The organism is Pseudomonas sp. FSL R10-2964 (assembly GCF_009600035.1).
Lineage (GTDB): Bacteria > Pseudomonadota > Gammaproteobacteria > Pseudomonadales > Pseudomonadaceae > Aquipseudomonas > Aquipseudomonas bubulae.
Genome location: NZ_WIWH01000013.1, coordinates 1 through 115,343 on the forward strand (window position 1 = coordinate 1; position 115,343 = coordinate 115,343).

Genomic DNA, 115,343 nt, shown 5'->3' on the forward strand with positions numbered 1-115,343 from the left:
ATCGCGCCTACCAAACAAAATCCGCTCTGCTGGGCGGTCTAGAAGGGCTCACCGAAAGGTGGGCCCTTTTTTGTTGTTCTCGTTTGGGAAAACTTTGGCCAATCATTGGGCAAACCACCAACGGCAGCAGTTTCAGATCGGCTTTGACCTTGTGATAGATCACTGCCTCCGGCCCATGCCCAGAATGATAATGCGCCGTCATTTTCACATCGGCATGCCCCATCAAGCCCTGAATGTCATCCTGAGCAAATCCCTGTTGCTCATATAGCCAGGCACCCAACGCTCGAATCTCATGAAAGGTTGGCCGCTCATTCGCCGGAATGTGGTCATAGGCCTTTGCTTGCCCAAAGCGAGCGAGTCGCTACTTGATTTGTTATTCAGCAGTTGAATACCGGTGCGTAGCGTTCTTCGCGCTTCTTGAAGTGGACAGGTGCCATCGGGACTTTCTCACCGTTCACGAAAATATCCGGAAAGGTTACGGTGAAGTCATCCATATCCCCTTTGCCCAAGGGTGTTCCCTTGAAGCCCGCGTGGAAGATTTTCCTCGGATCAAAACCGGTTTCCAGCTGTTCAACGCTGACCTGATAAGACTGCCCTGTAGCCAGTTGCACGGTGACCATGGGCGATGCGGCACTCACCCAAAGGTCGGGCGGGGTCTGTTTGAGCGCCGCGCTGCGTTGTTCCGGGGTGTTCAGGTTGAGCAGGTAAGGCGGTTTGTACAGGCGACCGAAGAGGCGCAGTTCCGTGTCAGTTGAGCGCTTGTTGCTTGGCCAGCTGGATGTACCCGGCGGTGCTGCATAAACCAGCACATGAACCCAGTCGAGTTCTTCAGAAAGAGGCGTATAGCTCATCGCCGCCTTTGGCCCGGGGCAGGTACGCTCGAGGAGGGCGTTTTGGCCCACGGCTGATTCTGGATGCAGATAGGGCCCTGTACTGCATCCCGCGAGCAGTACCAACAGCGCATACAAGGTGTGTTTTTTCATAGGGGCAACTCCATTTGCTGCGCGATAAGCCGCTAGTTCGACGTCTGGGCTGCTTGATTCAAGCTAAGAATTTATTTCGAAACTGCAAAATTGAATGCCGGCTCTTGTAGGCTCGCTTTGATCAATGCTGCGAGTTCACGCGTGGCGGGTGTGGGAGCCTCAGTACAGCTATGAATCATGTAACCAAGGTGTGGTACAGGGGGCAAGCCTGAAACGATGTCGAGATGGCCCGGTAGCCCGATGCGGGTTCTTAGCGTCAAGCCTAACCCAGCAGCAACGGCGGCCCATATACCGGCAACGCTGGGGCTGGTCAGGGCGATTCGCCAGGGGATATTCGCGGCATCCAGTGCCTGGGTGGCGGCACTGCGCAACACGCACGGCGCATCAAACAGGATCAATGGCAGCGGTGAGTCATCCATCATGGTTGGCAGTCGTGTGTTACGAGCCCCGATCCAGTGCATCGGCGTTTCACCCAGTCTCGTCGCAAGCGGCGAATTGCGCTCCGTGTCCCATGTTAGGGCCAAGTCCAGGCCGGTGCTTTCTACCATTGAAAGTAATTCAGCGTTTCGCGCAATCCTGACTTCAAGATTCACCATTGGGTAGGCTTGAACGAAGCGTCGCAGGATGTCGCTGAGGAAATGCTCCCCAAAATCTTCTTGAACTCCGAAGCGAACGGTTCCGGTCGTCTGGCTTTCATGCAGGCTCAAGAAGATCCCGTCGTTGAGCTCCAGTAGCCGGCGGGCGTGGCTGAGCAGGATTTCTCCCACAGGTGTCAAGACCAGGCCACGTCCTGATCTGGCCAACACCGGGGTGCCCATCTGCTCTTCAAGTTTCTTCAATTGAGCGCTCACTGCGGACGTAGATCGACCGAGGCAATCCGCAGCCTTGGCAAAGCTGTTGAACTCAACGCCGGTAACGAAGGTGCGCAATACATCGAGATCGAAAGTTGGACGGCGCATCGGATAATCCACAAATTTGGAACAGTTGATCCTATTAAATCTGATATTCGCAATTACCGCGACTTGATAGTTTTGTCCGATTGACAAGGTAATTCGGGGATTAAGGTCGTGAATACATTAAAGGATAGCGGGCGAGAGCACGTGGGCAGATTCCCGCAAAAGTTTGCCGATTTAACTGACCAAACCCTGTTTGGTGATATGTGGAAGCGAACGCAATTGACACCTCGCGAGCGCAGCCTGGTGACGGTGGCTGCCCTAGTGGCGCTGTACCGGCTGGAGCAACTGCCATTCCATTTGAGTCGAGCGCTGGACAACGGTTTGAGTGATGATGAATTGGAGGAAGTCATGACCCATCTGGCGTTCTATTCAGGCTGGCCGACGGCTGCTTCTGGCCTGAAGCAGCTCAGCGATGTGCAAGCCAGTCGTGCTCCCAGCCAAGGGTAACTATTTATGCCATTTGCACGTATTTCACTGCATCGCGGAAAGTCCGCTGCGTATCTGCAGGCGCTATCCCAAGGGGTGCATGACGCTCTGGTCGAGAGTTTTGAGGTGCCTGGCGCAGATCGCTTCCAGGTCATCCATCAGCATGATGTCGGTGAGCTGATTTTCAATCCCGAGTACCTGGGCGGGCCGCGCAGTCATGATTTTGTGTTGATTGCTATCACCGCTGGCCGTTCACGAAGCGTCGAAACGAAACAGCATTTCTACCGCACTCTGGTCGAGAAACTTAACGAGACTACTGGGCTCAGCGAGGAAGATGTCATGGTGGTAATTACCACCACAGACAGTGAGGATTGGTCGTTTGCTGGCGGTCGGGGTAACTAGCTCCCGCGCTCTTGATAAAGAAAACAGGTCGGCCCAAATTATCTACGTGTACCAGAGGCCAGAACTTGCATGATTGAGTGGTAGTAAATACGAGTCTGTACGGCTTTTAACAATGTTCTTTAGCTACCTGCTTCTATCGCTCCGCCACCGAGCGAGCCTGCTCTGTGCAAGAACCCATTGGTTGCTGCGTAATGACTGAAGTGGCCCGGTTTCTGCGTATAACGGGCAGTCACCAGACCCATTCAAGGACATAAAATGCTTATCGTCTTCAGCGGCCTTCCAGGCACCGGAAAAACGACTATCGCAAGCGAGCTTGCCGGCAGAACGGGTGCCGTCTACCTAAGGGTCGATACCATCGAACAGGCGATTCGAAACGCCGGCGTTCTTGCAAAAGAGGTGGGCAAGAGCGGTTACATGGTCGCCAATGAGCTTGCTCTGAGCAATCTTCGTTTTGGCCACACGGTTATAGTCGACTGTGTAAACCCGGTCGATGAAAGCCGACAGGCATGGAGTGATATTGCTCAGCGCGCTGATGTGCCCTTGGTCAACATTCAGGTGATATGTTCTGACAGGCGCGAGCACCAGCGTCGGGTGGAAACCAGGGAGGTCGATATTCCCGGGCTGACGCCCCCAACCTGGCAGTCTGTTCTCGATCATGAATATGAGGCGTGGGGCACTGCTCCATTCAGCATCGACACGGCCTTGACTTCTAAGGCGCAGGCTGTGGCGCTGATCACTGAAACGCTTTTATCCAGGGCGCGTCTGCTCTGAAGGCGTTCAATGCGCCCCCGGTTCTACTGGAGCCGGTTATCTGTCCGCATCGGAGTGCGATCTGCCTGATGCTTGTCAGCTGCGCTTGTGCGCTGGCCGGCAGCCCCGGATCACACTCCGATGCGACCTCCCGTGAGGGATCGGGCAGTTAGCGACAGGCTGTCGTTGGCGCTGGTTGTTCGGTGCGGTTCTATACCTGTAATTGAAGCTTGATCAGGTCAACTTGCACTGCTTTTTGCAGATTTATTCACCGTCGGTTGTCATTCTGCTCCCCAATTAACCAACACCAAGCAGGCGTAAGTGGGTGGGTCAGGTAGGGCGTGTGCCCCAGTACGCAGTCTTTGCGAGGGCGGGAGCAGCCGCGGGTGTCGAGGAATCATTGGTCGTTTTTATTGTCATATTTATGACCTTTTCTTTCAGGACGCTCAAATGAAGCGCACAACCCTATTGATCCTGGCCGTCTCTAGCGCTTTTCTGCTGGGCGGCTGCGCGCCTGTCTGGTACGACGGGGGGCGGCATGGTCACGATCGAGGTTACGACTCGGGCCGTGGATACGATCGCGGGCATGATGATCGGGGTTATGACCGCGGCTACGATCGTCGCGACAATGATTGCCGTTATGACCGCAATCGCGATCGTGATGACAGGGACGACTGATCCTCTGGTGCTTTAACTGCGCAGCGTGTCATCCACGCTGCGCTTCAGGTTATTAACTGCTGGCTCAATCAATTCCCGCCATTTGTTTCACCTCTGCAATATCCCTGCTTCGCGGAAACAAACCGGACATCTGCCAGCAATTGCGTTCAGGCAAGCTGTGCGCAATTAGTCCCGCCGCGCTCGTTCTGGCACCTAGGGCTGATGAGAACCCTCCTGTAAAACATCGTCCCGGGAATTCCTGCTCCATGCGAACCAGTCTTTCGCTGCCGCTGCTGGCTGCCTTGTCCATTTTGCTTGCGGCCTGTGCCAGCAAGACCATCCCGCCCGAAGAGTTTTCGGGCTATCTGTCCGATTACAGCCAGTTGGCGCAAAAGCAGTTGCCTTCCGGGCAGGCCGTACTGTCCTGGGTAAGCCCTGATCTGGATATCAGCCATTACACCGGCATCTATATCGAGCCAAGCCAGTTTTACCCGTGGGTGTTACCGACCGGGCGGGGGCCACAGTCCACGCTGTCGGCCGTAACCGGTTATTACGATGCTGCGCTCAAGCGCGAACTGGGCAAGGTCATGACGGTTGTCGCGGCCCCGGGCCCTGGCACGCTGATTGTCAGGCCGGCCATAGTCTCGCTCTCGGCTAGTACCCAGGGCCTGCGGTTTTATGAGTATTTGCCCGTGACCCTGCTCGCCGCTGGGGTCAGCACGGCGGTCGGGATGCGTGATCAGGACAGTGAAATCAGCACCGAGATCGCCGTGATCGATGCTGCTGACCAGCAGGTGGTCGCGCAAGTGGTGCGCAAGGGGACAGGGCTGGCGCTGGAAAATGATTCTCAGGTCATGACGCTGGATGATTTCAAGCTGGTGCTCGATGGCTGGGCGCTTGATATGCGCCGCGAATACTTGTCCAGCCGCCATTGAGAGCCGGTCAAGGGTTGGTCCGGGGCTCGCCGAAAGGCGGGCTTTTTTTTGTCTGCGATTTGTCTGGCTCCTTCACACGACTTCAAGTGCCGCCTGAATCTGATCGGCGTACTTGCTCAGGTTATTCATCTCTGTCTGTAACTGACCGGAGCTGGCTGAGTTCAGCACCTTGGACTGGATCAAGGTCAAAGCAGCCGCGACGGCCAGTTCACGTTTGCCTTCCGGGCTGGCAGCACCAAAGGGGGTATCGCCCCGGAGGTTTTTGAAGTGCTCAGACATGATGCTCTCCTTATCGTTGCGGGTTTGAAACCTGTTACTACCGGTAACCGGTAATAACTAAAGTTTAGGGTAGGATTGATGGCGCGCATCGAAAAGGGCCTGAAAACAGCCCGGTAGACATGGTTGTGCCCGAAAGTACCGGCATGAATCTGAGGAACCATCAGGGTGACCAGCGGTGCACCGTTAGTCGCTGCGTAACGTTCAACTTTGTTCATAATGGCGCGGTAATTGCTGTCTGTCGGTCCGCCAATGGATCACTCGTCTAATTGATGTGCATTTCCTGCGCATTTTCCGGTCTTTCCGGCCTTCGCGTATAAGCCTCGTCATTACAAAGGATTGGGTTGATTGGTTGAGAGCGACGCGAGCAGCGCCAAATAAAAATAGCCGTACTCGTCAATAAAATGGCGAATAGCCTGATTGTTTGTGCTTGCAATTACGATATTAATCCAAATTTGTTCAATTTATTGACGATATCATTGTGATGGCTTATTTTGACGCCCTGTTGCTGGCCATGCGTCGTGAATACTCAGTCCGGAAGGAACCTACTTATGAGTCGTACAGACGACATATCGAACTTGTTCAGCAGGTTCGGCGCCACTTCGGACAGTTATCACGAGTTCGACAGTCAGTTCGAATACCCCAATACGCCGCCAGCTCAAGTTAAAGCCTCTGAGCCTGAAGAAGTCACGGCCCCGGTACTTGCTGCTCTGCCACCGGTTGCGCCAGTCTGCGTGGCATTGGCGAAAGCCGAAGATCCGGCACCGCTGATGAGCACTGCCGACGTCGCCATCCCGCTGCGTAATTTGCTCGCTGAAGTAGCGCTTGCTCGTCAGGCCGAAACCGAGGCCCTGCAGGCACAATTGCGCACGCCGCAGTGCAAGGCTCGTGTCGTGGTGCTGGTCTCGGCCAAGGGCGGCGTTGGCAAGACCACGCTGGCCGCCAGCCTGGCAAGCAGCCTGCGTCTGGAGGGTGGCAAGACCCTGGCCATCGACCTTGATCCGCAAAATGCCCTGCACCATCACCTCGGCGTTGAATCCGGCGTGACCGGCATCGGCAGCGCCTGCTGGAGCAGCAATCTGCAGCAGGGATTCAACGATGTACAAGTGCTGCCCTACGGCGTGTTGAGCGATGACCAGCGCTGTGCCCTGGAGCGCGAAGTAAGCCAGGACCGCCACTGGCTGGCACGGCAACTGGAACGCATGGACCTGGGCACACATGACCTGGTGATTGTCGATACGCCCACCGGCCGCTCGGCGTACCTCCAGCAGGCGCTGGATGTGGCCGATCAGGTGCTGGTGGTCACTGCTGCCGACGCGACCAGCTTTATTGCCCTGGAGCATATGGACCGTCTGCTGGGAGCCAACGTTGCGCGCAGCTATGTGGTCAATCAATTTGAGCCCGGGCGCGAGTTTTCCCGCGACATGCTCGAAGTGCTCAAGCGCCGTCTGGGTGCGCAGTTGACGGGGGTAGTAGAGCAGGATCACGGTTTTGGCGAGGCCTTGGCTTACGGCCGCAACCCGTTGACGGTGCCCGTCCGGTCTGTAGGTGGTGAAGGGGTTTTACTGCTTGGCGAACACCTTAAGGCTGCTTTGCAGAACGTCCGTGTAACCGAGAACTCAGCTTCATGAGTCAGTCAAACAGCCCCCCCCCAGGTTGCGCAAAGCCGGTTTCAGCGTTGGGCCCAGTCGCTGTCAGATCATCTTGATCAGTGGCCGGCTGCGGCACGCCGTGCGCTGCTTGCCGGTACCGCAGTGTTTTGCGGGCTTTTGGGCCTGCTGATTATTACCGTACCGTTCGAATTCTATGCGCAGTGCATCTTTGCCATCGGCTGCTTTGTTGCAGCATTGGTGCTGCGCAGGATACCCGGGCGCCTGACCATCCTGATCATGATCGGCCTGTCACTCACGGCCTCGTTGCGCTATATATACTGGCGCTTGACCGAAACCCTGGGGTTCGACGACTGGGTCGACATGGCGTTCGGTTATGGCCTGGTGCTGGCCGAAATCTATGCCCTGGTGGTGCTGGTGTTTGGCTACCTGCAAACGGCCTGGCCGCTGCGGCGCCAGCCGGTATTGCTCAAGGGCCCGCCGAGCGAATGGCCAGTGGTTGACGTGTTTATCCCGTCATACAACGAGACGCTCGATATCGTGAAGCTGACCATCTTTGCCGCTCAGGCAATTGACTGGCCACAGGACAAGCTGCGCGTGCATGTGCTCGATGACGGTCGCCGCGAAGACTTTCGCGAGTTCTGCGAGCAGATCAACGTCAACTACATCACCCGTGACAACAATCGTCATGCCAAGGCCGGTAACCTCAACGAAGCATTGCAGGTCACCAGTGGCGAGTTCGTAGCATTTTTCGATGCCGACCACGTGCCGACCCGCTCTTTCTTGCAAGTGAGCATTGGCTGGTTCCTCAAAGACCCCAAGCTGGCGATGTTGCAAACGCCGCACTTTTTCTTTTCGCCCGACCCGTTCGAAAAAAATCTCGACACCTTCCGTTCGGTGCCCAACGAAGGCGAGTTGTTTTATGGTCTGGTGCAGGACGGCAACGACCTGTGGAACGCCACGTTTTTCTGTGGCTCTTGCGCAGTGATCCGTCGCAAGCCGCTGATGGAAGTCGGCGGGGTGGCGGTCGAAACTGTGACCGAAGATGCCCATACCGCGCTCAAGCTCAACCGCGCCGGCTACAACACTGCTTATCTGGCGATACCGCAGGCAGCGGGTCTGGCCACGGAAAGCCTTTCACGCCACATTAGCCAGCGTATTCGCTGGGCGCGGGGTATGGCGCAGATTTTCCGCACCGACAATCCGCTGTTCGGCAAGGGCCTGAACCTGGGCCAGCGCCTGTGCTACCTCAACGCAATGCTGCATTTCTTCTATGGTTTGCCGCGCTTGGTGTTTTTGACGGCGCCGCTGGCTTTTCTGTTTTTTGATGCGCAAATCTTTCATGCCTCGGGCTTGATGATTGCCGCCTATGCATTGCCGCATATTTTTCATGCCAGCCTCACCAACTCCAGCATTCAGGGGCAATACCGGCATTCGTTCTGGAACGAGGTCTACGAGACAGTACTGGCCTGGTACATCATGGCCCCGGTGCTGGTGGCGCTGGTCAACCCCAAGTTCGGTGGTTTCAACGTGACCGACAAGGGCGGGATCATTGACGAGAAGTACTTCGACTGGAAGCTCGCCCGTCCATATATCGTGCTGCTGACCCTTAACATGGCAGGGATGGCGTACGGGATCGCGCGGCTGGCAATGGGTGAGGAGGGCGCCACGACCACGCTGTTGATCAACCTGTTGTGGACGCTCTACAACGTGATCATCACCAGTGCCGCCGTAGCGGTGGCCAGTGAAACCCGGCAGGTTCGTGCCGAACCGCGGGTTGCGGCCACATTGCCGGTACGCCTGACCCGTGCCGATGGCAGTGTGATAGACGGCGTCACCCAGGATTTTTCGCAAAAAGGCATGGGCTTGCGCCTGCCCCAGGGCGTCAGCGTACCTCAAGGCGAGCAGGTGCAGATTTCGCTATTGCGCAGCCAGCACCTGAGACTGTTCCCGGCTGTGGTTGTATTCAGTCGCGGTGAATTGCTCGGCGTTCAATTTGATGCCCTGACCCTGCGCCAGCAAAGTGATCTGGTACGTCTCACCTTTTCCCGTGCCGACACCTGGGCATCGACCTGGGGTAGCGGGCAGGTTGATACCCCGCTGGTGGCCCTGCGCGGAGTCAGCCGAATTGGTTTTCGCGGTATCCAAGAACTCTTCAAAGCCTCGCTCATGGAAGTGCGCAGCTTGCTGCGCCGTCGCCGCGTCGCCCCATCAAAGCTAGAAAACATCCAGGATAAGTGATGAATTCAACGTCTTCAGTCTTCGCCAATTTGCGCGATCCGCGTCGTGCCCTGGCACGCATTGCGTGTGCCTTGCTGGCTTTGAACAGCGGCGCTGCCTGCGCCGAGAGCGCTCCAGCCGTTGCTGCAACCGGTAGCAATAATTACACCGTGACCCTCAAACAGTTGGGCCGCAATTATCCGATGAACCTGCGTGGTGTGGAATCGAGCGACAGTGTCAGTTTCGATGTGCGGGCCGACTCGATTGTGACGGGTGCCAAGTTGAACTTGCAGTACACCTACTCGCCGGCATTGCTGGAAGAGCTGTCGCAAATCAACGTCATCATCAACGATGAAGTGGCGGCAAGCCTGCCGTTGCCCAAGGACAAAGCCGGGCAACTGCAACAGCATGTCGTCGACATACCGGCGCACCTGATTACCGAGTTCAACCGTCTGAGTTTGCAGTTTATCGGGCACTACACCATGAGTTGCGAAGATCCGCAGCACACCAGCCTGTGGGCCAAGATCAGCAACGCCACCAGCTTGAGCATTGATGTATCGCCCTTGGGTTTACCCAATGATCTGTCCATCTTGCCGTTGCCATTTTTCGCTCGTCGCGATACCCGGGCCCTGGATTTGCCGTTTGTGTTCGTCTCTGCGCCTGACAACGCCACGCTCGAAGCAGCCGGTGCACTGTCGTCGTGGTTTGGCGCCCAAGCCAGTTTTCGGGGTGCACGGTTTTCCTCGAGTTACAACCAGATTCCCGCCAGCGGCAGTGCGGTGGTTTTGATCAGTGGTCCGGATGCGCTGCAGATTGGCAGTATTAGTCTACCGCCAGCGAAGGGCCCGACCCTGACCTTGATGACCAATCCGAATGACGTCAATGCCAAGCTGCTGGTGGTCAGCGGTCGCGACGGTGCCGAACTCAAGAGTGCCGCAACTGCTTTGGTACTGGGCAGCCAGGCCTTGTCGGGCAGCAGCGTGGTGATCGATCGATTGCAGGTGGTGCAGCCCCGCAAGCCCTATGACGCGCCGAACTGGTTGCCCAGTGATCGCCCGGTAAAGATTGGTGAGTTGATGCAGGCCAAGCAACTGGCGGTGTCCGGCTACAACCCGGGTGACATCACCGTGCCGTTGAATTTTCCGCCGGATTTGTTTACCTGGCGTAACGAAGGCGCGCCGCTGAATCTTAAATACCGCTATACGCCGCAAGAGAAGTCCTACAATTCGTCGTTCATTATCAGTTTTAATGACGCGCTGATTCAGTCGCAGAACCTGCTGTCCCGGGACAGGCTCGACAGCAGTGTGCTCAGAACACTGAAGTCAGACGACAGCCTTGACCGCGAAACCAATGTGTTGCTGCCCCTGAACTCGGTGGCCCTGCAGTCCCGCCTGCAGTTGCGCTATATGTTCGATTACATCAAGCAGGGCCAATGTAACGACATCATCATTGACAATATGCGCGGTGCGATTGATCCCGAGTCGACCCTTGATTTGAGCGGCTACGACCACTTTATCGCCATGCCCAACCTGGGCGTGTTCAAGGATTCCGGCTTTCCGTTTACCCGTCTGGCTGACCTGTCGCAAACCGCCATGGTGTTGCCGGATGATGCCGGGGTTGCTGATTTGAATGCCTACCTCACACTGCTCGGCCGATTTGGCCAGTCCACCGGCTACCCGGCTACTGGCGTACAGGTGATTCAGGCGGATCAGGTGGCGGGCGCTGCGGACAAGGACTTGCTGGTGCTGGCGTCCGGTGCCAATCAGCCCTTGCTGGCACATTGGGCCGATCGCCTGCCCGCTAACGATGGCGAAGGCCAGCAGAGCTTCCATTTATCTGACTTGCCGATGCGGCTACGTGACTGGTTTAGCCCCGATCCTGAAGCCAATATTCGCAAGACGCGGTTGGCGATGGCGTTTTCCGGTGGCGCGCGTAGCACTTACCTGACCGGTTTCGAATCGCCGCTTAAAAAAGGGCGCAGTGTTGTGGTTATTGCCAGTGGTCAACCGCAAGGTCTGGCCGATGCCACAAATGCACTGATCGGAGGTGAGGATTACACCCATTCGATCCAGGGCAGTCTGGTGGTGGTACGCGGTAAAAACATCGAGCCTCTGGTGGCGGACGAGCAGTACTACGTTGGCAGCCTGGGGCCTATCAAGTACCTGCAATGGTTGATGTCGCGCCATGTGGTCTTGTCCCTGCTGCTGACCGGTCTGGGGGTGATTTTGCTCAGTGGTCTGGCTTATCTGGCACTGCGCGCACGCGCCAACAAACGACTAGGTAACTGACGGCTCATGGGGTTCTTCGCGATCAAACGTTTTAATTCCTCACCGCGGCGCCTGCATCGTGCGCTGCTGTGGTTGGCAGGCGCTCTGGCAGGTATCGCCCTGACCCCCGCGATGGCCAAGGACACCAGGTGCCAAAAAGCCGACTGGCCGCTGTGGCAAGCCTACGCTTCGCGCTTTGTACAGGCTGACGGCCGTATGCTGGAGTCCAGCCCACAGCTCAACCAAAGCTCTTCCGAAGGTCAGTCCTACGGGATGTTATTTGCATTGATCGGCAATGATCAGGCGCGCTTTGACAGGTTATGGCAATGGACCTTGGCCAATATGGCTGGCGCCGACGTGAGCACGCGTTTGCCAGGCTGGTTGTGGGGGCAGGGCAAGGACGGGACGTGGCAATTGCAGGACGCCAATTCAGCGTCCGACTCGGACTTGTGGATTGCCTATTCGTTGCTCGAAGCGGCACGTCTGTGGCAGCGCCCGGACTACCGCGAGGCAGCCTTGCATCTGCTTGAAAACATCCAGAGCCAACTGGTCGTGAGCTTGCCCGGTCTGGGCAAAATGGTGTTGCCCGGGCCTCAAGGCTTTGTGCAGCCAGATCATCTGTGGCGCTTGAATCCCAGCTATCTGCCGCTGCCGTTGCTGCGGCGGCTGGCCATGCAGGCACCGGCCGGGCCGTGGAAAGAAATTGCCGAAAACACCGTGAAAATGGTCAAGGCTTCCAGCCCCAAGGGCTATGTTGCCGACTGGATCGGCTATCGTGCCACCGGGCCGAACAGCGGTCTGTTCGTGGTCGATCCGGTTAATGGCGAACTGGGCAGTTACGACGCGATTCGCGTTTACCTGTGGGCAGGCATGACGCCCAAATCCGATGTGTTGGCAGCACCGTTGCTGGCGCGACTGGAGGGTATGGCGAACAGCACGGCTTCCACCGGCATTCCACCGGAAAAGGTCCAGGTCAGGAGCGGTACGCTAGAGGGGCAGGGGCCGTTCGGCTTCTCCGCCGCGCTGATTCCTTACTTCCAGGCCAAAGGCCAGCCCTGGCTTGCCCAAGCTCAGCAGCGTCGAACCGAGCTAGCCCTCACGAAGGCGCTGGGGCAGGCCGATGGCGAACGTACCGAGCCTTTGTATTACAACGTCATGCTTAGCCTGTTCGCACTCGGCTGGGCAGAAAACCGCTTTCAGTTTCGTGATGACGGAACACTCAAACTGTCTTGGGAGACGTCATGCGTCCGCACCGCCACGCACTAGCTATCGGGATTCTAACCGCAGTCATCGGCACAGCCGTCCACGCCGATACCAGCGACGTGCAAGCGCGGCTGGTCGAACAGGGTCAGTACTGGCAAGGCCGCGCCAATGCACAACGGGCGGCCGAGGCCTGGGAAAAAGTCTTGCGTCTGGACCCCAATCAAGTGGATGCCCTTTATGGTATGGGCTTTGCCAGCCTCAAACAGAACAAGCCCGAGCAAGCAAGGCAATACCTGGCGCGTTTGCAGGCCCTGTCGCCCCGACCGTGGCTGGCGGCGCAGCTGGAACAGGATATTGCCCTGACTGAGACGCAGAACAAAGCACTGCTGGATGAGGCCCGACGTCTGGTCGATAGCGATCAGCGAGATGAGGCGACTCAGGTGTTTGCCAAACTGTTTGCCGGTCGCACACCGTCAGGTACGGTGGGACGTGAGTATTACAACAACCTGGCGTTCAATCCTGCAGGTTGGCCAGAAGCGCGAAAAGGCATGGAGCGCTTGCTGCGCGAGACGCCCAACGACTCGACTCTGGCGCTGTTTCTGGCCAAGCAACTGATTCGTTACGAAGACAGTCGCCCTGAAGGTATCCGTAATCTGGCCAAGCTATCGACCCGGCCCGACATCGGCGGTGACGCTGATGAAAGCTGGCGTCTGGCGCTGGTCTGGTCCGGTCCGCCGAGTGCTGCCCAGGTGCCGTTGTTCGAAGCCTTTTTAAAGGCTCATCCAGATGATCAGGAAATTCGTGACCTGCTGAACAAAGGTAAATTGAAAGCCAGCACTGCAGACCGTGTACCGGCCTGGCAACCTGATCCGCTGGTCGAGCGTGGGCTCAAGGCGTTGGATAAAGGTGATCAGGCGGGTGCCGAGCAAGCCTTTGCCGCACGCTTGAAAAACAAGCCGAATGATCCTGATGCTTTGGGTGGGCTCGGTGTGGTGCGTCAGCAACAGGACCGTCTGAGCGAAGCTGAGCAACTTTTGAACCGCGCTATCGGCAACGGCGGCTCGCGCTGGAAGCCGGCGCTGGATAACGTGCGCTACTGGGCTTTGCTGCAACAGGCGCGCAACCAGGCCAAGAGCCAGCCCGCCAAGGCCCGGGAAAGCATTGCCCAGGCAATGCGAGTGAACCCCAGGGGCATCGAGGCACGTTTGGCCCTCGCGGATATTCAGGCTCAGAACGGTCAGCTCGATGAGGCTCAAGCCAGTTACCGTCAGGTGCTGAGTGTGCAGAAGGACAATGCTCAGGCCGTACAAGGGCTGGTCAATGTTCTGTCGCAAGCGGGGCAGGCCGATGAGGCCTTGCGCCTGCTAGATACCCTGACCCCGGCCCAGCAGGCCGAAATGGGCGGTGGCGGTCGACTGCGTGCGCTGCGCTCCACGCAGGCTGCGGCATTGGCCGAGCAGCGTGGCGATACCCGGGGCGCACAACAAGCTTTGGTGCAAGCGGTCAAAGATGACCCGGACAACGTCTGGACCCGTTTTGATCTCGCCCGCCTTTACCTAAAAACCGGTGAGCCGCAAAAAGCCCGCGTTCTGATCGACAGCTACCTCAAAGCCCATCCGACAGATGTTGACGCCCTCTATACCAGTGCTCTGCTCTCAGTGGAAATGGAGCAGTGGGACGCTGCTCAGGCTGCCATAAGCCGGATTCCAGTGGGTCGTCGCACCGCAGATATGAACGATTTGGCGGATCAGATCACGCTGACGGTGCAGGTCAAGCTCGCTGCCACCATGGCCAAGCGTGGCCAGCGTCAGGAAGCCCTGGCACTGCTCGACCGGTTGCAACCGATGGCGAGCCGCAGTCCGGATCGTATGGCAACGCTGGCCTCGGCTTATGTGGACACAGGAGATTCCACGCGAGCGTTGACCATGATGCGCGATGTGATCAACCAGACACCTACACCTTCCGCCGACTTGATGTTGCAGTACGCCAATCTGCTGCTCAAGACGGGTAATGATGCCCAGGTCAACTCGATCCTGCGCGGCCTGCAAAACCAGCGAATGAGCGTTGCCACACGCAAACGTTTCGACGACCTGCTGTATCAGTACCGCATTCGTCAGGCCGATCTGCTGCGTGAAGGCGGTGACCTGGCGGGCGCTTATGACACTCTGGCACCGGCGCTGGCATCGCGGCCTGGGGACGCCGGTGCGACTTCGGCGCTGGCGCGGATGTACGTCAGCAGCGGCAATAACGCCAAGGCGTTTGAGCTGTACAAGCCTTTGCTGCAACGTCAGCCCAACGATCCGCAAATCCTCCTCAATGCCGCGGACGCTGCGGTTCTGGCCCGAGATAACGGCTACGCCGAGCGTGCGCTGGAGCAGTTTGTGAAACTGCAAAACTACGACCCGCAGTCTTTGACCGAAGCGGCACGAATCTACCGCAGCATGGGCAAGAGCGCTCAGGCTGCGCACCTGTTGCGCAAGGCCGTGGACATCGAGCAAACCGAGAAAAAACGCAACCTTACGGCTCAGGCCGGCGTATCTGGCGTTGCGCCGAACCCGTTCGCCGGCTTGTCGGGCCCAGCCAATCAGATGGGGCGTGGGGCCATCGATGCGATTCCCGCGCCCGCCCAAACCACGCTCGATTCGAGCGCTTATATGGCAGACGACAATGCGCTGTTGGCCAGCGATGTCTATCCGGGGCAACCCCTGCCTTCCAGGACAGGCAATGGCACCTTGCCGGTGGGACGTAATGCTGGTGCCGGGGCTAATCCATTTTTACCCCAAGGCACGGTCAATGTGGCGGTGGACCAAGCCAGTTCGGCCCAGCGTGCGCTGGACAGTATCCTCCAGGAGCGCAGTGCCTACGTGACCCAGGGCGTCACTATTCGCAACAACGACAGTGAGCCTGGCCTTGGCAAAATGACCGATATCGAAACACCGCTGGAAATTAACTTTCCGGCGGGTGACAACCGTATCGCCGTACGTGTGACACCGGTGTCCCTGAATGCGGGTAGGGTGGGTGTTTATGCCGCCGAACGCTTTGGTAGTGGCAAAGAGTCAACCGAGGGGATTGGCGCCCAGCGTGAGAGTGGTGTGGGTGTGAGCGTTGGCTACGCTCGCCCGGATGAAGGCATCAAGGCCGACCTCGGTACCACGCCGATCGGCTTTCAATACAGCACCGTGGCCGGTGGCGTGAGTGTCGATCGCCCGCTCGCCAGCAATTCCAATGTGCGTTATGGCGTCAATGTTTCACGCCGCCCGGTGATCGACAGCGTAACGTCATTCGCCGGTACCACTGATGAGCGCACCGGGCAGACGTGGGGTGGCGTAACGGCTAACGGCGGCCGTGGTCAACTGAGCTATGACAATCAGGCTGTCGGCGCCTATGGCTACGGCGCCTGGCACAAGCTGCTGGGTCATAACGTCGAATCCAACAGCCGTGCCGAACTGGGCGGTGGAGTGTATTGGTATTTGCAAAACACCGAGGACAGCAAGCTGACCCTGGGTCTGAGCGCTACCGGCATGAGTTTTGAGAACAACCAGAACTTCTTTACTTATGGCCACGGCGGCTACTTCAGCCCGCAAAGCTACTTTGCCCTGGGCGTGCCGGTGGCCTGGTCGCAGCGCACCGATCGCTTCAGCTACCAGGTCAAGGGCTCGGTGGGCGTTCAGTACACCCATCAGGCCGGTGCCGACTACTTCCCCGGTGACAAGGACATGCAGGCCACCAACGACCAGCGCTACTCCGGCGAGAGCAAGACTGGCGTCGGTTACAGCCTGGCCGCTGCCGGTGAGTACAAGTTCGGGTCGAGCGTTTTCCTGGGGGCCAATTTGGGTCTGGATAATGCTCAGGACTACCAGCAAATCACCGGGGCGATGTACCTGCGCTATATGTTTGAAAATATGAATGGCCCTATGGAGCTGCCGGTCAGCCCATACAGTTCGCCTTATTCCAATTGATGTCCTGGAGACTTTAAATGCCTTCTTCCGTTCTTGCCGGTATGACCCTTCTTGTTCTAGGGGAAAGCCACATGAGCCTGCCTAACTGTTTGATGGAGCCGCTGCACGCCAACCTGACCCAGCAGGGCGCAAATGTGCACTCGATTGGCGCGTGCGGTGCCGGTGCCGGCGATTGGTTGATTACCAAAAAAGTCGATTGTGGAGCCGAAGAAAAGGGTAACGGTAAAATTGTGATCAGGGGGCGTGACGCGACCACTACGCCGATCAAGGAGTTGCTTGCAGCGGATAAACCGGATCTGGTGGTGCTGGTGATTGCAGACACTATGGCCTCTTACGACAAGCCGGTGTTTCCCAAGGCGTGGGCGTGGCAAAACGTGTCTGCCCTGGCCAAGGAAATTACCGCCAATGGCGCCAAGTGCGCCTGGGTAGGCCCGGCGTGGGGCAAGGAAGGTGGCATGTACAAGAAGAACGATGCCCGCACCAAGCTGATATCTGCGTTCCTGGCGACCAATGTTGCACCTTGTACTTACATCGATTCGCTGGAGTTTTCCAAGCCGGGGCAGTGGGTGACCACTGACGGCCAGCATTTTACTGTAGCGGGTTACAAATCCTGGGCCAACGCCATCGGTGATGCATTGGGCAAGCTGCCCCCTGAAGCGGTCAGTGCCAAGGGTGCAAACAAGTGATCCGAGCTGTATTGAGCGCGGCAGTGTTGTTTTGCAGCGCGCATGCGCTGGCTGCCGACGTTGCGCTGTACCCCACTGGCCCCGATCAGGACGCTGCCTTTATCCGCTTCGTCAACGCCACCGCTGCCCCTCTGGACGTAATGGGCCAGCCCGGGCAACCACCGTTGCGCCTTGAAACGGCAGCGCCTGCTTCATTGTTGTTCCCGGTGGATTCGGGCAAGGCCGTCAGGGGCTCGCTGGCCAGTGGTGCGCACCAGTTGGCCCTGGACCTCAAGGTCGAGCCCGGTGAGTTCGCGACCATTGTGGTGGTGCCGCAAGGCGACGGGATCGAACAAGTCGCCGTGCGCGATACACCGGATGACTTCAACGGCCTCAAGGCTTCGCTGGCGTTTGTCAATGTCGACAAGTCCTGCAGCGATGCCAGTCTGCGTCCTGCCGGGCGCACGGGCGATCTGTTCAAGGCGGTACCGTTCGCCAGTCTGCAGCGACGTTCAATCAACCCGGTAAACCTGTCAGTGCAACTGGTATGTGCCAACGCCAACACCGGTGCGCCGTTGGACCTGGGCGCACTCAAGGCTGGCGAACGCTACAGCGTGCTGCTGCTGCCATCTGCCAGCGGGCCGCGTTTGTTGAGTACCACGGACACGCTGTCCCACTGATCGGATTCTGCTGCCACCATGGTCTTCGCCTCACTCGAGTTCCTGACGCTGTTTTTACCGGCCTTTATGCTGGTCTACGCCCTGGGCAAGCCGCAGTGGCGCAACGTGATTCTGTTGATCGGCAGCTGGCTGTTTTATGGCTGGTTGAACCCGATGTTCCTCGCGTTGCATGTGGCATTGACGGTCGTGGCATGGCTTGGCGGGTTGCTCATCGATCGCAGCCGAGAGGACTCCCGGGGCAGGGTGCGGCTGTTGATCGCGCTGATCGTGTTCAACACGGCGGTGCTGTGCTGGTACAAGTACGCCAATATCCTGGCCGCGACCTGGATTGACTGGATCACGTATCCGGGGGCGATGCCGCTGGAATGGCAGCGGGTGGCGCTGCCCGCCGGGCTGTCGTTTATCGTGCTGCAGGTGATTTCCTATCTGGTGGATGTACATCGCCACACCGTGCCGGTGGAGCGCAGCTTTATCAATTACGCCACCTATATCTCGATGTTCGGCCACTCGATTGCGGGGCCGATCATTCGTTATGACTGGGTGCGTCGCGAACTTACCCAACGTTATTTCGACTGGCAGAATTTCTCCCTGGGTGCGCGCCGTTTCATGATCGGCATGTGCATGAAAGTGCTGGTTGCCGACACCCTGTCGCCGCTGGTGGATGTTGCGTTTCACCTCGACAACCCTTCTTTTGTCGACGCCTGGATCGGCTGCCTGGCCTACTCGCTGCAACTGTTTTTCGACTTTGCAGGCTATAGCGCCATGGCCATTGGCCTGGGCCTGATGCTGGGTTTTCATTTCCCGGAAAACTTCTACCAGCCGTATCTGGCCAGCAGCATTCAGGACTTCTGGCGGCGCTGGCACATGTCGTTGTCCAGCTGGCTGCGGGACTATCTTTATATCGCCCTGGGCGGCAACCGCAACGGTGCCTGGAAAACCTATCGCAACCTGTTCCTGACCATGGCCATTGCGGGGCTGTGGCATGGCGGTGACAGCTGGAACTACCTGCTATGGGGCGCGGCCCACGGTATTGCGCTGTGTGTGGACCGGTTGTGGTCGCGTTCCAGCCTGCCGCGCATTCCGTCATGGTTGTCACATACATTGACGCTGCTGTTTGTGTTTATGGCCTGGACCTTGTTCCGCGCTCAGGATTTTGCTTCGGCCCTGAATATGTACGCCGGTCAGTTGGGTTTGCACGAGTTTGCCCTGGGCGACGCGCTGGCCGTGACCCTGCGCTCGGCTCACGGCCTGGCGGCATTGCTGGGGGTGGCGTGCATCATCGCGCCGTTGTTCAAGCGCCGGTATGAAGAGCGTTTTGGTGCGCAATTCTGGTTTGCGCCGATGGCGGCGCTGTGGCCAGTCGCGGGTTTTCTGCTGTCGTTCGCCTTGATAGCGAGCCGTGAAGCGGTGCCCTTTCTGTACTTCCAGTTCTGATGGTCGCGCCCATGTCCTCGTCATCGCCCAAACCGGCTGTAGCCACTGAATTCACTGCCCGTGTGAGCAGATTTGGCGGTGCGGTGTTTGTGCTGTTTCTGGCGGCGAGCTTTGCCTCGTCCCTGTGGTTGTTTGCCAGCGGCAAAATACAGATGCTTGCCCCCGACCTGAGCCGTGATGCGGTGCTGCATGGCGAGGTGACCCACAGAATTGCCAAGCAGTTGTCCGAGTCCGGCGTTGCACAAAAGGCGGCCGATCTGGAGCGTGGCGCCAGCTGGTTGCTGTTCCACGACACCGGCGCGCGGGTGCGTCCGGGCTGTACGGGCTGGCTGTTCTTGACCGATGAAATGCGCATCAATCGTCATGCTCAGGTTAATGCTCAAACCAAGGCAGCAGCGGTGCGTCAAATCCAGCAGCAGTTAGCCGGGCGTGGTATCCGCTTGCTGGTGGCCGTGGTGCCGGACAAGAGCCGGATTGCCAGTGCGCAACTCTGTGATTTACGCCGCCCGGTGCAGTTGCAACATCGCGCCGAAGCCTGGGTTGAGGGATTGAACAAGGCAGGGGTGAGCGCTGTTGATCTCGCGCCAGTTCTTCAGTCTGTGGGCAGCGATGCCTATCTGCGCACTGATACCCACTGGAGTGAAGCCGGGGCCTCGGCGGCAGCCAGGGCCATTGCCGTGCAGGTACAGGCAATGGGGATCAGCGCCACGCCGCACAAGCTTTATGAAATTGCCAGGCAAGACCCGGCGCGTCGCCCGGGAGATCTGGTGCGGCTGGCCGGTCTTGAATGGTTGCCAGTGGGGTTGCAACCCGCAGTAGAATCGGTGGCGGCCAGCCGGTTCAGTGAGAAAGCCGATTTATCCCAAAGCGATGCTGACAACCTGGATGATCTGTTTGGCGATGACAACCTGCCCAACGTTGCCTTGATCGGCACATCGTTCTCGCGCAACTCCAACTTTGCCGGTTTTTTGCAGCAGGCCCTGGGTGCGCCGATTGGCGATTTTGCCAAGGACGGTGGCGAGTTCTCCGGTGGTGCCAATGGCTACTTCAGCAATCCTGCCTTCAAACAGACACCGCCAAAACTGGTGATCTGGGAAATCCCCGAGCGTGATTTGCAGACGCCTTACAGCGAGCCAATAAAACTGTAACCCGTAGCAGCTGCCGCAGGAACGAGGCTGCGTCCGGCGACGCAGTCGCCGCAAAATCAGGCACTGCGGTGTGCCAGGTAAACCCGACTCGCAGGGTTAACGGTCGCTTCGCAACCGAACGCAGCCTCGTTCCTGCGGCAGTTGCTACGGACGGTCAGCCAAGGTGCTAGTCTGGTGATCAGACACCTGCCCATCACGGTCACGCTACCATGCCCGCAAGCCCGTCAACACACTGCGCTACACCCCGGTTCTGGCGGGACGCGCAGTTGCCCATTATCGAAGCGCGCTCCATCGACGATGGCCGTAAGGTCTGCTATGCCCGACACTCCCACGAGATTTTCTCCATCGGCGCCATCACCTCCGGCTGCTGCACTTACCTGCATGAGAAAACCAGTCACGGTATCAGCGCCGGCACGGTGGTGTTGATGAACCCGGGAGATGTCCACGCCTGTAATCCGCTGGACGACCAGCCATGGTCCTATGTGATGCTGTATGTCGATGCGCAGTGGCTGGCAGGCATTCAACAGGCCTTTGACGATCAGGCCAGCGGGGTGTACCAGCCCCTGGCGGCCACCCACACCCGCTCGCCGGGGTTGTTCAATGGCCTGACCGCCCTGTATGCGCAGCTGGTCGACCCGCACCTCGAGGGGCTGGCCAAGCACGAGTCGGCGGTCAAGTTCTTTTCAGCGATGCAACAGGAACTGGGCGGCCCGCTGGTGCTTCGCAAGAGCGCCAATGCACGGGTGGAGCGCGCCGCCAAATTTATCGACGAGCGTTTCCTGCACACCATTCGCCTGCAGGATATCTGTGCCGCCGCCAGCCTGTCGGAGGCTTACCTGATCCGTGCCTTCGAGCAGCGTTACCATATGACGCCCCACGCCTATCTGATCAATCGGCGCATTCAACATGCCCAGGCGCAACTGCGCGAAGGGGCGTTGATCGCCGATATCGCCCAGCAAACCGGTTTTGCCGATCAGGCGCATTTCCAGCGGGTGTTCAAAAAACACCTCGCGGCCACGCCCGGACAGTACAAGGGCTAAAACCACAGCAAGGACACCGCGCAGCCCACCAGCATGGCCGCCATGCCGCGATTGAACAGGCGGATGCGCCGGGTGCTGTGCAGGTAACGGCTCAGAAAGGCGCCGGTGTAGGCCCAGCAAGCCACTGACAGGTAGCAGACTACAAAGTAGATCAGTGCAAATGCCCAGATCAGCGTGGCTTCGCCCCCCGAAACAAACGCGCCCATACCTGCAACCGCCGCCAGCCAGGCTTTGGGGTTGAGCCATTGCATGGCGGCGCCGGTAAAAAACGATGGCTGCCGGGCGTCCCCGCCAAACTCGATGCGGCCGTTATCCATCGCCAGTTTCCAGGCCAGGTACAACAAAAATGCCATGCCGGCCCAGCGGATCAGGTCGGTGAGGATCGGCCACTGCTTGAGCACTTCATGCAGGCCAAAACCGGTAAACAGCAGCAACACCACAAAACCGACGGTGGCCCCCAGCACATGGCGCAGACTGGGCCCCAGGCCGAACTGCATACCCGAACTCAGGGCCACCACATTCACCGGCCCCGGTGAGATGGAGGCTGCCAGGGCGAACGCCGCCATTGAAATCAGCACGCTCATCGTTATTGTTCTCCGCTCCAAGGTTGAGCCCTGAGGTTATGGGGCGCGGACCCAAGCGTATTGAACAAAACTCCCCTGTACGGAGGTACCTTGCGTTTATGAAATTTAATCTGTATTTTTTCATGAAAATAAATGATTTAAATTTCATGGCGGCCCGGGATGAACAAGCAAGAAGAGATGGCCGCCCTGGCCATCCTTATCCACGACCTGCGCAAGCACAAGAAGTACACGCTCAAGGAACTGGCCGATAAAATTGGCCGCTCCGTGGGTTTTTTGTCCCAGGTCGAGCGCGGCCTGTCCCAGCCCACGGTGGCCGACCTGACGGCCATCAGTGAAACCCTGGGTGTGCCCACCACCTATTTCTACAGTTTGCCCAAGCCCAAGCAGTTGCCCTGGGTGACCCGCCCGGACGAGCGACGCACGCTGTACCTGGGCAACGGCATCACCGATATCCTGGTCTCGCCACAAATCCGTGCGTCGTTCTCCATGCTCGAAAGCCTGCTGGAAGCGGGCGCCAGCAGCGGCGAACGGCTTATGACCGACAGCTCGGAGCAGGGCGGCTATGTCATTGAAGGGCAATTGACCCTGTGGCTGGGCGACGACGCTGAGCCTGCCACCCTCAATGCCGGTGACAGTTTCCAGTTCGACAGCCATACGCGCTGTCGCTACGCCAACCTGACACAGCAGCTTGCCCGCGTGCTGTGGGTTTACACCTGATAACAACAAAGGAACCTTGAAGATGGATGCTGCCTGCTCTGATCTGCTGGCCGAAGTGCGTGCGTTTCGTCAGCGCAACCCCGAGGTGCGTTATGTCGACCTGATCTCCCTGGATATCCCCGGGCATTTCTACGGCAAGCGTTACCCCATCGACATGCTGGAAAAAGTCGCGGCCGGCAGCGTCCTGAAACTGCCGCAGAACTGTGTGTTGCTAGGGGTGCAGGGCGGATTGTTCAAGATAGGCGACTATTGTTTCAACGACGGCGACCCGGATGCCGTGCGGCGTCTGGTACCGGGCACGCTCAAGCCGGTGACCTGGGAAGACAAGCCCCTGGGCCAGATGCTGATCACTTCTGACGGCACTGAACAGCCGATCGTCTTCGAGCCCCGCGAAGTCCTGGCCCGGGTGCTGGCCCGGCTGGCGCGCAAAGGCATTCGCCCGGTGGTGGCGTTCGAGCTGGAGTTCTACCTGTTCGACAAGAAGCTGCGCGATGGCTTGCCGCAGTTCCCCCGTGATCACTTGAGCGATGATGCCGACGATCAGCCCACTATGCATATCGAGCGGTTGTCGCGCTTTGCCCCGGTGCTGGATGACATGGTCGAAGCGGCCCAGGCCCAAGGGATTGATGCCACCGTGATTACGGCCGAGCTGGGTCCGGGGCAGTTCGAAATCAATTTCGCTCACCTCGATGACGGTTTGCGTGCCGCGGACTGGGCGGCGCTGTTCTGTCGCAGCACCCGCGGGGTGGCGCTCAAGCATGGCTATCGCGCCAGCTTTATGGCCAAACCCTACCTGGAGCACCCGGGCAGCGGCATGCATGTGCATGTCAGTCTGTACGACGCGGGCGGCAACAACTTGCTGGCGGCCAACCAGCAGCAGCCCTTGCGCCACGCTATCGGCGGTTGCCTGGAATTACTGCCGGCGTGCATGCCGATATTTGCACCTAACCACAATGCTTTTCGCCGCCTGGGCGGTACGACCAATATCGCCACCCAGGCCAGTTGGGGGTATGAGGATCGCGATGCGTGCTTGCGTATCCCGGAATCGGACAGTAAAAACCTGCGGGTCGAGTATCGCCTTGCGGGCGCTGATGCCAATCCGTATCTGGTATTGGCGGCGATTCTGGTGGGGCTCGAACACGGGCTGGAAGCGGGCAAGGAGCCGATCCTGCCCCTGAACGAAGACCGCAGCAGCGGCATCGCCTTCCCGCTGGACATGCTTGAGGCCGTGCGCGCCATGCAGCACCAGCCGCAGCTGCGTGAAGGGCTGGGCGGCGAATTTGTCGATGTGTACTGCGAGAACAAGCGCCAGGATCATCTGGCCTTTATGCAGGAAATTAGTGCCCGGGAATATCGCTGGTTTATGTAAAAACCCATACAAGAGTTTTTGATCGCAACAATGCCTACTCCTGACAGCAGGTTTTCAGGTGAGAGCTGCTATACCTAATGATCAAATCAGATGCTGGTCAGTCAGGGCGATGAAAAATACAAGGTTCAATAGAGCTGCAACGGCTTTGCCGCTGTTGCTGTTCGTGCAGGTGGCACATGCTGATCAGCCTGCGGACTCACAATGGTTATTGCTGGCCAGCCCCTTTGTCTGGGCGCCCTCCATGAGCGGGCAGGCGGCGCTTGGCGGGGTCAATACCAAGGTTGATGTTCCGTTTGCGGATGTCTGGGAAAACCTGAGCACGGTATTTATGGGCAATCTGGAATTGACCAATCGCACACTGGGTTTTTATATCGACGGCGTCCACGCTAAAACCGATCAGTCCGAACGGGTGTACGGGCGCAAGGTGGGCCTGGCGATCACCCAGAGCACCCTGGCTGTCGGCACCTATTACCGGGCCTATGAGTATGAGTTGGGTGGTCAAACGATTTTTGGCGAGCCGCGCACCTGGCGTGTCGAACCTACGATCGGTGTGCGCTGGACCAAGCTGTCAACCAAGCTGGACATTGACTCGCTGGGGTTCAGCACCAAGAAAAAAACCGAGTGGACCGACCCGTTCGTAGGGCTGCGCATGCAGGCTGACCTGACCGACCGCTGGACCCTGTCCGGTGAAACCGACACCGGCGGGCTGGATACCTCCTCAAAGAAAACCTGGAACGCCCAGGGCTACCTGGGTTATCGCATGTACCTGGCCGATCACCCCACGATCATCCGCGTCGGCTATCGGGTTCTGGCGCAAAATTACCGCACCACCGACTTTACCGGCAACAAGTTCAAGTACGACGTGACCCAGCGCGGCCCGGTACTGGGCCTGTCCATGCGCTTCTGACAAGTACCGAGGAGACAAGGGAATGCAACTGCTCAAACACACCCGCAACCTGACGCTGGCCATGGCGGGCTTTATGCTGGCGCTGCCGGTGGCTACTGCCTGTACCCGCCTGGTGTATCTGGGGGACAACGACAGGGTGATTACGGCGCGTTCGATGGACTGGAAAACCGACGTGGCCACCAACCTGTGGATCTTCCCCCAGGGCATGCAGCGCACAGGTGAAGTAGGGCCGGGGTCGCTGAAGTGGACATCAAAGTACGGCAGCGTGATTGCCAGCGGCTATGACATTTCCACCACCGACGGCGTCAACGAAGCGGGGCTGTCGGCTAACCTGCTGTGGCTGGTCGAGTCCGAGTACCCGCCGGTCAATCAGGGTAAACCGGGGCTGAGCATTGCCGCCTGGGCCCAGTATGTACTGGACAATTTCAGCAGCGTTGCCGAAGCGGTGGCGGTGCTCAAGACTGAACCCTTTACCGTGGTTACCGCCAATGTGCCGGGTGAAAGTCGCCTGGCGACCTTGCATCTTTCAATGTCCGATGCATCGGGTGACAGCGCCATCATTGAGTTTATCGATGGCAAGCAGGTGATCCACCATGATCGCAGCTATCAGGTCATGACCAACTCCCCGGCGTTCGATGCCCAACTGGCCATGAACGCCTACTGGCAATCCATCGGCGGGACGGTAATGCTACCGGGTACCAATCGCTCGGCGGACCGTTTTGCCCGGGCCTCGTTTTACGTCAATGCGGTGCCGAAAAACCAGGACTCGCGCTTGTCGCTGGCCAGTGTATTCAGCGTGATCCGCAACGTTTCAGTGCCGTATGGCATCACCACTCCCGGCGAGCCGAATATTTCCTCGACGCGCTGGCGCTCGGTAATCGACCACAAGCAGGGGCTGTACTTTTTCGAGTCGGCCATTACACCAAACACCTTCTGGGTGGACTTGAACAAGATCGATTTCACCAGGGCTACAGGCGCGGTCAAAAAACTGGATCTGGGCCCGGACCAAAGCACCATTTACTCCGGGGAGGTTTCAAGCCGCTTCAAGGCCACTCCGGCCTTCAAGTTTGAAGGGGCGTAAGGGGTTAACCCTGTTCGGCTGTGTGCTCCGGAACCAGACGAATTTCTACGCGTTGGCCTAATGCCCGTGCGGCGCTGGCCAGGGTGGCCAGGGTCATGCCTGGGTCATTCTGGTCGAGCGCCCGATCCACCGCCGTGCGGCTGGTATGCATGCGGTCGGCCAGGTTTTTTTTGCTGACGTGCTGCTCTTTCATGGCCTGGGTTATCTGCCAGGCAATAACGCGTTTGAGTGCGGCGGCCGAAACCTCTTCTGCAAGGCCTTGTTCCGAGAGAAAGTCGTCAAAGTCGGAGCCGATATGGTTATTCATGCGCTGTACCTCGTAGTTTTGCATGGCGCTGCCTGGCGGTTTGCAGATCCACCGCCGGGGCTTTCTGACTTTTCTTGATAAATCCGTGAAGCAGGATCATCTGTGAGCCGATTACCGTAAAGATTATACGGGCAATGACGCCATCCAGATCAGAGCGAACTTCCCACAGTTTTGGCTCCAGTTTGCGAACAACCGGCATGCCAATCGGCCAGCCAAGTTGCACGGTCTTAATATCGGTGCCTATCAGTCGTCTTTGCTCGCGCCCAAGGCCGATTAACCATTCGCGAACGGGTTCGTTACCGGCTTCGGTGCGAAAAAATGCAACCGTCAGGATGGGAGGGATTCCAGTCATGAACTTGAGTGTACCTAAAATGGTACATCTATCAAGCGCGCCTGATCGCCAGATGATCAGTGGCTCAAGCCCGTGCGATCACCTGTCGTGCTTTTAAAACGTCTGCCCCATGGAGAACTGGAACACCTGTGTTTCTGCATCATCCGGTTTGCGGATGGGCAGCGCGAGGTTGACGCTCAGCGGGCCCATCGGGCTGTACCAGGTCACGCCCACCCCTACGGAACTGGCCATCTGGCTGAGGTCCACGCCGTCACAGCCGGTGGTGGTGCTCAGGTAGCATTTGTCCGAGTACACGCTGCCCACATCCCAGAACAGCGAGGTGCGCAGGGATTTGTTGTCCTTGATAAAGGGCATCGGGAACAGGTACTCGACCCCGCCGGTGATCATGATATTGCCGCCTAGCGCCTCGGTGTCGCGGTCGGAGTAGTACGCCTGCCCGGCGCTGCTATAGGTGCCGGTGGCCGGGGTGTTGCGCGGGCCCAGGGTGCCGCTTTCAAAACCGCGCACCGTGCCTTCACCGCCCGCAGTGTAGTTTTCATAGAATGGCAGGCCATCGGTGGAGCCATAGCCGTTGCCGTAGCCCAGCTTGGTGTGAAAGCGCAGTGAGGTGGATGCACTGACGGGCAGGAAGGTCTGGCCGGTGTAGTCGATCTTGTAGAAGCTCAGGTCGCTGCCGGGCACCGTGACCATCAGGTTAAGGTTTTGCGCATATCCGCTGGTAGCCAGGATGCCCTTGTTCAGGGTCGATTCCGACCAGCCCAGGTTGGCCTTGAAATTGGTAAATTCCTTGCCTTCGCGGTCGATAAAATCATAGATCTCGTCGGCACTGTAGGTGCCGGGCTCGATGCTGTCATGCTGCGCGGTGAGGCCGAAACTGATCCGTGAGGTTTCATTGATCGGGTAGCCCAGGGTGGCACCGGCGCCATAACTGTTGATCGAGTAGTACGACACGCCATCGTCGTAGTAATCGTTGTAGTCGGTCTTGTTGAAGAACGCGTTGTAGCCAAGGCTGACGCCATCCTTGGTGAAGTACGGATCGGTAAAACCGATGTTGTATTTGCTCTGGTACTCGGAGCGGGTCAGGCCCAGGCTGGCGGAGTTGCCCGTGCCCAGAAAGTTGTTCTGGGTGATCGAACCACCAAGAATCAGGCCGGCACTCTGGGCAAAGCCGACGCTGGCAGTGATCGAGCCGGAAGACTGCTCTTCAACGCTGTAATTGACGTCAACCTGATCGTCGACTCCCGCCACCGCCGGGGTCTCGACGTTGACTTCCTTGAAGTAACCCAGGCGCTCAAGCCGCGTTTTGGACTGGTCGATCAGGTAGGTCGAAGCCCAGCCGCCTTCCATCTGGCGCATCTCTCGGCGCAAGACCTGGTCTTCGGTCTTGGTATTGCCGCGAAAGTTGATGCGGTTGGCATAGGCGCGCTTGCCCGGGTCGACCACGAATTCGATATCTACCGTGTTGCCGTCCTTGCTCGGGACCGGCACCGCGTTGACGTTGGCAAAGGTATAGCCTTCGTTGCCCAGGCGGCGGGTGATCAGGTCCGAGGTGGAGGTCATCAGCTTGCGCGAAAATACCTGGCCCTTTTGTACCAGCAGCAAGGCGTGGATCTGATCTTCGGGTACTTTAAGGTCACCGCGCAACGTAATGTCGCGCACGGTGTATTTGGCGCCTTCGCTGATATTGACGGTAATGAAGACCTGCTTTTTGTCCGGGCTGATCGACACCTGGGTCGACACGATTTCCATATTGATATAGCCGCGGTCCATGTAGTACGAGCGCAAACGCTCCAGATCACCGGACAGCTTTTCCCGGGCATACTTGTCATCATTCTTGAAGAACGACAGCCAGTTGCTGGTCTTGAGGGTGAACTGATCGTCCAGCTCGGCCTGGTCGAAGACGGTATTGCCCACCACATTGATGTGCTTGATCGCGGCCACTTCGCCTTCGTCGATCCTGATCTTGAGGCCGACGCGGTTGCGCGGCTGGGCCACCACCTCGGCGTCCACCGCGGCCGAGTAACGCCCCTGGGCTACGTACTGACGCAGCAGCTCATTGCGTACACCTTCGAGCGTGGCGCGCTGGAACACTTCGCCTTCGGCCAGCCCCGATTGCTTGAGGCCTTTCATCAGGTCATCGGTGGAGATCGCCTTGTTGCCCTCGATGTCGATATTGGCAATGGACGGCCGCTCGACTACGGTGATCACCAGGACGTCGCCGTCGCGGCCCAGCTGAATATCTTGAAAGAATCCGGTCTTGAACAGTGCGCGCGTGGATTCCACCAGTTGCTGGTCATCGACCTGTTCGCCAACGTTCAAGGGCAGGGCACCGAACACGCTGCCGGCGGACACCCGCTGCAGGCCGTTGATACGGATATCGGCAATCTTGAAGCCCTGGGCGTGGGCCAGTGAGGCATTGAGCAGCAGTGCAACCGAGCAGAGCAGGCGCGCAAAATTCATGTAGATCATTTATCCAGGACACATCGACAAACAGCACAAGCAGGCTGGTGGAGGTCCAGCATAAAAGTTCGGGGCGTATGGTGCGGTTAACCGAGTGTCAAGTTAGGTAAAGGTTGGCTGCATGCAATGACGCTGCGGGCCGCAAGGACGATAATGGGCAGATCCCCCCTTCAAGAGTTCGCCATGATCCGTGTATTGCTCGTCGACGATGACCAGGAACTGACCGGTTTGCTCAGTGAGTATCTGGAGCGCGAAGGCTTTGAAGCGACTGCGGTGCATACCGGCGAGGAGGGCGAGGTGCAGGCGCTGTCCGGGCAATACAGCATTGTGGTGCTGGATGTGATGCTGCCGCGACTGTCGGGGATCGAAGTGCTGCGGCGCATTCGCGCGCGCAGTCAGGTGCCGGTGGTGTTGCTCACTGCCCGTGGCGACAACATCGACCGCATCACCGGCCTGGAGCTGGGTGCCGATGACTATGTGCCCAAACCCAGCTCGCCGGGGGAGCTGGTGGCGCGTTTGCGCGCCATCATGCGCCGGGTGCAGCCGGCGGAGCAGGCCACCACCGAGGTGATCAAGACCGGCCCGCTGGTGTTGTGGCCCGGCAAGCGCCAGGCGCTGTGGCAGGGGCGGGAGCTGGGGGTAACCAGCACCGAGTTCAGCCTGCTCGAAGAGCTGGCCCGCAGTGCCGGGCAAGTGGTGAGCAAGCAGGACTTGTCGCTCAATGCCCTGGGCTGCCCGTTGACCCGCTATGACCGGCGTATCGACGTCCATATCAGCAGCATCCGCCAGAAGCTCGGCCCGCGGCCTGACGCCAAGGCGTGGATTCAGAGCGTGCGTGGGCTCGGCTATCTGTTGATCGCGGAATGATGAAACCCAGCCGGCTGTTCTGGAAACTGTTCCTGGCCTTCTGGCTGGCTACCAGCCTGACGTTTTTTGTCGGTATCGGCATTATTACCTTGAGTCGCCAGGGCCCTGGCAATCCGCATCTGGATACCATTCTTGAAAGCGAGGAACAGTTGCTGCGCCAGTTCGGTGTCGAGGCTGGCAAGCAGTTGCTGCAGGTATGGCACCACCCCGATGACGAGGCCATTGCGGTGTATGACAGTGGCGGGCAACTGCTGGCCGGGTTGCCGATTGTGCGCCCGGCGTTCGAGCGCACGGTGATCAGCAAGGAAGGCCTCACGCTGTCGCTCAGGTCGACGCGGGTGCCCGGCAATGGCGGTGGTGGGGAGGGCGGACCGGGGCTGATGCCATTGCTTATCGGCACCGTGATGAGCGCGCTGTTCAGCAGCTTTATGGCGTTTTACCTGGCCTGGCCGTTGGCCTATTTGCGTCGGGCGATGAGCGATGTGGCCCAAGGGCGATTCGAAACCCGGGTAAAGCCGTTTATGGGCGCGCGGCGTGATGAAATTGTCGACCTGGCCGAAGACTGCGACCGTATGGCCAACCAACTCAAGCTGCTGGTTGATGCCCAGCAACACTTGTTGCATGACATCTCCCATGAATTGCGTTCGCCCCTGACACGCATGCAGGCCGCCATCGGGTTGTTGCATCAAAACCCGTCCCGCGCCGATATGGTCGAACGCATCGAGCGCGAATCGCAGCGCATGGACACCCTGATCGAAGCCCTGCTGACCCTGGCCCGGGTGCAGGGGCGGCCCGAGAGCATCGCACGCGAGCCGGTGGACATCATCGAGTTGTTGCACTTGATAGTCGAAGACGCGCAGTTCGAAGCGGGCATCAAGGGTTGTCGGGTGATCCTGGAAGGGTGCCCGTCCTTTGTCAGCCGGGTCAGTGGCGAGTTGTTGTATCGCTGCTTTGAGAACGTGATCCGCAATGCAGTGCGCCATACCCGTGCCGACAGCACGGTGCTGGTAATGGCTGAAGCCAGCCCGGCGGGCCACTGCCTGACAGTACGGATCAGCGATCAGGGTCCGGGTGTTGAAGAATCGCGGTTGCAGCGGATTTTCGACCCGTTTGAGCGGGGTGTCAGTGAGACGGGTAGCGGTTTTGGCCTGGGTCTGGCGATTGCTTCAAGGGCGGTGGAAATGCACGGCGGCAGCATCAAGGCGAGCAACCTTGCGAGCGGCGGCTTGAGTGTGACAATTACCTTGCCGCTGTAGATACTCTGTTGCAGGTCAAGCCCTATTGTGGGAGCGAGCCTGCTCGCGAACGACCTTCGCGAGCAGGCTCGCTCCCACAGTTGCAGTGTTCCTGTAGATACTACGGGATCGCCGGGGATCTTTACACGAAATTACATTGCCTTGACGGCCCTGTACGCCATGCCCCCGTAGACTTTACCGCTCAATATCGAGCGGAGTTGGGCATGTTTCTGGTGCATAAAAAAGGGTTCGTTGCCGGCAAGAAAATGGTCGATGGCCTGGTGCCTTATGACTTTTTTTGCGAGGACAATCCGGCCATCAATCTGTTTGTGTTTACCGGTGCCGGCGCGTTGGGCAAACCGGTAGAAGAGCAGACGCTATGGGGCTTTACCCGCCTTGAACGCTTTGAAGCGCTGAGCAGTACCCTGGTCGCCAACAAAAAGAACCAGGGCTGGTTTCAAAGCGTCAATGTGCTCACCGGGCCCGCACAGAACGGCACCCAGACAGTGAAGTTCCAGCGGGTGCTGAAGATCATCAAGCATGTCAGCGTCAACAATCGCGTAGCCAGCAAGGCGGGCTACGAGATCCTGACCGAAGAGGGCGACACCTACTTCACCCTCAGGCATGCAGCGGGGCATAGCGCCCAGACCGTGATTTACGCCGCCGATCAGTGACCCAGCGGATTGCGGCTGTGGCTGCCGTTGACCAGACGCTCGATACCCAGCGGGTTGGCGTTTTTCAGCGCATCCGGCAGCAGGCTGTCAGGGTAGTTCTGGTAGCACACCGGGCGCAGGAAACGGTCGATGGCCAGGGTGCCGACCGAGGTGCCACGGGCATCTGACGTCGCCGGGTAAGGCCCGCCATGCACCATCGCGTCACACACCTCGACACCGGTAGGGTAGCCATTGAGCAGCAGGCGCCCGGCCTTGTGCTCCAGCACGGGCACCACCTCGGCGAAGGCTTCAAGGTCGCCAGGTTCAGCAATCAGCGTAGCTGTCAGCTGCCCATGCAGGCTGTGCAGCGCTTGCAGCAACTGCGCCTTGTCCGCGACCTCGACCACCAGGGTGGTTGGCCCGAAGACTTCCTCCTGCAACACCTCGGCACCACCGATCAACAGGCTGGCACTGGCCTGGAACAACTGCGGGCTGGCCTGGTTGCCCTGTTGCGGCGCACCGGCAAGGTGGCGGATGCCATCGACCTGGGCCAGACGCTGGATGCCTTTGCTGTAACTGGCCAGGCCCCCGGCGTTGAGCAGTGTTTGCGCCGGTTGAGCACTGAAGAACTGGCCAAGCGCGGCGACAAAGGCGCTGAATTCAGGGGAGCGGATACCCAGTACCAGACCGGGACTGGTACAGAACTGCCCGGCGCCAAGCATCACCGAACTGCCCAGCTCCTGTGCGATCTGCTCGCCACGCTTGAGCAGTGCCTGGGGTAATACCAGCACCGGGTTGATGCTCGACATCTCGGCAAACACCGGGATTGGCTGGGGTCTGGCGGCGGCCATATCGCACAGGGCACGGCCACCGGACAACGAACCGGTAAAGCCGACGGCCTGAATGGCCGAGTGCTTGACCAGTGCTGCGCCCACACCCGCGCCGAAGATCATATTGAATACACCGGCGGGCATGTCGGTGCGCTCGGCAGCGCGCACTATGGCCAGGGCAACTTGCTCAGCAGTTGCCATATGCCCGCTGTGTGCCTTGAACACCACCGGGCAACCTGCGGCCAGTGCCGAAGCGGTATCACCGCCAGCGGTGGAGAACGCCAGCGGGAAGTTGCTGGCGCCAAACACGGCCACCGGGCCCACGCCGATGCGGCATTGACGCAGATCTGCGCGCGGCAGGGGCTGACGGTCCGGTAGCGCCTGATCGATGCGTGCGCCATAAAAATCGCCGCGCCGCAGTACGTTGGCGAACAGACGCATCTGCCCGCTGGTGCGTCCCCGCTCGCCCTGGATCCGGGCGGCAGGCAGGGCGGTTTCGCGACAGACGATGGCAACAAAGTCGTCACCCAGCGCGTCTATTTCTTCGGCGATAGCTTCCAGAAACTCGGCCCGGCGTGTGGCCGGCAAACTGCGAAAGGCCGGGAAGGCGGTATTGGCCGCGCTGACAGCGGCATCCACTTCGGTTTCGGTGGCCTGCACAAACGCGTATGGCAATGCCTCGCCAGTACTGGCATCCACGCTGTACAGGTGAACGGTGCCGGCGCCGCTGCGCTGACCGCCAATAAAGTTCTGGCCGGTGATGGGGAACATAGGGATTTCCTTTAGGTGGGAAGGCAGAGACGCGCTGTTGCGAGACGAATCATGTCGCCGCTGACGAGCGCAGCGAGGCTGCGGCAAGGCCCGAAGGGCCTTGAACAGGCAGGGGCCGCTAGCAGCCTCGCTGCGCTCGTCAGCGGCTACAGGGGATTGCCACCCAAGTACAGGCAGTGGCAGCGTTTTCGCCGCCTATTGTCGTTATAAGTTGCACCGCAGTTATCCCGATAGCGAGCCATAAGGGCTCTTTCAGGCGACCACTGTAGGTTTTGTCGGGGGCACTGCCCAATGACGAATATTGATTGGCCGATAACCAGCGCTCATCCCTCAGGCGCGCGCGGCATCCCAAGTGCTCATCACCTGGGTGATCGCAGCGTCCAGTACGGCATGGGCTACACCATCCCGGGCCAGGGTGGTCAGGCCCAGCAGAAAACTCTCGAACACCGTGGCCAGCGTTCGCGGATCAGTCTGGGCGGCAAGCTCACCCTCGCGGATGGCGCGCTCGACACAAGCCATAAACCCGGCCCGGTTACGCGCCCTCGCTTCGGCCAGAGGTGCGCTTATCGCCACCGCTTGAGCTGAACTGGCACTCATCAGCCCCAGGGCGACCAGACAACCCCGTGGGTGACCCGGCTCACATTGCATTTTGGCGGAGCTGCGCAACGTTCGCTCGATCGCTTCGCGTGGGGGCAGGTGAGTGTCGAACAGGCTTTCGGTGACCCTGCCGTGGCTGTTCAGGTAGCGCGTCATGACCTCTTTGAACAGCGCCTCCTTGGAGCCGAAAGCCGCGTAAAAGCTGGGCGCGGAAATGCCTGAGCCCATATTGGCCTTGAGCTGGCTCAGCGATGTCGAGTCATAACCGTGCTCCCAGAACAGGTGCATGGCCTGGGTGATTGCCGCGTCCCGATCAAATGTGCGCGGGCGTCCCATCTGTGCCATTTGAGTCTCCTTCGTAGCGAGATATAAATACTAGTCGATACAAAAGTCATTGACCAATATTTCCCGTCGCCCTACATTTGTACCTATCGATACATAACTAGCAGGAGCAGGGCATCCATGGGCAAAGAGCAAAACACCACTGAGCGATTACCCATGGGCGCGCTGCTGGCGCTGGCCATGACCGGTTTTATTTGCATTGTTACCGAGACCTTACCCGCAGGCCTGTTGCCGCAAATCAGCAGCGGCCTGCAAGTGTCATCGGCGCTGGCGGGGCAGATGGTTACGGTCTACGCGCTGGGCTCCCTGCTGGCGGCCATCCCGTTGACCATCGCGACCCAGGGCTGGCGGCGTCGCAACGTACTGCTGCTGACGATTGTCGGGTTTCTGCTGTTCAATTCGATTACCGCGTGGTCGTCTCAGTACGGCGTGACCCTGATTGCACGTTTTTTTGCCGGCGCATCAGCCGGGTTGGCCTGGAGCCTGCTGGCAGGTTATGCGCGGCGCATGGTTGCCCCGCAGTTGCAGGGCCGGGCCATGGCGGTGGCGATGGTGGGCACGCCGATTGCCCTGTCACTGGGTGTGCCATTGGGCACCTGGCTGGGTGCGCTGGTAGGGTGGCGTACGGCATTTGGCCTGATGTCGGCCTTGACCCTGGTGCTGATGGCCTGGGTAGTGCTCAAGGTGCCTGATTACCCAGGGCAGTCTGCTTCGCAACGTATCGGCTTGCGACAGGTGCTGCTGACACCGGGAGTGCGCTCCGTGCTTGCCGTGGTACTGACCTGGATGCTGGCGCACAACATGCTCTACACCTATATCGCGCCTTTCGTGGCATCGGCGGGCCTTGCCGATAAGGTCGATATTGTGTTGCTGGTCTTCGGATTGGCGGCGCTGCTGGGAATCTGGCTGACCGGGCGACTGGTAGACCGGCATCTGCGCAAGGCAGTCATGGCTTGCCTGGCGACATTTGCTGCGATTTCGCTGCTGTTCGGTTTCTTCTCGCAGTCGGTGGCTGTCGTATATGCAGGGATTTTTGTTTGGGGGTTGTCCTTCGGCGGTGCCGCCACCCTGCTGCAAACCGCTCTGGCCGATGCGGCAGGCGAGGGCGCCGATGTTGCGTTGTCGATGAACGTGGTGGTGTGGAACAGCGCCATTGCCGCGGGGGCATTGACCGGTGGCATATTGCTCGATCAATTCGGGGTTAACGTCTTCCCCTGGGTGTTGCTGGTGTTGTTGCTGGTCGGGCTGGGGATCGTGTTCAGTGCCCGTGCCCATGGTTTCCCGCAAGGGCACCGGCAGGCGGGGGCGGCGGTTGTCGGTCATTAGGCCGATAGCCGTGTTGGTCAGGCAGCGACTACCAATCGTGCCCGGTTTCCAACGCGTTATCAGCTGACCTGGCCACCACCTTCAAGTACATCATCTTCGGTATTCAGGGCCGTGATTACGGCGATGCGCAACCCTTCCACCTGGGTGGCCAGTGCCATGGACGGGCCACCAGCCACCACCGCCTGTTGCGGCAGAGGCGGGACGTGGATAAAACCACCGCGTACGCCGGTCCCGGCCAATGCATGCTGTAGGCAATAGAACACCTGATTGCAGACAAAGGTGCCCGCCGTATGGGAAACCGACGCGGGAATCCCGCCGGCCCTGATCGCCCGCACCATTGCCTTGAGCGGCAAGGTACTGAAATACGCCGCTGGCCCTTGCGCCACCACGGGTGTATCGATCGGCTGATAGCCAAGGTTGTCAGGGATGCGGGCGTCGTTGATATTGATCGCTACCCGCTCGATGCAGATGTCCGTGCGACCGGGGCCAAGCCCGACGGCGATCACCAGCGTCGGGGTGAACTCCTGCAGAAGTTGGCTCAGTCGCTCGGGCGCTCCGGCAAACGTACAGGGCAACTGACGGGCGATGATCTGCGTATCGTCCTGCAAGGTGCCGTCCAGAAGGCGTACGGCCTCCCAGGACGGGTTGACGGTGTCTTGGTCGAACGGTTCGAAACCGGTCAGCAGTACAGTGCGCATGGTGTTCTCACATCAGTACGTAAAGAAGCACGATATTGACCACCAGCATCATCAGAGCGGTGGGCATTTGAGCCTTGATCACGGCGTATTTGTCAGGCAGCTCCAGCAGGGCCACGGGCACGATATTGAAGTTGGCTGCCATTGGCGTCATCAGCGTGCCGCAGTAGCCGGAAAACATGCCGATTGCCGCCATGACAGCCGGGTTGGCATCGTAGATGCCGACCAGTACCGGCACGCCGACCCCGCCGGTCATGACCGGGAATGCAGCAAAACCGTTGCCCATGATGACCGTGAACAGCGCCATGCCCAGCACATAGACCATCACCGCTACCAGGCGATAGTCCATGTTGATATAGGCGGTGGTGACATGAGCAACGGCGGTACCGACCCCGGCGTCATTGAACAGCAGGCCAAGCATGGCCAGCATTTGCGGCAGCACCATGGTCCAGCCCAGGGCTTCGGTCAGGCGGCGCGATTCACGCAGGCCTTGCAGCGGCGTATCACGGGTCAGGATGCAGGCCAGAACCAGGGCCACCATGCAGCCGATGCCCAGGGACACGAACGTGGTGTTTTTCGGGTCAAGCAGCGGTACGCCACCGATCTGGGTGTTTTTCAGCAGGATCGAACCGATCACGGTCACCAGCGGAATCGACAGGGCCGGGATAAACAGCTTGTGCCCCAGACGGCCAGCACTGGCCCGTGCAGCCTTGACATGCAACTCGGCGTGGGTGCCTCGGCCAACACCGCCAATGCCGGCAATGCCGGCCATGACCAGCACGCCAATACCTACCACGAACGGCGAAAGGCGATCGCCAATCAGGAACACCATGGCGAACAACGCCCAGAACAGGCCACTGGTCCAGCGTTTGGGGTGGGTGCGGTCTGTCAGGATCATGCCCGCGGTGATCAGCAGCAGCACTCCCGCCAGCCAGTAGAAGTACTCAATAGAAATAATCATCGTGCCAGCTCCTGAGCTGCGTCAACTTCTTCCCGGGCAACTTCGGCCATGCTGCGCTCCAGCATCAGGTCAAAGCGATACAGGCGCAGGGCATGCACGATAAAGGCGCAAATCGCCGTCGGAATTCCCCAGAAAGCGATGTGCAGCGGCTCGACATCAAGCCCCGAACCCAGCAGGAAGGTGTGCATCAGTGCGATTGCGCCGAAGGCCACAAACACGTCTTCACCAAAAAACAAGCCGATGTTGTCGGTGGCGGCACACATGGCCAGGACTTTCTGCCGCACAGGAGCAGGCAGCTTGCCGTACTTGTTCTCGGCTGCGCCCTCGGCCATCGGGGCCAGCAGCGGGCGGACCATTTGCGGATGCCCGCCCAGACTGGTCAGGCCTACAGCAGCGGTGGTCTCACGCACGAACAGGTACATAATCAGCAACCGGCCGACCGTTGCGCGCTGGAAGCTGGCGATCCAGTTTTGCGCGTGCAGACGCAGGCCGTGACGCTCCAGCAAGCCGATCACGGCCAGGGGCAGCAGCAGAATCAATTGCAGGGCGCGGGTTTGCAGGAAGCCTTCACCCATTTCACTGATGATTTTTTCCAGCGGGAAGTTGGCAGCAAGGCCGGTGACGATAGCCGCCGCGCTGACCACCAACAGTGGGTTAAAGCGCAGCACAAAGCCGATGATGATGACGAACACGCCAATCAAGGGCCAAAGGTTTACGACGGTTTGCATGAGGGGGCAATCCCTTTAGCTGATTGCCGCAGCACCAGGGCAGGCTGGTGAGGGCAAGTCGAAAGCGGTCAGGCACACTTTCGAAAAATCGGTACGCTGCCGGACTCAGCGTGTTTTTTTATTGTTGAGACCCTATGGGCCTCATTGCCCGATATGGTTGGTGGCTTTGGGTTGTGCGTCCAGTCAATAAAAGTTGTCACCCCCGAACAGAAAAGTTTTATCAATCACCGACTTAAGCCGACTAGCCTGTCCCTGCGGCAAGGGTTTACAGTGCTGCCCTGGTTTTGATTGGGTGGGGCGTCCTGTATGAATATGCGATTTCTTCTGACATTCGTCTGGGTAGCGCGCCTTGGCAGTTTTCGGCTGACCGCCGAAAAGTTATCCAGTACCCAGGCAGCCATTTCGAGCCGTATTTCAGTCCTCGAAACCGAGCTTGGCGTGCAGTTGTTCCAGCGCGATTCCCGTGGTGTCAACCTCACCCGTGAAGGCCATCAGGTGCTGGGTTACGCCGAAGAAATGCTGGCCACCCAGCAACGCCTTCTGCAATCGCTGGGGCAGGCGGACAGGTTTGCCGGGCGCCTGCGCATCGGCGTGATGGACACGGTTATCCATAGCTGGCTGAGCGATCTGATCAGTGCGCTGAGCCGCGACTACCCCCAGGTAGAGGTTGAACTGACCGCCGATACGGCGCTGAACCTTAATGAACAATTGCTTAAAGGTCAGCTGGACCTGATTTTTCAGACGGATTTATTGCGTGCCGACGGCGTGCGCAATGTACAACTGGCCAGTTACCCGTTGAGTTGGATTGTGGCCAGGGACGCAGCTCTGAACCGCAGCTACCGTGACCTGGCGGATCTTTGCGAGGAGCGCTTGCTGACCTTTTCACGCTTGTCGCGGCCGCATCAGGACATGCTCAATTTTCTGCACCAGCACGATATTGCCGCGCCACGCATCAGTTGCATCAACTCGGTGGCGGCGATTATCAAACTGGTGGCGGACGGCTTTGGCATCGGTGCCCTGCCGCCGGTACTGGTCAGTCGCGAATTGCAGAGCGGGGCCATGATTGCGTTGCCGATCGAGACTGCACCGGGCTTTGCGGTATACGCCAGTTGGCGCACGGGGGCGGGGCTGGAGCTGAATGAGGCGGTGGTCAACCTGAGTCAGGCGGTTGTTGCCGAGTACCAACACAGCGTTGAGCCTGGGCATTTTGTGCTGCCGGGCATCTGATCCGTATTTTTTCGCGTTATCTGCACCTGTTATGTGTGCAGTTTGCGGCGCAAAATTTCCCCCAACCTTCCGAGACAGACGAGGACGCGACTACACAGCAGCACGTGTGTGTGGTCGGCAGCTGTTCTGCGCCTGTTTTATGACGAACGACTGACGGGGAAACATCATGAACAAGATGGCTTGGTTTTTGGGCGGTTTTTTGGTGCTGACCATCGGCATCGGTATTTTGGCGACAATTCCGCCGGGTTGATATTTCATCCTGTCCTCCACACGGCTTGTAGCAGCTGACGAACGCAGCCTCGTTCCTCGGCAGCTGCTAGGTCTGAAGGGAATTTTAACTGTGGGAGCGAGCCTGCTCGCGAAAGTCGTTCGCGAGCAGGCTCGCTCCCACAGGGAGGGTTGACCGGCAACAGAGTATCTACAGGGGAGGCTGGCGCTGCCCCCCTATAATGCCTGCTCTATATCCGCCAGCAAATCGGCGACATCCTCCAGCCCCACCGCCAGGCGCACCAATCCTTCACTTATTCCGTGTCGTGCCCGTTCCTCCAGGGTGTAGGTGGAGTGGGTCATGCTCGCGGGATGCTGCGCCAGTGACTCGGCCCCCCCCAGGCTGACCGCACGGCTGAACAATTGCAGGGCATTCATAAAGCGCTGTCCAGCAGCCATGCCGCCCTTGAGCTCAAAGGCAATCATGCCCCCCGGCAGTTTCATCTGCCGGGACGCCAGCTCGTATTGCGGGAAAGAGGGCAGGCCGGGGTAGGCCACCCATTCCACGGCAGGGTGATCCTGCAACATATGCGCAATGGCCTGGGCGCTGCTGCAATGGCGATCCATGCGCAGGGCCAGGGTCTTGATACCGCGCATCAGCAAATGCGCATCATGGGGCGACAAGACTGCCCCGGTCAGGTCCTTCAAGCCTTGCAGACGGATCCGGTCAGCCAGGAGCTGGCTGGTGACCACCATGCCAGCGGTGATATCACTGTGCCCGCTCAGGTACTTGGTGGCCGAATGCACCACCACGTCGGCGCCCAGTTCCAGTGGACGCTGCAGATAGGGCGTGCAGTAGGTGTTGTCGATCACCACGAGCAGGTTGTCATGTGTGTGGGCAATCCGCGCTACGGCAGGGATGTCCACCAGTTGCATATTCGGATTGGCCGGCGTCTCGAAGTAGATCATGCGGGTTGCAGGGCTGATCGCGGCTTGCAGTTCGGCCGGGTTGGCCATGTCCACATGTTTGACTACCACCCCGAATTCACCGATGCCGTGGTGCAGCAGGGCAAAGGTGCAGCCATACAAGGTGCGGTTGACGATGATTTCATCGCCGGGCCGCAGCAGGGTCCAGAATGTTGCGGCGATCGCGCCCATGCCGGAACTGAACGCCACACCCGCTTCGCCGTTTTCCAGCGCCGCCATGCGTGCTTCCAGCAGGGCCAGGGTGGGGTTGGAAATGCGGGTGTAAAAATGCCCGTGCTCTTCACCGGAAAAACAGCCTGCGCCGTATTCGGCCGTGGCAAAGGCAAAGGTTGAGGTCATATAAACAGGGGGGATTACCGCGCCGTTGTGTTCCAGCGGGTTATAACCGTAGTGGATGGCGCGAGTAGAAAAGCCGAAGTTGTTGTTCTTATCGTTCATGGTGAACTCTCCGATATTTCCTACAATGCTATGCTTTAAATGAACGTGGAAAATTCCAAATTTACCTGTAAATACACCACTTACCAGAACAAAAAACCGCCACGCTGACCGCTAGGGGCAAAACATGCCAAACGCTCTGGACAGAACCGATAAAGCCTTGCTTTGCGCACTGCAGGGCAATGCCCGACTTACCGTTGCAGAGTTGGCCGAGAGTGTCTCACTGACCACCTCGCCGTGTTGGCGACGGGTCAAAATGCTGGAAGAGAGCGGGATCATTACGGGCTATCAGGCGGTTCTTTCGCCAAAGGAACTGGGATACGGGGTCACGGCGTTTGTCAGCATCATGATGGCCTCTCACTCGCAAGAACTGGCCAGAAGCTTTGAACAACGGTTATTGGAAATTCCCGAAATCGTCGCGTGTCACAACGTGTCGGGTCGTTACGACTTTTTATTGGAAGTCGTGGCCAGGGATCTCGAATCCTTTGGCGAATTTGCCCGTGAAGTCCTGCAGACATTGCCCGCGGTCAAAGAGATTTACTCGAGTTTTTCGTATAAGTCGGTCAAGCCAAGGCGAGAGGTGCCTGTTGAAGGTTGAGTGCATCAAGGGTGCATTCAAGTCTTATCTGTAAAATAACTTTTCGATGAGTTGTAAGTGTTTTCTTTGAGTAGAGTAGTTCTGGCCTGATTACTCTTTTGGTGACGGCAGATGCGTGTTTTAAGTGCTTGGCTTTTACTTTTAATTACATTGATTAAGAGTAAATCCCCATGTTGAACCGCGAAGTAATGCTCCAGCTGTTCCCCAAAAGTACGGCCTGCGTCGATCTGTATTTGCCCCTTGTGCAGGCCGTTAGCCGTCAAGTGTTGATCAATACCCCCCGACGCCTTGCTGCATTTCTAGCTCAGGTAGGCCATGAAAGTGCAGGGTTCACGGTACTTGTCGAAAACCTTAATTACAGTGCAGGTGGCCTCGCGGCCACCTGGGGCTCCCGCTTTGCGCAGAAGGATGGCGAAGGTCAATACATTACCGTAACGGACGGCAATCGCTCCCGGCGCGTACCCAATGCTGACGCGCTTATGCTTCAGCGCCGGCCGCAGGCGATTGCAAACCGGGTCTACAGCAACCGCCTGGGCAATGGCTCAGAGGCGTCGGGGGAAGGCTGGTTATATCGGGGCAGGGGATTGATTCAAGTCACCGGTAAAACCAACTACTGCCAGTGCAGCCAGGGGTTGTTCGGGGATGAGCGCTTGCTCACCAGCCCGCAACTGCTGCAAGAGTGGCAATGGGCAGTGGCGTCGGCGGGCTGGTACTGGAACTCGCGCAGTATAAATACCCTGGCAGACGGGGAGGATTTCGAACGCGTGACAAGGGCTATCAATGGTGGTCTCAATGGTCACGCCCAGCGTGCGGCGCTATACCGCAAGGCACTGGTTTTATTGCACGCCTGAGCGGTTCAATCAGGCCATAATGCCCGCGCAGTTTGTTCGCAGCCATCAGGAGCCATAGATCAGTGATGTTCGAGATAAAGCCGATTAACCCCGAGACATATCGTCAGCAAACTCGCCGCAGTACGCTGTATATCGCGTTGACGTTTGTCTTGCTGGCGCTGCTGTTGTCAGGTGTGCTGGTCATGGTTTTGGGTGTCGCCGGTGGCGACAATTTTCGCCTGAATCTGGCCGGGGTCATTGTTGCCCTGATCACGACCTTCCTGCTGGTGCGCTACGTGTTCTGGTCTCAACCCTGGATGGCGCCCGCAGTCTACGGCTGGCAACTCAAGCGTAGCCTGATGAAGGTCACCAATGTCATGCATCACGTAACGGCGGGAGTCATGGCGGGGGATGTGGCGGCGATGAAGCTGCTGCGCTTCTATCATCTGGGCGTGACCCAGATGTACCAGCTGGACGCCAATTCCAGCGCGTTAAGCCAAATGGTTCGCGAGATCGATTTGCACAAGGCACGTCTTGAAGCACTGGGCATCGACACCGGGCAGACCCGGCTCGATCCGCAGTGGATTGATGCGGTGAAAAAATTTGCGCCGCTGAAGTAATGCTGCTCACCAGACCTGCTGTGTTTGTGTGGGAGCGAGCCTGCTCGCGAAGTTCGTAAGTGATAGCCTGTTTTTACGGGATAATTGCGACGATCTGGAGCTCTTCGCGAGCAGGCTCGCTCCCACCGTTGGGGCATGCGAGCCTTATGGGTGGGGTTCAGCTTACGACGCGATAGCACGGCTCATAGGCCGCACCGCCTGGCAGTTTCATACGATGCTGCTCAACAAATGCCTGCAGCAGTTTGTCCAGAGGTTTCATCACGGCAGCGTCACCGTGGATCTCGTAAGGCCCGTATTGCTCGATCAGATGGATGCCTTTCTCTTTTACGTTACCCGACACAATCCCGGAGAAGGCCTGACGCAGGTTGATGGCCAATTCATGTGCTGGCATGTCGCTGCGCAGTTTCAGGCTGGCCATGTTGGCGTGGGTCGGGTCGAACGGGCGCTGAAAGCCTTCGTCGATTTTCAGTAACCAGTTGAAGTGGAAAGCGTCGTTGCGCTCGCGGCGGAATTGTTTAACCGCCTTGAGCCCGGCGGTCATATGACGGGCCACTTCGGCCGGGTTGTCGATGATGATCTGATACTGCTGTTGCGCTTCTTCACCCAGGGTAGCGCCGACAAACTCATGCAGTTGCTGCAGATAGGGTTCGGCTTCCTTGGGGCCGGTCAGGACAACCGGGAACGGCACATCTTTGTTCTCCGGGTGCATCAGAATGCCCAGCAGGTACAGGAATTCTTCTGCCGTGCCAGCACCGCCCGGGAAGATAATCACCCCGTGACCGACCCGCACAAAGGCCTCAAGACGCTTTTCGATATCCGGCAGAATGACCAGTTCATTGACGATGGGATTCGGCGCTTCGGCAGCAATGATGCCCGGCTCGGTCAGGCCCAGATAGCGGCCCCCGGTCAGACGCTGTTTGGCGTGGGAAATGGTCGCGCCCTTCATTGGCCCTTTCATCACACCGGGACCGCAGCCGGTACAGATATCCAGGCTGCGCAGGCCCAGTTCGTGGCCGACCTTTTTGGTGTATTTGTACTCTTCGGTATTGATGGAGTGGCCACCCCAGCACACCACGATTTTCGGTTCGATGCCCGGGCGCAACGTGCGGGCATTGCGCAGCAGATGGAACACGTAGTCGGTGATGCCCGCCGAGCTGCTCAGGTCAATGCGTGGGCTGTCCAGGCCGCTCTGGGTATAGACGATGTCGCGCAGGGCGCTGAAGAGCATTTCACGGGTACTGGCGATCATTTCGCCATCCACAAATGCATCGGCAGGGGCGTTGAGCAGTTCAAGCCGCACGCCGCGGTCTTGCTGGTGAATCCGCACCTCGAAGTCCTGATAGGCCTCAAGGATGGTCTTGGCGTTATCGACGTGAGCGCCGGTGTTGAGGATAGCCAGTACGCACTGGCGGAAAAGCGTGTAACTGGTGCCTGAGCCAACCTCGCTCAGCTGTTGTACTTCACGTTGGGAAAGTGTTTCCAGGCTGCCTTTCGGGCTGACCGAGGCGTTGATGACTTGTCTTTGGACCATTGCGAGCTTCCTTGAGCGGGGTCGAAAAATTGCTTGGCGCAGCTTTTGAATTCATGTCATCAGTGCGAGCGAGGCGTCCCGACTCTTGCGTCTTTGGATTGCATTTCTGTAAGCATAGTAGCCTTGGTCCTGTAATTAAAAGAGCCGCAGTTAACTCCAGTTACAGTACCAGCAGTGAGCACGGCAGCGATAAGGTAACCTCGCAAGTCACTGAAACAGAAAATGGACGGGCAGATGATCATCACCACCACACACAGCATTGACGGCAGAAAAGCCACTGAATACCTGGGGATTGTCAGTGCCGAATCGGTTCACGGCATCAATGTGGTACGAGATTTTTTTACCGGAGTACGCGACTTTTTTGGTGGACGCTCTCAGACGCTGGAGCGAGCACTGAAAGAAGCGCGAGCAGAGATCACGGACGAGATTCGAGACAGGGCCAAAGCCATGGGAGCGGATGCGATTATGGGGCTGGGGTTTGAAATCAGCATGCCGTCAGGGCGTGGCGGCATGCTGGTGGTGTTTGCCACGGGCACGGCTGTGCGCTTGAACTGAGGCACCAGGATTCGACCGCACAGGGCGGTCGAATGGGCTTTACGAATTAAACCGTTTTCGCCAAAGGTACGCCTGCAGTGGTTTTGGACAGCGCGTCCTGCAGTTTTTGCTCTTGTTCCGGGGACAGGGAGGTACGCAGGACCTTGCCCTTGAAGTCCGAGTCTTCCAGTTCCTTCAGCACTTTTTCCGGCTGGAATTTGCGCAGCAGAACGAACAGGGCCGAGGAATCATTCGGAATGGTCTCGCTCAATGACTTGATGAAATCATCATCGATCCCGTAATCGCTCAATGAGCCCGACAAAGCGCCGGTACCGGCACCCAGTGCGCCGCCGATGGCAAAGCCTGCCAGCGGGTTGAGAAACAGCAGCCCGACCAGTGCGCCCCACAGGCCACCGGTGACCAGGCCTGAAGTAGCCCCGATCGCTGTCAGGTTAACGCTTTGCTTGATATGGATCTTGCCTTCGGCATTACGCACCACAATCACCGCATCTTCCAGCTCGACCAGATGCTCTTTGCTCAGTGAAACCATCTTGGTGAGGGCACGATCTGCTTTTTCGGTGTCTGAAAATCCCACTACGATTAAATCGGACATGTCTTTCATTCCTTGACGGTACAGGTCCAGCCCGGCGAAGGGCTGAAGGGTGGAGGGGTTTCTCAAGGCGGCACAATGCAAACACCCTGGCGCGCAGTGGTTCAGCTTTCTGGAGCCTGCTGCGAGGAATGAGCGTGGTCGCTAACCTTGAAACGGTCAAGTCGACGAGACATATCTCTTGATAAAGAGAGGGGTGCGGCAAGGGGATAATGCCGTGGCAGGTGCAGTGTGCAAATGATTTGAGGAGGGCTGGCTGAGCAGCCCTGACCTCAAGCCTTGGGCTGATACCTCACAGGCTTATGGCTGTTCGTTCTTTTCAGGTGCATTCAGGCCGGCCTGGATACGTTGGTAAATTTCTTCACGGTGAACGGCTACATCCTTCGGCGCATTGATGCCGATTCTGACCTGTTGTCCGCTGACACCTAAAATAGTGATCGTAATATCGTCACCGATGTTTATGCTTTCACCAACTTTGCGGGTGAGTATCAGCATTTTTTTCTCCTTGATGGCTTTGTAAGGCACGTCTCTGAGACGGTGCGGCTTCGGTCATGACTACAGAATACTGCTAAGTACGTATTATTGCGCCGCTCATTACAGACGACATGGCCAGAGGTTTAATTCCCTTTACGGGGAAAATTCTCGCGCATAAGCCTTAAATTGGGGCACTTTGGATTTGTTCAAGGAGAGCAAGGCCGCTGCCCCAGTGATAAAATCTACCCATTCAAACAGACAGGGGAAACGCAGTGCGTATAGTCATCGTGATGACAGCAATATTGGCCTTGACGGCTTGCGGTCAGGAGTCTAACGATAAAATCCAGCGGGCTAAAGCAGCTTCTGAAGCAACGATGGCCCAGGCCCCTGTTGCTCACTGGGCTTTGGAGATCACTGAAGGCCAGAGAGCGACCATTCCGGACACGACCGGCAGGCTTCTTGACAACGGTTTTACTCCTTACATTTACGAGAGTGGCGGGGTTCAGCACTTCCTGATCGGACCATTCACCACCCAGGCTCAAGCGCTTGAGGCCCAGCAAAAGATGAAACTCAAGCCCAAGCTGGACGGTATTGAAACCAACGTGATCGAACTGCCCGCCGCGAAATAGTCTGATACAGCGTCGGGTACCCGCCTGAGCTTAGCTGCCGCTGGCGTTATTCGACGCTTTGTGCAGGAAATATTTGTTCACTCGGCGCACATCAGAGCAACACGACGGCAAGGGCCATCGCCATGAGCAATCACAAGATCGAAATTCGACGCAGCAATGTCGAAAAAATCCTTCTGGGGGCTGAAAAGGTTTTTGCCGAAAAAGGCTTTGCCGGTACGGCGATGGCGGACATTGCGGCGCAAGTCCAGTTGCCACGTTCCAACCTGCATTACTACTTCAGCACCAAGACGGATCTTTACAGCGCGGTATTGCTGGGGTTGCTGGAAGTGTGGAAACAGGATGCGCTTTGTTTCGAGACCTACGACGATCCTCGTCTGGTATTGAGCAGTTACATTCGTGCCAAAATGCACCACTCACGTACCCGGCCCCATGGCTCCAAAGTCTGGGCCAATGAAATGATCCATGGCGCCCCGACCCTGGGTCTTGCACTTGATGCCAGTTTGTATGACTGGGCCAAGATCAAGGAGGCGAAAATTCGCCAATGGGTGCAAGACAAGCGAATCCTGCCTGTTGAGCCGTCCAGCCTGCTGTATATGATCTGGGCATCAACCCAGCATTACGCTGACTTTGACCATCAAGTGATGATCATCAACGATCACCAGCCGTTGTCCGATATCCAGTTTGAACGTGCGGTGCAGACCGTCACCAGCGTGATCCTGCGCGGGATCGGGCTGGAGCCGTAAGCAACCCTGCTTATCGATCGTGTGGGAGCGGGCTTGCTCGCGATGGCATCACCCCGGTGTACCTGACACACCGCATTGCCTGCATCGCGAGCAAGCCCGCTCCCACAGGATTGATTTACGAAGCCACGCAGTACGGGTTACGTGGGTCGTGGTTCCAGTCCAGAAATGGCAGGCCATTGTTGTGTGGCACCATCTCGATACAGTCCTGCACCGGGCAGGTTATCTGGCACAGGTTGCAACCCACACATTCATCGTCGATCACTTCATACCGATGTGTGCCGTCGGCCTGCTTCAAGCTGGCGATGGCCTGGTGCGAAGTATCTTCGCAGGCAATATGGCAGCGCCCGCAACCAATACAGGCGTCCTGATCGATCCTGGCGATAACCTGATAATTGATATCCAGATATTTCCAGTCAGTAGTATTGGCCACTGCACGGCCGGAAAAGTCCTCCAGGCTGGTATAGCCTTGACTGTCCATCCAACGCGACAAACCGTCTTTCATTTCTTCAATAATTCGAAATCCGTGAAGCATCGCTGCGGTGCATACCTGTACCGAGCCACAGCCCAGGGCAATAAACTCTGCAGCATCACGCCAACTGCCAATGCCGCCTATCCCACTGATAGGCAAGCCTTTGGTCAGCGGGTCGCGGGCAATTTCCGCCACCATATTCAGGGCTATCGGCTTGACTGCCGAACCGCAATAGCCGCCGTGGGTGCTCTGGCTGCCCACTACGGGTAGCGCCACCATGCGTTCAAGGTCGACACTGGTGATCGAGTTGATGGTGTTGATCAATGACACCGCATCGGCGCCGCCACGATGGGCCGCCCGGGCGCTAAGTCGCACATCGGTGATATTGGGCGTCAGTTTGACGATCACCGGCAATGAACAGTAGGTCTTGCACCAGCGTGTGACCATTTCCACGTACTCGGGCACCTGGCCCACGGCCGCGCCCATGCCGCGCTCCGGCATGCCGTGGGGGCATCCGAAATTCAGCTCGATGCCATCGGCACCGGTGGCCTCCACCAGTGGCAGGATGTATTTCCAGGACTCTTCTTCGCAGGGCACCATCAGCGACACGATAAGGGCCCGATCCGGCCAGTCCTTCTTGACCTGGGTGATCTCGCGCAAGTTGATTTCAAGGGAGCGATCGGTGATCAGCTCGATATTGTTGATGCCCATGACTTCGCGGTTGGGGCCGTAGTGTGCCGAGTAACGCGAGGACACGTTAACCGCGGCCGGGTCCTCACCCAGGGTTTTCCAGACCACGCCACCCCAGCCTGCCTCGTAGGCTCGTACCACGTTGTAGGCTTTGTCGGTAGGTGGCGCAGACGCCAGCCAGAACGGGTTGGGGGCCTTGATACCGGCGAAAACAATCGAGAGATCGGCCATTTATGCAGCCTCCTGATCAAGCATGAGTTGGGCATGCATGGCTTCTGCGGCCAGCTTGCCGTGTTGCACGGCCTGTACGGTCAGGTCTTGCCCCAGAGAGGTGCAATCGCCTCCGGCATACACACCGGGAATATTGGTGCGCAGGTGTTCGTCTACTTCGATGCGATCGCCCGCGCGCTTGAGTGTTTGCGCCAGCGGATCGCTCAGGGCTGCATCATCAAAGGCCTGGCCTATGGCCTTGAACACCGCGTCTGCGGCCAGCTCGAAGGTTTCACCGGTGGTCACCAGGCGCCCGTCTTCCAGGCGTGTGCGGGCAAAGCGCATGCCGCGCACCTTGCCGGTGTTGTCCAGCAACACGTCCTGTGGCTGTGCCCAGGTCATTAGTCGCACCTGATTGGCCTTGGCAATGTCCTGCTCGTGCCCGGTGGCGCCCATGTCCTGCAGCCCGCGGCGATACACCAGATTCACTTCGCGAGCGCCAAGACGGGCCATTTGCACGCCCATATCGATCGCGGTGTTGCCAGCGCCCAGCACAATGCAGCGCTCGGCCAGGGGTAACCGGGTCAGGTCGTCGCTTTGGCGCAACTCGCGGATGTAGTCGGTGGCAGCCAGCAGCCCCGGAGCATTTTCATGGGGCAAACCCAGCTGGCGACTGGCAGCCAGACCCAGCCCGAGAAATACCGCATCGAATTGCCGGTGCAGTTCGCTCAGGCTCAGGTTGTCGCCCAAGCGCTGGCCGTGGCGCACTTCAATGCCGCCAACCTGCAGGACGAAATCCACTTCGCGCTGGGCAAAATCGTCCACCAACTTGTATTTGGCAATCCCGTACTCGTTAAGCCCGCCGGATTTCTCCCGCGCTTCGAAAATCACCACCTCATGCCCGTGCAGTGCCAGGCGATGGGCGCAAGCCAGCCCCGCAGGTCCGGCGCCGACCACCGCGATGCGTTTGCCGGTGGGCGCGGCACGCTTGAACGGATGCTCGCTGAACTGTGCATGATCGACCGCATAGCGCTGTAACAAACCGATCAGTACAGGCGCGCATTCCTGGCTGTTGTTGCGCACGCAGGCTTGCTCGCACAGTACTTCGGTAGGGCACACCCGGGCACAACTGCCGCCGAGGATATTGGCCGAAAGAATTTTCTGTGCTGCGCCCTGGATGTTTTCCTGTTGGATATTGCGAATAAACGACGGGATATCTATATCGCTGGGGCAGGCATTGACGCAGGGGGCGTCGTAGCAATACAGGCAACGTGAGCTTTCCAACACGGCCTGGCGAGCATTGAGGGGCGGCGCCAGATCGGTAAAGTGGCTGGCCAGCACCTGCGCAGATTCATGGGGGTGGGGTAAATGGTTCAAGGACTTGATCACGGTGCTTACCTCAGGGGTGAGGAGATCTTTGTGCCTCTGTCGGGCAGTGTTTTTATGCTCAGCGTTTAACAGCCACCGGTTGCTGATGCTCGGCGCGCTTTTTCAGCAAGTCGAACACCGCAGGGTAGGCCGGGCGTTCGATATAGCGACCGGCTCCGCGTTCGGCCCGCAGGTCACCGTCAACCCACACCAGGCGACCCTGACTGATGGTATGACTAGGCACACCGCGTACGGTCTTGCCTTCAAAGATGTTGAAGTCGACATTTTGATGGTGGGTTTTGGCGGAAATGGTGCGGGTGCCCTGAGGGTCCCACAGCACCAGGTCGGCATCGGCACCGACCCGGATCGTGCCTTTGCGCGGGTAGATATTGAAGATCTTCGCGGTGTTGGTGGAGGTCAGCGCTACAAACTCCTGCATCGACAGGCGCCCGGTATTCACGCCTTCATCCCACAGCAGCGCCATGCGGTCTTCGATGCCCGCCGTGCCGTTGGGGATCTTGCTGAAATCGTCACGCCCGGCGGCCTTTTGTTCGGCGCAAAAGCAGCAGTGGTCGGTGGCGGTAGTGTGCAGGTTGCCCGATTGCAGGCCGTGCCACAGTGCCTCCTGATGCCCGCGAGGGCGGAAGGGCGGGCTCATCACGTAGCCTGCTGCCGTTTGCCAGTCGGGATGCTGGTACACGCTGTCATCCAGCAGCAAATGCCCGGCCAGTACTTCGCCATATACCGGTTGGCCCTGACTGCGGGCGTAGGTGATTTCGTCGAGTGCTTCACGGGTCGAAACATGCACCAGGTACAACGGCGTACCGAGGGTCTGAGCGATGCGGATCGCCCGGCTGGCCGCTTCGCCTTCCACCTGGGAGGGACGTGACAGCGGATGGGCTTCCGGCCCCGTCATGCCCTGGGCCATAAGTTTGCGTTGCAGGTGGTACACCAGTTCGCCATTTTCGGCATGCACGGTCGGGACCGCACCCAGCTCCAGGCAACGCTCGAAGCTGGCCACCAGGGTGTCGTCTGCGGCCATGATCGCGTTCTTGTAGGCCATGAAATGCTTGAAGCTGTTGATGCCGTGATGGCTGACCAATTCGGCCATTTCTTCACGTACCTGCTCGCTCCACCAAGTGATTGCGACATGAAAGCCATAGTCTGCTGCCGACTTTTCGGCCCAGCCCCGCCACTGATGAAAAGCCTCAAGCAGGGACTGCTGCGGGTTGGGAATGACAAAGTCGATAATCGATGTTGTACCGCCTGCCAGACCGGCCGCGGTGCCACTGAAAAAGTCTTCGCTGGCGACGGTGCCCATAAACGGCAATTGCATATGTGTGTGGGGGTCGATACCACCGGGCATCAGATATTGGCCGCGACCATCGACAACTTCGCAGCCTGGGGGAACATCAAGATCAGTGCCAATCGCGCGGACCAGACCGTCAGCGCAATATACATCCGCACAATAACTTTCATCATGGGTCACAAGCGTAGCGCCACGGATTAACAGCGACATACGGAGTTCCTCGCAGGCTGACCGGCTAGAGCCGGTTCTAACTGTTGTTATTGAAATTTAGTGGGAAGTTTGCATTCCTGCCACTGGTGACAGGAATAAAATCTAGTGGGTTGTTGAAGAATGATCAAACTTTATTTTTAAAGGGGTTAGATATGTATAACTATATGATTTTTAAAGTTAATTATTTTAAATCACCAAAATGATGCACGGCCTCACCATTTTGACGCACTTGACAGGATTCAAATATAAGCGAACTTTCTTATGCGAAATCAGGTGCTTGAGCTTGCGGATGAAGGGAGGTGAGTCGATTAAGTTAATAAGCACGCACCGAAGTGTTTCGTTTGGCGATATAAAAAAACTGATAAAGGCCTTTAACGGGAATGAGAGTCATTTGGCTGGTGTTTAAAACGGTTTTAAAAGCAGCGTGTTGCCAGTCATGCAGGACGGTTTGAGCAGGCGAGGGAAGTAACACGGCACAGTTCTTGATTGTTGCTGCCATGACCGGGCGGGATAGGCAAGTAAGTGTCCAGGCAAGGGAGCGCTTTGTGTCCATACGCAGCGCCAGGCAGTTCAACCAGGAGCAGCACAACAAGAGAGTGATCGACTATGCAACCGAGCAGATCAAAAGTCACCGAACGTAACGGTTTGTACGAACTGGATGCCGGGCCTGAAGTCCTCGATAGCCCCCGGTACAACCACGATATCGCCCCCACCAAAGTTCATGAGCGCACCTGGAACAAGTGGCATATCACTGCCTTGTGGGTCGGCATGTCCATTTGCGTACCCACCTATACCCTGGGCGGGGTTCTGACAGCCTATTTCGGGCTTTCAGTGGGTGAGGCACTGCTGGCGATTCTGCTGGCAAATATCGTGGTATTGATCCCTCTGACTCTCAATGCCTTTGCGGGCACCAAATACGGCATTCCCTTTCCTGTTTTGCTGCGTTCTTCCTTCGGCATTATCGGCTCCAACGTACCGTGTCTGATCCGTGCTCTGGTGGCCTGCGGCTGGTTCGGGATCCAGACACTGTTCGGCGGTCTGGCCATTCACCTGTTTCTGGGCTCGGTGTTCGAGGGCTGGAAAAGCCTGGGGGGTACGGGTGAAGTGATCGGCTTCATGATTTTCTGGGCGCTCAACCTGTGGGTGGTATTGCGCGGTGCCGAGTCGATCAAGTGGCTGGAAACCCTGTCTGCACCCTTGCTGGTACTGGTCGGTCTGGGCCTGCTGGTGTGGGCTCTGCCCAATGTGTCGATGAGTGAACTGCTGGCCCAGCCGCCCAAGCGCCCGGAAGGTGCCAGTGTGTACGGCTACTTCTTTGCCGGCCTGACTGCAATGGTGGGTTTCTGGGCCACCTTGTCCCTGAATATTCCGGACTTCAGCCGATACGCAAAAAGCCAGAAAGACCAGATCCTGGGGCAGATTTTTGGCCTGCCGCTGACCATGTTCCTGTTCGCCGCTCTGGGCGTGGTGATGACGGCAGCGTCCGAAAAACTGGTAGGCGTTACCGTATCCGACCCGGTCAGCCTGATCGGCCATATCCAGAGCCCGGGCTGGGTGGCATTGGCCATGGCGCTGATCATCATCGCCACGCTGTCGACCAATACGGCGGCCAATATTGTGTCGCCCACCAATGACTTCCAGAACATCGCTCCCAAGTTGATCAACCGCACCACGGCAGTGATCTTGACCGGCCTGGTGGGCTTGGCGCTGATGGCTCATGAATTGCTGAAGAAACTCGGCCTGCTGGTCTCGGATGTGAGCCTGGAAACCGTGTACTCCAACTGGTTGCTGGGTTACTCCAGCCTGCTTGGGCCGATTGCCGGGATCATGGTTGTCGACTATTTCGTTATCCGTCAGCAAAAACTCGACCTTGCCGGGCTGTACCGTGACGGGGTGTACCCGGCCTGGAACTGGAAGGGATTTATCGCTTTTGGTGTACCTGTGGCGCTGACGTTGCTGTCGTTGGGCAGCAGTGCCTTCAGCTGGTTCTATGACTTCGGCTGGTTTACCGGGTCGTTGCTCGGGGCCGTGATTTATTACGGGTTGTATCGCCTGAACAGTCAGCAAGCAGAAACCGTCAAAGGCACGGTTTGAAGCGCCTTCCTATAAAAACTGCCTGAGGAAACTATCATGAACGCCGCACACGACCTTCAGCAGCACCGCGCGCCATTAATCAACGGCGAGCGCCTGTGGGCCTCGTTAATGGAACTGGCCCAGCTGGGTGCCACGGTAAAGGGCGGTGTATGCCGCCTGGCCCTGACCGACCTGGACCGCCAGGCCCGGGATATTTTTGTACGCTGGTGTGAGGACGCCGGTTGCACCGTCAGCGTGGACGCCGTGGGCAATATCTTTGCCCGCCGCCCGGGGCGTAATCCGGATTTGCCGCCGGTGATGACCGGCAGCCATATCGACACCCAGCCCACCGGCGGCAAGTTCGACGGCTGCTTTGGCGTACTGGCCGGGGTTGAAGTACTGCGCACCCTCAACGACCTCAATGTCGAGACCGACGCGCCGCTGGAAGTGGTGGTGTGGACCAATGAAGAAGGCTCACGCTTTGCGCCGTGCATGATGGGTTCCGGGGTTTTTGCAGACAAGTTTACCCTTGAAGAAACCCTGGCCAAAACCGATGCCCAGGGCGTGACCGTGGGTGAGGCCCTGAATGCAATTGGCTATGCTGGCAGCCGCCAGGTCAACGGCCACCCGGTGGGGGCCTACTTTGAAGCTCACATCGAACAGGGGCCGATTCTGGAGGACGAGCGCAAAACCATCGGCGTCGTACTTGGCGCCCTGGGGCAGAAATGGTTCGACCTCAACCTGCGCGGTGTAGAAGCCCATGCCGGGCCTACGCCCATGCACCTGCGCAAGGATGCATTGGTCGGGGCGGCGGCCGTGGTTGCCGCCGTCAACAAGGCAGCTCTTGGCCATCAACCCCACGCCTGCGGGACCGTGGGTTGCCTGCAAGCCTATCCGGGCTCGCGCAATGTTATCCCCGGTGAAGTGCGCATGACCCTGGACTTCCGGCATTTGCTGCCCGAGCGGCTGGACTCGATGATCGAGCAAGTGCGTGGGGTGATTGAAGCCACCTGCGAGGAGCATGGCCTGAGTTTCGAACTGACTCCCACAGCAGACTTTCCGTCGCTGTACTTCAACCCTGATTGCGTCAACGCCGTGCGGGATGCGGCCAATGAGTTGGGCTTGTCGAACATGGATATCGTCAGCGGGGCAGGGCACGATGCTATCTTCCTGGCCGAGTTGGGTCCGGCAGGGATGATATTTGTGCCCTGTGAAGGCGGCATCAGCCACAACGAAATCGAAAACGCCGATCCCAAGGATCTGGCAGCGGGATGCGCGGTATTGCTTAAGGCAATGTTGGCGGCGTCGAAAACCGTAGGTAGTCGTTGAGAAGCGTAGCGAGGCTGCGATGGGTTGCACTGCAACCCTGGGCTTTGTCCAAAAGCGAAGGGCCTGCGGCAGCGGCTACAGGTTTTGTGGTGACTGATCCGGCCCCTATCAACTTGATTGTGACGTGGCTGGGTAAATGTGTGCCTGATCAATCATTCGGAAGGTGTTTTCTGTACCGGGGCATTTGTGCAGCAATTGCGCAGCCTGGCGTCTTTTTTCGAGGTGGTGTTCTACGTCGAAAATGGTCAGTGAATTGCGCCTACCCGGGACGTAGTCAGTCAGCCGGGATCTATCTACAAGAGAAGAAATAAGACAGACGCCCCAACCTGTGGGAGCGGGCTTGCTCGCGATGCAAGCACTGCGTTCTGTCAGGCAAATCGCGGTGTTGCCATCGCGGGCAAGCCTGCTCCCACTGATGCGCAGGGCGTCAGCCCTGCCAACCACCCCCCAACGCCGTCAATAACCCTACGCTGGCCTGTAACTGTCGGGTGTGCAATGCCTGCACCTGGCGCTGGGCCTGCAGGGCGGCAGTCTGTGCGGTGACTACGTCCAGGTAACTCACCGCGCCGGCTTCATAGCTGTGAGTGGCGATTGCCCGGGTGTGTTCGGCGGCGTTGGCTGCAGCCTGTTCATCGAGGCTTTCCTGTTGCAGGTCTCGCAGCTGGGCGAGGTTGTCTTCAACTTCACGCACCGCGTGCAGCACCTGGCTACGGTAATGAGCTGATGCTTCTGCAAATTCGGCCCTGGCCTGGCGTTCCTGGCCATCGAGCCTGCCGCCGTCAAAAATCGGCAGGTTGACCAACGGCCCCAACGCCCAGAACCTGTTACCGGCAGACAGCAAATTGCCGCTACCCTGGGTTTGCCCGCCAAGCAGGCCGGTCAGGCTGAAGTCCGGGTACCAGGCGGCCTTGGCTACGCCGATCCCGGCATTGGCGGCGAAAACCCGGCGCTCGGCCGCGGCGATGTCGGGGCGCCGTTGCAGCAGGGTACTGGGCAGGGTGCGCGGTTGATCAGGCAGGTTTAGCGTTTGCGAGTTGGCCACCAGCTGAAAGTTGCTGGCAGGTTCGCCCACCAGTTCACCGATGGCGTGTTCGGTCAGGTTGCGTTGGGCGCGGACGTCATCCAGCTGCGCCTCGGCTTCGGCCAGTTGGCTTTGGGCACGGGTCAGGTCGAGTTCCGAGGCGATCTGCCCCTGATAGCGCGAGCGGGTCAGTTGCAGGGCCTGAGCGTAATCATCCAGCGAGCGGGTGAGGATTTGCTGCTGCGCATCCAGCCCGTCAAGTTGCACATACAGGCTGGCCAATTGGCGTTGCAGGCTCAAACGCGCGACGGCCAGGTCATCCGCCGAGGCCTGGGCTTGAGCATCGCCCGCCGCCACCTGATTGCGGATTTTGCCCCACAGGTCGAGGTCGAAATTCAACGCAAATCCCGCCGTATTGCTGTTGTAGACCGATGGCTGAGTACTGCCGCGCAATGGACGGTTGTCCGATTGACGCTGGCGCAACGGCTGGCCACTGGCGGTAATTTGTGGGAACAGCCCAGCGTGCAACTGGCTGGCATACGCCTGCGCCGCATCGAAGTGGGCCAGTGCCGCGGCCAGATCCGGATTGGCCTTGAGCAACTGCTGTTGCAGGCTGTTCAGGCGTTCATCCTGGTATACCCGCCACCACTGTGGTGAGAGCTGGTCGGCAGGTTGCGCGCTGTGCCACGGGCCGTCGCTGGTTTGCTCACGGTAGTGCTCGGGCAACTTGAGGTCGGGTGCCTTGTAGCCTGGTGCCAGTGAGCAACCCTGCAACGCCAGGGTCAGTAACAGGGCGCTGCGTTTAAGCCTTGGCTGCATGGGGGGCTCCTGCGTCGGCCAGCTTGACCGAGTCGCCTTCGCGCAAGGCGTCGGGCGGATTGTCGATGACGGTGTCGGTGGCCGTAAGGCCTTGATCGATCACCAGTCGTTCGCCCAGATCAAGGCCGATATGGATCGTTTGCAAATGCACATGCCGGGCCTTGTCGAGCACTGCCACCTGTGTGCCCTGGGCACGGAAAATCAGGGCGCTGGCCGGGATACTGACGCCATGGGTATCGGCCGGGATCGACAGCAGCGCCTCGGCATAGTCGCCGGGCATCAGCGCGTCACCAGGGTTGAGGGCGACGAACTGGGCCATCAGGGTGCCGGAGCGCTGGTCAATTGCTGTCGAGTTGCCGATCAGTTTTGCATTGAACATTTGCCCCGGATGTTCCGGCACACTGAGTTGTACCTGCATGCCGGGGCGGATCACGCTGGCGTAGTTCTGTGGCACTGGCACATACAGGCGCAGTTGGTGCGTGTCGGCAAGATCGAACAGCTCGGTATCGCTGTCGGTGTCGGCCTTGATCAACTGGCCGATATCGGTATTGCGCGCGGTGATGGTGCCGGCAAAAGGTGCGCGAATGGTCTTGTAGGCTTCCAGCGTCGACAGTCGTGCGTAATCCGCCTCAGCGGCTTGGGCATTGGCCTTGGCCTTGGCGGCGGCAGCATTGGACAGCTTTTCGTCAGCCTCCTGGCGCGACACCGAATGGCTTGCCAGCAGATTTTGCCAGCGTGTGGCCGTGGTGGCCGCGAGCCGGGCGTTGGCTTGCTCCTGGAGCATATGGGCGCGGGTCTGCGCCAGTTGCTGATCCAGATCCGGACTGTCGATAACCGCCAGGACCTGCCCGGCCTTGACCTTGCTGCCAATGTCGGTTTGCCAGCTTTGCAGGTAGCCGTTGACCCGGGCATGGATCGGCGCCTTGCTCCAGGCCTCCAGATGCGCGGGCAGGCGCAGGGTATCGCCATGGGCGTTCTGCAGGGGCTGGAATACGTTGACAATCGGCAGTGCGGCCGCTTCGGTCCATTGGCTCACCGCGTGCTCATGGCGACTGCGGGCGGCCAGCCCATTGGCGACCAGCAAGGCGGCCAGGGTCAGGCCACCGATGCCCAGGTATATCAAGCGCTTGCGCGAGGGTTTTTGATCAGACGACATGGGAAGTTTCTCCAGCAGCAGCTCGATTTTTTTCACGGCCGTGCACCAGGCTAAATACCACGGGCACGAACAGCAGGGTGGCAACGGTGGCTAGCATCAGACCGCCAATAACGGCGCGTCCCAGGGGGGCGTTCTGTTCTTCTGACAAGGCCAGCGGGAGCATGCCGATCATCATCGCCAGTGCAGTCATGCACACGGGTCTGAAACGTGTATAGCCCGCTTCCATTGCGGCCTTGAGAGCGTCGCCATGTTCGGCCAGGCGTTCGCGGCAGAAGCTCACCACCAGGATCGAGTTGGCGGTAGCCACCCCCATGCACAAAATAGCCCCGGTCAAGGCGGGCACCGACAGCGAGGTGCCACTGAGAAACAGCATCCACACAATCCCGGCCAGGGCCGCGGGCAGGGCAGTGATGATCACGAACGGATCGACCCAGGACTGGAAGTTGACCACGATCAGCAAGTAGATCAGCACCACCGCGCCGAGCAGGCCGAAGCTCAGACCGCTGAAGGCTTCATGCAGGGCATCGATCTGGCCGTGAAGGCTGATGATTGCGCCTTTGGGCCGCAGGTTGGCTGCGCCATCAATCACTTTTTGCACATCGGCCGCCACCGAGCCCAGATCGCGACCCTGAATATTGGCGTAGAGGTCCAGCGTCGGCTGAATGTTGTAGTGAGTGACCACGGCCGGGCTTTGCACACGGCTGATAGTCGCCAGCCCGCCCAGGATTTGTGACTGGCCGTTACTGCCGGTCACGGGCAGGGCTTCGAGGGCCGGCAGGCTGTCCAGACGATACTGCGGCGTTGCGGCTACCACACCATAAGACACACCGTTCTGCGGGTTGAGCCAGAAGGTCGGTGCCACCTGGGAGCTGCCCGCCAGGGAGGCCACCATGCTGTTGGTCACATCCCGTTCGGTAATCCCCAGGCCATTGGCGCGCAGGCGGTCCACCTTGACCTGCAGCGACGGGTAACCCACCGACTGCTGAATACGCAGGTCGGCAATTCCCGGTACATGTTGCAGGCGACGTTGCAGCTCCAGGGCATAGGCGCGGTTGGCCTCGTCGTCACGCCCGGAAATTTTCACGTCCAGCGGAGCCGGTGCTCCGAAATTGAGGATCTGGGTGCTGATATCTGCAGGCATAAAGGCAAACTGGCTGCCGGGGAAACTCTCCGGCAGGGCTTCTCGCAAGCGTTTTACATAGTCGGCCGTCGGGCTGTGGCCTTCTTTAAGGGTGACCTGAATATCACCGTCCTGCGGGCCGATTGTGCCACTGCTGCTGTAGGCCATATCGATGCCGCTAAGCGGAATGCCGATATTGTCGATCACTGTGTCCAGTTGCTCGGCGGGGATGATTTCTCGAATCCGTGACTCAATGCGATCGAAGTCCGCAGCGCTTTCTTCGATGCGAGTGCCCAGCGGCAAGCGCACATGCAAGGCCAGGGCACCGGCATCGGTGGCCGGGAAAAAGTCCTGGCCCAGGCTTGGCAGCAAGGCAAAGGAGGCCAGTACACAGGCCATAAAACCCAGCAGAAAGCGTTTGCGATTGGCCAGGGCCAGTTCCAGTACGGCGTAGTAAGCGTCCCGTACTGCCGAAAAACGGCGCTCGAATCCCGCCTGAAAGCTTAGCAGTGCACGCACTGGTGCCGAGTGCTGGCGGGTGTGCTGATCGCCCTCGTGATGGTTGATGTAGCCGTCTTCCGGGTGATGCCCTGAACCTTGTTCCGGCACATGTGGCTTAAGCAGAAACATCGCTAGGGTCGGCACCAGAGTGCGCGACAGAATAAAGGAACTGCCCATGGCGAAAATCACCGACAGCGCCATCGGCCGGAACAGATAGCCAGCAATGCCCTGCAACATGAACATCGGCACAAACACGATGCAAATACACAGCAGCGACACGAACGCCGGGCCGACAATCTGCTTGGCGCCGTCCAGGATCGCATCGCGCACCGACTTGCCTTGCTCGAGGTGCCAGTTAATGTTCTCGATGGTTACTGTGGCATCGTCCACCAGAATCCCCACGGCCAGCGCCAGCCCGCCAAGGGTCATGACGTTGAGCGTTTGCCCGCTCAGGGCCAGCAGGGCGATGGCCGACAGCACGGCGAGGGGGATCGACACGGCAATGATCAGGGTTGAACGCCAGCTGCCGAGGAACAGCAGAATCATCGCGCTGGTCAGCAGGGCGGCAATGATGCCTTCCTGAGCCACGCTGCCCACCGATTGCTTGACGAACACCGAAGCGTCGCCCAGCAACGAGGTTTTCAGCGACGGTGGCAGGGTTTCGTTGATACGCGGCAGCATTGCGCGAATGCCGTCGACGATCGACAGGGTGGAGATATTGCCGTTTTTCAGCGCCGGCATCAGCACCGCACGATGGCCGTCGACGCGCACGATATTGGTTTGCGGCGGCGAGCCGTCACGTACGTGGGCCACCTGGCCAATGGTGATCAGGGCGCCATTGACGGTCTTGATCGGCAGGTCATTGAGTTCGTCGATGGCCTTGGGGCTGTTGTTGAGCAACACCGTGTATTCATAGGTGCCAAGCTTGGCGGTGCCCACCGGGATGATCTGGTTTTGCGCTGCCAGGGCATTGCCCACATCCTGTGCGGACAGGCCTTTGGCAGCCAGTGCCTGGGGGTCAAGGTCGAGGGTGATCTGACGCTGCTTGCCACCCATCGGCGTCGGCATGGCCAGGCCCGGCAGGGCGCTCAGGGGCAGGCGGATATTGTTCTGCACCAGGTCGCGGATTTTGGCTTCCGAAAGTGTCGGGCTGGAGAACGCCAGTTGCAGGATCGGCACCGTGGACGCGCTGTAATTAAGGATTAGTGGCGGGGTAATCCCCGGCGGCATCTGCTTGAGCACGGTCTGTGACACGGCGGTCACTTGCGCGTTGGCGGTGCGAATATCGACGCCGGGCTGGAAGAAAATTTTCACGATGCCCATGCCGGGCAATGACTGCGACTCGATATGTTCGATGTCGTTGACCGTGGTACTCAGCGAGCGTTCGTAGGTGTAGATCACCCGGCCGGCCATGTCGGCAGGTGCCAGGCCGGTGTATTGCCAGACCACGGCGACTACCGGAATGCCAATATCAGGAAATACATCAGTAGGGGTCCGCACAGCGGCAAGTGGCCCGATGATGCAGATGAAAATGGCCAGCACGATAAACGTGTACGGCTTGTGCAGTGCGGTCTTTACCAGCCCGAGCATGCCAGAACCTCCGAGGAGTGGAATTGCAAACCTCGGCAGTCTCACCGCTCAAACCTAACGTTCAGCTTTCAGCAACGTGAAGGATCCTTTAGGAAAGGGCTGAAATTCCCTTCATTTTCATTCATTTGGCGCAAGGCGCGAGGCGCCGCAAGCTTGCGGCCTACTCTATTGTTTCGAGGCTCGACTGCGATGAACCTTAAACCGCTTCTGCTGATTCCGTCCCTGAGCCTGGTGCTGTTGCTGTCGGCTTGTGCAGGGCCCATGCCCAAGCAGGACCCGGGCGAAGCCTGGATCGGACTGAAAGAAGAGGGCAACAGTGACCTGATGGCCGAACGTGTAGACGGCAAAAGCATCAACGATGGCCGCTATTTTGAAGTCACGCCTGGTGCCCACCGGCTGGACGTGACCCTGTATGAAGGTGCCACGGGTGATGAAAACCAGGTGGATTGCCAGGGCAAGGTCAACTACAGCGGGTTTAAAGCGGGTGAGCATTACGAATTGATCGAATCGAGCCTGGGGCCTGAAGTGAGTGCACGCCTGGTGGATGGCCACGGCAAGGAAGTGGCCCACACGGCGGACTTCACCTGTATGCCGGGGTGAGATTGCGATCCCTGTAGATACGCTGTTGCCGGTCAACCCTCCCTGTGGGAGCGAGCCTGCTCGCTCCCACAGTTGAAATGTCCTTCAGACTTTGTAGCCACTGCCGAAGGAACGAGGGCATCAAGTGAACGATTTGACGATTTTGCCCAGGGTCTCCATGGCCTTTTCGCAGGCAGCGTCCCATGGGCTGCCGTAGTTCAGGCGGATGCAGTTTCTAAAACGTTGGGTAGCCGAGAAGATCGGCCCCGGCGCAATGCTGATACCTTGGGCCAACGCCATCTGAAATAGCTTGAGCGAGTCCATTTGCTCGGGCAGCTCCAGCCACAGAAAGTACCCTCCCGATGGCTGGCTGACCCGGGTTTGTGCCGGGAAATAACGCCCTATCGCTGCCAGCATCGCGCTTTGCTGCTCTTCCAGGGCATAGCGTAATTTACGCAGGTGGCGGTCATAGCCGCCATGTTGCAAATAGTCGGCAATCGCCGCCTGGGCCGGCATGGAGGCGCACAGCGAGGTCATCAGTTTAAGCCGCTCGATTTTCTGCGCGTAACGCCCCGCAGCCACCCAGCCAATGCGATAGCCCGGGGCCAGGCTTTTGGCAAACGAGCCGCAATGCATCACCAGCCCTTCGGTATCAAACGCCTTGGCCGGCTTGGGCGGGTGCTGACCGTAATACAGCTCGGCATACACATCGTCTTCGATCAACGGCACCTGATGGTCACTCAGCAACTTCACCAGTGCCTGTTTCTTGGCCTCTGGCATGGTCGCGCCAATCGGGTTCTGAAAGCTGGTCATGCACCACACGGCCTTGATCGGGTGGCGCTCAAGGGTTTGTGCCAGCACGCCGAGGTCGATGCCATCTCGCGGGTGCACCGGGATTTCCACGGCCTTGAGCTTGAGCCGTTCCAGCACTTGCAGGCAGGCGTAGAACGCCGGGGCTTCGATGGCCACCAGATCACCGGGTTCGGTGACGGCCTGCAGGCACAGATTGAGGGCCTCCAGCGCGCCATTGGTGATCAGCAGTTCCTCCATCGGCAGCATCAGCCCGCCGACCATATAGCGCAGGGCGATTTGCCGGCGTAATTGCGGGTTGCCGGGGGACATGTCGGTCACCACCATGCGCGGGTCCATTTCGCGGCTGGCGGTGGCCATCGAGCGGGCCAGGCGTTGCAAAGGGAACAGCATCGGGCTGGGGAAGGCCGAGCCAAAGGGTACGGTGTGCGGATCCTTGATCGAGTCCAGCACCGAAAACACCAGGGCGCTGACATCCACCTGGGTGGACTCGGTGACGTGGCTGCTGAACACTGGCTCGCAAAACGGACTGGGTGCATGGGTGTTGACGAAATAGCCTGAGCGCGGCTTGGCCCGGATCAAACCGCGACGCTCCAGCAAATAATAGGCTTGAAAAACCGTCGAGGGGCTGACGCCGTAGGTCTGGCTGGCATAGCGCACCGAAGGCACGCGCTGGCCGGGGCCGAGCACCCCGGAGCGAATCAGTTCGGCAATATCGTCGGCAAATTTTTCGTAGCGTTTCATGGAATAAGGCTCGGTCCGGCGTTGGGTTACTGGCGGGGCAATGGTGTGGGAGCGGGCTTGCTCGCGATGGCCTGACTGCGATTTGTCTGACACACCGCAGCGATCCTGTCGCGAGCAAGCCCGCTCCCACACAAAGTATTTGCAGCTTAACGGTTCAGCGGGGCAACAAAACGGCTTTTGGCCACACTGCGTACGCTCGGTTCATCAGTGTCAGTGACCACAAACTCGATGGTCTGCGAGCTGCTTTTCGGGCGCTCGGCCAGCAGGGCCACAGACACCGGTACGTCGACAATCTCGCCGGGGGCCAGGGTCAGTTCGGTTTTACCCTGCAACTGGAACGCCTCGCCGTCCTGCAACGAAACCCGGTAGTGCTGAGGCTCCTGGGTCTTGTTGATGATTTTCAGGCTGTAAATGTTCTCGATCTGGCCCTGGCTGTTTTCACGGAACAGGCCGCGGTCCTTGATCACATCCAGGGACACCATGGTGCGCATATTCAGCGCCATCACCAGCGCGCCGATCATCACCACCAGCACCACGGCATAGCCGATCAGCCGCGGGCGCAGCAGATGGGTCTTGCCGCCTTGCAATTCGTGCTCGGAGGTATAACGCACCAGGCCCGGAGCGTAACCCATTTTCTCCATCACCGAGTCGCAGGCATCGATACAGGCCGCGCAGCCGATGCACTCCATCTGCAAGCCATCGCGAATATCTATCCCGGTGGGGCATACCTGCACACACATATAGCAATCGATGCAATCACCCAACCCGGCCTGCTTGGGTTCGACCCCGCGTTTGCGCGGGCCGCGGTTTTCGCCGCGGGCCACATCATAGGAAATGGCCAGGGTGTCCTTGTCGAACATCACGCTCTGGAACCGTGCATACGGGCACATGTGCATGCACACTGCCTCGCGCAGCCAGCCGGCGCTGATATAGGTGGCGCCGGTGAAAAACAGCATCCAGAACAGGCTGATACCGGCGATCTCCAGGGTCAGCAGCTCTGTGGCCAGTGGCCGTACCGGGGTGAAATAACCGACAAAGGTCAGTGCCGTCATCACGCTGATGGCCAGCCACAACGAGTGCTTGGCCGTTCGGCGCAGGATCTTGTTCAGGCGCCAGGGCGCTGCTTGCAGCTTTATGCGCTGGTTTCTGTCACCTTCGGTGATCTTTTCGCACCACATAAACAGCCAGGTCCAGGTGCTCTGCGGGCAGGTGTAGCCACACCATACGCGCCCGGCAAATACCGTGATTGCAAACAGGCCAAAGGCGGCAATGATCAGCAGTGCCGAAAGCAGGATGAAATCCTGCGGCCAGAAGGTAGCGCCGAATATATGAAACTTGCTTTCAGACAAGTCCCACAGCACTGCCTGACGGCCGTCCCAGTTGAGCCATACGGTGCCAAAGAACAGTAAAAACAACAGGCCTGCTCCCACGATTCGCAGGGTGCGAAACAGGCCGGTGAAACTGCGGGTATGAATCAGGTTGTCGCTGGACTTGTTATTGGTTTTTGCGGCTCTTGGTCGGGGAGCCTCAAATGATTCAAGTATCTGGACGGGAATTTGTTCGCTCATGGTCTTTCGCTCATCAGCCTCCATCAGGCCCGAGCACTATGCCCAGCGAACTGTTTGCATAACAGACTCAGTTATTTGAATTAATAGCGGATCAGATGGCGCTTTCAGGCGGCCTGCGACAATCGGCTGCACCCGAGGTTCTGCCCCGGTTTTGCTGGCTTTGCACGCCTGTAACGCAGTTGGGTGGTACAGGGGGTGATCGGGGTCAAGAAAATCTGCGAATCACGGTCTGATGGGTTGTGATGACTTGTGCATGTCAGCCCCACATGCGGCCTTGATAAAGGCTTGATCGAGGGTGCTGGCCTGATAGTGATATTTGAACGCTTCACCGTCTTCAAAGTGTAGGAATTTCTGTTGGCTGATCATGTAAAAGCCTTGGCAGTTTTCGCTGATTTCATCGACATTGTGCGAGGACACAAGGATTGCCGCCCCGTCCTGTGCCGCACCGCGCAGGCATTGCCAGATATGAAAGCGAAATTCCGGATCTACCCCTGCAGTGGGTTCATCCAAAATGTAGAAATCAGCTGCGACCGACAGCAGTGAAACGGTGAAGAACCAGCGTTTTTCACCGTAACTGCACAGAGAGGATTTTTTGCTCCAGATCTCGTTGTAGCGGTCAAGGATTCGAGGGCTCCAACGGGCCAGCTTCTCTTGTATATGGCATTTGTTGATGGGGGCGGGCGAGCAGAGTAAGGCCGTCATTTTGAAAATGTCATACATGCGCAACGCGGGAGGTGTCATTAGCGTCTGAGATAAATAAAGTTGTTGAGTAAAAGGGTTTGTGATCTGGCCATTATCTGGTTTTTTTAAACCGCATAAAATATCAAAGAACGTGGTCTTGCCTGCACCATTAGGTCCTAGTAAACCAGTCATTGAGCCTGAGCAAACCTGCAGGCTAGCTTGGCTGAAAAGCGGTTTTTCTGGGTAGCGGAAATCAATGCAGTCTGCCTGTAAAATACTCATTAGTAGCGGCTCCATACTGGATTGATACGCAAGTACTTGCAGGCCAATAACAAGGCGATGATGAAGGTCGCAAAAATGCTGATAATGATTTTCCATAGCGGTTGTATGCCCTGTTGCATAATGCTTTTGCCAAGGCTTAGAGGGTTGAATAATTCAATTGGGAAATAGGTGGGTTCAGGAAGGGCAGCTTGTGCTACCCCGAGGGCAAGCATGATAAAAGATAAGATTGAAAAAACAGCGTTGGCCGTTTGGAAGTTGAGTGGTAGTGCGGTAATGAGCAGGCCGGGTGAGCAGAATAAAATAAAGCAACTATAAAATCGGATCATGAGTATTGAGGCTTCATAAGTGGAGTAACCCCCAAAAGGGAGCCGTGTCATCATGTAAAAAAACAAGCAGTACAAGCAGGCGATTGTGGAGTAAGCGATGAGTTGCGCTATCAGGAACACTGCTCTGGCGTGTGGCGTATAAATGAATGAACGGATGAAACCACTTTCTCGACGGCCAATGATATAAAAAGAAAATCCAAAGAACGCTACGCTTGAAGATATATAGGCATAAAACCATGCGGTGACAGCGCTGTAATCTTGATTGAAATTATCGTCTCCTTTCGAGTAGATCAGCAGATAGAAAACAGCACCGGGCGACAGTAATATCCAGAACAGTGCAGTCGGTTCCTTGAGCTGTTCCTTGATAAAAATCATAGCCAGTTGAAAGGCTCGAGATCCTGTATTCTTGTGCATGTGGTACCTGCTAAGGAAAGAGCATCTTTGTAGATTTAATACCTGCCTTGAAGTTTGTCAAAAATATGCACATCTTGTTTAAGATTGCTCCTACAGTAGTCGTATAGTTTTCCCTATAACTTATTAAGGCTTCCTGAAACCTTTGCGATGATCTTATTTCATTTGCGTGAGGGCTTTTATATGCTTCGCCTGAAAATATTAAAAAATTTCAAATGCTTGTGAATGTTTGTTTGTTTTTGGTAGGGCCTGTTTTAAAGAATACTTGTAAGCCCGCTCTGTAGTACGGGTATGACTTTTTTTCAAAAAAAGCGACGAGCGGCATGCTGTTTGAATGTGCGCTGCCATACCGCTCCTTGTTATTTGCCGTAATTAGAACTTTTCAGTCTTTACCTTTCGCGGCACTTGCTCACAGGGCGGGTCACCCATGGGTTGCGGGTCACGCTCGGGCGGCTCCTGTTGCGGTTGTGGCCCGGGAACGGGCGGCAAAGCTGGCTGGTCGATATTGGGGTCAGGGGTTTCAGGTGCAATGGGGATACTCATCACGATGACCTCTCGGTGGCGGGATGTAGAGGGCTGTCGGACGGTTGACCGTGTGATGGCAGGTTTGATTCCGCTCACGTGACCGACGGCGCACTGCGCTGCGCGTACCGCAATATTTGCATGGGTTTTGCATAAACCAAGGGTAATTAGCCCTCACGGGGTGCCCCACAAGAGCTAGTCTTGGTGGGACTGTGGATTCAGGACATAGGCCAAGTCGAAGACCGAAACGTATGCACAGGCATGCACAACCTTTACCAGACGGAGAGCAGCATGAGTTCGAGCATGGATACTGGTAAAGGTAAAGACTCGCTGTTACCCGCCCCTACGGACATCGACGCACTGACCAAAGCCGAACACCCCGATCCGTTTGCGGTGCTGGGGCCTCACGCCGATGCTGCAGGCGGGCAGTTTGTCCGGGCTTTTTTGCCCGGCGCGGTCAGTGTCAATGTACTCGCCAGGGATACCGGTGAAGTACTCGGGCGCCTTGATGACGCACAAGTCACCGGCCTTTTTGTCGGGCATTTCACACAGGCGCGGCCGTACTTGCTCCAGGTTGATTGGGGCAATGCCGTGCAAACCAGCGAAGATCCTTACAGTTTTGGTCCGTTGTTGGGTGAGATGGACTTGTACCTGTTTGCCGAAGGCAACCACCGTGATTTAAGCAGCTGCTTCGGGGCGCAATTGCTGGAGGTTGATGGCGTGCCGGGGGTGCGCTTTGCCGTGTGGGCGCCAAATGCGCGGCGGGTGTCTGTGGTAGGCGATTTCAATGGTTGGGATGGCCGTCGCCACCCCATGCGCCTGCGCCACGCCAACGGCGTGTGGGAGCTGTTTGTGCCGCGCCTGCAGGCGGGCGAGGCGTACAAATACGAAATCCTTGGCGCCCACGGCATCTTGCCGCTCAAGGCCGACCCTGTGGCGCTGGCCACTCAGTTGCCGCCTGATACGGCGTCGAAGGTGGCGTCACCCCTGGCCATCGACTGGCAGGATGGTGACTGGATGCAAGCCCGTGAGCAGCGTCAGCGCCGTGACGCACCGTTGTCAATTTACGAGTTACATGCAGGGTCATGGCAGTGCGAGACCGATGATGTTGGCGACATCGAGCGTCAGTACACCTGGCCCGAGCTGGCCGAGCGCCTGATCCCTTACGTGCAGCAACTGGGTTTCACCCATATCGAGCTGATGCCGATCATGGAACACCCGTTTGGAGGCTCCTGGGGCTATCAGCCTCTGTCACAATTTGCGCCGACGGCCCGCTATGGTTCGCCTGATGATTTTGCCGCGTTCGTCAATGCCTGTCATATGGCCGGTATCGGTGTGATTCTGGACTGGGTACCAGCGCATTTCCCCAACGATACCCATGGGCTGGCGCAGTTTGATGGCACGGCACTGTACGAATACGCCAACCCTCTTGAAGGTTTTCATCAGGACTGGAACACCCTGATTTACAACCTGGGCCGTACCGAAGTGCATGGTTTTATGCTTGCCTCGGCCTTGCACTGGCTCAAGCACTTTCATGTCGACGGGTTGCGGGTGGATGCGGTGGCGTCCATGTTGTACCGCGACTATTCGCGCAAGGCTGGTGAGTGGGTGCCCAACCGGCATGGCGGGCGGGAAAACCTCGAAGCGATAGAATTTTTGCGCCATCTCAATGATGTGGTTGCCTACGAGGTACCAGGCGCGCTGGTGATTGCCGAAGAGTCCACGGCCTGGCCCGGCGTCAGCGAGAGCACCGATCAGGGCGGGCTGGGGTTTTCCTACAAATGGAACATGGGCTGGATGCACGATTCGCTGCATTACATCCAGCAAGACCCGGTGTACCGCGCCCATCATCACAACGAACTGAGCTTTGGCCTGGTGTACGCCTGGACCGAGCGCTTTATCCTGCCGATCTCCCACGATGAAGTGGTGCACGGCAAACACTCGCTGATCGACAAGATGCCCGGTGATCGCTGGCAGAAATTCGCCAATCTGCGTGCTTACTTGAGTTTTATGTGGGCACATCCGGGTAAGAAACTGCTGTTTATGGGCTGCGAATTCGGCCAGTGGCGTGAATGGAATCATGATCAGCAACTGGACTGGTATTTACTGCAATACCCCGAGCACCGGGGGGTGCAAAAACTGGTTGGCGACTTGAATCGTTTGTACCGCGAGCAGCCAGCGCTGTATGAGCAGGATGATGTATCGCAGGGTTTCCAGTGGTTGATTGGCGATGACGCAGCCAACAGCGTTTATGCGTGGCTACGCTGGAGCAAGGACGGTTCGCCCTTGCTGGTGGTGACCAACTTTACCCCGGTACCGCGCGAAGGTTATCGGATCGGTGTGCCATTTGCCGGTACCTGGCAGGAGGTTATCAACAGTGATTCGGCGATCTATGCCGGTTCCGATTATGGCAACGGCGGCGGGGTGGTGACCCAGGAGGTAGCCAGCCATGGTCAGGGCGTATCGCTGGCCTTGAATCTGCCGCCGCTGGGGGTGCTGATATTGCGGCCGGTGACGGGGTAGAGCAACAGCGCCCTTACCCCAGGCCTCACCCTCGGGAGAGGGTTGGGGTGAGGGCAGGCGGGCACCTCGGTATTACAGATGCACCTCAACCGCCAACGGTAAATGATCGGATAAATGGCTCCACGGCTTATTGCCAAGGATCTCTGGATTGTGGCTGCGAGCATTGCGCAAGTAGATACGATCCAGACGCAGAAGTGGCCAGCGCGCGGGATAGCTCTTGGCCACTTGGCCGTGATGGCGCTCAAACACCTCATGCAGGTCGTCACGCTGGCGCAGGGCAGCATTGCCTTGCTGCTTCCAGTCGTTGAAGTCACCGGCAATGATCACCGGCTCATGGGGCGGCAAGGATTTGAGCAGTTGGTTGAGCAACACGATCTGCAGTTGGCGATGGCTTTCCAGCAGGCTCAAATGCACACAAATGGCATGCACATTGTCATGCCCCGGCACATCCAGCACACAGTGCAGCAAGCCGCGCCGCTCAGGCCCGGTGATCGACACATCGAGATTGCGCGAAGCCTTGATCGGGTACTTGGACAACAGGGCATTACCGTGATGACCGTCGGGGTAAACGGCATTTTGCCCGTAGGCAAAGTCGCTCCACATGCTGTCGGCGAGGAATTCGTACTGTGAGGTGGCAGGCCAGTCTTCATAACGTGAGGCGTGCTTGCCGTGCTCGCCGAGCACTTCCTGCAAAAACACCAGATCGGCACCGGTGCTGCGCACGGCTTCGCGCAGTTCGGGCAGGATGAAGCGGCGGTTGAAGGCGGTAAAGCCCTTGTGTGTATTGACCGTCAGCACCTTGATTCGATGCACGGCAGGTGCTGTTGCCGGGGTGGCAGATAAAAGTGTATTGCCGACAGCTTGTTCGGTAGGCATGGTCACTCCTCTGTCAGGGGCAGTTTCAAAGCGGCAAGTTACAGTCACAGCTTGCCGCTTTTTATGGGGGTGCACTTGATGTTTATCAATACATTCACGACACCTCGGTGTGTTGCAATTCAAACAGCACCAGCGAACGCCCGGTGACATTGTAGGGTTTGTTGAAGGGCAGATGCTGCGGGCCCTTGATGCTCGGGTCAGTGGTGTCGAGCCGGCATGACCAGCTGATGCCGTGGGGCACTTTGGGCAGGTTGAAGTTGACCGGGTCGTGGTTGGCATTGACCACGATCAGCAAGGTGGCATCAGCGCCGGCGCGCTGCACCCCGGATACCTGCGCCCGGCCATCGAGCAGCATGCCCATGCACCGGGCCTCGGCGTCCTGCCACTGTTCGGTGGTCATCTCGTTGCCATCGGCGGCCAGCCAGGTCACGTCCTTGTACTCGGGCGTGTCAACGGAGTGCCCCACCAGGAACAGGCCGCGCCGCAGGATGGGGTACTGCATGCGTAACTTGATCAGGCGTTTGACAAAGGCCAGCAGGGATTTGCCGGTCTTGTCCAGTTCCCAGTTGATCCAGCCGATTTCGCTGTCCTGGCAGTAGGCGTTGTTGTTGCCGTGCTGGGTGCGGGCGAATTCGTCGCCGGCCACGAGCATCGGCGTGCCCTGGGCCAGGAACAGGGTGGCCATGAAATTGCGCATTTGGCGCTGGCGCAAGGCGTTGATTTCGGAGTCGTCGGTGGGCCCTTCGACGCCGTGGTTCCAGGAAATATTGTTGTTGCTACCGTCCTGGTTGTTTTCGTCGTTGGCCTCGTTATGTTTATCGTTGTAGGACACCAGGTCGTGCAGCGTGAAGCCGTCATGGGCGGTAATGAAGTTGACCGAGCTATAGGGCCTTCGGCCCCGGTGGTTGAACAGGTCGGCCGAACCGGTCATGCGCCCGGCAAATTCAGCCAGTTTGCCTTCGTCGCCTTTCCAGAACGCGCGCACGGTGTCGCGGAAGCGGTCGTTCCATTCCGCCCAGCCGGGCGGGAAGCCGCCGACCTGGTAGCCACCGGGGCCACAGTCCCAAGGTTCGGCAATCATTTTTACCCGGCGCAGCAGCGGGTCCTGGCGACAGGCCACCAGAAAGCTGTGACGTTCGTTGAAGCCGTCGTGATAGCGCCCCAGAATCGTCGCCAGGTCGAAGCGGAAACCGTCGACGTGCATCTCCCGGGCCCAATAGCGCAGCGAGTCAGTGACCATCTGCAAGACGCATGGATGGCTAAGGTCCAGAGTGTTGCCGGTGCCGGAATCGTTGATGTAGTAGCGCTTGTCCTCGGGCATCAGGCGATAGTACGAGGCGTTGTCGATGCCGCGCATGGACAGGGTCGGACCTTGTTCGTTGCCTTCGGCGGTGTGGTTGTAGACCACATCCAGAATCACCTCGAGGCCGGCCTTGTGCAGGCGCGCCACCATCTCCTTGAACTCGGCAATCTTGCCGCTGGCCAGATAGCGCGGGTCGGGGGCAAAAAAAGCGATGCTGTTGTAGCCCCAATAATTGGTCATGCCTTTTTGCAGCAGATGCTGGTCATTGACGAAGGCATGCACCGGCAATAGCTCGATGCTGGTTACGCCCAGGTCGGTGATGTGCTCAACCACTTCATCGATCATCAAGCCGGCAAAGGTACCACGCACCGCATCCGGCACGGCGGGGTGGCGCATGCTGATGCCGCGCACGTGGGCCTCGTAGAAGATGGTGCGTTCCCAAGGCACGCTCAAGCGGTGGTCATGACCCCAGGTGTGCGCCGGGTCGATGACCTTGCACTTGGGCACGAAGGGCGCGCTGTCCCGTTCATCAAAGCTCAAGTCGGCATCCGGGTGACCGATGGTGTAGCCAAACAGGGCCTCGGACCACTTCAGTTCACCCACCAGCTGTTTGGCGTAGGGGTCGATCAGCAGTTTGTGGTGGTTGAAGCGATGGCCATTTTCCGGGTCGTAGGGGCCATGCACGCGATAACCGTAGACCTGCCCGGGATGGGCGTCCGGCAGATAGCCGTGGAAGGTCTCGTCGGTGTACTCGGGCAGCTCGATACGCTCCAGCTCGACCTCGCCTGCGGCATCGAACAGGCACAGCTCGACCTTGGTGGCATTGGCCGAGAACAGGGCAAAGTTGACGCCCAGGCCATCCCAGGTGGCCCCAAGGGGGAAGGGCAGCCCTTCGCGGATGCGCAAGGGGTCGCCAGTGGGCGGTGCTGACGTGTGTTTACTCATGACCTGCTCCTGCACAACCGGATTTTTGGGTGTAGGTGGCCTGTGGGGGCGGGCTTGCGATTGCACTTCTGCGGTTCAATCCGTTGGCCGGGTTGAGGCAATCGCGAGCTGGCGCTCCCACAAGGGGGAAGGTGGACTCAAGACGAGGCAGGCTTGCGCGGTGCCCGGGGCTTTTTCTCGCCGGCAGGTTTTGCTGCGGCCTTGGCCTTGGTGGCCTTGGGGGCTGCCTTGGAAGGGGCCAGGGCTTGTGCCTGGGCCAGTTTGTGGGCCATTTCCCAGTGACGCGCCTCCTGGCCCTCCGGGCGACCTTCAGACTCCCAGATCTGATAGGCAAATTCACGAATGTGCTTGTCGTCATTACTCATGGTGAAGCTCCTTGCTCATGGGTGATTTAGCGGTCTCGCTCGTGGGCTTGCTGGCGGGCGCAGGCCAGCAGTTCAAAACGTTGGGTGGCATCGATGGCGTCCAGCAAGGTATTGCCGTCGCCCGGCAGACGTCGGCACCAATTGGGGTGGCCGCTGACGGTGCCGGGCAAGTTGGCTTGCTCCTCGAGCCCCAGTGCATCTTCGATTGGCAGCAGTACCAGCGGCGCACGGGTGTGCCCCAGATAACGGATGCTGGCGTCCAGTGTCGGGGCGTTGCCCTGGGCTTCTTCCTGAAAGTTTTGCGGATCCAGGCGCAAGGCCAGGTCCAGGCCTTCGCACTCGCGCTGACGGCTTTCGCGCCAGTGGTGTGCAGTGACCGGGTCAATCAGGCCCAGGCGTTCATTCCAGTCGATATCGCGTCCGTGCAGCCAGCCGGTGAGTGTCGGCAGGTCGTGGGTGCTGGTGGTGGCCAGGGCATCGTCCGGCCAGTCCAGAATCGGTTTGAAGCGCGCGCCGTAGTCCTGCTCGAACAGCAGCACGCGAATGCCCAGGATTGCCCGCTCGCTGAGCTTTTCCCGCAGGCCGTCAGGTACGGTGCCGAGGTCCTCGCCCAGCACGATGGCCTGGTGGCGCACCGATTCAAGGCACACCAGGCGCAGCAGGTCGTCGATCGGGTAATACAGATAGGCGCCTTCATCGGGCGAAGCCCCCAGGGGTATTACCCACAGGCGCTGCAAACCCAGCACATGGTCGATGCGCAGCCCGCCAGCATGGGCAAAATTGGCCCGCAGCATCTCGATAAAGGCACGAAAACCATTGCGCTTCAGGCCTTCGGGGGAAAACGCCGAGATGCCCCAGCCCTGGCCTGCGCGGTTGAGTGCATCGGGTGGCGCGCCCACGGTCAGTTGCGCCAGCAGCTCATCCTGGCGGCACCAGGCCTGGCTGCCGGCACCATCGGCACCCACGGCCAGGTCGGCGATCAGGCCGATGGCCATGCCGCTGCTACGCGCCGTGGTCTGGGCCCGGTCCAGGCAGCGGGCGATCAGCCATTGGCAAAAGGCGTAATAACCGATGAGCGCCTGGTGCCCCTCGGCAAACCGCAATAGCGCCGGGCTGTCGGGGTTGCGCCATTGTTCGGGCCACTCGCGCCAGTCGAAGCTGTGATGCCCGGCCACACAGGTTTCCTGCAGGGCCTCAAAGCGGCAGTGGTTTTCCAGTGCTTCGCCACCCAGCTCGCGAAAGTGATTGAAGTCGGCCAGCAGCGGGTGTTCGTCCCGGGCAAAGTCGTTGTAGAGCTGACGCAGCAATGTCTGTTTGGCCAGGGTTGCGGCTGGCCAGTCGATCAGCGGCAACTGTTCAAGACGTTGCAGTTCGTCTCTCAGGCCTGTGGCTTCAATGGCCCTGTGCAGTGCCTCCTCGCCAAGGATACTGGCGGGTGCTGCATACAGGCTGTTGAGAAACAGGCGACTGGAAGGTGAGTACGGGCTGTAATGTTTGGGCGCGCTGCTGAACATGGCGTGCAGGGGGCTGATCGCCAGCGCATCGGCGCCGCGCTCACCCACAGCCTGCAACAGGGTTTCGAGTGCCCGGGTATCACCAAAGCCGCCATCGCCGTGGCGCCGCAGCGAGTACAGTTGCACGCTGACACCCCATGCCCGTGGCGCTGTCTGATGCAGGGCATCGCCGATACTGAAGCACCTGGCCGGGGCCACGGCCAGGGTGAACTGTTGATCTTCCAGCTGCACCCGGTGGTAGCCGACGGGGATCATGCCCGGCAACATGGCGTCGGCATCCAGCTGGATTGGCAATGCATCGCCGTTCTCCAGATGCACGATGCACTGACTATGGGCGTGAAAGTAGCGTGACAAGTCCAGGGCCTTGCCGACGTCTGCCGTGAGCAAGGGCGGCAGGCGTTTGTTCTGCTGCTCCAGCTGCAGGTTTAGCAGACTGGTTTCGATGGCTTCGGCGCTGTCGGCGGGCAATCCCAGCCCCGCCAGAATGGCCTCCAGCACCTGTGGCCTGACCCTCTGTGGCTGGCCGTTGGCATCAATCCAGTCAACGGCCAGTCCGGCCCGGCCGGCGAGTACTTCAAGTTGCGCTTCGCTCATTGGCGGTTCCCTTGATGGCGATAAATGAACGAACGTCAGGCAGATCCGCAGGGCTCATGGCTTCACGGTGCGAAGCAATGACTTGGCAACCAGTTGCTCATACAGCTCGGCATAGGGTTCCACGGCCTTGCACCAGTTGAATGGAGCGGCCATTGCGCGGCAGCGCATGGCATTCAACAGTTTGGGGTAGCTGAACACCTTGAAGGCGCGCTTGAGTGCTTCCTCGTAGCTGGCCACGGTGGACTCGTCGAACAGAAAACCGGTCACGCCGTTTTCGATGGTGTCCGCCAGGCCGCCGGTGTTGCGCGCTACTGGCAGCGAGCCGAAGCGTTGTGCATACATCTGGCTCAAACCGCAGGGTTCATAGCGCGAGGGCATCAGCAAAAAGTCGCTGCCCGCGAACATGCGCCGTGCATCGGTTTCATTGAAACCGATGCGTACTCCGATCTGACCCGGGAAGCGCAAGGCAAGTTCACGCATGGCCTGTTCTTCTTCGGGTTCACCGCGGCCGATGATGCAAATCTGCCCGCCCGAAGCGACGATAAAGGCGGCCACGGCTTCGGTGAGGTCCAGGCCCTTCTGGTAAACCAGGCGCGACACGACGGCAAACAATGGCCCTTTGGAGGGGCTGAGGCCGAACAGGGTACGCACATGGGTGGTATTGACGGCGCGGGCATCCCAGTCACCGATACCGAAGGGCGCCACCAGATGGGGGTCGGTGGTGGCTTCCCAGCTTTCATCGATGCCATTGGGAATACCGCTCAACAGGCCTTGCTGGGTCTTGCTGGCCAAAAAGCCATCGAGCCCGCAGCCAAAGGCCGGGGTGGTGATTTCGGCGGCGTAGGTCGCGCTGACCGTAGTGATGTGGCTGGCGTAGGCCATGCCGGCCTTGAGAAACGACAGTTTGCCGTAGAACTCCATACCGTCCTGTTGCAGGGCATGGTGCGGGATGCCCAGCTCCGGGCAGCAGGCGCGGCTGAATACGCCCTGGTAGGCGAGGTTGTGAATAGTGAACAGGGTGGGGGTGCGTTGCCCGCGCCAGTGCATGTAGGCCGGGGCCAGCCCCGCAGGCCAGTCGTGGGCATGCACGAGGTCGGGTTGCCAGTGTATCTGTGCCAGATTGGCAGCGATATCGGCTGCAGCCAGCCCCAGGCGGGCGAAACGGATGTGGTTGTCGGGCCAGTCGCGGCCATTGTTGGCGCCGTAGGGCGTGCCTTCGCGCTCATAAAGCTCAGGGCAGATCAGTACATAGATGACCAGGCCGTCGGTCATGTCCATGCGTCCGATCTTGCAGGCGGGCAGGGCGGCATGGCCACCGAGTTCACCGATGATGTGGATCGGGTTGTCGCTGTTGAGCACTTGTGGGTAGCCGGGGATCAGCACCCGTACATCATGCGAGTGACGCATGGCCCGCGGCAGTGCTGCCGACACATCACCCAGGCCACCGGTCTTCACCAGGTCGGCCAGTTCGGAGGTGACAAACAGCACCTTCTTTTTATTGGGATTGGCGTTTATCACCGCCAGCGCGGGCCTCCCTGCAGGGGCCAGATCTGGCAGTGAAATCAGCTCATTCACAACTTGCGGGGTCAGACGTTCTTCTTGATGTGGCGCAGCAGCACTGATCATGAATCTCTCCCGTTGTATTTATTGATCTGCTAACGGCCACCCGGCCGGCACTTCCCCACTGACTGATCGGCCATGTCATCCACGGCAAAAATGCGTAAAAGATGATTTGGGCACTGCAAGGAATGCACCAACAGCTGCAACCCAGCCCCAAGTTGGCCTATCACGGGCGAAGAAGATCCGATTATTCAAATACGACAAATACACGCCGTAGATGCGACAGCGTTGAGTGTAGAAGAGATGGGTCAAGCTGCTAGCTAAAGGCAGTGTTTTTTGTAAGACAATGAGAGTTGTCTTGTAGGAAAAGTATCTATCACAAAGTCTGCTTCAGTTTTTGTAGCAGCTGACGAGCGGAGCGAGGCTGCGCAGCAGCCGTAAAATCAGACACTGCGATATGCTAGCCCAATCGGGTTCGCAGGGTTCACTGCCGCTACGCGCCCGAACGCAGCCTCGCTCCGCTCGTCAGCTGCTATGGGGATGGGGGGCGGTTCTGCAAAATAACAGGGCGCGCGCACCGATGTGGTGCGCGCGCCTCGCGTATTTCAGTTGCCAGGGTACTCGGCGATCACCTGGTCTTTACCGTCGTTGTCCAGGCCGATCACCTGGTAGGCGTCCTTGCGGTCACCCATTTCCATACCCGGCGAGCCCATTGGCATGCCCGGTACAGCAATACCCTTGAGGTCGTTGCGCTGGGTCAGTGCCACCACTTGTTCGGCAGGCACGTGACCTTCAACGAACTTGCCGTTGATCACTCCGGTATGGCACGACGCCAGCCGGGGCTGCACGCCGAGGCGCTGTTTGACGCTGGCCATATCCGTTTCTACATGGTCATTGACCTTGAAGCCGTTGCTCTCAAGGTGAGAAATCCAGGCTTTGCAGCAGCCGCAGTTGGCATCGCGGTGCACATCAATGGTCAGTTGTTCGGCCGCTTGCGCCAAAGAGGTCAACAACAGGGCCGAGAGTGCGAAAAGGCGCAATGGAGTCTTCATCGAGATCCTCTATACGAAAAAACGTCAGCCTGAGCGACAGGGACTGTCAGGCAACTGATGGACAGATGACAAATCTGTCAGGTTGGGGCGCTTTGGGTGGAATCAAGGCACTATAACCTCGTTCCCTTAATCGCTCACTTTTCTGATGTGTACCGTATATGGCGCTTGCCGTTCCATCCGATTTGTCTGACACCGATGTGCGGGTACAACCCTTGGCGCGTACTTATCCCCGTGGCCTGTATATCGAGCCGCATCAGCACGAGTGGGGGCAGTTGCTCTACGCAAGCAGCGGCGTGATGTGGGTCGATACCCCGGATGAAGCCCTGGCCGTGCCACCGCAGCGGGCGGTGTGGTTGCCGCCGCAGGTGCCCCACGGGATTCGCGTGGTGTCGGATTTGCAGATGCGAAATATCTATTTGCCACCCAAGCTGGCCAGCACCCTGGACAGTCGTGTGCAGGTGATTGAAGTCGGCCGCTTGCTCAGAGAGCTGATTATCAAGTTGGTGGAGCGGGCGGACGGGCAAACGTCCTACACCGAGGCTCTGCTCAATCTGACGTTGCTGGAATTGCAGCGGGCCCGCCGAACCCAGCTTAAGGTGCCCATGCCCGATACCCCGGACCGGCGCCTGCTCAACCTGTGCCAGTCGGTCATGGCCAGCCCTTCGCTGGATATCGCCTTTGAGCAACATGCCGAGAACGCCGGGGCCAGTGTACGAACCCTGGCCCGTCTTTTTCAGGGCGAACTGGGCATGGGCTTCGCCCAGTGGCGGCGGCAGGTGCAATTGGCAACCGCCGCGGCCGAGCTGATCCAGGGCGCTTCTGTCAGCCAGATCTCACGTTCGCTTGGTTATTCGCCCAGCAGTTTCAGCGATATGTTCCGACGCGAGCTGGGTGTGAGTCCCTCTTTGTATGCGTCAGGTCAGGTAGCAGAGATCTGAACTTGTCCGGCAGACAGAAGCCATTGGCAGAAGCACCACGCTTGTCGGCCATAAACTGGGGCATCTCTACAGCATCCAGAGGGCTGAATATGAAAGCACTGCAATTTTCCAAAACCGGTGATCTGGCGGCGCTGAACCTCGTTGAGTTGCCGCTGCCGGTACCTGGTGCCAAAGAAGTGCTGGTGCAGGTCAGGGCTGCGGGCCTGAACCCCAGCGATGTGAAAAATGTACTCGGCCGTTTTCCCTACACCACCTTGCCCCGCGTGCCCGGTCGGGATTTTGCCGGGGTGATCGTGGATGGACCGCAGGCGTTGGTGGGGCAGGAAGTCTGGGGTACGGGTAAGGAGCTGGGGTTCTACCGGGACGGTTCTCATGCGAGCTATTTGGTCTTGCCGATTGAAGGCGTTGCGCTGAAACCCAAGTCGCTGAGTTTTGAGCAGGCCGCCAGCCTGGGCGTGCCTTACACCACGGCGTGGGATGCTCTGCAACGAACGGGTGTAGGCGCGGATACCCGTTTGCTGGTGATCGGTGCCAATGGCGCGGTAGGCACCGCGGCTATCGCGCTGGCGAAAGTGCTTGGCGCGCGGGTGCTGGCGGCGGTGCGTCGTACCGAGCAGGCGCAGGTGCTGCTGGAGCAGGGCCTTGAAGTGCTGGTTCTGGATAAACCGGAGTCGCTGGGGGCTCAAGTGAATGAGGTATTTGCAGGTGGCGCTGAAGTGATTTTCGACACCACTGGCCATTGGTTGCCAGCGGCAGTGTCGGCGTTGCGCACTTTCGGGCGAATCGCCTTTATTGCCGCACCGCTGGACGGTCATGTGCATTTGCCTGCGCTGGCCCTGTATCGCAAGGGCGGGTCGCTGGTCGGGGTCAACACGCTGCTGTATAGCTGCGGCGATTGTGCGCAGAGGCTCAATCAGTTTGGCCAGTACTTCGATCAAGGGCTGTTGCCGGCACCGGGTGGTTTTCAGGAAGCGGCCCTGGCGGACGGACTGGCCTGTTATGCGCAGGTCAATGAAGGTGCGTGCGCCAAAGTGGTGCTGATCCCGTAGGCACTGCCTGAACTGTGGGTGCGGGCAGGCTCGTTCCCACAGAGGCAAGTGCTACCCGATTATTGCCCCAGCCGCAAGCTGGCGCGAATGCCATTGACCTCAGGCTCGTTGGCTTTGTAGCCGTCAGCCGGGCCTGCGTAGGAAAGGGCGTAGGCGCTGTTGCCCTGGGTGGCGGCCACCAGGGTCTGAGTGATCACGTGGTTGCCGTTCTGGGTGATCTTGCAGGTGGTTTGCAATGCGTCCAGCCCGCCCAGGGTGCTGCTGTGGATCTTGTTGCAAGCGCTCTGGTAACCGCCTTTGGCGAAATTCTGCTGCAAGGTTTTGCGCATTTGCAGCAACACCGCCTCCATATTGACCTTGTGCTCTGGCGCCAGGGTCGACTGAGTCAGCTCCATAACCATCTGCGGGTCACCATTGGCATCGTTCTTCACCGCCCGCTGGCGCAAACTGCTGTCGTCCGGGGCAGGGGGGACGGCCTGCACTTCCCAGCCGCCGGGCCAGGTAATCATCATACCGTCGGCGCTGGCCATGGGTGCTGCAGCCAACAGGCACAAGCCGATAAAAACGGGAAAACGTCGGGCAAAATGCATGGTTCTCGGGCCTTTTGAGCGATGGGGGGACTTCAATAGTGTATCAATTGGTGTCCAGGTATTGCTTTGCAACGTGACATCATTTCGACCATTGCTCAGCTAAACCTTTGCTTCTTATGTCTAATCCCGGACAATCGCGCCCCTCTTATGGCCGGGGCGATGTCAGCAAGGTGATTCTTGTCCGCCCCGGCTGCGTGGTAACGACCGGCTAGCGGAGATTCGACCGGATGAATGACCAGGCTAACAGCGTCGACGAACGCTTCGACGAGACACCAGCGACCCTCACTCGCTGGAATCGTCATGACACCACCTGGATGCTGGGCCTGTTTGGCACGGCGATTGGCGCAGGTACCTTGTTTTTGCCGATCAACGCAGGGCTTGGCGGCTTTTGGCCGTTACTGATCCTGGCGCTGCTGGCGTTCCCGATGACCTTTTACGCTCACCGCGGCCTGACCCGCTTCGTTCTCTCCGGGCGTGAAGGCTCAGATATCACTGACGTGGTTGAAGAACATTTCGGCCTGCGTGCGGGTGCTGTGATTACGTTGCTGTACTTCCTGGCCATCTTCCCGATCCTGCTCATCTATAGCGTAGCGCTGACCAACACGGTTGGCAGCTTTATGCTCAACCAGATGCATATCACTCCACCTCCACGGGCAATCCTGTCGCTGGTGCTGATTCTGGGCTTGCTGATTGTGGTGCGCTGCGGCGAGCAGGTGATCGTCAAGGCCATGAGCATGCTGGTCTACCCGTTTATCGTGGCGTTGCTGTTTTTGGCGGTGTTTTTGATCCCGCACTGGAACGGCGGCATTCTCAGTACCGCGACTACGCTGCCTGCGCCTTCGGTATTGCTGCATACCTTGTGGCTGGCGATTCCGGTGATGGTTTTTTCCTTTAACCATTCACCGATCATTTCGGCGTTCGCCGTAGACCAGAAGCGCCGGTATGGCGCCAATGCCGATGAGCGCAGCTCGCAGATCCTGTCCCGTGCTCACCTGCTGATGGTAGTGATGGTGCTGTTCTTCGTGTTCAGTTGCGTGCTGACCCTGTCGCCGGAACAACTGGCCGAAGCCAAGGCGCAGAACCTGTCGATCCTGTCTTACCTGGCCAACCATTTCAGCAACCCGACCATCGCTTTTGCCGCGCCACTGATTGCTTTTGTGGCCATTGCCAAGTCCTTTCTGGGCCACTACATCGGCGCCAGCGAAGGCCTTAAAGGTCTGGTACTGAAAACCGGCAAGCGCCCGGGCGCGAAAAACCTGGACCGCATGACGGCCGCTTTCATGCTGGTGGTGTGCTGGGCTGTGGCCACGCTCAACCCGAGCATCCTGGTGATGATTGAAACCTTGGGCGGGCCGGTGATTGCAGCCATTCTGTTCCTGATGCCGATGTACGCGATTCGCCGGGTGCCGTCTATGCGCCAGTACTCGGGGCAGATCTCCAACGTGTTCGTGACGGTTATCGGCCTGATTGCGATCTCCTCGCTGGTGTACTCGCTGATCCCTTGATGCATACCCCTGTCGCCGCCGTCCTGGCGACGACAGGGCGCTGATTGACCCGCGCAAGCCGTCCAGGGCTTGAGTCTGGCCGGTACTGCGAATATGATTGCGACCCATTCCTATTCGCAGTGTGCCCACGGCACGTCCCGAGGGTTTCCGTGTCGCCATCCCCGCCGAACCCGCCGTTGCTGCACGCAGATGTGCAAAGCCTCTACAGCGATCACCATGGCTGGCTGCTGAACTGGCTGCGCAGGCGCCTGCGAGATACCGACAATGCTGCCGACATGGCGCAGGACACCTTTCTTTATGTGCTGGGCAAGCCGGAACAGGTTGCGCATTTGCGCGAGCCACGGGCCTGGCTGAGCACCATTGCCAAGGGCCTGTTGATTGACCGCTTCCGCCGCCAGAAAGTCGAGCAGGCCTATTTGCAAGCGCTGGCTCACTTGCCCGAGCAGCACATGCCTGCCCCCGAAGAACGTTTGATCCTGCTGGAAACCCTGACCCGCATCGATGCGTTGCTCGAGGGCCTAAAAGCCAATGTACGCACTGCCTTTTTGCTGTCACGCCTTGAAGGGCTTGGCTATCAGGCTATTGCCGAGCGCCTGGGGGTGAGCGTGAGTTCAGTGGAAAAATACATGGCCACGGCCATTCGCCATTGTTTTCTGATGCGTAACGCCCTGTGAGCGCTGGTTCGTCGCCGCCAGGATTCGCCCCCCATGTCCTTGACCAGGCGATTGACTGGCTGGTCAAAACCCAATCCGGTGCGGCGCCGCCTCAGGTATTTGCGGCGTGCGAGCAATGGCGCGCAGCCGATGCCAGCCATGAAGCCGCGTGGCAAGCCCTGCAAATGACCGAAGCGACCTTGCGCCAGGCCTCGGTGCTGCCGGGTCGTGTGGCTTTGGACACCCTGGCCGGCAGTGGCCGCCTGCGCTCACGGCGTCAGGCCCTCAAAGTGCTCGGCCTGGGCATCCTCGGCGCAGGCGCGGGCGGCCTGGTCCTGCAACAGCAGCCCTGGCGGAGCGTGGGTGCCGACTATGCGACCGGCGTGGGAGAGCGGCATTCGTTCAATCTGCTCGATGGCACGCGTTTGCAGCTCAATACCGACAGTGCTGCTGATGTGCTGTTCACTGCGCAACAGCGCCTGATTGTGTTGCGCGAAGGCGAGATATTTATCCGTACGGGTCAGGATCCGGGATCTGCGAGCGGGCGCAGGCCATTCTGGGTGCATACCCGTGAAGCGCGCCTGCAGGCTATTGGCACCGCATTCGATGTACGTCAGGAGTCAGGGCGTACTCGCTTGATGGTCGAGGAGGGCGTAGTGGCGATTCACTTGCCCGATACCCGGCCAGTGCTGGTACAGGCGGGCAGCGAGTACCTGATCGATCCACGTTCTGCACAGTTGCAGCCTGCGCCCGTGTTTAGTGCCAATGGCTGGGTCAGCGGTGTGCTGGTGGCCAGGCAGATGCGCTTGCAGGATCTCGTGCAAGAACTGGCGCGCTATCGCCACGGCTGGTTGCAGTGTGATCCGGCGGTGGCTGAATTGCGGGTTTCCGGGGTGTTTCAACTCCAGCGCATTGACCATGCGCTGGAGGGTTTGAGCCAGTCGCTGGCGGTGCGTATTGAGCGCCGGACACGGTTCTGGACACGCATTGTGGCGGCTTAGTAGTGTGGAAGCGAGCCTGCTCGCGAAAGCCATTCGCGAGCAGGCTCGCTCCCACAGCGCAAATTTCTTTGCGGGTTTTCGGCTGGCCTTCGACAGATAGGCATAAGACTTATCCATTGCAGGAGCCCCGCGCCAATGTCCCGTGTTTTTCGCAACCCTTCATTGCCTCCCCGCAACCGCCTGGCCATGGCCTTGCATATCGTTTTACTGGGCACCGTGGCGCAGCCGCTATCGCTGGTCAGTGCTGCGCCCTTGAGTGTTCAGCGCAGTTTCGACGTGCCCGCTAGCACGCTTGAAGATTCACTGAACCGCTTCGCCCAGCAGGCCAATATCTCCCTGCCTTATGACCCGGCGCTGGTGCAAGACAAGCAGGCGTCAGCCCTCAAGGGCCGCTTTGATGTGCCCCAGGGCTTGCAGCAACTGCTCAAGGGCAGCGGTTTGACGGCCACCGAAGGCGCCAGCGGAGTCTGGACCCTATACCCACTGACTTCCGCCAATGTGGACGGCCAGTTGCAATTGCAAGCCACCAGCGTCACGGGTCTGGCGTTGGGCAGCACCACTGAGGGCAGTCACTCCTACACCACGGGTGAAACCAGTACGGCGACCAAGTTGCCGCTTTCGCTGCGTGAAACGCCGCAATCGGTGACGGTCATTACCCGTCAGCAAATGACTGACCAAGGTTTGGGCAGTATCGCTCAGGTATTGGCGCAAACCCCCGGCATCACCGTGGTGCATGACGACAGCGAGCGCTACAACTTTTACTCTCGCGGTTTCACCCTCGATAACTTTCAGTACGACGGTGTGCCGACCTCGGATTTCACCACCAATACCAATGGCCTGGGCATGCGTGACATGGCCATTTACGATCGCGTAGAGGTGGTGCGCGGTGCCACCGGCTTGATGAGCGGTGTGGGTAGCCCGTCGGGGGCCGTGAACCTGGTGCGCAAGCGTCCCACCAAGGAGTTTCAGGGCTATGTATCAGGCAGCGGCGGCTCATGGGACCGCTATCGCAGCGAGCTGGATTTGTCCGGGCCGCTGACGGAAAACGGCGCACTGCGCGGACGTGTCGTCGCCGCCCACGAAGATGGCCGTTCCTTTATCGATCGCTATTCCTCGACCAAGGACGTGTTCTATGGCATCGGCGAAGCGGATTTGACCGACGACACCACTCTGTACGCCGGTATCGACTATCAGCGGATCAATTCCAACGGCTCGAGCTTTGGCCAATTGCCGCTGTATTACAGCGATGGCAGCCGCACCCATTTCAAGCGCTCGATGAATCCCGCCGCCAAGTGGGCGTATGCCGACAGTGAAAGCACCAAGTATTTCGCTGGTGTTGAACAGCGTTTTGCCAACGACTGGCTGCTCAAGGTCGAGGCCAGCCACTGGAAGGGCAACACCGAGCAGTTGCAGGGCAACCTGGTGGGCTGGGGGCCTTTTCCGGACAAGGCCACCGGCCAGGCGCAGTTCATGAGCGGGAGCAAAACCTTCGAAATCAATACCGATACACTGGACGCCTATGCGACCGGGCCGTTTGAGCTGTTGGGGCGTACCCATGATCTGGTGGTGGGGATGAACGTCAGTGACCGGCGCACGGACTACCTGGCAATGAATGCCGATGACCTGACCGTCAACTACGAAAACTGGAACAATGACGCGCCGCGTCCTACTGATCTGAGCCAGGGGTTGAAGCAAAAGTACAAAACCAAAGAGTCGGCAGCCTACGCAGCATTGCGCCTCAAACCTGTGGACGACCTGTCGATCATCCTGGGAACCAGGGTAGTGGACTACGATCGCAAAGGCACAATGACCTATAACGCGGCGCAAACTGTGCCAACCACGGATAACAGCAAAAAAACCGGGAAGATGATTCCTTATGCCGGGATCGTCTACGACCTGAACGAAAACCACTCGGTCTATGCCAGCTACACGGATATCTTCACGCCGCAAAGCTACTTCGACCGTGACGACAAGGTTCTGCCGCCGATGACTGGCCAAAGCTATGAAGCGGGTCTGAAGTCCGAGTATTTCGGCGGGGCGCTGAACACCAGTTTTGCCCTGTTCATGATCAAACAGGACAACTACGCCGAATACGATGGTGTGCGGGATGATGGCCAGGATGCCTACAAGGCAATCAGCGGTACCAAGACCAAGGGCATCGAGGCCGAAATATCCGGCGAAATCATGACCGGCTGGCAATTGCTGGCGGGCTACACCTACGCCCAGCCACGGGACAAGGACGGCAAGCGGATCAACAGCAACCACCCTGAGCAATTGTTCAAACTGGCCACCAGCTATCAACTGACCGGCGACCTCAAAGACCTTAACGTGGGCGGCAACCTGACCTGGCAGGGCTCGACCTACAGCGAGCTGGATTCAACAATCAAGACCGAAGCCAAGGAAGGCAGCTTTGCCGTGGTCGGCTTGATGGCCCGCTATGACATCACCAAGAACCTCAGTGCGTCAGCTAATTTAAACAACGTTTTCGATCGTGAATACCTTAGCGGTTACGGTTTGTACTCGACTTATTACTACGGTGACCCGCGCAACCTGATGCTGGGCATGAAGTACCGTTTCTGACGAGGTTTTCATCTCGCGTGTGCCCTGGGTCGACTATGGTTAAAAACCACGAAATCGGAGGCTGGCAATGAGCGATACCACCATCCACAAGGCAGCAGCAGATGGTTACAAGCAGGGCGCCGACACCTATGTGCGCGGGCGCCCGGATTACCCGGCGGGTGTGACCGCATGGTTGTCCGAAACCCTTGGCCTGGGGCCCGGGCAAACCGTGCTTGAAGTTGGAGCCGGTACCGGCAAGTTCACCACGCGCCTGTTACAGACGGGCGCGCGGGTGATTGTGGTCGAGCCGGTGCAGGCCATGCTCGACAAGCTCTCCGGCAGCTATCCGCAAGTCGAAACCCATCAAGGCACTGCCCAGGCCATTCCTCTGGCCGATGCCAGTGTCGATGTGGTGGTGTGCGCGCAGGCTTTTCATTGGTTCGCCACCTCTGCAGCGCTGACCGAGATTCATCGCGTGCTCAAGCCTGGCGGGCAACTGGGGCTGATCTGGAACCTGCGCGATGCCAGTGTGCCGTGGGTGGCGCAACTGGATGCGCTGGTCAATCAGTGGGAAGGTGATGCCCCGCGCTTCTATACCGGCGCGTGGCGTCAGGCATTTCCTCATCCGGGTTTTGGCCCTTTGCGCGAGCAGAAACTGAGCCATTCCCACGACGGACCGGTAGAAGACGTAATCTTCAATCGGGTGCGTTCCACCAGCTTTATCTCGGCTCTGATACCGGCCGAGCGTGATCGCCTGGAACAGCAACTGGCGGCTTTTGTCGCCTCGCATAACGCGTTGAATCACGGTGGCACCGTCAGCGTGCCGTATGTCACGTCGGCATTTGTCACCCGCAAGGACGCTTGACCTGCATCAATGCTGACGCGTCGCACAGGCATAGCCTGAGCTCAACTCATGTTCCAGGAGGTAGCCATAGATGAGCATCATCGTGACCGGAGCTGCCGGGTTTATCGGCAGCAATCTGGTGAAGGCCCTGAACCGACGCGGCGAGCGCGACATCATCGCCGTCGACGATCTGACTGACGGCGACAAGTGCCGCAATCTAGCAGACTGCGATATCGCTGATTACTTCGACAAGCGTGAATTCGTACAGCGCTTTACGACCCATCAACTGGGCGAAGTGCGTGCCGTGCTGCATCAGGGCGCCTGTTCCAGTACGGTAGAAAGTGATGGCCGGTTGATGATGGACAACAACTACCGTTACAGCTGCGACCTGCTGCAAGCCTGTCAGGAACAGTCGGTACCTTTGCTGTATGCCTCTTCGGCGGCGGTCTACGGCGCGAAACGGGAGTTTCGTGAAGCCCGCGAGTACGAGCAGCCTCTGAATGTCTATGCCTACTCCAAATTCCTCTTCGACCAGCGGGTACGCCAGTTGCTGCCCAGGACGCGCAGCCAGATTGTGGGCTTGCGCTACTTCAATGTGTACGGCCCCCGCGAACAGCATAAAGGGCGCATGGCTTCGATGGTCTGGCACTGTTTTAACCAGTATCGCGATCATGGCCATGTCGAGTTGTTTGGCGAGTACGGCGGCTACCCGGCGGGCGGGCATGAGCGCGATTTTGTCTCTGTGGAGGATGTGGTCAAGGTCAATCTGCATTGGCTGGACCATCCGCAAACCAGTGGTGTTTTCAACCTGGGCACTGGGTGCGCGCGGTCATTCAATGACCTGGCACTGGCGACCATCAACAGTGTACGCGCTGCCGAGGACAGGCCGCCCCTGACCCTTGAGACGGCCTTGCTGGACGGAGTGTTGCGGTATTGCGAGTTCCCTGACGGGCTCAAGCACAAGTATCAGGTGTACACCTGCGCAGATCTCGGGCAGTTGCGCGAAGCGGGGTATCGCGAGCCAATGCTTGGGCTGGAGGAGGGCGTGCAGAGCTATTGTGCAGGGCTTCTTGCATCTTAGGTCGTGGGAGCGAGCCTGCTGGCGAAGGGCATTTCGCTAGCAGGCATGCTCCCACAAAATGAAGTTATTTACCTGACAGCAGTGCTTCCAGCTTTTCCTGGTCACGGGCGAATTGGCGGATGCCTTCGGCCAGTTTTTCGGTGGCCATGGCATCTTCGTTGGAGGCCCAGCGGAATTGTGCTTCGTTCAGGCTCAGGCGTGGTTCGCCTTTATTGCCCGGAGCCAGTTTGCGTTCCAGTTTGCCGTCGTCCAATGCCAGTTTTTCCAGCAGGTCGGGGCTGATGGTCAGGCGGTCGCAGCCGGCCAGCTGTTCGATCTGGTTAAGGTTGCGAAAGCTCGCGCCCATCACCACGGTGTTGTAGCCGTTGGCCTTGTAGTAGTTGTAGATGCGGGTCACGGACTGCACGCCCGGATCATCGGAGCCGGTGTAGTCAATGCCGGTGGACTTCTTGTACCAGTCGTAAATCCGACCCACGAACGGCGAGATGAGGAACACCCCGGCATCGGCACAGGCAGCGGCCTGGGCAAACGAGAACAGCAGGGTCAGGTTGGTTTGAATGCCGTCCTTTTCCAGTTTCTCGGCAGCGCGGATGCCTTCCCAGGTCGAGGCCAGCTTGATCAGCACGCGGTCGCGACCTACACCGGCCTTGTCGTAAAGCTCGATCAACTGGTGGGCTTTTTGCAGCAGGGCAGGCTCGTCGAACGACAGGCGGGCGTCGACTTCAGTGGAAATGCGCCCCGGAATCACGTTCAAGATACCGCTACCCACAGACACCGCGAAGTGGTCGCAGGCCTGACCTACATCACCTTTGGCGTGGCTGATGGCGTTTTGCAGCAGTTCTGCGTAGCCGGGCATCGCGGCGGCCTTGAGCAGCAGCGACGGGTTGGTGGTTGCATCCACGGGTTTGAGGCGGGTAATCGCGTCGAGGTCGCCGGTGTCTGCGACCACGGTGGTGAACTGCTTGAGTTGTTCCAGCTTGGAAGTCATGAGCGTCTCTGTCGGAAAGGTATTAATGGCAGTACAGATTGAGTGCGTCTTCGATCATTAGTTCGTTGAACGGTAAGTGGCAGAATGCCGTTGAATACGCCCGCAGTGCAACTAATGGTGCAGATTTAATCTGTCGCAGTGCCATTACCCTGCTTTCACAGGTCGAGCGTGCCCCATCCCGGCTTGCGCAGCTCTGGTTCGGCGGTCTGCACGGCGTTGACGGTTTTGCCGGTGGCCAGCTCGACCCGGCGTGCTACTTCCGGGTCATCGGCAAAGGGAATCAGGCTGGCGTCGTCGAGGTCGTTTTCGGTCTTGTGTTTCAGGCACCAGCCTACGGCAAAGTAAAGGCTGATAACCGCGGCGCTGTTGAGGGCGATGTCGAGCATGGGCAAGGTTCCTTGCTGTAGGGTACCGCAGGCCCTGGGGCCTGCGGTGCAGCGTGGTCAGGCGATGTGTGCGGTCAGTTCGGCCTGCTTGAGGTTGCCTGCACGCACCGTGCGCCAGACGTTCCAGGCCATGAGCAACATGCCGCAGAGGAAAAACAATCCGCCCACCAGGCGAACTACAAAGCCCGGGTGGCTGGCCTGCAACGATTCCACAAACGAATAAGTCAGCGTGCCGTCATCGTTGATAGCTCGCCACATCAGACCCTGGGTGATGCCATTGACCCACATCGAGGCGATGTAGAGCACCGTGCCGATGGTGGCCAGCCAGAAGTGCAGGTTGATCAGGCTGGTGCTGTACATTTGCTCGCGGCCGAAGATTTTCGGGATCATGTGGTACAGCGCACCAAAGGTGATCATTGCCACCCAGCCCAGGGCACCGGCGTGGACATGACCGATGGTCCAGTCGGTGTAGTGGGAGAGGGCGTTGACGGTCTTGATCGCCATCATCGGGCCTTCAAAGGTCGACATGCCGTAGAACGCCAGGGACAGCACCAGAAAACGCAGGATCGGGTCGGTGCGCAATTTATGCCAGGCGCCCGAGAGGGTCATCATGCCGTTGATCATGCCGCCCCAACTGGGTGCCAGCAGGATGATCGACATGGCCATGCCCAGAGACTGCGCCCAGTCGGGCAAGGCGGTGTAGTGCAAGTGGTGCGGACCGGCCCAGATATAGAGAGTGATCAGTGCCCAGAAATGCACAATCGACAGGCGATAGGAGTAGATCGGCTTGCCGACTTGTTTGGGCACGAAGTAGTACATCATCCCCAGAAAACCGGTGGTCAGGAAGAAACCTACGGCGTTATGCCCGTACCACCACTGCACCATGGCATCGGTAGCGCCGGAGTACACCGGATATGATTTAAACCAGTCCACCGGAATGGCCAGGTGGTTGACCACATGGAGCATGGCGATCACCAGGATAAAGGCGCCAAAAAACCAGTTGCCGACATAGATGTGCTTGCTTTTGCGGCGTACCACCGTGGTGAAAAACACGATGGCGTAGGCCACCCATACCACCGTCAGCCAGACTGCGCCGGTGAATTCGATTTCGGCGTATTCCTTGGTTGTGGTGTAGCCCAGGGGCAGGGTGACCAGCATGATCACGATCACCGACTGCCAGCCCCAAAAAGTGAAGGCTGCGAGTTTGTCCGAATACAACCGCACCCCGCAGGTACGCTGTACGGCGTAGTAGCTGGCGGCAAATTGCGCGCTGCCGGCAAAGCCGAAAATCACCAGGCTGGTATGCAGCGGGCGCAGGCGGCCGAAGGTGGTCCAGGGCAGGTCGAGGTTCATCTGCGGCCAGGCCAGTTGTGAGGCGATCCACACGCCCATGGCCATGCCGACAACGCCCCATACCACGGTCATGATGGCGAATTGGCGGACGACCTTGTAGTTATAGGCCTGCCCGTTCAGTGCTGTGCTCATGCTCAAGTCTTCCACGGTTCAAAGTCCTGCCAGGCCTCGTGGTCTGGCGCAGGGGGAACTTTAGGAATAAGGGCAAAAACAAAACAGATTCAGAAAACGAGAATTAATGCAGATCACAATTTTGCGCTGGATCAGGCGAATATTTACCCATCTGATCTGGTTTTAGAGTATTTCTTGAAAGCCAAATAGAACTGAGCTGTAAAAAGTATGCCGATGTGTATTGAGCATTCGATCACAATCGCCGTCGGATCAATTCGGGTTCTGCGGCGATTGTTCAATGCTTGGCTATACCTATAGGGCGCGTTTCTACGGCTGCGCCCCCTACAGGAGCTACAGAATGAAGCTTGGTCTAATGATCGGTACGTTGTGCATTGCATCAATCGGGATGGTCGGTTGTGCGAGCAAAGTCCAGCAACCTGACGAATATTCCGGATTCTTGAAGGATTACAGCCGCCTCAAAGAGGCCAAGTCGCCCTCTGGTGCTGAGGTGATGCGCTGGATTGACCCTAAACTGAAGCCAGGACAGTACACCAGCGTGTATATCGAGCCGACCCAGTTATATCCGGCGCCAAAACCGACAGAAAAGATCCCGCAAAGCACCCTCAATGGTATTACCCAGTATTACGACCAGGCGCTCAAGCGCGAGCTGAGCAAATCATTGCCACTGGCAAGTGCCCCTGGGCCGGGCGTGATTGTGGTGCGTGCAGCCATCACTGCGGTGAGCAGTGAAACCGAAAGCCTGGCACCGTATGAGTACATTCCGGTAGCGCTGGTGGCGGCTGCGGTGAGCACAGCGTCGGGGATCCGCGACCAGGAAACCCAACTGGCCACCGAGGCGGTGTTTATCGACGGGAAAAGCCAGGATGTAGTGGCCCAGGTAGTGCGCAAGGGCACAGGCAAGCCCCTGGCCAATGCCAGCCAGGCGATGAAGGCCGATGATGTGAAAAACGTGATCGATACCTGGGCTTCGGACTTGCATCAGTCGTATTTGAAACTCAACAAGTAAACGTACCCGGTGTAGCCGCCAGACCCGGATATTGCGTAGCAGCTGACGAGCGGAGTGAGGCTGCGTTCGGCGGTGTAGCCGTCGTAGAACCTGAATCCAAGGTTCTACGACCATACCGTGCACCCTGGCATTACGAAGGCCGCACTACGCGCACGCAGCCTTCGGCAGCTGCTACGGAGCTGTTTGGCTAACCACCGGCGTTAGCAAGGGCATTTTCCATTCTCCGCTGGCGACCTCGGGCTTGGGCATGTAAATGCGCAATACACCATAAAACGGTCCGTCAGGTGCTGGCAGCCAGTTGTTTAGCCACTCCCCTGCGGGCGGCTGGTTCTGCACATACAGAGTCAAGCTGCCATCAGCGTTGCGTTTGAGATCTGACAGCATGCGCGAGTTGATCAGGTAGCGATTGATCGGGTTTTCGACCAGCAGTTTGGTTTTGCCGTCATACATCGTCAGCGACCAGAACGCATTGGCGGGCGGCAGTGCATCCTTGTTGAAATGCAGGGTGTAGCGATCCCTGGAGGCGTCGACAGGGTGCTGCTGATTGTCGACGAAGTAACCGATGTAATTGGCCTCCGCGGCCGAGTTGCCGAAAATTCCCATATTGGCGCCCGCATAGCGGTACAGGTAATTGTTGTTCAGGTGTTCGCGGGAGCCGAACAGGTCGCCGCTGGTGATTTTATGGGTGTCTACCTTGTCATGCTTGAATTGTGCGAACTCGGCTTTGCCTGCCGCAATTCCATCCTCCAGTGAAGTGCGCTGCTCAAGGGTCAGTTCATTGAGGTTGAAGGGCTGGCCCGGTTCAATCCCGATTTTCCTGAAACGCTCGCGCAATGCCGCTTCGCTGGGCTGGGGCTGGGCAAACGCGAGCATGAAACTCAGGTACCTGAACAGCTCGGGGCTGTCGCTCATATCGGCAACAGGTGCGGGCCAGTCCACGGCGGGCGCCGCAGCTGGCGTGGGTTTGCCCAGGAACTGGCTCAGGGGCCGGACCTTGTAACCGCTCTGGATGTGCTTGACCTTGGCCAGGTCTTTGTCATCGAACAACTGGGTGCGGTACAGGCCGTAGGCAATGGCACTCTCGCTGGGAATCACGGCGTCGATACCGGCCGGTTTTTCCCCTGTCCAGCCAGGCCCGGCGATCATGTAATTGCCGCCTTTATTGCCTGTGGTGCGGGTGCCCAGGTACGCGAAGTTTTGTGTGTACAGGTCGATCAGTTGCGTCGAGTAGTAGCGGCCATCCTCGATGGCAGGCAGGGTCAGAACCAGCGGCTCTGCACGCAGGTCCATCCACAGGAATGAGTAGGGCGTGTCCGAGTTGGGCGTCACGAATGCGGTATCCCTGGGGGTAAATACCATGGCGGTATTGCCGATTTCATTGAACGGCGCCTTGAAGTTTTTGCCCTGCGTGTCTACGGCCTGGGTGTAGAGGGTCTTGTACATTTCCACCACGGGGAAGCCGTAGAGGTAGGCCTCCCTGGCGATGCTGGCAGCCTCGGTGGGTGAGGCACTGAAATTGATGGCGTCAGCATTGCCTGCCCCCAAGGAGAGGCAGGCAGCGAGCAGACAGGCGGGTGGCTTTATGTGCATGGCAGGTTCCTATTTTCCGAAGGTGACGTTGATTCCGGCAAACAGGGTGAACTGGGGCAGGTCGTCGCCCTTGCGTTCCACGGTCCATTGCGGCTCAACGAAGGCATTGAGGATGTTGCTTCCGGCTTTCCAGGCCTTGCCCACGCCCAGCCCGACGGGGATGTAGTGGGTGTTGTTTTTCAGGTCCCAGGTCCAGGTGCCGGTGGAGCGCAAATACCACCCCTTGGGCAGGTTGTGGATGATAAAGGGCTGGAACGTGGCGCTCTCGACATGCTGGCGGTCGCTGTCCCCGGCAAACGAGCTTTGATACTGCACCAGTGCGCCCAGCAGGCCCCGTGGCGAAGCATCGATGGCAATGGCCGCCAGGCCGGCTTGCCACTTGCCGGTGCCCAGTTCGTCATGCTCGGCAGTGGGTGCGGTTATCTGCGGGCCAATGCCCAATTGCACGCCTTCGGTTTTGAGCAGGAAGATATCGAACAGGTTGAGGTCGCCGATCCCGGTGCTGTAGCCACCGTGCGGGTCTGGACGGGTGCTGACCGGAAGCGTCACGCGCAACAGTTGCGGTACACCGATAACGTCGTTGGGTGCCACGGGCAGGGCGCCGCGCAGCAGGGCGTCATTGGTGTGGATATTGCTGTCGTACACCTGCGGCGTGTAGTAGTCCTGCAGATTGACCCCCGGGGCCAGATTCAGCGGGTTGTTGCTCTTGTTGGCGGTCTCGGCGTTATCTGCCAATGCATCGGCAGCCGGGTACAGGGCCAGGGTGAGCAACAGACTTGAGGCAAGGCGAGTGATGGGCATGCGATCCTGTTCCTTGGGCGCTAGCCATGTACGCTAGCAGTTGGCAGGGTACTGGCGCTTATGTCGGGGCTATTTCCGTCTTTTTTGCGCACCTGGGCACAAAAATACAGCTAATAACTGCGGTGCATGGCGCCTTGTAGGAATCGTCTTTTAGTGCCGCAGAGCATAAGATTTTTTGTTCGATCCATAGGTCAGCCCGGCTGATTCATGTTTAACTTCGGCCTCTTCAACAACCTGTCAAAAAGGACATCGTACATGGCTCAAGTGACGCTTAAAGGCAACCCTGTTCAAGTCAACGGCGAATTGCCTGCAGTAGGTTCCAAGGCACCAGCGTTTTCGCTGGTTGCGGGTGATTTGTCCGATGCAACACTGGCGAGCTTTGCCGGCAAGCGCAAAGTGCTGAACATCTTCCCAAGCGTTGATACGCCAACCTGCGCTACTTCGGTACGCAAATTCAACGCCGAAGCCAACGCTTTGCCGAACACCGTTGTGCTGAACATCTCGGCTGACCTGCCATTCGCCCAGGCCCGCTTTTGCGGCGCTGAAGGCCTGGAAAACGTGCAAAACCTGTCGACCCTGCGCGGCCGCGAGTTTATCGAGAACTACGGCGTGGCAATCGCTGATGGCCCGTTGGCCGGCCTGACTGCCCGTGCGGTGGTGGTGCTGGACGAAAACGACAACGTGCTGCACAGCGAGCTGGTTAAAGAAATCGCTGAAGAGCCAAACTACGAAGCAGCCCTGGCTGTTTTGAAGTAAGTCGTACTGCAAGACCTGAAGCGGCCTGGCACTTAAGTGCCAGGCCGTTTTTTTTGTACGACCTGTTGATCGGTGGGAGCGAGCCTGCTCGCGAAATCTTCAAGCACCATCGTCGGCTGCCTTCGCGAGCAGGCTCGCCCCCACACAGATTCCACAGATTTCGTCGATCTTCATCTCAATGCCATCTCTATAACGTAAATAGCGGGTAAAGAGCCTTTTCATAACGGCCCGCACTGCTTATCGTTCCACCTCCTGAAAATTATCGCTCGCGCTAATGGTTGATCACTCCATGCAATCCTCTGTTTCCCACAAATCCCGTTTCTGGCTGTTTGGCCTGCTGGTCTTGCTGATAGTCCTTGGCCTGTGCTGGTGGCTATGGCCGTCTGCCGCAAAAAAGGCTGCGACCGATCAGCCCGCCGGGCACACCGGTCGCTCGGGCATGATGCGCCCGGGCTTTGGTGGCTCGACCCAGCCCGTGCCGGTGCGGGTGTCGGAAGTAACGCAGGGCGATTTCCCGATTTACTACAAGGCGCTGGGCACAGTGACCGCATTGAACACCATCAATGTGCGCAGCCGTGTAGCAGGGGAACTGGTCAAGGTCTATTTCAAGGAAGGGCAGATGGTCAAGGCAGGCGAACTGCTGGCTGAAATCGACCCGCGCAGTTATCAAAATGCCCTGCTGCAAGCCGAAGGCACGTTGCTGCAGAACCAGGCCCAGCTAAAAAATGCCCAGGTCGATGTGCAGCGCTACCGCGGGCTGTACGCCGAGGACAGTATCGCCAAACAGACCCTGGACACCGCCGAAGCGCTGGTCAGCCAATATCAGGGCACGGTGAAGACCAATCAGGCAGCGGTCAACGATGCCAGGCTGAACCTGGATTTCACCAAGATCCGCGCACCGATCAGCGGCCGTGTGGGCCTGCGCCAGCTGGACGTCGGCAATCTGGTAGCGGCCAACGACGCCACGGCCTTGGTGGTGATCACCCAGACCGAGCCGATTGTGGTCAGTTTCACCTTGCCCGAGACCAACCTGGCGCTGGTGCTTGAGCGTTATCGCAGCGGCGCGAAAATGCCGGTGCAGGCCTGGAACCGTGGCGATACCAAAGAGCTGGCAGTCGGTGTGTTGAGCAGCATCGACAATCAGATTGATATCACCACCGGTACCCTGAAGTTCAAGGCATTGTTCGAGAACCGCGATCAGGCGCTGTTCCCTAACCAGTTTGTCAATGTACGCCTGTTGGCCGACACCCTTAAAAACGTGGTGCTGGCTCCCACTGCAGCGATTCAGTACGGCACCAACGGCTCGTTCGTGTATGCCATGGACGGTGACAACAAGGTCAAGATTCGCAGCATTAAAGTGGGTGCCACCGATGGCGATGTGACCGTGATCGAAGAAGGCCTCAAGCCCGGTGATCGTGTAGTACTCGAAGGTACCGACCGTCTGCGTGATGGTGGCGCGGTGGAAGTGGTCAACGACAGTGCCGAAGTACCGGAAACGGCTGCCGGGCAACTGCTCGATGGCGGTGCCGATACCGATGCCACCCCGGCCGCGCACAACACCAAGTCCAAGGCCCGCGAATGAACCTGTCGCGCCTGTTTATCCTGCGCCCGGTTGCAACCACGCTGTGCATGCTGGCCATCGTGTTGTCCGGGATCATCGCCTATCGCTTGCTGCCGGTATCGGCCTTGCCCCAGGTGGATTACCCGACCATCCGCGTGATGACCCTGTACCCCGGGGCCAGCCCGGATGTGATGACCAGTGCAGTGACGGCACCACTTGAGCGTCAGTTCGGGCAAATGCCGGGGCTTACGCAGATGGCCTCCACCAGTTCCGGTGGTGCTTCGGTACTGACCCTGCGTTTCAATCTCGACATCAATATGGATGTTGCCGAGCAACAGGTGCAGGCTGCGATCAACGCCGCCAGCAACCTGCTGCCCAAGGATTTGCCGGCACCGCCGGTGTACAACAAGGTCAACCCGGCGGATACCCCGGTACTGACCCTGGCCATCAGCTCCAAAACCATGCTGTTGCCCAAGCTCAATGACCTGGTCGATACGCGCATGGCGCAAAAAATTGCCCAGATCAGCGGCGTGGGCATGGTCAGCATCGCTGGCGGGCAACGCCAGGCGGTGCGGATCAAGGTCAACCCTGAAGCGCTGGCTGCCAATGGCCTGAACCTGGCCGATGTGCGCACCCTGATCGGTGCGTCCAACGTCAACCAGCCCAAGGGTAACTTCGACGGCCCTACCCGGGTGTCGATGCTGGACGCCAATGACCAGCTGAAAACCCCGCAAGAATACGCCGAACTGATTCTTGCCTATAACAACGGCGCACCGCTGCGACTCAAGGACGTGGCCGAAATTGTCGACGGCGCCGAGAACGAGCGCCTCGCAGCCTGGGCCAACGAAAACCAGGCGGTGCTGCTCAATATCCAGCGCCAGCCCGGTGCCAACGTGATTGAGGTGGTGGACCGGATCAAGGCACTGCTGCCAAGCATTACCGACAACCTGCCCGCCGGCATCGATGTCACGGTGCTGACCGACCGTACACAAACCATTCGCGCCTCAGTGCGCGATGTGCAGCATGAATTGCTGATCGCCATCGCCCTGGTGGTGATGGTGACCTTCCTGTTTCTGCGCAGGGCCAGCGCCACCCTCATTCCGTCGATTGCCGTACCGCTGTCGCTGGTCGGCACCTTTGGCGTGATGTACCTGGCCGGGTTTTCCATCAACAACCTGACGCTGATGGCCCTGACCATCGCCACCGGCTTTGTGGTCGATGATGCCATCGTCATGCTGGAGAACATCTCGCGCTATATCGAGGAAGGTGACAGCCCGATGCAGGCGGCGCTCAAGGGCGCCAAACAGATCGGCTTCACCCTGATCTCGCTGACCCTGTCGCTGATCGCGGTGTTGATCCCGTTGCTGTTTATGGCCGATGTAGTGGGGCGCCTGTTCCGCGAATTTGCCATCACCCTGGCGGTGGCGATCCTGATCTCACTGGTGGTCTCGCTGACCCTGACCCCGATGATGTGCGCGCGCCTGCTCAAGGCCGAACCCAAGCCTGAAGAGCAGGGGCGTTTCTACCGTGCCAGCGGCGCGTTTATCGACTGGATGATCGCCGAGTACGGGCGCATGTTGCAGTGGGTGCTCAAGCACCAGCCGCTGACCCTGCTGGTGGCCATCGGTACACTGGCCTTGACCGTGTTCCTGTATATGGTGGTGCCCAAGGGCTTTTTCCCGGTGCAGGACACCGGGGTGATCCAGGGCATTTCCGAGGCGCCGCAATCGATTTCGTTCAGTGCCATGAGTCAGCGTCAGCAGGAGCTGGGCAAGATCATTCTGCAAGACCCGGATGTCGAGAGCCTGTCCTCCTATATTGGCGTGGACGGGGATAACCCGACCCTCAACAGCGGTCGCATGCTGATCAACCTCAAGCCCCACAGCGAGCGCAGCGACAGTGCCATCGAGGTGATTGCGCGGCTGCAGCCGCAACTGGACAAACTGTCGGGCATCCGCCTGTTTATGCAGCCGGTGCAGGACCTGACCATCGAAGACCGCGTCAGCCGTACCCAGTACCAGTTCAGCCTGTCATCCCCGGATGCTGACATGCTCAGCACCTGGACGCAGAAACTGGTCACCGCGTTGTCCAATCAGCCTGAACTGGTCGATGTGGCCAGTGACCTGCAGGACAAGGGTCTGCAGGTATACCTGGTGATCGACCGCGATGCGGCATCACGCCTGGGCGTGTCGGTGGCCAATATTACCGATGCCCTGTATGACGCTTTCGGTCAGCGGCAGATTTCGACCATTTACACCCAGGCCAGCCAGTACCGCGTGGTCTTGCAGGCCAAGGACGGCGAGAAAATCGGCCCGCAGGCGCTGGATCAGATCCACGTCAAGACCACCGATGGTGGCCAGGTGCGGCTGTCGAGCCTGGCCCGGGTCGAGGAGCGTCAGGCACAACTGGCCATTTCCCATATCGGCCAGTTCCCTTCGGTAATGGTCTCGTTCAACCTTGCGCCTGGCGTGGCATTGGGCCAGGCCGTGGAACTGATCGATCAGGTGCAGAAGGACATCGGCATGCCGGTGGGGGTCAAGACCGAATTCCAGGGTGCCGCGCAGGCGTTCCAGGCTTCGTTGTCGAGCACTTTGCTGCTGATTCTGGCGGCGGTGGTGACCATGTATATCGTGCTGGGGGTGCTCTATGAGAGCTACATCCACCCGATCACCATTCTCTCCACCCTGCCATCGGCAGCAGTGGGTGCCTTGCTGGCGCTGATCCTCAGCGGCAATGACCTGGGCATGATTGCGATTATCGGCATCATCCTGCTGATCGGTATCGTCAAGAAAAACGCAATCATGATGATCGACTTCGCCCTCGACGCCGAGCGCAATCAGGGCATGGCGCCGGAGCAGGCGATCTATCAGGCGGCACTGTTGCGCTTCCGGCCGATCCTGATGACCACCCTGGCAGCGTTGTTTGGTGCCGTACCGCTGATGCTGGCCACCGGTTCCGGGGCAGAATTGCGCCAGCCCCTGGGTCTGGTGATGGTCGGTGGTTTGCTGGTGAGTCAGGTCTTGACCCTGTTTACTACCCCCGTGATCTATCTGTACTTCGATCGTTTGGGGCGTCGCTGGCGCGGTGATGCGGCCCAGGCTGAGCAGGCGTCGGTATGAACCTGTCCGGCCCGTTTATCAAACGCCCGGTAGCCACCATGCTGCTGAGCCTGGCAATCATGTTGCTGGGCGGGGTGAGCTTTGGTTTGCTGCCCGTGTCGCCGTTGCCGCAAATGGATTTCCCGGTGATCGTGGTGTCGGCCAGTTTGCCCGGGGCCAGCCCCGAGGTGATGGCATCTACCGTGGCCACGCCGCTTGAGCGGGCCTTCGGTGCGATTGCCGGGGTCAATACCATGAGCAGCAATTCAAGCCAGGGCTCGACCCGGGTGATTTTGCAGTTCGATCAGGACCGCGACATCAACGGCGCGGCGCGGGAGGTGCAGGCGGCGATCAACGCCTCGCGCAACCTGCTGCCCAGCGGCATGAAAAGCATGCCCACCTACAAGAAGATCAACCCCTCGCAAGCACCGATCATGGTGTTATCGCTGACCTCCGAGGTGTTGTCCAAGGGCCAGCTCTATGACCTGGCCTCGACCATTCTTTCGCAAAGCCTGTCCCAGGTGCCGGGTGTAGGTGAAGTGCAGATTGGCGGCAGCTCGCTGCCCGCCGTGCGCATCGAGCTGGAACCGCAACTGCTCAACCAGTACGGCGTCTCGCTGGATGACGTGCGCAACACCATTGCCAATGCCAACGTGCGCCGGCCCAAGGGCGCGGTGTCCGATGGCGAGCGCAACTGGCAGATCCAGGCCAACGACCAGTTGGAAAAGGCCAAGGACTACGAACCGCTGATCATCCGTTACCAGGATGGCGCGGCGCTGCGCCTGAGCCATGTGGCCAAGGTCAAGGACAGTGTTGAAGACCGTTACAACAGCGGTTTTTTCAATAACGATGCGGCGGTGCTGCTGGTGGTCAACCGCCAGGCCGGAGCCAATATCATCGAGACCGTGAACGCGATCAAGGCCCAGTTGCCGGCCTTGCAGGCGGTGCTGCCGGCAAGCGTGCAGCTGAACCTGGCCATGGACCGTTCACCGGTGATCAAGGCTACGCTGCACGAGGCCGAAATGAACCTGCTGATCGCCGTGGCGCTGGTGATTCTGGTGGTGTTCCTGTTCCTCGGCAATTTCCGCGCTTCGCTGATTCCGACGCTGGCGGTGCCGGTGTCGTTGGTGGGCACTTTTGCCATCATGTACCTCTACGGCTTCTCGCTGAACAACCTGTCGCTGATGGCGCTGATTTTGGCCACCGGGCTGGTGGTGGACGACGCTATCGTGGTGCTGGAGAACATCTCGCGGCATATCGACGCCGGTGTGGCGCCCATGAAAGCGGCCATGCTGGGCGCCAAGGAAGTCGGTTTTACCCTGCTCTCGATGAACGTGTCACTGGTGGCAGTGTTCCTCTCGATCCTGTTTATGGGCGGGATTGTCGAGAGCTTGTTCCGCGAGTTTTCCATCACCCTGGCCGCTTCGATCGTGGTGTCGCTGGTGGTGTCCCTGACCCTCACGCCCATGCTTTGCGCACGCTGGCTAAAACCCCATGTGCCGGGCACGGAAAACGCCATGCAGCGCTGGAGCATCCGCCTTAACCAGCGCATGGTCAGCGGCTATGCACGCAGCCTGGACTGGGTGCTGCGGCACAAGCGCCTGACATTGCTCAGCCTGCTGGTGACCATTGGGGTCAACGTGGCGCTGTATGTGGTGGTGCCGAAAACCTTTATGCCGCAACAGGACACCGGGCAATTGATCGGTTTTGTGCGTGGCGACGACGGCCTGTCGTTCAGCGTGATGCAGCCGAAAATGGAAATCTTCCGCAAGGCTGTGCTGGCCGATCCTGCGGTAGAGAGCGTCGCCGGTTTTATTGGCGGCAATGGCGGCACCAACAACGCCTTTATGATCGTGCGTCTCAAGCCGATCTCGGAACGCAAGGTGTCGGCGCAAAAGGTCATCGAACGGCTGCGCGAGAGCATGCCCAAAGTGCCCGGCGGCCGCCTGATGCTGATGGCTGACCAGGACCTGCAGTTTGGCGGTGGGCGTGACCAGACCAGCTCGCAGTACTCCTACATCCTGCAAAGCGGCGATCTGGGCGAGTTGCGCACCTGGTATCCAAAAGTGGTGGCCGCGTTCAAGGCATTGCCTGAGCTGACCGCTATCGATGCCCGTGAAGGCCGCGGTGCCCAGCAGGTGACCCTGGTGGTTGATCGCGACCAGGCCAAGCGCCTGGGGGTGGATATGGACATGGTCACTGCCGTGCTCAATAACGCCTACAGCCAGCGGCAGATTTCCACTATCTACGACAGCCTGAACCAGTATCAGGTGGTGATGGAGGTCAACCCCAAGTACGCCCAGGACCCCGAAACCCTGAATCAGGTGCAGGTGATAACCGCCGATGGCCAGCGTATTCCGCTGTCGGCCATTGCCCACTATGAGAACAGCCTGCAGAACGACCGGGTATCCCACGAGGGCCAGTTCGCCTCGGAGAGCATTGCGTTCGACCTGGCCCCCGGTGTCACCCTGGAGCAGGGTACGGCAGCCATTGAACGGGCGGTGGCCAAGCTCGGTCTGCCGGAAGAAGTGATCGTGAAAATGGCCGGTACGGGCGATGCCTTTGCCGCCACGCAAAAAAGCCAGCCGTTCATGATTCTTGGCGCCTTGGTAGCGGTGTACCTGGTACTGGGGATTCTCTATGAGAGTTACATCCACCCGTTGACCATTCTGTCGACCTTGCCGTCTGCCGGTGTTGGTGCGTTGTTGAGCATTTACCTCACGGGCGGGGAGTTCAGCCTGATTTCACTGCTGGGGCTGTTCCTGTTGATTGGTGTGGTAAAGAAAAACGCGATTTTGATGATCGATCTTGCCCTGCAACTGGAACGTCATTCGGGCCTCGACCCGCAAGCGTCGATCCGCAGTGCCTGCCTGCAACGTTTAAGGCCGATCCTGATGACCACCCTGGCGGCCATTCTCGGTGCCCTGCCACTGATGCTGAGCAGCGCCGAAGGCGCGGAAATGCGCCAGCCCCTGGGCCTGACCATTATCGGCGGGCTGATCTTCAGCCAGATTCTGACCCTTTACACCACGCCTGTGGTTTACCTCTATCTCGACCGCCTGCGCCATCGCTTCAACAAATGGCGCGGCGTGCGCACTGATGCTGCTCTGGAAACTCCGCTATGACCTCTCGTTCGTTTTTCCTTGCCCCGGCGTTGTCCGTTGCGCTGCTTAGCGGCTGTGCCATCGGCCCGGACTACCAGCGCCCGCAAACGGCGGCGCCCCTTGAGTACAAGCAGGCAGCCGGCTGGACCCAGGCCAATCCGAGCGACTCACTGGCCCGAGGTGCCTGGTGGGAGCTGTATGGCGACCCGCAGCTCAATGCGCTGGTCGACAAACTCAACAGTGCCAACCAGAGCGTTGCGCAGTCTGAAGCCCAGTTCCGTCAGGCCCAGGCCTTGGTGCGCAGTGCGCGCGGGGCGTTCCTGCCCAGCGCCGACCTTAGCGTGGGCAAGACCCGGTCCAGCCAGGGCACCGGCAGCTCAAACTCCAGCCTGACCAGCTCCAGCAGCGGCATACGGGACACCTTGAATGCCCAGGTCGGGGTGAGCTGGGAGGCCGACGTATGGGGCAAGTTGCGCCGTGGCCTGGAAGCCAACGAGGCGAGTGCCGAGGCCAGCCTGGCCGACCTCGCGGCGATGCGCCTGAGCCAGCAGTCGGAGCTGGTGCAGAACTACCTGAAATTGCGGGTGATCGATGAGCAGAAGCGTTTGCTCGAAGCCACGGTCGAGGCCTATCAACGTTCACTGAAAATGAGCGAAAACCAGTACCGTGCGGGAATTTCCGGCAAGGATGCGGTGGCTCAGGCGCAAACCCAGTTGCGCAATACCCAGGCCAGCCTGATCGACCTGATCTGGCAGCGGGCGCAATTTGAAAACGCAATAGCGGTGCTCACCGGTCAAGCACCAGCAGGGTTCAACCTGGCGGAAATTAAAAACGTACCCAAGTTGCCGCAGATCCCGGTCAGCCTGCCGTCGCAACTGCTGGAGCGGCGTCCTGACATCGCTTCGGCGGAGCGCTCGGTGATTGCTGCCAACGCCAACATTGGCGTAGCCAAGGCGGCTTACTACCCCGATTTCAGTTTGAGCCTGTCGGGTGGCTACAGCAGCAGTCAGTATCAGGACTGGATCAGCGTGCCCAACCGCTTCTGGTCGGTGGGGCCGAAAATCTCCCTGCCGTTGTTCGATGGTGGCCAGCGCTCGGCAGAAGTCGATCGCAATGAAGCCGTGTATGACCAGACGGTGGCCAAGTATCGCCAGACCGTGCTCGACGGTCTGCGGGAAGTGGAAAACTACATGGTGCAGTTGAAGGTCCTGGGCGATGAGTCGGTGGTACAGGAGCAGGCACTGGAGTCGGCCCGCGAGTCGTTGCGCCTGACCAGTAACCAGTACAAGGCGGGCTTGATTGCTTACCTGGACGTGGTTTCGGTGCAAACAACAGCCCTGAGCACCGAACGCAGCGTACTTAACTTGCTGCAGAGCCGTCTGATTGCCAGTGTGCAACTGATTGCGGCGCTGGGTGGCGGCTGGGATGGCAATACCGAGTTGAGCGACTGACGCAGACCCCTCACCCCAGCTTGATCCGCTTTTGCTCTTGGTTCCCTCTCCCTCTGGGAGAGGGCCAGGGTGAGGGGCTTTTGATCCGGCTCAATACGGCCAGCTCGCCGAATTACGCTATATCCCCCGATCTGCCAGCCGCTCACGAATAAAACGTAAACCTGTCCTTGCCGTCATGCTTGGAGCCGTACAGCGCCTTGTCGGCCTTGGCCAGCGCCTGGTTGAGGGTGTCTTCCTCTTCGACCCGGGCCAGGCCGATACTGATGGTCACTGGGTGTGCGTCGGGATCTTCACGCACCCGGCGACACAGACTCTGCGCCAGTACTTCGACGTCTTCGCGGCGCACGCCGGGCAGGTACACGGCAAACTCCTCACCACCCAGGCGTGCGTACGCAAAATCAGCCATCACTGCCTTGATGCTGGCGGCCGTACGCTTGAGCACCTCATCGCCAATATCATGGCCGTACTGGTCGTTGACCTTCTTGAAATTGTCGATATCGATCATCGCCAGATAGTGGTCGTGCTCCCTGGGGCGGGTCAGCAGTACATGCCCGGCCTGAAGCATGAAAGAGCGCCGGTTGGGGATCTCGGTCAGGGCATCGATGTAGGCCTGGGCCACCAGTAACTTGGACATGGTGTAATTGTGCAGCTTGATCCGGCGCAGCTTGAAAAAACTGTAGGTGGTCAGGCTGCACAAAAAGGTGAAGTAGCAGAGGATCAGCAAGCCGCGCAGATCCATGACCGAGACATCGGCCATCAGGAAAGGGTTGAGGGTGACACAGCTGATGGCGGCAACGGCGAGAAACGCCCAGCGGCTGAGCGGCAGCACCGACGCGCTATAAAGAATGCTTGAGGTGGCGAGTGCCAGCCAGATCGGCTGGGTCTCGGCTGGCAGGCCGAAAATGATCAGGCGCAAACCGAGTGTGATGATGGCTACGAAAACCGTATTGAGTACATCGAAGTGCCGGTAATTGCCGACAAAGCCCAGAATAATGGTCAACCCCACCATGACGCTGATAAACAGCAGGGACAGGCCGGTAAACCCCTGGCCGCCCTTGGTGCTGACAATCAGGTTGAACAGTAACCAGATAGCAATGCTGGTGATATAGGTCAGGCTGCAAAAATTGCGCAGCTTTTCGAAATCATGTTGGGCAAATTCAGCTTGCAAGGCGGGCGGGGCGGCCTGTTTCGAGATCTCATTTTCAATGGTTTTGAGCATTGCGAGCCTTGATCACTGTCGGATGGCGGAATCCGGGTGATCAGGCACTCAAGCATGTCTGCCGCCCAGGTTACCTCGTTAACCCTAGCAGGAGTTGGGCGCTTATCGATACAGGGCAAGCAGGGCAGGCAGCGCCCCAGGCTCAACCGTTCTGGCTGAACACTTCACCGATACTGCGCCGGCGCGCATGCAGCTCGCTGGCTCGAATCAACTCTTCGAGATCTTCGGGGGTAACGTCGATAAATGCGTCCATTTGCTGCAACGCATGGTGCAAATCTTCAGCACTGATGCCCGGGTTGACCGGTGCCTGATCGGTGCTGGCCGCAGGGCTCGGCTCGGACGGTTTTTTCGGGTAACGCACGCGGGTCAGGTTGTTATAGGCCAGCGCCGCGAGCAGCATGCACACTGCTCCGAGCATCACCGGTGCAAGCATGCCCCAGCCAAGACTGGCACTGTCCGGGTCGGCCAGTACCACCAGCAGCGCCAGTGCACCTGCAGGCGGGTGCAGGCAGCGCAGCAGGCACATGCTGATCATTGCCAGACCTACGGCCAGGCACGCGCTGTCGAGGCTGCGGCCAAGAAAATGCACCACCCCCAGCGACACGACCGTGGCGCACAGATAGCCGCCGACAATCGACCAGGGTTGCGCCAGTGCACCCGAGGACACGGCAAACAGCAAAATGGCCGAAGCGCCCAACGGGCCGATCAGGTGCATGGCCACGGGCAGGCCATAGAACAGGCTGCAGAACCACACACTGAATAGTGTGCCAAGGGACACGCCAATGGCGGCACGGCTCCATTCGGTGGGGCGGGTGTTCGTAGCCGCAGGCAATAGGCGGCTGATCCAGCGGGTTTGCATGGTCAGGTAAATCCGGTTTTGTGGAGCAGGAAGGTAAAAAAAGGGCCTGGCGGGTTAACCGGCAAGCCCTTGAAAATGTTCCTTCATCTGGGGGAGGAACGCGAGCAGTCTGCCCAGCCGTTAACCAATACGCAAATGCATAATAATGATGGTTAAGTGCATTTAAATTGATGTTTGGTGGGGTGGAACATTACCTGGGCATGGCTGTCCGGTTTCCCGGGCGAGCCAGCCATGAAAAGTTGGCCCAATACGCGCTCATGCACCCCATTGCTTACTAAACGTCGCTCGATCTGGTTGCACACGGCAGGGCTGTATTGGCCAGTGGTTCTTTTATTACGAGCAGGGCATTTCGCGGTTTTATCGGCGTGCCCGGTTCGGGTGCGCGGGTCTCGCCCTTAACAATATAGAGATGACCCACCAGCTGTGGGTCATCGCACCTGGTAGGGGATTTTCAGCCTGCGCATTGAATTTCTTGCTATAAACGCACTCCATTAGCCCCGCTGAGCACGTTTTTCGTCACTTTCCAGGTTTTGCTGGACAAATAGGTGTGTTTTCAGTTGCTGAGTCGATAACTCGGCCTTAGACTGCCGCCCCTCGTAAATTGAGTGCCGGGTGGCGCTTGAAATAGATGGCACCTAACTGGTTGGGATGAAGATCGGTCAGAACGCTCCCTAATTCGCCTTAATGCACGTATTTTTTATAGAGAAATCAATGACAAAGGATAAGTTGCTGGCCATGCCGGCGGATGACTACATGAATGCCGAGCAACATGCTTTTTTCAGCGAGTTGCTGCAAAACATGAAGGTCGAAACCCACGAGCGTATCGAGCAGAACCGCATCGCGATCGAGAGCCTGGACACTCCGGCTGACCCGGCCGACGCTGCTTCGGTTGAAGAAGAGCGCACCTGGCTGGTGAACGCCATCGACCGTGATCAGCGCATGCTGCCCCAGCTCGAACAGGCGCTGGAACGTATCAAGGATGACAGCTTCGGCTGGTGTGATGACAGTGGCGATGCAATTGGCCTCAAGCGCCTGCTGATCAGCCCTACCACCAAGTACTGCATCGAAGCTCAAGAGCGTCACGAGCAAATCGACAAGCATCAGCGTCAAGCCTGAAGGCTTGACCTTGCCGGAGCCGTGTCCTGCGGTTCCGGTAGCTTGGGCTGCGCAGCCGTCCGCGCTGTCGCCCTGGCCTCTGTTGTAATTCCCCGTAAAAATTTAAACCTGACGTTGAGCTGAGTGTTTTGGTCATGCCCCTTTATATTTGGCACGGCGTTTCCACGCGAAGCTGAAAAGAACGAGGGCCAGTGTCATGAGTCACTCAAGCAATACGGGGTATGTATTGCGTGTCGGTATTTTTTTTGATGGCACGGCCAATAACCAGTTCAATATCCTCTCGGGCCGCGAGCGCCAGGCCCGGGGCCTCAAGGTCGAACCCGGCAGCAGTTATGCCGGTGAACCCACCAATATCGCCCGCCTGCACCGGCACTACCCTGTGCAAACGACGTTCAAGGATGCACAGGCGCTGACTTCGCTCTACGTCGGCGGTATTGGCACAACCACAGGGGCAGTTGATACCTCCTTCCCGGGCCTGACCTATGGCCGTGGTCGCACCGGGGTGCTGGGCAAGGCCGATGAGGCCCTGGAGCAACTGAGCCAATGTCTGGCGCAATTTCTACGGCTGGCTCCCGCCAATGCCCTGAGCCGTCTGCAACTTGACCTTTTTGGCTTCAGCCGCGGCGCTGCCGCAGCCCGCCACTTTGCCAACCAGGTGCATGCCACGGCCTTCACGCAGCAGTTTGCGCTGGCTTCTGACTTCAAGTGCAGCATAGAGTTTATCGGGCTCTTCGATACTGTTGCAGCCATGGGCGGGCTGGAGGACCTGGGTGATGTGGGGGATGACATCAATCCGGGGCTCAATCTGTATCTGGGGCCTGACTGCGCGCAACAGGTGGTTCAGCTGTGCGCACGGGATGAGCAGCGACGCAATTTTTCCCTGACCCGCATTGCCCCGCAGTGGCCGCTGGATGTATCCCTGCCCGGAGTCCATGCCGATCTTGGCGGCGGTTATCCGGTCGAGATGCAAGAGCAGGTGCAGTTGACGCGCTGGCAGAGCAATCTGGTCAGCCCGTCCACACCCATCAGGCTGACCAGTGCCTGGAAGCTGGCCCAGGCGCAGTTGCTGGACTGGCAAGCCAGGGATTTGATTGATCCGCTCGCTGAGCAGGACTTCGTGCAAGTGCGCACCGAAGAGCAGAAGGCCGGCAGCCGCCAGGACCCGATGAAGCGCGTCCAGGCCGCCGTCTTTATGCAGCGCCGGGTGCTGGGTCATCTTTCCCGTGTGTATCTGCGCATCATGCATTCGCTGGCATGCAAACAGGGTGTGCCCTTTGCCGCCTTGAACAGTGCCCAGGATGCCTTGCCTGATGAACTGTTGCCCATCGCTGCAAGGCTCGAAGCGCAGGTACTGAAAAGTACAATCAAGCTCACCCCTGCCCAGGAGCGCTTGTTGCGTCAGCGCTACGTTCATCAATCGGCCAATTTCAATGCCAATGTGGGCCAGGGGCTAGGGGTACTCGACAAGGCGTTTTTCAATATTGCCCAAGAGGGCGGGCGCAATGTTTTCGAGCAAAAACCGCCGGTTTGAGCCCGCATGCAGGGGATATTGTTACCGCTGATGCAATGCAGCTATGCAGGGCATAGCTTTTTCCAGCGTCCTTAACTCTTTAAGATGGCCGACATCGTTAGGTGACTAACTAAATAGTTGGAGTATCCACCATGTCCAATCGGGTAGATGTTGCCGTGATGATCGGCTCGGGTGTCCCCAAGGGGTTGCGGGCCACGGGGCAGAAGGCCTGCTGGGTTGTGCTGGTCAACGGCGAGCAACGCGGGACGGCGTTCTCCAGCCGCATGGAAGCTGAAGAGTGTCGCGCTGCCTGGCTGGCGCAGCTGAGCGCTGGCGCGTGCGCAATGCAGGCTCGGGCTCAGCGTGCTTGACGGGTTACGTCAAGATGCGTTCAGGGCGCCTGCGTCCACTGCGAGCTTCAATTCCTGCGCCGAACCCCTGGCGGCAATTTCAGCCTGCTCGGCGGTCTTGAACCAGCGGTCTTTCTCGACCTGATGGTAAGTCACGGTTTTCAACGGTGGCTTGGCGCGCATCACGATCACGGCCTGAAACTCACCATCGACTTCTTTGGACTCGCCGCGGATAAAAAATTCGCCAATATCAAATTCCGTCACGTGTCGCTTTCCCTTCGAGGTAATGAAGCCGGACAACCCGGCGGCATGGGCCAGGCTGATTTTTCGGCCAGTATGGCAGTTGTTGACAGCCAGCGGCGCAGTTAACGACGAAAGCCCTGTAGAACCGGGCCTCAATCAAGAAAAATTTACGGATTCCCTGACTGAGAAGTGGATGTGTATACCCAACTTCGGGCATGAGCCGGTAGAATGGTGGTCCTGTCGTATTTTTAGTCTTGATGTCACATGCCACTCCTTGCCCCATCAGCCAGGAGATTTTGCTGTACCCGGTTTTTTAATAAGTGGGCTGAGGCCTTTTTTCTGCTGCCTGTTATTTGTTCTGGTAGCGCCACTTCACGTTTTCGAGGGTTTTTCGTTGGCAGTCAGCAATCTGGAAATGCATGCGTTGTTTGTTCTGGGTGATTTGCGGGCACGTTTGGTCAAACTGTTCCAGTCCCGCTTTGTGTACGTTACCGAGCAGAACGCTGAAGGTATTTACATCGCTGAAATCGATACTGAATCAGCGCTGGTGGTAGATGACAAGCCAGGTCTGGGGCTCAAGGTCGGTGATCATTTTCGCGCAGCAGTCTTGCCCAGCCGCGAAGGTGGCAAGTTCGAAATCAAATTTCGCGATATCAAAATGACGATCTACGGCATCGGTGACTACGCCTATGTCAGCTCGCCTCTGGGCGAAGGTATCGTGTTCAAGGAAGGTCAGTCCGTGATGCTGATCTTCGCAGCCCAGGAGCAGCTCAAGGAAGGCCTGAGCAAGACCCTCAAGGCAGTGACCGCCAAAGCGGCCAAATGGCCCAAGGGCGAGCTGGCGTTCAAGGCCAGCAAAGAGTGACCGAAACCTGAGCAAAACACCTGTTGCAGTTGACGAGTAGAACGAGGCTACGTCCGGCGGCGAAGCCGTCGTAAACCCGGTGAGCCGGGTTTGACTGGCAGAACGCAGTGCCTGTTTTGGGGCTGCTGCGCAGCACAACGCAGCCTCGTTCCTACGCCAGCAGCTACAGAATCACTGCAACTGTGGGAGCGAGCTGCAACAGAGTCTCTCCAGAGACTGCCAGCTCACGTTTTTCGGGATTTTTCGTACAGGTTTGTCAATTGCTGCGTGACGGTTGAGGCCTGCTTGATCTTGTTTGTTTAACTGATACGTTGAGTACATATCCGGCATTTGTGTCTAACTGAGACTATGGTTTCGACCTTACGTCGAGTCCCTTTTGGAAGGATCCAAAAGGAACCAAAAGGTCCTCGCCCCATCGTACGGCCTTCGCTGCGCTCAGGTTCCCTCGCTCCGGACCTGCTCCGTGGGCACGCCGCCACGGGCCATTCATGGCCCCGTCGCGGCTCTCCCGGTATCCATGCCGGTCGACCCACTCCTCAGCACCTCCTCTCGGCCTCCCGGGAGGGCTGGCAGATCAAAAACACTGCGCCCCGAGGCGGCCGACCGGCCTGTTCGGTTCGCGTGTACTGCGCAATCTCTGTAGATAATCTGTTGCAGGTCAAGCCCTATTGTGGGAGCGAGCCTGCTCGCGAACGACCTTCGCGAGCAGGCTCGCTCCCACAGTTGCAGTGTTCCTGTAGCAGCAGCCTTCGTTCCTCGGCAGCTACAGGGACAGTTACCCCATCCCTCAAACAGCCTAACCCTTACGGACGATGTTCAAGGCCCGGCCCCGTCTGATTATCGCGATCACTTTCAACCAGTGTGCGAGGGACCGCGAGCATGGGCGCTTTTGTCTTGTCATCGGCTGTGCAACGCTGCGCCGAGCAGTTGATGGCCCGGCGCAAAGCCTTGCTCGGCTTTTTTCTGTTGCTCACCCTGGCCTTGGGCTACAGCGCCACCCAGGTTCGCCTCGACCCCGGTTTCAACAAGCAGATACCGGTGCGCCATGCCTACATGATCAACTTCCTGGACTTCAGCCGTATCTTTACCGGCGCCAATCGCCTGCTGGTCAGCGTGCACTGGAAAGGCGAGGGGGATATCTATAACCCCGAGTTCCTCCAGACCCTGCAAAACGTCACCGATGACGTGTTTTATCTCTCCGGGTTCAGCCGCCCCAGCGTCACCTCGCTGTTTACCCCCAACGTGCGCTATATCGAAATCACTGAAGACGGCTATGTCGGTGATCTGGTGGTGCCGCCGCAATACGCCGCCACCCCCGCAGATTTGCAACAGGTACGCAGTAATGCCGCACGCTCCGGGCAGATCGGCCGGCTGCTGGCCAATGACCTCAAATCCGCGCTGGTGCGCGCTGACCTGCAGGACATCGATCCGAAGACCGGCCAGCCCGTAAGCTACATACAAATTGCCCGTGGCCTGGAAGACATCCGCGCCAAATACGCCAGCGACGATATCGAAATCAATATCGTGGGCTTTGCCAAACTGGTCGGCGACGTGGTCGAAGGGCTGAACACGGTGATGGGCTTTTTTGCCATCGCATTTCTGATCACCGCTGCGCTGCTGTGGTTGTATTCACGCTCGTTGCGCCTGACCCTGGTGGCGCTGTTTGTCGCCTTGCTGCCGGTGATCTGGTTGCTTGGCCTGCTGCCGTTGCTGGGCCTGGGTATCGACCCGATGTCGATTCTGGTGCCGTTCCTGATCTTCTCCATCGGTGTGTCCCACGCCGTGCAAATGACCAACGCCTGGAAGCAGGAAGTGCTCGCCGGGAGTGATTCGGTGAGTGCGGCCAAGGTGGCGTTCAGCAAGATTTTCATTCCCGGTGCGCTGGCGTTATTGATGAACGCCCTGGGTTTCGGGGTGATCATGCTGATCGATATCCCCATCGTCCACGAGCTGGGCGTCACGGCCTGTATCGGTGTGATGCTGATGATCATCACCAACAAAATCGTTCTGCCGCTGCTCATCGCCCATCTGCAACTCGAGCCGCACCTGATGACGGTCAGGGCGCGCATTGCCAGCTCGCGTCACCCCCTGTGGTGGCGATTGTCGGCGCTGGCCACACCGGGACCGGCACTCTGGGTGTTTGCCCTGAGCCTGCTGCTGCTGGCGGCAGGCGCGATCAAGGCCCGCGAACTGGCCACTGGTGATATCGGCACCGGCGCGCCGGAGCTGCGGGCCGACTCGCGCTACAACCAGGACAACCAGAAAATCATCAGCAGTTACGCCATCGGCCTGGATGTGCTTTCGGTGTTTCTGACCATTCGCGATCGCAGTGAAGCCTGCCTGGACCCGGCCGTCATGCGAGCGGTGGAAACATTCGACTTCAAGATGCGTGAAGTCCGCGGCGTGCAATCGGTGCAGAGCGTAGCGGGGATGAGCAAGCAGGTGATTGCCGGCAACAACGAAGGCAACCCGCGCTGGGCGGCCATCCCCGGTTCCGCCCAGGGCTTGCAACAGGGCGCCTACGCCTATTCACCGGACTCGGGGCTGGTGACGGACGGCTGCCAGAAAATGCAGATCCTGGTGTTCCTGACCGACCACGAAGGCGCCACCGTGGCCCATGTGCTGGATGAGGTCAGGCGCATTATCGCTGCGATTGCCGTGCCGGGGGTGGAGTTCAAGCTGGCGGGGGGCAATATCGGCGTGATGGCGGCGTCTAATGAAGCGGTCAAGCAGACCGAAGTGGTGATGCTGGCGGCGTTGTTTGTGTCGGTGGCGCTGTTCTGCCTGCTGACCTTTCGCTCGGTGCGCGCAGTGCTGTGCATTCTGGTGCCCTTGGCGATTGTCGCGGTGCTGTGCAATGCACTGATGGCCCTGCTGGGTATTGGCCTCAAGGTCGCGACCTTGCCGGTAATGGCGCTGGGTGTGGGGGTAGGGGTGGACTACGGCATCTATCTGTACGAGCGCATCGAGCATGAGATGGCCGCGGGGCATGACCTGCGCGAAGCCTTCTACCGCGCCATGTGCCAGCGCGGCACGGCGGCGGTGTTTACCGCGCTGACCATGTCGCTGGGGGTGTGCACCTGGGTATTTGCGCCCCTCAAGTTCCAGGCCGACATGGGTGTGCTGTTGGCCTTCATGTTTATGGTCAACGTGCTGGGGGCGATCTTCCTGCTGCCGGCACTGGCTGCGTGGTTCAACCTGGGCAAGCCGCTGGTGGAACCCGCGATGCTCACGATTGCGCAATCAGCCAGAGCGTGAGTGGGCGCCAGGTTTCAGGTGGGAGCGGGCTTGCTCGCGATTCAGGCGCCGCGATGTATCAGCCAGACCACGTCGATCCAATCGCGGGCACGCCCGCTCCCACCAGTAAATGTGCATGACCAATAAAAAGGAGAACTCCATGGGACGCATCACCCATATGGGCGGCTGGCTGTCAGTTGCCCTGGCATTGCAGGGTTACAGCGCTCTGGCGCTGGCCCAGGCCCCTGCCGACCAGATCACCCGGCTGGGCAAGGACCTGACCTGTGTCGGCGCCGAAAAGGCGGGCAACGCCGCAGGCACCATCCCTGCTTTTGGCGGCCAATGGCTGGGCGCGGCACCGGGGATGAAATTCGAGGGCACGGGCAAGCATCCCGTAGACCCTTACCCCAACGAAAAGCCGCTGTTTGTGATCACCGCGCAAAACCTCAGTCAGTACGACGGGCACTTGTCCGAGGGGCAAAAGGCCCTGTTCAAACTCTATCCGCAAACATTCCGCATGCCGGTTTACCCTTCGCACCGTGACTTTCGTTTTTCTGACACGGTGTGCAAGGCCACCCTGGAAAATGCCTCGGTCGCCAAACTGGTCGACGACGGCGAAGGCGTGGTTGCCCGCACTGGCGGCGTGGCATTTCCCATTCCGCAAAACGGTATTGAACTGCTGAAAAATGCCTCGCTGTTTACCGTGCGTGCCTGGACCGAGGAATACACCTCGGATAACGCCTATGTGCTCAAGGACGGCAATATCAACTGGGGCCGCGTGCACTCGCGCAATATGGCGCCGGGGCTGGAGCCGGGCAAGATTGGCGACACGGTGGGCAATTCGTCTTTCTACCTTAACGAAACCCTGCTGCCACAGCGCGACAAGGGTGAAATCAACACCGGTACCGAGTACTGGAACGACAAGACCGAGCCGCGCCAGAGCTGGCGCTACGATCCGGGTACGCGGCGTGTGCGGCAGTCGCCGGGTTACGGTTTTGACATGGCCTTTCCGGGCTCCGGCGGTTCGATCACCGTCGACGAAGTACGCATCTTCAACGGCTCGGCCCAGCGCTATAACTGGAACATCGTCGGTAAAAAAGAGCTGTATATCCCTTACAACACTGCGCGCCTGCACGCCGGTGACCTGAAGTACGCGAGCA

At 58.7% G+C, this 115,343-nt stretch carries 98 protein-coding genes (1 of these 98 running past the window's edge); 54 read left to right on the forward strand and 44 right to left on the reverse strand.

Annotation, left to right across the window (positions count from 1 at the left end; translation table 11 throughout):
• Positions 1-7 precede the first annotated feature (7 nt).
• From GHN92_RS09150 to GHN92_RS09160, 3 genes are all read right to left on the reverse strand, one after another.
• Positions 8-322 carry a tyrosine-type recombinase/integrase gene (locus GHN92_RS09150; RefSeq protein ID WP_095024246.1) on the reverse strand — a complete coding sequence of 105 codons (315 nt, stop codon included), beginning with the start codon at positions 320-322 and terminating at the stop codon, positions 8-10.
• Positions 323-377: 55 nt separating this feature from the next.
• The gene (locus tag GHN92_RS09155; protein WP_095024247.1) at positions 378-983 is read right to left on the reverse strand and encodes a hypothetical protein; all 606 of its coding nucleotides are present in this window, start codon (positions 981-983) and stop codon (positions 378-380) included.
• 71 nt (positions 984-1,054) lie between these two features.
• Entirely contained in the window at positions 1,055-1,942 is an 888-nt protein-coding gene (locus GHN92_RS09160; protein WP_153379916.1) for a LysR substrate-binding domain-containing protein, read from the reverse strand.
• Positions 1,943-2,050: 108 nt separating this feature from the next.
• Here GHN92_RS09160 and GHN92_RS09165 point away from each other — a divergent pair, with 108 nt between their 5' ends.
• From GHN92_RS09165 to GHN92_RS09185, 5 genes are all read left to right on the forward strand, one after another.
• Positions 2,051-2,386, forward strand: a complete 336-nt coding sequence (locus GHN92_RS09165) for a carboxymuconolactone decarboxylase family protein (RefSeq protein WP_095018802.1) — start codon at positions 2,051-2,053, stop codon at positions 2,384-2,386.
• 6 nt (positions 2,387-2,392) lie between these two features.
• Positions 2,393-2,767, forward strand: a complete 375-nt coding sequence (locus tag GHN92_RS09170) for a tautomerase family protein (RefSeq protein WP_095024250.1) — start codon at positions 2,393-2,395, stop codon at positions 2,765-2,767.
• A gap of 255 nt (positions 2,768-3,022) precedes the next feature.
• Entirely contained in the window at positions 3,023-3,538 is a 516-nt protein-coding gene (locus GHN92_RS09175; RefSeq protein ID WP_133144365.1) for an AAA family ATPase, read from the forward strand.
• Positions 3,539-4,055: 517 nt separating this feature from the next.
• On the forward strand, positions 4,056-4,211 hold the full coding sequence (locus GHN92_RS24330) for a hypothetical protein (protein WP_153379918.1): 156 nt from the start codon (positions 4,056-4,058) through the stop codon (positions 4,209-4,211).
• 229 nt (positions 4,212-4,440) lie between these two features.
• Positions 4,441-5,109: a DUF3313 domain-containing protein gene (locus GHN92_RS09185; protein ID WP_095031848.1), complete on the forward strand. Its 669-nt coding sequence runs from the start codon at positions 4,441-4,443 to the stop codon at positions 5,107-5,109.
• Positions 5,110-5,181: 72 nt separating this feature from the next.
• Here the strand turns inward: GHN92_RS09185 and GHN92_RS09190 are convergent, their stop codons facing one another.
• A complete protein-coding gene (locus GHN92_RS09190) occupies positions 5,182-5,388 on the reverse strand; it encodes a hypothetical protein (RefSeq protein WP_095002319.1) in 207 nt (68 codons plus the stop codon).
• Between the two features lie 548 nt (positions 5,389-5,936).
• Between GHN92_RS09190 and bcsQ the strand changes: the two genes are divergently transcribed.
• The 10 genes from bcsQ to GHN92_RS09240 all read left to right on the forward strand — a co-directional run bounded on the left by bcsQ (position 5,937) and on the right by GHN92_RS09240 (position 21,611).
• Complete coding sequence (gene bcsQ, locus GHN92_RS09195) at positions 5,937-7,016, forward strand: cellulose biosynthesis protein BcsQ (RefSeq protein ID WP_153379920.1); 1,080 nt, start codon at positions 5,937-5,939, stop codon at positions 7,014-7,016.
• A gap of 60 nt (positions 7,017-7,076) precedes the next feature.
• A complete protein-coding gene (bcsA, locus tag GHN92_RS09200) occupies positions 7,077-9,236 on the forward strand; it encodes a UDP-forming cellulose synthase catalytic subunit (RefSeq protein WP_153379922.1) in 2,160 nt (719 codons plus the stop codon).
• The gene (gene bcsB / locus GHN92_RS09205) at positions 9,236-11,503 is read left to right on the forward strand and encodes a cellulose biosynthesis cyclic di-GMP-binding regulatory protein BcsB (RefSeq protein WP_153379924.1); all 2,268 of its coding nucleotides are present in this window, start codon (positions 9,236-9,238) and stop codon (positions 11,501-11,503) included. Before bcsA ends, bcsB begins: the two co-directional genes overlap by 1 nt.
• Positions 11,504-11,509: 6 nt before the next feature.
• The gene (gene bcsZ / locus GHN92_RS09210) at positions 11,510-12,748 is read left to right on the forward strand and encodes a cellulose synthase complex periplasmic endoglucanase BcsZ (RefSeq protein ID WP_095018810.1); all 1,239 of its coding nucleotides are present in this window, start codon (positions 11,510-11,512) and stop codon (positions 12,746-12,748) included.
• On the forward strand, positions 12,724-16,644 hold the full coding sequence (locus tag GHN92_RS09215; RefSeq protein ID WP_133144368.1) for a cellulose biosynthesis protein BcsC: 3,921 nt from the start codon (positions 12,724-12,726) through the stop codon (positions 16,642-16,644). Before bcsZ ends, GHN92_RS09215 begins: the two co-directional genes overlap by 25 nt.
• 17 nt (positions 16,645-16,661) lie before the next feature.
• Entirely contained in the window at positions 16,662-17,330 is a 669-nt protein-coding gene (locus tag GHN92_RS09220; RefSeq protein ID WP_095025060.1) for an SGNH/GDSL hydrolase family protein, read from the forward strand.
• Positions 17,327-17,989, forward strand: a complete 663-nt coding sequence (locus GHN92_RS09225; RefSeq protein ID WP_133144369.1) for an alginate O-acetyltransferase AlgF — start codon at positions 17,327-17,329, stop codon at positions 17,987-17,989. The genes GHN92_RS09220 and GHN92_RS09225 overlap by 4 nt, the downstream gene beginning before the upstream one ends.
• A gap of 18 nt (positions 17,990-18,007) precedes the next feature.
• Positions 18,008-19,423 carry an MBOAT family protein gene (locus tag GHN92_RS09230; RefSeq protein WP_153379926.1) on the forward strand — a complete coding sequence of 472 codons (1,416 nt, stop codon included), beginning with the start codon at positions 18,008-18,010 and terminating at the stop codon, positions 19,421-19,423.
• Positions 19,424-19,434: 11 nt separating this feature from the next.
• A complete protein-coding gene (locus GHN92_RS09235; RefSeq protein WP_133144371.1) occupies positions 19,435-20,571 on the forward strand; it encodes a cell division protein FtsQ in 1,137 nt (378 codons plus the stop codon).
• 209 nt (positions 20,572-20,780) lie between these two features.
• Positions 20,781-21,611, forward strand: coding sequence for an AraC family transcriptional regulator (locus GHN92_RS09240; protein ID WP_153379928.1), 831 nt, complete (start codon positions 20,781-20,783; stop codon positions 21,609-21,611).
• Here GHN92_RS09240 and GHN92_RS09245 read toward each other — a convergent pair.
• Positions 21,608-22,195 (reverse strand): LysE family translocator, encoded by a 588-nt coding sequence (locus GHN92_RS09245; protein ID WP_095026980.1) that lies wholly within the window; start codon positions 22,193-22,195, stop codon positions 21,608-21,610. The two genes, GHN92_RS09240 and GHN92_RS09245, sit on opposite strands and share 4 nt — an antisense overlap.
• Before the next feature lie 159 nt (positions 22,196-22,354).
• Between GHN92_RS09245 and GHN92_RS09250 the strand changes: the two genes are divergently transcribed.
• From GHN92_RS09250 to GHN92_RS09265, 4 genes are all read left to right on the forward strand, one after another.
• Complete coding sequence (locus GHN92_RS09250) at positions 22,355-22,912, forward strand: helix-turn-helix domain-containing protein (protein ID WP_095002329.1); 558 nt, start codon at positions 22,355-22,357, stop codon at positions 22,910-22,912.
• Between the two features lie 22 nt (positions 22,913-22,934).
• Positions 22,935-24,281, forward strand: coding sequence for a glutamine synthetase family protein (locus GHN92_RS09255; RefSeq protein WP_153379930.1), 1,347 nt, complete (start codon positions 22,935-22,937; stop codon positions 24,279-24,281).
• 145 nt (positions 24,282-24,426) lie between these two features.
• Positions 24,427-25,188, forward strand: coding sequence for a hypothetical protein (locus GHN92_RS09260; RefSeq protein WP_095002331.1), 762 nt, complete (start codon positions 24,427-24,429; stop codon positions 25,186-25,188).
• 22 nt (positions 25,189-25,210) lie between these two features.
• Entirely contained in the window at positions 25,211-26,269 is a 1,059-nt protein-coding gene (locus GHN92_RS09265; protein ID WP_095039170.1) for a linear amide C-N hydrolase, read from the forward strand.
• A gap of 4 nt (positions 26,270-26,273) precedes the next feature.
• Here GHN92_RS09265 and GHN92_RS09270 read toward each other — a convergent pair whose 3' ends face one another.
• From GHN92_RS09270 to bamA, 3 genes are all read right to left on the reverse strand, one after another.
• Positions 26,274-26,576 (reverse strand): XRE family transcriptional regulator, encoded by a 303-nt coding sequence (locus tag GHN92_RS09270; protein WP_165484571.1) that lies wholly within the window; start codon positions 26,574-26,576, stop codon positions 26,274-26,276.
• Positions 26,569-26,928, reverse strand: a complete 360-nt coding sequence (locus tag GHN92_RS09275; protein WP_095002334.1) for a type II toxin-antitoxin system RelE/ParE family toxin — start codon at positions 26,926-26,928, stop codon at positions 26,569-26,571. Before GHN92_RS09275 ends, GHN92_RS09270 begins: the two co-directional genes overlap by 8 nt.
• Positions 26,929-27,021: 93 nt before the next feature.
• Entirely contained in the window at positions 27,022-29,388 is a 2,367-nt protein-coding gene (gene bamA / locus GHN92_RS09280; protein WP_153379933.1) for an outer membrane protein assembly factor BamA, read from the reverse strand.
• Positions 29,389-29,571: 183 nt separating this feature from the next.
• Here bamA and GHN92_RS09285 point away from each other — a divergent pair, with 183 nt between their 5' ends.
• From GHN92_RS09285 to GHN92_RS09295, 3 genes are all read left to right on the forward strand, one after another.
• Entirely contained in the window at positions 29,572-30,255 is a 684-nt protein-coding gene (locus tag GHN92_RS09285) for a response regulator transcription factor (protein WP_133144673.1), read from the forward strand.
• The gene (locus GHN92_RS09290) at positions 30,252-31,511 is read left to right on the forward strand and encodes an ATP-binding protein (RefSeq protein WP_095031858.1); all 1,260 of its coding nucleotides are present in this window, start codon (positions 30,252-30,254) and stop codon (positions 31,509-31,511) included. Before GHN92_RS09285 ends, GHN92_RS09290 begins: the two co-directional genes overlap by 4 nt.
• 203 nt (positions 31,512-31,714) lie before the next feature.
• Positions 31,715-32,164: a hypothetical protein gene (locus GHN92_RS09295; RefSeq protein ID WP_095002338.1), complete on the forward strand. Its 450-nt coding sequence runs from the start codon at positions 31,715-31,717 to the stop codon at positions 32,162-32,164.
• On the opposite strand, the gene GHN92_RS09300 is transcribed toward GHN92_RS09295, so the two are convergent.
• Both GHN92_RS09300 and GHN92_RS09305 read right to left on the reverse strand, forming a co-directional pair.
• Positions 32,158-33,744 carry an aldehyde dehydrogenase (NADP(+)) gene (locus GHN92_RS09300; protein WP_153379935.1) on the reverse strand — a complete coding sequence of 529 codons (1,587 nt, stop codon included), beginning with the start codon at positions 33,742-33,744 and terminating at the stop codon, positions 32,158-32,160. The genes GHN92_RS09295 and GHN92_RS09300 overlap by 7 nt on opposite strands.
• 330 nt (positions 33,745-34,074) lie before the next feature.
• The gene (locus GHN92_RS09305; RefSeq protein ID WP_095039165.1) at positions 34,075-34,686 is read right to left on the reverse strand and encodes a TetR/AcrR family transcriptional regulator; all 612 of its coding nucleotides are present in this window, start codon (positions 34,684-34,686) and stop codon (positions 34,075-34,077) included.
• Positions 34,687-34,803: 117 nt separating this feature from the next.
• Between GHN92_RS09305 and GHN92_RS09310 the strand changes: the two genes are divergently transcribed.
• The gene (locus tag GHN92_RS09310) at positions 34,804-36,009 is read left to right on the forward strand and encodes an MFS transporter (protein WP_095002341.1); all 1,206 of its coding nucleotides are present in this window, start codon (positions 34,804-34,806) and stop codon (positions 36,007-36,009) included.
• A 59-nt stretch (positions 36,010-36,068) separates the two neighbouring features.
• Here GHN92_RS09310 and pcp read toward each other — a convergent pair whose 3' ends face one another.
• Genes pcp through GHN92_RS09325 form a run of 3 tightly spaced genes read right to left on the reverse strand, consistent with a single transcriptional unit; the run spans position 36,069 to position 38,393 of the window.
• Positions 36,069-36,707 carry a pyroglutamyl-peptidase I gene (pcp, locus tag GHN92_RS09315; protein ID WP_153379937.1) on the reverse strand — a complete coding sequence of 213 codons (639 nt, stop codon included), beginning with the start codon at positions 36,705-36,707 and terminating at the stop codon, positions 36,069-36,071.
• A 7-nt stretch (positions 36,708-36,714) separates the two neighbouring features.
• The gene (locus GHN92_RS09320) at positions 36,715-37,665 is read right to left on the reverse strand and encodes a DUF979 domain-containing protein (protein ID WP_095002343.1); all 951 of its coding nucleotides are present in this window, start codon (positions 37,663-37,665) and stop codon (positions 36,715-36,717) included.
• Entirely contained in the window at positions 37,662-38,393 is a 732-nt protein-coding gene (locus tag GHN92_RS09325; RefSeq protein WP_095002344.1) for a DUF969 domain-containing protein, read from the reverse strand. Before GHN92_RS09325 ends, GHN92_RS09320 begins: the two co-directional genes overlap by 4 nt.
• A gap of 306 nt (positions 38,394-38,699) precedes the next feature.
• Here GHN92_RS09325 and GHN92_RS09330 point away from each other — a divergent pair, with 306 nt between their 5' ends.
• Positions 38,700-39,620: a LysR family transcriptional regulator gene (locus tag GHN92_RS09330; protein WP_095002345.1), complete on the forward strand. Its 921-nt coding sequence runs from the start codon at positions 38,700-38,702 to the stop codon at positions 39,618-39,620.
• 444 nt (positions 39,621-40,064) lie between these two features.
• Here GHN92_RS09330 and GHN92_RS09335 read toward each other — a convergent pair whose 3' ends face one another.
• Positions 40,065-41,252 (reverse strand): methionine gamma-lyase, encoded by a 1,188-nt coding sequence (locus GHN92_RS09335; protein WP_095026973.1) that lies wholly within the window; start codon positions 41,250-41,252, stop codon positions 40,065-40,067.
• Positions 41,253-41,376: 124 nt separating this feature from the next.
• On the opposite strand from GHN92_RS09335, the gene GHN92_RS09340 reads away from it, so the two are divergent.
• The 3 genes from GHN92_RS09340 to GHN92_RS09350 all read left to right on the forward strand — a co-directional run bounded on the left by GHN92_RS09340 (position 41,377) and on the right by GHN92_RS09350 (position 43,297).
• Positions 41,377-41,847: an Lrp/AsnC family transcriptional regulator gene (locus tag GHN92_RS09340; RefSeq protein ID WP_095002348.1), complete on the forward strand. Its 471-nt coding sequence runs from the start codon at positions 41,377-41,379 to the stop codon at positions 41,845-41,847.
• 170 nt (positions 41,848-42,017) lie between these two features.
• Positions 42,018-42,698, forward strand: coding sequence for a glycoside hydrolase family 19 protein (locus tag GHN92_RS09345; RefSeq protein ID WP_095018824.1), 681 nt, complete (start codon positions 42,018-42,020; stop codon positions 42,696-42,698).
• Positions 42,699-42,763: 65 nt separating this feature from the next.
• Positions 42,764-43,297 carry a DUF3087 family protein gene (locus tag GHN92_RS09350; protein WP_095002350.1) on the forward strand — a complete coding sequence of 178 codons (534 nt, stop codon included), beginning with the start codon at positions 42,764-42,766 and terminating at the stop codon, positions 43,295-43,297.
• Positions 43,298-43,454: 157 nt separating this feature from the next.
• Here the strand turns inward: GHN92_RS09350 and ppnN are convergent, their stop codons facing one another.
• Positions 43,455-44,828, reverse strand: a complete 1,374-nt coding sequence (ppnN, locus tag GHN92_RS09355) for a nucleotide 5'-monophosphate nucleosidase PpnN (RefSeq protein WP_153379939.1) — start codon at positions 44,826-44,828, stop codon at positions 43,455-43,457.
• A 234-nt stretch (positions 44,829-45,062) separates the two neighbouring features.
• Here ppnN and GHN92_RS09360 point away from each other — a divergent pair, with 234 nt between their 5' ends.
• A complete protein-coding gene (locus GHN92_RS09360) occupies positions 45,063-45,383 on the forward strand; it encodes a YbjQ family protein (RefSeq protein WP_153379941.1) in 321 nt (106 codons plus the stop codon).
• Between the two features lie 46 nt (positions 45,384-45,429).
• On the opposite strand, the gene GHN92_RS09365 is transcribed toward GHN92_RS09360, so the two are convergent.
• Positions 45,430-45,975 carry a DUF1269 domain-containing protein gene (locus GHN92_RS09365; RefSeq protein WP_016780418.1) on the reverse strand — a complete coding sequence of 182 codons (546 nt, stop codon included), beginning with the start codon at positions 45,973-45,975 and terminating at the stop codon, positions 45,430-45,432.
• A 297-nt stretch (positions 45,976-46,272) separates the two neighbouring features.
• Positions 46,273-46,467, reverse strand: a complete 195-nt coding sequence (gene csrA / locus GHN92_RS09370) for a carbon storage regulator CsrA (RefSeq protein WP_016780419.1) — start codon at positions 46,465-46,467, stop codon at positions 46,273-46,275.
• Between the two features lie 251 nt (positions 46,468-46,718).
• On the opposite strand from csrA, the gene GHN92_RS09375 reads away from it, so the two are divergent.
• Together GHN92_RS09375 and GHN92_RS09380 are read left to right on the forward strand one after the other, a co-directional pair.
• Entirely contained in the window at positions 46,719-47,075 is a 357-nt protein-coding gene (locus GHN92_RS09375; protein ID WP_095002352.1) for a hypothetical protein, read from the forward strand.
• 122 nt (positions 47,076-47,197) lie between these two features.
• Entirely contained in the window at positions 47,198-47,818 is a 621-nt protein-coding gene (locus GHN92_RS09380) for a TetR/AcrR family transcriptional regulator (protein WP_095002353.1), read from the forward strand.
• 115 nt (positions 47,819-47,933) lie between these two features.
• On the opposite strand, the gene preA is transcribed toward GHN92_RS09380, so the two are convergent.
• From preA to GHN92_RS09400, 4 genes are all read right to left on the reverse strand, one after another.
• Positions 47,934-49,208 carry an NAD-dependent dihydropyrimidine dehydrogenase subunit PreA gene (gene preA, locus GHN92_RS09385; RefSeq protein WP_133144379.1) on the reverse strand — a complete coding sequence of 425 codons (1,275 nt, stop codon included), beginning with the start codon at positions 49,206-49,208 and terminating at the stop codon, positions 47,934-47,936.
• A complete protein-coding gene (locus tag GHN92_RS09390; RefSeq protein WP_133144380.1) occupies positions 49,209-50,576 on the reverse strand; it encodes an NAD(P)-dependent oxidoreductase in 1,368 nt (455 codons plus the stop codon).
• 58 nt (positions 50,577-50,634) lie between these two features.
• Positions 50,635-52,074, reverse strand: a complete 1,440-nt coding sequence (gene hydA / locus GHN92_RS09395) for a dihydropyrimidinase (RefSeq protein ID WP_095002356.1) — start codon at positions 52,072-52,074, stop codon at positions 50,635-50,637.
• Positions 52,075-52,387: 313 nt separating this feature from the next.
• Positions 52,388-52,627, reverse strand: coding sequence for a hypothetical protein (locus GHN92_RS09400; RefSeq protein ID WP_133144381.1), 240 nt, complete (start codon positions 52,625-52,627; stop codon positions 52,388-52,390).
• A gap of 53 nt (positions 52,628-52,680) precedes the next feature.
• Between GHN92_RS09400 and GHN92_RS09405 the strand changes: the two genes are divergently transcribed.
• Positions 52,681-54,168 (forward strand): NCS1 family nucleobase:cation symporter-1, encoded by a 1,488-nt coding sequence (locus tag GHN92_RS09405; RefSeq protein ID WP_133144382.1) that lies wholly within the window; start codon positions 52,681-52,683, stop codon positions 54,166-54,168.
• A gap of 36 nt (positions 54,169-54,204) precedes the next feature.
• On the forward strand, positions 54,205-55,476 hold the full coding sequence (locus tag GHN92_RS09410; RefSeq protein WP_153379945.1) for a Zn-dependent hydrolase: 1,272 nt from the start codon (positions 54,205-54,207) through the stop codon (positions 55,474-55,476).
• Between the two features lie 427 nt (positions 55,477-55,903).
• Here the strand turns inward: GHN92_RS09410 and GHN92_RS09415 are convergent, their stop codons facing one another.
• Genes GHN92_RS09415 through GHN92_RS09425 form a run of 3 tightly spaced genes read right to left on the reverse strand, consistent with a single transcriptional unit; the run spans position 55,904 to position 61,683 of the window.
• A complete protein-coding gene (locus tag GHN92_RS09415) occupies positions 55,904-57,316 on the reverse strand; it encodes an efflux transporter outer membrane subunit (RefSeq protein ID WP_095018835.1) in 1,413 nt (470 codons plus the stop codon).
• Positions 57,300-58,472, reverse strand: coding sequence for an efflux RND transporter periplasmic adaptor subunit (locus GHN92_RS09420; RefSeq protein ID WP_153379947.1), 1,173 nt, complete (start codon positions 58,470-58,472; stop codon positions 57,300-57,302). Before GHN92_RS09420 ends, GHN92_RS09415 begins: the two co-directional genes overlap by 17 nt.
• Positions 58,462-61,683 (reverse strand): efflux RND transporter permease subunit, encoded by a 3,222-nt coding sequence (locus GHN92_RS09425; protein ID WP_133144384.1) that lies wholly within the window; start codon positions 61,681-61,683, stop codon positions 58,462-58,464. Before GHN92_RS09425 ends, GHN92_RS09420 begins: the two co-directional genes overlap by 11 nt.
• 189 nt (positions 61,684-61,872) lie before the next feature.
• Here GHN92_RS09425 and GHN92_RS09430 point away from each other — a divergent pair, with 189 nt between their 5' ends.
• The gene (locus tag GHN92_RS09430) at positions 61,873-62,283 is read left to right on the forward strand and encodes a hypothetical protein (RefSeq protein WP_095018837.1); all 411 of its coding nucleotides are present in this window, start codon (positions 61,873-61,875) and stop codon (positions 62,281-62,283) included.
• 120 nt (positions 62,284-62,403) lie between these two features.
• Here GHN92_RS09430 and mapR read toward each other — a convergent pair whose 3' ends face one another.
• The 5 genes from mapR to GHN92_RS23830 form a co-directional block, all read right to left on the reverse strand.
• Entirely contained in the window at positions 62,404-63,816 is a 1,413-nt protein-coding gene (gene mapR / locus GHN92_RS09435) for a GntR family transcriptional regulator MpaR (protein WP_095002453.1), read from the reverse strand.
• Between the two features lie 146 nt (positions 63,817-63,962).
• Positions 63,963-65,384, reverse strand: coding sequence for a cytochrome c oxidase accessory protein CcoG (gene ccoG / locus GHN92_RS09440; RefSeq protein WP_095021199.1), 1,422 nt, complete (start codon positions 65,382-65,384; stop codon positions 63,963-63,965).
• A 222-nt stretch (positions 65,385-65,606) separates the two neighbouring features.
• Positions 65,607-66,347: an ATP-binding cassette domain-containing protein gene (locus GHN92_RS09445; protein ID WP_133144385.1), complete on the reverse strand. Its 741-nt coding sequence runs from the start codon at positions 66,345-66,347 to the stop codon at positions 65,607-65,609.
• Complete coding sequence (locus GHN92_RS09450; protein ID WP_095002368.1) at positions 66,347-67,087, reverse strand: ABC transporter permease; 741 nt, start codon at positions 67,085-67,087, stop codon at positions 66,347-66,349. Before GHN92_RS09450 ends, GHN92_RS09445 begins: the two co-directional genes overlap by 1 nt.
• A 369-nt stretch (positions 67,088-67,456) precedes the next feature.
• Entirely contained in the window at positions 67,457-67,627 is a 171-nt protein-coding gene (locus GHN92_RS23830) for a hypothetical protein (protein WP_165446481.1), read from the reverse strand.
• A gap of 282 nt (positions 67,628-67,909) precedes the next feature.
• On the opposite strand from GHN92_RS23830, the gene glgB reads away from it, so the two are divergent.
• Positions 67,910-70,129, forward strand: a complete 2,220-nt coding sequence (gene glgB / locus GHN92_RS09455; RefSeq protein ID WP_372239737.1) for a 1,4-alpha-glucan branching protein GlgB — start codon at positions 67,910-67,912, stop codon at positions 70,127-70,129.
• A 72-nt stretch (positions 70,130-70,201) separates the two neighbouring features.
• Here the strand turns inward: glgB and GHN92_RS09460 are convergent, their stop codons facing one another.
• The 6 genes from GHN92_RS09460 to GHN92_RS09485 all read right to left on the reverse strand — a co-directional run bounded on the left by GHN92_RS09460 (position 70,202) and on the right by GHN92_RS09485 (position 78,338).
• Complete coding sequence (locus GHN92_RS09460; RefSeq protein ID WP_095002370.1) at positions 70,202-71,005, reverse strand: endonuclease/exonuclease/phosphatase family protein; 804 nt, start codon at positions 71,003-71,005, stop codon at positions 70,202-70,204.
• A gap of 94 nt (positions 71,006-71,099) precedes the next feature.
• Positions 71,100-73,253, reverse strand: coding sequence for a glycogen debranching protein GlgX (glgX, locus tag GHN92_RS09465; protein WP_146541102.1), 2,154 nt, complete (start codon positions 73,251-73,253; stop codon positions 71,100-71,102).
• A gap of 137 nt (positions 73,254-73,390) precedes the next feature.
• On the reverse strand, positions 73,391-73,618 hold the full coding sequence (locus GHN92_RS09470) for a DUF2934 domain-containing protein (protein ID WP_095002372.1): 228 nt from the start codon (positions 73,616-73,618) through the stop codon (positions 73,391-73,393).
• A 26-nt stretch (positions 73,619-73,644) separates the two neighbouring features.
• On the reverse strand, positions 73,645-75,726 hold the full coding sequence (gene malQ / locus GHN92_RS09475; protein ID WP_095002373.1) for a 4-alpha-glucanotransferase: 2,082 nt from the start codon (positions 75,724-75,726) through the stop codon (positions 73,645-73,647).
• A 54-nt stretch (positions 75,727-75,780) separates the two neighbouring features.
• Positions 75,781-77,352, reverse strand: a complete 1,572-nt coding sequence (gene glgA / locus GHN92_RS09480) for a glycogen synthase GlgA (protein ID WP_153379949.1) — start codon at positions 77,350-77,352, stop codon at positions 75,781-75,783.
• A 539-nt stretch (positions 77,353-77,891) separates the two neighbouring features.
• Positions 77,892-78,338 carry a DUF411 domain-containing protein gene (locus tag GHN92_RS09485; RefSeq protein WP_095002375.1) on the reverse strand — a complete coding sequence of 149 codons (447 nt, stop codon included), beginning with the start codon at positions 78,336-78,338 and terminating at the stop codon, positions 77,892-77,894.
• 158 nt (positions 78,339-78,496) lie between these two features.
• On the opposite strand from GHN92_RS09485, the gene GHN92_RS09490 reads away from it, so the two are divergent.
• Positions 78,497-79,276, forward strand: coding sequence for a helix-turn-helix transcriptional regulator (locus GHN92_RS09490; RefSeq protein WP_153379951.1), 780 nt, complete (start codon positions 78,497-78,499; stop codon positions 79,274-79,276).
• A gap of 89 nt (positions 79,277-79,365) precedes the next feature.
• Positions 79,366-80,325 carry a zinc-binding alcohol dehydrogenase family protein gene (locus GHN92_RS09495; protein ID WP_133144388.1) on the forward strand — a complete coding sequence of 320 codons (960 nt, stop codon included), beginning with the start codon at positions 79,366-79,368 and terminating at the stop codon, positions 80,323-80,325.
• 59 nt (positions 80,326-80,384) lie between these two features.
• Here the strand turns inward: GHN92_RS09495 and GHN92_RS09500 are convergent, their stop codons facing one another.
• Positions 80,385-80,915, reverse strand: coding sequence for a DUF4946 domain-containing protein (locus tag GHN92_RS09500; protein ID WP_133144389.1), 531 nt, complete (start codon positions 80,913-80,915; stop codon positions 80,385-80,387).
• Between the two features lie 227 nt (positions 80,916-81,142).
• Between GHN92_RS09500 and GHN92_RS09505 the strand changes: the two genes are divergently transcribed.
• The 6 genes from GHN92_RS09505 to rfaD all read left to right on the forward strand — a co-directional run bounded on the left by GHN92_RS09505 (position 81,143) and on the right by rfaD (position 88,558).
• Positions 81,143-82,420: a serine/threonine transporter gene (locus tag GHN92_RS09505; protein ID WP_095002379.1), complete on the forward strand. Its 1,278-nt coding sequence runs from the start codon at positions 81,143-81,145 to the stop codon at positions 82,418-82,420.
• A gap of 149 nt (positions 82,421-82,569) precedes the next feature.
• Positions 82,570-83,094 (forward strand): sigma-70 family RNA polymerase sigma factor, encoded by a 525-nt coding sequence (locus GHN92_RS09510; protein ID WP_095021203.1) that lies wholly within the window; start codon positions 82,570-82,572, stop codon positions 83,092-83,094.
• A complete protein-coding gene (locus tag GHN92_RS09515) occupies positions 83,091-84,074 on the forward strand; it encodes a FecR domain-containing protein (protein ID WP_095002381.1) in 984 nt (327 codons plus the stop codon). Before GHN92_RS09510 ends, GHN92_RS09515 begins: the two co-directional genes overlap by 4 nt.
• A 135-nt stretch (positions 84,075-84,209) precedes the next feature.
• Positions 84,210-86,654 (forward strand): TonB-dependent receptor, encoded by a 2,445-nt coding sequence (locus GHN92_RS09520; protein WP_133144390.1) that lies wholly within the window; start codon positions 84,210-84,212, stop codon positions 86,652-86,654.
• Between the two features lie 67 nt (positions 86,655-86,721).
• Complete coding sequence (locus tag GHN92_RS09525; RefSeq protein WP_095031874.1) at positions 86,722-87,498, forward strand: class I SAM-dependent methyltransferase; 777 nt, start codon at positions 86,722-86,724, stop codon at positions 87,496-87,498.
• A gap of 70 nt (positions 87,499-87,568) precedes the next feature.
• Positions 87,569-88,558, forward strand: a complete 990-nt coding sequence (gene rfaD, locus GHN92_RS09530; RefSeq protein ID WP_095002384.1) for an ADP-glyceromanno-heptose 6-epimerase — start codon at positions 87,569-87,571, stop codon at positions 88,556-88,558.
• A 64-nt stretch (positions 88,559-88,622) separates the two neighbouring features.
• Here the strand turns inward: rfaD and tal are convergent, their stop codons facing one another.
• The 3 genes from tal to ccoN form a co-directional block, all read right to left on the reverse strand.
• Positions 88,623-89,546: a transaldolase gene (tal, locus tag GHN92_RS09535; RefSeq protein WP_095002385.1), complete on the reverse strand. Its 924-nt coding sequence runs from the start codon at positions 89,544-89,546 to the stop codon at positions 88,623-88,625.
• 155 nt (positions 89,547-89,701) lie between these two features.
• The gene (locus GHN92_RS09540) at positions 89,702-89,932 is read right to left on the reverse strand and encodes a hypothetical protein (protein ID WP_095018850.1); all 231 of its coding nucleotides are present in this window, start codon (positions 89,930-89,932) and stop codon (positions 89,702-89,704) included.
• A 57-nt stretch (positions 89,933-89,989) separates the two neighbouring features.
• Positions 89,990-91,417: a cytochrome-c oxidase, cbb3-type subunit I gene (ccoN, locus tag GHN92_RS09545; RefSeq protein ID WP_095021219.1), complete on the reverse strand. Its 1,428-nt coding sequence runs from the start codon at positions 91,415-91,417 to the stop codon at positions 89,990-89,992.
• A gap of 337 nt (positions 91,418-91,754) precedes the next feature.
• Here ccoN and GHN92_RS09550 point away from each other — a divergent pair, with 337 nt between their 5' ends.
• The gene (locus GHN92_RS09550) at positions 91,755-92,423 is read left to right on the forward strand and encodes a DUF3313 domain-containing protein (protein ID WP_095018852.1); all 669 of its coding nucleotides are present in this window, start codon (positions 91,755-91,757) and stop codon (positions 92,421-92,423) included.
• A gap of 171 nt (positions 92,424-92,594) precedes the next feature.
• Here GHN92_RS09550 and GHN92_RS09555 read toward each other — a convergent pair whose 3' ends face one another.
• Both GHN92_RS09555 and GHN92_RS09560 read right to left on the reverse strand, forming a co-directional pair.
• Complete coding sequence (locus GHN92_RS09555; RefSeq protein WP_153379953.1) at positions 92,595-94,013, reverse strand: DUF1254 domain-containing protein; 1,419 nt, start codon at positions 94,011-94,013, stop codon at positions 92,595-92,597.
• Between the two features lie 9 nt (positions 94,014-94,022).
• A complete protein-coding gene (locus GHN92_RS09560; protein ID WP_095002390.1) occupies positions 94,023-94,814 on the reverse strand; it encodes a hypothetical protein in 792 nt (263 codons plus the stop codon).
• A 255-nt stretch (positions 94,815-95,069) separates the two neighbouring features.
• Here GHN92_RS09560 and tpx point away from each other — a divergent pair, with 255 nt between their 5' ends.
• The 5 genes from tpx to GHN92_RS09585 all read left to right on the forward strand — a co-directional run bounded on the left by tpx (position 95,070) and on the right by GHN92_RS09585 (position 104,784).
• Entirely contained in the window at positions 95,070-95,570 is a 501-nt protein-coding gene (gene tpx / locus GHN92_RS09565) for a thiol peroxidase (RefSeq protein ID WP_095002391.1), read from the forward strand.
• 274 nt (positions 95,571-95,844) lie between these two features.
• Positions 95,845-97,152, forward strand: coding sequence for an MdtA/MuxA family multidrug efflux RND transporter periplasmic adaptor subunit (locus GHN92_RS09570; RefSeq protein ID WP_095024286.1), 1,308 nt, complete (start codon positions 95,845-95,847; stop codon positions 97,150-97,152).
• On the forward strand, positions 97,149-100,250 hold the full coding sequence (locus GHN92_RS09575) for an MdtB/MuxB family multidrug efflux RND transporter permease subunit (RefSeq protein ID WP_095018855.1): 3,102 nt from the start codon (positions 97,149-97,151) through the stop codon (positions 100,248-100,250). Before GHN92_RS09570 ends, GHN92_RS09575 begins: the two co-directional genes overlap by 4 nt.
• Entirely contained in the window at positions 100,247-103,354 is a 3,108-nt protein-coding gene (locus GHN92_RS09580; protein ID WP_153379955.1) for an efflux RND transporter permease subunit, read from the forward strand. The genes GHN92_RS09575 and GHN92_RS09580 overlap by 4 nt, the downstream gene beginning before the upstream one ends.
• The gene (locus GHN92_RS09585; protein WP_153379957.1) at positions 103,351-104,784 is read left to right on the forward strand and encodes an efflux transporter outer membrane subunit; all 1,434 of its coding nucleotides are present in this window, start codon (positions 103,351-103,353) and stop codon (positions 104,782-104,784) included. Before GHN92_RS09580 ends, GHN92_RS09585 begins: the two co-directional genes overlap by 4 nt.
• Positions 104,785-104,926: 142 nt before the next feature.
• Here the strand turns inward: GHN92_RS09585 and GHN92_RS09590 are convergent, their stop codons facing one another.
• Together GHN92_RS09590 and GHN92_RS09595 are read right to left on the reverse strand one after the other, a co-directional pair.
• On the reverse strand, positions 104,927-106,003 hold the full coding sequence (locus tag GHN92_RS09590; protein ID WP_095002396.1) for a GGDEF domain-containing protein: 1,077 nt from the start codon (positions 106,001-106,003) through the stop codon (positions 104,927-104,929).
• 142 nt (positions 106,004-106,145) lie between these two features.
• The gene (locus GHN92_RS09595) at positions 106,146-106,862 is read right to left on the reverse strand and encodes an HPP family protein (protein ID WP_095021212.1); all 717 of its coding nucleotides are present in this window, start codon (positions 106,860-106,862) and stop codon (positions 106,146-106,148) included.
• A 711-nt stretch (positions 106,863-107,573) separates the two neighbouring features.
• Between GHN92_RS09595 and GHN92_RS09600 the strand changes: the two genes are divergently transcribed.
• The 3 genes from GHN92_RS09600 to GHN92_RS09610 all read left to right on the forward strand — a co-directional run bounded on the left by GHN92_RS09600 (position 107,574) and on the right by GHN92_RS09610 (position 109,859).
• Positions 107,574-107,978 carry a TraR/DksA family transcriptional regulator gene (locus GHN92_RS09600; RefSeq protein WP_016780464.1) on the forward strand — a complete coding sequence of 135 codons (405 nt, stop codon included), beginning with the start codon at positions 107,574-107,576 and terminating at the stop codon, positions 107,976-107,978.
• Positions 107,979-108,174: 196 nt separating this feature from the next.
• Complete coding sequence (locus tag GHN92_RS09605) at positions 108,175-109,509, forward strand: phospholipase effector Tle1 domain-containing protein (protein ID WP_095002398.1); 1,335 nt, start codon at positions 108,175-108,177, stop codon at positions 109,507-109,509.
• Between the two features lie 131 nt (positions 109,510-109,640).
• Positions 109,641-109,859, forward strand: coding sequence for a hypothetical protein (locus tag GHN92_RS09610; RefSeq protein WP_095018859.1), 219 nt, complete (start codon positions 109,641-109,643; stop codon positions 109,857-109,859).
• A 9-nt stretch (positions 109,860-109,868) separates the two neighbouring features.
• On the opposite strand, the gene GHN92_RS09615 is transcribed toward GHN92_RS09610, so the two are convergent.
• Positions 109,869-110,102 (reverse strand): hypothetical protein, encoded by a 234-nt coding sequence (locus GHN92_RS09615; RefSeq protein ID WP_095002400.1) that lies wholly within the window; start codon positions 110,100-110,102, stop codon positions 109,869-109,871.
• 373 nt (positions 110,103-110,475) lie between these two features.
• On the opposite strand from GHN92_RS09615, the gene GHN92_RS09620 reads away from it, so the two are divergent.
• The 3 genes from GHN92_RS09620 to GHN92_RS09630 form a co-directional block, all read left to right on the forward strand.
• A complete protein-coding gene (locus tag GHN92_RS09620; protein WP_153379959.1) occupies positions 110,476-110,946 on the forward strand; it encodes a hypothetical protein in 471 nt (156 codons plus the stop codon).
• A gap of 879 nt (positions 110,947-111,825) precedes the next feature.
• On the forward strand, positions 111,826-114,204 hold the full coding sequence (locus GHN92_RS09625; RefSeq protein ID WP_153379961.1) for an RND family transporter: 2,379 nt from the start codon (positions 111,826-111,828) through the stop codon (positions 114,202-114,204).
• Positions 114,205-114,343: 139 nt separating this feature from the next.
• Positions 114,344-115,343 carry the 5' portion of a DUF1329 domain-containing protein gene (locus tag GHN92_RS09630; protein ID WP_095002403.1) on the forward strand. The gene runs 383 nt beyond the window's last position, so 1,000 of the gene's 1,383 nt are visible here — the first part of the coding sequence; its start codon is at positions 114,344-114,346; its stop codon lies beyond the right edge, outside the window.

Excerpts from the sequence above, each read along its gene's own strand:
- tal (WP_095002385.1), bottom strand. The coding sequence starts at position 89,546 with ATGACTTCCAAGCTGGAACAACTCAAGCAGTTCACCACCGTGGTCGCA.
- GHN92_RS09460 (WP_095002370.1), bottom strand. The coding sequence starts at position 71,005 with ATGCCTACCGAACAAGCTGTCGGCAATACACTTTTATCTGCCACCCCG.
- GHN92_RS09600 (WP_016780464.1), top strand. The coding sequence starts at position 107,574 with ATGACAAAGGATAAGTTGCTGGCCATGCCGGCGGATGACTACATGAAT.
- GHN92_RS09500 (WP_133144389.1), bottom strand. The coding sequence starts at position 80,915 with ATGCATTTTGCCCGACGTTTTCCCGTTTTTATCGGCTTGTGCCTGTTG.
- GHN92_RS09485 (WP_095002375.1), bottom strand. The coding sequence starts at position 78,338 with ATGAAGACTCCATTGCGCCTTTTCGCACTCTCGGCCCTGTTGTTGACC.
- GHN92_RS09155 (WP_095024247.1), bottom strand. The coding sequence starts at position 983 with ATGAAAAAACACACCTTGTATGCGCTGTTGGTACTGCTCGCGGGATGC.
- GHN92_RS09240 (WP_153379928.1), top strand. The coding sequence starts at position 20,781 with ATGCCCGCAAGCCCGTCAACACACTGCGCTACACCCCGGTTCTGGCGG.
- GHN92_RS09185 (WP_095031848.1), top strand. The coding sequence starts at position 4,441 with ATGCGAACCAGTCTTTCGCTGCCGCTGCTGGCTGCCTTGTCCATTTTG.
- malQ (WP_095002373.1), bottom strand. The coding sequence starts at position 75,726 with ATGAGCGAAGCGCAACTTGAAGTACTCGCCGGCCGGGCCGGACTGGCC.
- GHN92_RS09160 (WP_153379916.1), bottom strand. The coding sequence starts at position 1,942 with ATGCGCCGTCCAACTTTCGATCTCGATGTATTGCGCACCTTCGTTACC.
- GHN92_RS09190 (WP_095002319.1), bottom strand. The coding sequence starts at position 5,388 with ATGTCTGAGCACTTCAAAAACCTCCGGGGCGATACCCCCTTTGGTGCT.
- GHN92_RS09495 (WP_133144388.1), top strand. The coding sequence starts at position 79,366 with ATGAAAGCACTGCAATTTTCCAAAACCGGTGATCTGGCGGCGCTGAAC.
- GHN92_RS09215 (WP_133144368.1), top strand. The coding sequence starts at position 12,724 with ATGCGTCCGCACCGCCACGCACTAGCTATCGGGATTCTAACCGCAGTC.
- hydA (WP_095002356.1), bottom strand. The coding sequence starts at position 52,074 with ATGTCGCTGTTAATCCGTGGCGCTACGCTTGTGACCCATGATGAAAGT.
- GHN92_RS09430 (WP_095018837.1), top strand. The coding sequence starts at position 61,873 with ATGAACCTTAAACCGCTTCTGCTGATTCCGTCCCTGAGCCTGGTGCTG.
- glgB (WP_372239737.1), top strand. The coding sequence starts at position 67,910 with ATGGATACTGGTAAAGGTAAAGACTCGCTGTTACCCGCCCCTACGGAC.
- GHN92_RS09175 (WP_133144365.1), top strand. The coding sequence starts at position 3,023 with ATGCTTATCGTCTTCAGCGGCCTTCCAGGCACCGGAAAAACGACTATC.
- GHN92_RS09290 (WP_095031858.1), top strand. The coding sequence starts at position 30,252 with ATGATGAAACCCAGCCGGCTGTTCTGGAAACTGTTCCTGGCCTTCTGG.
- GHN92_RS09610 (WP_095018859.1), top strand. The coding sequence starts at position 109,641 with ATGTCCAATCGGGTAGATGTTGCCGTGATGATCGGCTCGGGTGTCCCC.
- GHN92_RS09400 (WP_133144381.1), bottom strand. The coding sequence starts at position 52,627 with ATGGACACAAAGCGCTCCCTTGCCTGGACACTTACTTGCCTATCCCGC.
- GHN92_RS09445 (WP_133144385.1), bottom strand. The coding sequence starts at position 66,347 with ATGAGTATTTTACAGGCAGACTGCATTGATTTCCGCTACCCAGAAAAA.
- GHN92_RS09570 (WP_095024286.1), top strand. The coding sequence starts at position 95,845 with ATGGTTGATCACTCCATGCAATCCTCTGTTTCCCACAAATCCCGTTTC.
- GHN92_RS09520 (WP_133144390.1), top strand. The coding sequence starts at position 84,210 with ATGTCCCGTGTTTTTCGCAACCCTTCATTGCCTCCCCGCAACCGCCTG.
- GHN92_RS09625 (WP_153379961.1), top strand. The coding sequence starts at position 111,826 with ATGGGCGCTTTTGTCTTGTCATCGGCTGTGCAACGCTGCGCCGAGCAG.
- bcsZ (WP_095018810.1), top strand. The coding sequence starts at position 11,510 with ATGGGGTTCTTCGCGATCAAACGTTTTAATTCCTCACCGCGGCGCCTG.
- GHN92_RS09605 (WP_095002398.1), top strand. The coding sequence starts at position 108,175 with ATGAGTCACTCAAGCAATACGGGGTATGTATTGCGTGTCGGTATTTTT.
- GHN92_RS09360 (WP_153379941.1), top strand. The coding sequence starts at position 45,063 with ATGATCATCACCACCACACACAGCATTGACGGCAGAAAAGCCACTGAA.
- csrA (WP_016780419.1), bottom strand. The coding sequence starts at position 46,467 with ATGCTGATACTCACCCGCAAAGTTGGTGAAAGCATAAACATCGGTGAC.
- bcsB (WP_153379924.1), top strand. The coding sequence starts at position 9,236 with ATGAATTCAACGTCTTCAGTCTTCGCCAATTTGCGCGATCCGCGTCGT.
- GHN92_RS09300 (WP_153379935.1), bottom strand. The coding sequence starts at position 33,744 with ATGTTCCCCATCACCGGCCAGAACTTTATTGGCGGTCAGCGCAGCGGC.
- glgA (WP_153379949.1), bottom strand. The coding sequence starts at position 77,352 with ATGATCAGTGCTGCTGCGCCACATCAAGAAGAACGTCTGACCCCGCAA.
- GHN92_RS24330 (WP_153379918.1), top strand. The coding sequence starts at position 4,056 with ATGGTCACGATCGAGGTTACGACTCGGGCCGTGGATACGATCGCGGGC.
- preA (WP_133144379.1), bottom strand. The coding sequence starts at position 49,208 with ATGGCCGATCTCTCGATTGTTTTCGCCGGTATCAAGGCCCCCAACCCG.
- GHN92_RS09560 (WP_095002390.1), bottom strand. The coding sequence starts at position 94,814 with ATGCCCATCACTCGCCTTGCCTCAAGTCTGTTGCTCACCCTGGCCCTG.
- GHN92_RS09585 (WP_153379957.1), top strand. The coding sequence starts at position 103,351 with ATGACCTCTCGTTCGTTTTTCCTTGCCCCGGCGTTGTCCGTTGCGCTG.
- pcp (WP_153379937.1), bottom strand. The coding sequence starts at position 36,707 with ATGCGCACTGTACTGCTGACCGGTTTCGAACCGTTCGACCAAGACACC.
- bcsQ (WP_153379920.1), top strand. The coding sequence starts at position 5,937 with ATGAGTCGTACAGACGACATATCGAACTTGTTCAGCAGGTTCGGCGCC.
- GHN92_RS09405 (WP_133144382.1), top strand. The coding sequence starts at position 52,681 with ATGCAACCGAGCAGATCAAAAGTCACCGAACGTAACGGTTTGTACGAA.
- GHN92_RS09580 (WP_153379955.1), top strand. The coding sequence starts at position 100,247 with ATGAACCTGTCCGGCCCGTTTATCAAACGCCCGGTAGCCACCATGCTG.
- GHN92_RS09220 (WP_095025060.1), top strand. The coding sequence starts at position 16,662 with ATGCCTTCTTCCGTTCTTGCCGGTATGACCCTTCTTGTTCTAGGGGAA.
- tpx (WP_095002391.1), top strand. The coding sequence starts at position 95,070 with ATGGCTCAAGTGACGCTTAAAGGCAACCCTGTTCAAGTCAACGGCGAA.
- GHN92_RS09275 (WP_095002334.1), bottom strand. The coding sequence starts at position 26,928 with ATGACTGGAATCCCTCCCATCCTGACGGTTGCATTTTTTCGCACCGAA.
- GHN92_RS09340 (WP_095002348.1), top strand. The coding sequence starts at position 41,377 with ATGCCAAACGCTCTGGACAGAACCGATAAAGCCTTGCTTTGCGCACTG.
- GHN92_RS23830 (WP_165446481.1), bottom strand. The coding sequence starts at position 67,627 with ATGAGTATCCCCATTGCACCTGAAACCCCTGACCCCAATATCGACCAG.
- GHN92_RS09525 (WP_095031874.1), top strand. The coding sequence starts at position 86,722 with ATGAGCGATACCACCATCCACAAGGCAGCAGCAGATGGTTACAAGCAG.
- GHN92_RS09350 (WP_095002350.1), top strand. The coding sequence starts at position 42,764 with ATGTTCGAGATAAAGCCGATTAACCCCGAGACATATCGTCAGCAAACT.
- GHN92_RS09170 (WP_095024250.1), top strand. The coding sequence starts at position 2,393 with ATGCCATTTGCACGTATTTCACTGCATCGCGGAAAGTCCGCTGCGTAT.
- GHN92_RS09230 (WP_153379926.1), top strand. The coding sequence starts at position 18,008 with ATGGTCTTCGCCTCACTCGAGTTCCTGACGCTGTTTTTACCGGCCTTT.
- GHN92_RS09410 (WP_153379945.1), top strand. The coding sequence starts at position 54,205 with ATGAACGCCGCACACGACCTTCAGCAGCACCGCGCGCCATTAATCAAC.
- GHN92_RS09325 (WP_095002344.1), bottom strand. The coding sequence starts at position 38,393 with ATGCAAACCGTCGTAAACCTTTGGCCCTTGATTGGCGTGTTCGTCATC.
- GHN92_RS09345 (WP_095018824.1), top strand. The coding sequence starts at position 42,018 with ATGTTGAACCGCGAAGTAATGCTCCAGCTGTTCCCCAAAAGTACGGCC.
- GHN92_RS09255 (WP_153379930.1), top strand. The coding sequence starts at position 22,935 with ATGGATGCTGCCTGCTCTGATCTGCTGGCCGAAGTGCGTGCGTTTCGT.
- ccoG (WP_095021199.1), bottom strand. The coding sequence starts at position 65,384 with ATGAGCGAACAAATTCCCGTCCAGATACTTGAATCATTTGAGGCTCCC.
- GHN92_RS09590 (WP_095002396.1), bottom strand. The coding sequence starts at position 106,003 with ATGCTCAAAACCATTGAAAATGAGATCTCGAAACAGGCCGCCCCGCCC.
- mapR (WP_095002453.1), bottom strand. The coding sequence starts at position 63,816 with ATGAAACGCTACGAAAAATTTGCCGACGATATTGCCGAACTGATTCGC.
- GHN92_RS09380 (WP_095002353.1), top strand. The coding sequence starts at position 47,198 with ATGAGCAATCACAAGATCGAAATTCGACGCAGCAATGTCGAAAAAATC.
- GHN92_RS09365 (WP_016780418.1), bottom strand. The coding sequence starts at position 45,975 with ATGTCCGATTTAATCGTAGTGGGATTTTCAGACACCGAAAAAGCAGAT.
- GHN92_RS09420 (WP_153379947.1), bottom strand. The coding sequence starts at position 58,472 with ATGTCGTCTGATCAAAAACCCTCGCGCAAGCGCTTGATATACCTGGGC.
- GHN92_RS09490 (WP_153379951.1), top strand. The coding sequence starts at position 78,497 with ATGGCGCTTGCCGTTCCATCCGATTTGTCTGACACCGATGTGCGGGTA.
- GHN92_RS09505 (WP_095002379.1), top strand. The coding sequence starts at position 81,143 with ATGAATGACCAGGCTAACAGCGTCGACGAACGCTTCGACGAGACACCA.
- GHN92_RS09330 (WP_095002345.1), top strand. The coding sequence starts at position 38,700 with ATGAATATGCGATTTCTTCTGACATTCGTCTGGGTAGCGCGCCTTGGC.
- ccoN (WP_095021219.1), bottom strand. The coding sequence starts at position 91,417 with ATGAGCACAGCACTGAACGGGCAGGCCTATAACTACAAGGTCGTCCGC.
- GHN92_RS09335 (WP_095026973.1), bottom strand. The coding sequence starts at position 41,252 with ATGAACGATAAGAACAACAACTTCGGCTTTTCTACTCGCGCCATCCAC.
- GHN92_RS09320 (WP_095002343.1), bottom strand. The coding sequence starts at position 37,665 with ATGATTATTTCTATTGAGTACTTCTACTGGCTGGCGGGAGTGCTGCTG.
- rfaD (WP_095002384.1), top strand. The coding sequence starts at position 87,569 with ATGAGCATCATCGTGACCGGAGCTGCCGGGTTTATCGGCAGCAATCTG.
- ppnN (WP_153379939.1), bottom strand. The coding sequence starts at position 44,828 with ATGGTCCAAAGACAAGTCATCAACGCCTCGGTCAGCCCGAAAGGCAGC.
- GHN92_RS09450 (WP_095002368.1), bottom strand. The coding sequence starts at position 67,087 with ATGCACAAGAATACAGGATCTCGAGCCTTTCAACTGGCTATGATTTTT.
- GHN92_RS09245 (WP_095026980.1), bottom strand. The coding sequence starts at position 22,195 with ATGAGCGTGCTGATTTCAATGGCGGCGTTCGCCCTGGCAGCCTCCATC.
- GHN92_RS09575 (WP_095018855.1), top strand. The coding sequence starts at position 97,149 with ATGAACCTGTCGCGCCTGTTTATCCTGCGCCCGGTTGCAACCACGCTG.
- glgX (WP_146541102.1), bottom strand. The coding sequence starts at position 73,253 with ATGAGTAAACACACGTCAGCACCGCCCACTGGCGACCCCTTGCGCATC.
- GHN92_RS09295 (WP_095002338.1), top strand. The coding sequence starts at position 31,715 with ATGTTTCTGGTGCATAAAAAAGGGTTCGTTGCCGGCAAGAAAATGGTC.
- GHN92_RS09555 (WP_153379953.1), bottom strand. The coding sequence starts at position 94,013 with ATGCACATAAAGCCACCCGCCTGTCTGCTCGCTGCCTGCCTCTCCTTG.
- GHN92_RS09310 (WP_095002341.1), top strand. The coding sequence starts at position 34,804 with ATGGGCAAAGAGCAAAACACCACTGAGCGATTACCCATGGGCGCGCTG.
- GHN92_RS09285 (WP_133144673.1), top strand. The coding sequence starts at position 29,572 with ATGATCCGTGTATTGCTCGTCGACGATGACCAGGAACTGACCGGTTTG.
- GHN92_RS09270 (WP_165484571.1), bottom strand. The coding sequence starts at position 26,576 with ATGAATAACCATATCGGCTCCGACTTTGACGACTTTCTCTCGGAACAA.
- GHN92_RS09540 (WP_095018850.1), bottom strand. The coding sequence starts at position 89,932 with ATGCTCGACATCGCCCTCAACAGCGCCGCGGTTATCAGCCTTTACTTT.
- GHN92_RS09235 (WP_133144371.1), top strand. The coding sequence starts at position 19,435 with ATGTCCTCGTCATCGCCCAAACCGGCTGTAGCCACTGAATTCACTGCC.
- GHN92_RS09425 (WP_133144384.1), bottom strand. The coding sequence starts at position 61,683 with ATGCTCGGGCTGGTAAAGACCGCACTGCACAAGCCGTACACGTTTATC.
- GHN92_RS09595 (WP_095021212.1), bottom strand. The coding sequence starts at position 106,862 with ATGCAAACCCGCTGGATCAGCCGCCTATTGCCTGCGGCTACGAACACC.
- GHN92_RS09550 (WP_095018852.1), top strand. The coding sequence starts at position 91,755 with ATGAAGCTTGGTCTAATGATCGGTACGTTGTGCATTGCATCAATCGGG.
- bamA (WP_153379933.1), bottom strand. The coding sequence starts at position 29,388 with ATGAATTTTGCGCGCCTGCTCTGCTCGGTTGCACTGCTGCTCAATGCC.
- GHN92_RS09470 (WP_095002372.1), bottom strand. The coding sequence starts at position 73,618 with ATGAGTAATGACGACAAGCACATTCGTGAATTTGCCTATCAGATCTGG.
- GHN92_RS09250 (WP_095002329.1), top strand. The coding sequence starts at position 22,355 with ATGAACAAGCAAGAAGAGATGGCCGCCCTGGCCATCCTTATCCACGAC.
- GHN92_RS09265 (WP_095039170.1), top strand. The coding sequence starts at position 25,211 with ATGCAACTGCTCAAACACACCCGCAACCTGACGCTGGCCATGGCGGGC.
- GHN92_RS09305 (WP_095039165.1), bottom strand. The coding sequence starts at position 34,686 with ATGGCACAGATGGGACGCCCGCGCACATTTGATCGGGACGCGGCAATC.
- GHN92_RS09415 (WP_095018835.1), bottom strand. The coding sequence starts at position 57,316 with ATGCAGCCAAGGCTTAAACGCAGCGCCCTGTTACTGACCCTGGCGTTG.